The sequence below is a fragment of the Microbacterium sp. NPDC056044 genome, from assembly GCF_042267145.1.
Taxonomy (GTDB): Bacteria; Actinomycetota; Actinomycetes; order Actinomycetales; family Microbacteriaceae; genus Microbacterium.
In genome coordinates, this window is the sequence record NZ_JBHJWZ010000004.1 from 1 (window position 1) to 114625 (window position 114625).

General features: G+C 71.9%; 100 protein-coding genes. 64 read left to right on the forward strand and 36 right to left on the reverse strand.

Annotated features, from left to right (window positions below; all coding sequences use genetic code 11):
* Positions 1–333 precede the first annotated feature (333 nt).
* The gene (locus ACFC1I_RS11920; RefSeq protein WP_376009385.1) at positions 334–777 is read left to right on the forward strand and encodes a MarR family winged helix-turn-helix transcriptional regulator; all 444 of its coding nucleotides are present in this window, start codon (positions 334–336) and stop codon (positions 775–777) included.
* Positions 778–802: 25 nt separating this feature from the next.
* Here ACFC1I_RS11920 and ACFC1I_RS11925 read toward each other — a convergent pair whose 3' ends face one another.
* Positions 803–1147, reverse strand: a complete 345-nt coding sequence (locus ACFC1I_RS11925) for a hypothetical protein (protein WP_376009387.1) — start codon at positions 1145–1147, stop codon at positions 803–805.
* A 160-nt stretch (positions 1148–1307) separates the two neighbouring features.
* On the opposite strand from ACFC1I_RS11925, the gene ACFC1I_RS11930 reads away from it, so the two are divergent.
* The 3 genes from ACFC1I_RS11930 to ACFC1I_RS11940 all read left to right on the forward strand — a co-directional run bounded on the left by ACFC1I_RS11930 (position 1308) and on the right by ACFC1I_RS11940 (position 5738).
* Complete coding sequence (locus ACFC1I_RS11930; protein WP_376009389.1) at positions 1308–2054, forward strand: EAL domain-containing protein; 747 nt, start codon at positions 1308–1310, stop codon at positions 2052–2054.
* A gap of 40 nt (positions 2055–2094) precedes the next feature.
* On the forward strand, positions 2095–5127 hold the full coding sequence (locus tag ACFC1I_RS11935) for a hypothetical protein (RefSeq protein WP_376009392.1): 3033 nt from the start codon (positions 2095–2097) through the stop codon (positions 5125–5127).
* 92 nt (positions 5128–5219) lie between these two features.
* Positions 5220–5738 (forward strand): hypothetical protein, encoded by a 519-nt coding sequence (locus tag ACFC1I_RS11940; protein ID WP_376009395.1) that lies wholly within the window; start codon positions 5220–5222, stop codon positions 5736–5738.
* A gap of 124 nt (positions 5739–5862) precedes the next feature.
* Here ACFC1I_RS11940 and ACFC1I_RS11945 read toward each other — a convergent pair whose 3' ends face one another.
* Together ACFC1I_RS11945 and ACFC1I_RS11950 are read right to left on the reverse strand one after the other, a co-directional pair.
* Positions 5863–6225: a hypothetical protein gene (locus tag ACFC1I_RS11945; protein WP_376009398.1), complete on the reverse strand. Its 363-nt coding sequence runs from the start codon at positions 6223–6225 to the stop codon at positions 5863–5865.
* Positions 6222–7904 carry a PspC domain-containing protein gene (locus tag ACFC1I_RS11950; protein ID WP_376009401.1) on the reverse strand — a complete coding sequence of 561 codons (1683 nt, stop codon included), beginning with the start codon at positions 7902–7904 and terminating at the stop codon, positions 6222–6224. The genes ACFC1I_RS11945 and ACFC1I_RS11950 overlap by 4 nt, the downstream gene beginning before the upstream one ends.
* Before the next feature lie 115 nt (positions 7905–8019).
* On the opposite strand from ACFC1I_RS11950, the gene ACFC1I_RS11955 reads away from it, so the two are divergent.
* A complete protein-coding gene (locus ACFC1I_RS11955; protein WP_376009404.1) occupies positions 8020–9435 on the forward strand; it encodes a PspC domain-containing protein in 1416 nt (471 codons plus the stop codon).
* A complete protein-coding gene (locus tag ACFC1I_RS11960; RefSeq protein WP_376009406.1) occupies positions 9428–10108 on the forward strand; it encodes a LuxR C-terminal-related transcriptional regulator in 681 nt (226 codons plus the stop codon). Before ACFC1I_RS11955 ends, ACFC1I_RS11960 begins: the two co-directional genes overlap by 8 nt.
* Positions 10109–10150: 42 nt before the next feature.
* Here ACFC1I_RS11960 and ACFC1I_RS11965 read toward each other — a convergent pair whose 3' ends face one another.
* Together ACFC1I_RS11965 and ACFC1I_RS11970 are read right to left on the reverse strand one after the other, a co-directional pair.
* On the reverse strand, positions 10151–10825 hold the full coding sequence (locus tag ACFC1I_RS11965) for a GntR family transcriptional regulator (RefSeq protein WP_376009409.1): 675 nt from the start codon (positions 10823–10825) through the stop codon (positions 10151–10153).
* A 7-nt stretch (positions 10826–10832) separates the two neighbouring features.
* Positions 10833–11222, reverse strand: a complete 390-nt coding sequence (locus ACFC1I_RS11970; protein WP_376009412.1) for a YccF domain-containing protein — start codon at positions 11220–11222, stop codon at positions 10833–10835.
* A 387-nt stretch (positions 11223–11609) separates the two neighbouring features.
* On the opposite strand from ACFC1I_RS11970, the gene ACFC1I_RS11975 reads away from it, so the two are divergent.
* Complete coding sequence (locus tag ACFC1I_RS11975) at positions 11610–12491, forward strand: CHAD domain-containing protein (RefSeq protein WP_376009415.1); 882 nt, start codon at positions 11610–11612, stop codon at positions 12489–12491.
* Between the two features lie 73 nt (positions 12492–12564).
* On the forward strand, positions 12565–15051 hold the full coding sequence (locus tag ACFC1I_RS11980; protein ID WP_376009418.1) for an ATP-dependent helicase: 2487 nt from the start codon (positions 12565–12567) through the stop codon (positions 15049–15051).
* Positions 15052–15066: 15 nt separating this feature from the next.
* Here ACFC1I_RS11980 and ACFC1I_RS11985 read toward each other — a convergent pair whose 3' ends face one another.
* A complete protein-coding gene (locus ACFC1I_RS11985; protein WP_376009420.1) occupies positions 15067–15681 on the reverse strand; it encodes a MerR family transcriptional regulator in 615 nt (204 codons plus the stop codon).
* 78 nt (positions 15682–15759) lie between these two features.
* Between ACFC1I_RS11985 and ACFC1I_RS11990 the strand changes: the two genes are divergently transcribed.
* The 3 genes from ACFC1I_RS11990 to ligD all read left to right on the forward strand — a co-directional run bounded on the left by ACFC1I_RS11990 (position 15760) and on the right by ligD (position 18907).
* Entirely contained in the window at positions 15760–16176 is a 417-nt protein-coding gene (locus ACFC1I_RS11990) for a hypothetical protein (protein WP_376009422.1), read from the forward strand.
* 162 nt (positions 16177–16338) lie between these two features.
* On the forward strand, positions 16339–17574 hold the full coding sequence (locus ACFC1I_RS11995) for an SseB family protein (RefSeq protein ID WP_376009425.1): 1236 nt from the start codon (positions 16339–16341) through the stop codon (positions 17572–17574).
* Positions 17575–17863: 289 nt separating this feature from the next.
* Entirely contained in the window at positions 17864–18907 is a 1044-nt protein-coding gene (gene ligD, locus ACFC1I_RS12000; protein WP_376009428.1) for a non-homologous end-joining DNA ligase, read from the forward strand.
* 74 nt (positions 18908–18981) lie between these two features.
* Here ligD and ACFC1I_RS12005 read toward each other — a convergent pair whose 3' ends face one another.
* From ACFC1I_RS12005 to ACFC1I_RS12025, 5 genes are all read right to left on the reverse strand, one after another.
* Positions 18982–20028: an ATP-dependent DNA ligase gene (locus ACFC1I_RS12005; protein ID WP_376009431.1), complete on the reverse strand. Its 1047-nt coding sequence runs from the start codon at positions 20026–20028 to the stop codon at positions 18982–18984.
* 89 nt (positions 20029–20117) lie between these two features.
* On the reverse strand, positions 20118–23051 hold the full coding sequence (locus ACFC1I_RS12010; RefSeq protein ID WP_376009434.1) for an AAA family ATPase: 2934 nt from the start codon (positions 23049–23051) through the stop codon (positions 20118–20120).
* Between the two features lie 37 nt (positions 23052–23088).
* Positions 23089–23355, reverse strand: coding sequence for a hypothetical protein (locus ACFC1I_RS12015; protein ID WP_376009435.1), 267 nt, complete (start codon positions 23353–23355; stop codon positions 23089–23091).
* 177 nt (positions 23356–23532) lie between these two features.
* Complete coding sequence (locus ACFC1I_RS12020) at positions 23533–24690, reverse strand: AI-2E family transporter (protein WP_376009437.1); 1158 nt, start codon at positions 24688–24690, stop codon at positions 23533–23535.
* 82 nt (positions 24691–24772) lie between these two features.
* Positions 24773–26011 (reverse strand): acyl-CoA dehydrogenase family protein, encoded by a 1239-nt coding sequence (locus ACFC1I_RS12025; RefSeq protein ID WP_376009440.1) that lies wholly within the window; start codon positions 26009–26011, stop codon positions 24773–24775.
* A 197-nt stretch (positions 26012–26208) separates the two neighbouring features.
* On the opposite strand from ACFC1I_RS12025, the gene ACFC1I_RS12030 reads away from it, so the two are divergent.
* The 9 genes from ACFC1I_RS12030 to ACFC1I_RS12070 all read left to right on the forward strand — a co-directional run bounded on the left by ACFC1I_RS12030 (position 26209) and on the right by ACFC1I_RS12070 (position 34444).
* Positions 26209–26961, forward strand: a complete 753-nt coding sequence (locus ACFC1I_RS12030; protein ID WP_376009442.1) for an SDR family oxidoreductase — start codon at positions 26209–26211, stop codon at positions 26959–26961.
* A gap of 36 nt (positions 26962–26997) precedes the next feature.
* A complete protein-coding gene (locus ACFC1I_RS12035) occupies positions 26998–27588 on the forward strand; it encodes a TetR/AcrR family transcriptional regulator (RefSeq protein WP_376009445.1) in 591 nt (196 codons plus the stop codon).
* Positions 27575–28627 (forward strand): NADPH:quinone oxidoreductase family protein, encoded by a 1053-nt coding sequence (locus ACFC1I_RS12040; protein WP_376009448.1) that lies wholly within the window; start codon positions 27575–27577, stop codon positions 28625–28627. The genes ACFC1I_RS12035 and ACFC1I_RS12040 overlap by 14 nt, the downstream gene beginning before the upstream one ends.
* On the forward strand, positions 28624–29364 hold the full coding sequence (locus ACFC1I_RS12045; protein WP_376009450.1) for a glucose 1-dehydrogenase: 741 nt from the start codon (positions 28624–28626) through the stop codon (positions 29362–29364). Before ACFC1I_RS12040 ends, ACFC1I_RS12045 begins: the two co-directional genes overlap by 4 nt.
* Positions 29365–29580: 216 nt before the next feature.
* Positions 29581–30363 (forward strand): ABC transporter ATP-binding protein, encoded by a 783-nt coding sequence (locus ACFC1I_RS12050; RefSeq protein WP_376009452.1) that lies wholly within the window; start codon positions 29581–29583, stop codon positions 30361–30363.
* Positions 30360–31106: an ABC transporter ATP-binding protein gene (locus tag ACFC1I_RS12055; protein ID WP_376009455.1), complete on the forward strand. Its 747-nt coding sequence runs from the start codon at positions 30360–30362 to the stop codon at positions 31104–31106. Before ACFC1I_RS12050 ends, ACFC1I_RS12055 begins: the two co-directional genes overlap by 4 nt.
* On the forward strand, positions 31106–31984 hold the full coding sequence (locus tag ACFC1I_RS12060) for a branched-chain amino acid ABC transporter permease (protein ID WP_376009457.1): 879 nt from the start codon (positions 31106–31108) through the stop codon (positions 31982–31984). The genes ACFC1I_RS12055 and ACFC1I_RS12060 overlap by 1 nt, the downstream gene beginning before the upstream one ends.
* On the forward strand, positions 31981–33111 hold the full coding sequence (locus tag ACFC1I_RS12065; protein WP_376009459.1) for a branched-chain amino acid ABC transporter permease: 1131 nt from the start codon (positions 31981–31983) through the stop codon (positions 33109–33111). The genes ACFC1I_RS12060 and ACFC1I_RS12065 overlap by 4 nt, the downstream gene beginning before the upstream one ends.
* A 46-nt stretch (positions 33112–33157) precedes the next feature.
* Positions 33158–34444, forward strand: a complete 1287-nt coding sequence (locus ACFC1I_RS12070) for an ABC transporter substrate-binding protein (RefSeq protein ID WP_376009461.1) — start codon at positions 33158–33160, stop codon at positions 34442–34444.
* Positions 34445–34565: 121 nt separating this feature from the next.
* Here the strand turns inward: ACFC1I_RS12070 and ACFC1I_RS12075 are convergent, their stop codons facing one another.
* The 5 genes from ACFC1I_RS12075 to ACFC1I_RS12095 all read right to left on the reverse strand — a co-directional run bounded on the left by ACFC1I_RS12075 (position 34566) and on the right by ACFC1I_RS12095 (position 39659).
* A complete protein-coding gene (locus ACFC1I_RS12075) occupies positions 34566–36146 on the reverse strand; it encodes an AMP-binding protein (protein WP_376009464.1) in 1581 nt (526 codons plus the stop codon).
* A 51-nt stretch (positions 36147–36197) separates the two neighbouring features.
* Positions 36198–37403 carry an acyl-CoA dehydrogenase family protein gene (locus ACFC1I_RS12080; RefSeq protein WP_376009466.1) on the reverse strand — a complete coding sequence of 402 codons (1206 nt, stop codon included), beginning with the start codon at positions 37401–37403 and terminating at the stop codon, positions 36198–36200.
* A complete protein-coding gene (locus ACFC1I_RS12085; protein WP_376009468.1) occupies positions 37403–38461 on the reverse strand; it encodes a phosphotransferase family protein in 1059 nt (352 codons plus the stop codon). The genes ACFC1I_RS12080 and ACFC1I_RS12085 overlap by 1 nt, the downstream gene beginning before the upstream one ends.
* 134 nt (positions 38462–38595) lie before the next feature.
* Positions 38596–39015 carry an acyl-CoA thioesterase gene (locus ACFC1I_RS12090; protein WP_376009471.1) on the reverse strand — a complete coding sequence of 140 codons (420 nt, stop codon included), beginning with the start codon at positions 39013–39015 and terminating at the stop codon, positions 38596–38598.
* The gene (locus ACFC1I_RS12095; protein ID WP_376009473.1) at positions 39012–39659 is read right to left on the reverse strand and encodes a QsdR family transcriptional regulator; all 648 of its coding nucleotides are present in this window, start codon (positions 39657–39659) and stop codon (positions 39012–39014) included. The genes ACFC1I_RS12090 and ACFC1I_RS12095 overlap by 4 nt, the downstream gene beginning before the upstream one ends.
* 109 nt (positions 39660–39768) lie before the next feature.
* Between ACFC1I_RS12095 and ACFC1I_RS12100 the strand changes: the two genes are divergently transcribed.
* From ACFC1I_RS12100 to ACFC1I_RS12115, 4 genes are all read left to right on the forward strand, one after another.
* The gene (locus ACFC1I_RS12100; protein ID WP_376009475.1) at positions 39769–41037 is read left to right on the forward strand and encodes an acyl-CoA dehydrogenase family protein; all 1269 of its coding nucleotides are present in this window, start codon (positions 39769–39771) and stop codon (positions 41035–41037) included.
* Positions 41038–41047: 10 nt separating this feature from the next.
* The gene (locus tag ACFC1I_RS12105) at positions 41048–42262 is read left to right on the forward strand and encodes an acetyl-CoA C-acetyltransferase (protein WP_376009478.1); all 1215 of its coding nucleotides are present in this window, start codon (positions 41048–41050) and stop codon (positions 42260–42262) included.
* A 75-nt stretch (positions 42263–42337) separates the two neighbouring features.
* Positions 42338–42760, forward strand: a complete 423-nt coding sequence (locus ACFC1I_RS12110) for a DUF1801 domain-containing protein (RefSeq protein ID WP_376009481.1) — start codon at positions 42338–42340, stop codon at positions 42758–42760.
* A 43-nt stretch (positions 42761–42803) separates the two neighbouring features.
* A complete protein-coding gene (locus ACFC1I_RS12115; RefSeq protein WP_376009484.1) occupies positions 42804–43193 on the forward strand; it encodes an MmcQ/YjbR family DNA-binding protein in 390 nt (129 codons plus the stop codon).
* 33 nt (positions 43194–43226) lie between these two features.
* Here the strand turns inward: ACFC1I_RS12115 and aztA are convergent, their stop codons facing one another.
* Positions 43227–43904: a zinc ABC transporter ATP-binding protein AztA gene (gene aztA, locus ACFC1I_RS12120; protein ID WP_376009487.1), complete on the reverse strand. Its 678-nt coding sequence runs from the start codon at positions 43902–43904 to the stop codon at positions 43227–43229.
* 57 nt (positions 43905–43961) lie between these two features.
* On the opposite strand from aztA, the gene aztB reads away from it, so the two are divergent.
* The 4 genes from aztB to aztD are packed head-to-tail and all read left to right on the forward strand — an operon-like array spanning position 43962 to position 48248.
* Positions 43962–44801, forward strand: a complete 840-nt coding sequence (gene aztB, locus ACFC1I_RS12125; RefSeq protein WP_376009490.1) for a zinc ABC transporter permease AztB — start codon at positions 43962–43964, stop codon at positions 44799–44801.
* A 50-nt stretch (positions 44802–44851) separates the two neighbouring features.
* Positions 44852–46093 (forward strand): ABC transporter, encoded by a 1242-nt coding sequence (locus tag ACFC1I_RS12130; RefSeq protein ID WP_376009493.1) that lies wholly within the window; start codon positions 44852–44854, stop codon positions 46091–46093.
* Positions 46090–47010, forward strand: a complete 921-nt coding sequence (gene aztC, locus ACFC1I_RS12135) for a zinc ABC transporter substrate-binding protein AztC (protein ID WP_376009495.1) — start codon at positions 46090–46092, stop codon at positions 47008–47010. The genes ACFC1I_RS12130 and aztC overlap by 4 nt, the downstream gene beginning before the upstream one ends.
* Positions 47011–47036: 26 nt before the next feature.
* On the forward strand, positions 47037–48248 hold the full coding sequence (gene aztD / locus ACFC1I_RS12140) for a zinc metallochaperone AztD (RefSeq protein WP_376009497.1): 1212 nt from the start codon (positions 47037–47039) through the stop codon (positions 48246–48248).
* Between the two features lie 29 nt (positions 48249–48277).
* Here the strand turns inward: aztD and ACFC1I_RS12145 are convergent, their stop codons facing one another.
* The 5 genes from ACFC1I_RS12145 to ACFC1I_RS12165 form a co-directional block, all read right to left on the reverse strand.
* Positions 48278–48736: a MaoC family dehydratase gene (locus ACFC1I_RS12145; protein WP_376009499.1), complete on the reverse strand. Its 459-nt coding sequence runs from the start codon at positions 48734–48736 to the stop codon at positions 48278–48280.
* Positions 48733–49482, reverse strand: coding sequence for an SDR family oxidoreductase (locus tag ACFC1I_RS12150; RefSeq protein ID WP_376009502.1), 750 nt, complete (start codon positions 49480–49482; stop codon positions 48733–48735). The genes ACFC1I_RS12145 and ACFC1I_RS12150 overlap by 4 nt, the downstream gene beginning before the upstream one ends.
* Positions 49479–50606, reverse strand: a complete 1128-nt coding sequence (locus ACFC1I_RS12155; protein WP_376009504.1) for an alcohol dehydrogenase catalytic domain-containing protein — start codon at positions 50604–50606, stop codon at positions 49479–49481. Before ACFC1I_RS12155 ends, ACFC1I_RS12150 begins: the two co-directional genes overlap by 4 nt.
* Positions 50607–50772: 166 nt before the next feature.
* Positions 50773–53502 carry a cation-translocating P-type ATPase gene (locus tag ACFC1I_RS12160; protein ID WP_376009507.1) on the reverse strand — a complete coding sequence of 910 codons (2730 nt, stop codon included), beginning with the start codon at positions 53500–53502 and terminating at the stop codon, positions 50773–50775.
* Between the two features lie 63 nt (positions 53503–53565).
* Positions 53566–54255 (reverse strand): TetR family transcriptional regulator, encoded by a 690-nt coding sequence (locus tag ACFC1I_RS12165; RefSeq protein ID WP_376009509.1) that lies wholly within the window; start codon positions 54253–54255, stop codon positions 53566–53568.
* A gap of 127 nt (positions 54256–54382) precedes the next feature.
* Here ACFC1I_RS12165 and ACFC1I_RS12170 point away from each other — a divergent pair, with 127 nt between their 5' ends.
* The 3 genes from ACFC1I_RS12170 (at position 54383) to sucD (ending at position 58166) form a co-directional block, all read left to right on the forward strand.
* Entirely contained in the window at positions 54383–55981 is a 1599-nt protein-coding gene (locus ACFC1I_RS12170; RefSeq protein WP_376009512.1) for an FAD-dependent oxidoreductase, read from the forward strand.
* 87 nt (positions 55982–56068) lie between these two features.
* Positions 56069–57232 (forward strand): ADP-forming succinate--CoA ligase subunit beta, encoded by a 1164-nt coding sequence (gene sucC, locus ACFC1I_RS12175; RefSeq protein WP_376009514.1) that lies wholly within the window; start codon positions 56069–56071, stop codon positions 57230–57232.
* A 31-nt stretch (positions 57233–57263) separates the two neighbouring features.
* Positions 57264–58166 (forward strand): succinate--CoA ligase subunit alpha, encoded by a 903-nt coding sequence (sucD, locus tag ACFC1I_RS12180; protein ID WP_376009516.1) that lies wholly within the window; start codon positions 57264–57266, stop codon positions 58164–58166.
* 60 nt (positions 58167–58226) lie between these two features.
* Here the strand turns inward: sucD and ACFC1I_RS12185 are convergent, their stop codons facing one another.
* Positions 58227–58460 (reverse strand): tautomerase family protein, encoded by a 234-nt coding sequence (locus ACFC1I_RS12185; protein WP_376009518.1) that lies wholly within the window; start codon positions 58458–58460, stop codon positions 58227–58229.
* Between the two features lie 62 nt (positions 58461–58522).
* On the reverse strand, positions 58523–58879 hold the full coding sequence (locus tag ACFC1I_RS12190; RefSeq protein ID WP_376009521.1) for a metalloregulator ArsR/SmtB family transcription factor: 357 nt from the start codon (positions 58877–58879) through the stop codon (positions 58523–58525).
* Positions 58880–58969: 90 nt separating this feature from the next.
* On the opposite strand from ACFC1I_RS12190, the gene ACFC1I_RS12195 reads away from it, so the two are divergent.
* From ACFC1I_RS12195 to ACFC1I_RS12230, 8 genes are all read left to right on the forward strand, one after another.
* Positions 58970–60286, forward strand: coding sequence for an NAD(P)-binding domain-containing protein (locus ACFC1I_RS12195; protein ID WP_376009524.1), 1317 nt, complete (start codon positions 58970–58972; stop codon positions 60284–60286).
* A 14-nt stretch (positions 60287–60300) separates the two neighbouring features.
* Positions 60301–60792, forward strand: a complete 492-nt coding sequence (locus tag ACFC1I_RS12200) for a GNAT family N-acetyltransferase (protein WP_376009527.1) — start codon at positions 60301–60303, stop codon at positions 60790–60792.
* An 86-nt stretch (positions 60793–60878) separates the two neighbouring features.
* On the forward strand, positions 60879–61286 hold the full coding sequence (locus ACFC1I_RS12205) for an arsenate reductase ArsC (RefSeq protein WP_376009530.1): 408 nt from the start codon (positions 60879–60881) through the stop codon (positions 61284–61286).
* Positions 61283–62005 carry an aquaporin gene (locus tag ACFC1I_RS12210; RefSeq protein ID WP_376009532.1) on the forward strand — a complete coding sequence of 241 codons (723 nt, stop codon included), beginning with the start codon at positions 61283–61285 and terminating at the stop codon, positions 62003–62005. Before ACFC1I_RS12205 ends, ACFC1I_RS12210 begins: the two co-directional genes overlap by 4 nt.
* A 132-nt stretch (positions 62006–62137) precedes the next feature.
* A complete protein-coding gene (locus ACFC1I_RS12215) occupies positions 62138–62590 on the forward strand; it encodes a nitroreductase family deazaflavin-dependent oxidoreductase (protein WP_376009535.1) in 453 nt (150 codons plus the stop codon).
* A 61-nt stretch (positions 62591–62651) separates the two neighbouring features.
* The gene (locus tag ACFC1I_RS12220) at positions 62652–63176 is read left to right on the forward strand and encodes a hypothetical protein (protein ID WP_376009537.1); all 525 of its coding nucleotides are present in this window, start codon (positions 62652–62654) and stop codon (positions 63174–63176) included.
* Positions 63173–64741 (forward strand): polysaccharide deacetylase family protein, encoded by a 1569-nt coding sequence (locus ACFC1I_RS12225; RefSeq protein ID WP_376009540.1) that lies wholly within the window; start codon positions 63173–63175, stop codon positions 64739–64741. Before ACFC1I_RS12220 ends, ACFC1I_RS12225 begins: the two co-directional genes overlap by 4 nt.
* 34 nt (positions 64742–64775) lie before the next feature.
* The gene (locus ACFC1I_RS12230; protein WP_376009543.1) at positions 64776–65519 is read left to right on the forward strand and encodes a formylglycine-generating enzyme family protein; all 744 of its coding nucleotides are present in this window, start codon (positions 64776–64778) and stop codon (positions 65517–65519) included.
* 57 nt (positions 65520–65576) lie between these two features.
* On the opposite strand, the gene ACFC1I_RS12235 is transcribed toward ACFC1I_RS12230, so the two are convergent.
* Positions 65577–67061, reverse strand: coding sequence for an NCS2 family permease (locus tag ACFC1I_RS12235; protein ID WP_376009545.1), 1485 nt, complete (start codon positions 67059–67061; stop codon positions 65577–65579).
* A gap of 128 nt (positions 67062–67189) precedes the next feature.
* On the opposite strand from ACFC1I_RS12235, the gene ACFC1I_RS12240 reads away from it, so the two are divergent.
* Genes ACFC1I_RS12240 through ACFC1I_RS12255 form a run of 4 tightly spaced genes read left to right on the forward strand, consistent with a single transcriptional unit; the run spans position 67190 to position 71296 of the window.
* Positions 67190–68686: a DUF6350 family protein gene (locus tag ACFC1I_RS12240; protein WP_376009548.1), complete on the forward strand. Its 1497-nt coding sequence runs from the start codon at positions 67190–67192 to the stop codon at positions 68684–68686.
* Between the two features lie 24 nt (positions 68687–68710).
* Entirely contained in the window at positions 68711–69313 is a 603-nt protein-coding gene (purN, locus tag ACFC1I_RS12245) for a phosphoribosylglycinamide formyltransferase (protein WP_376009551.1), read from the forward strand.
* Between the two features lie 26 nt (positions 69314–69339).
* Positions 69340–70944 carry a bifunctional phosphoribosylaminoimidazolecarboxamide formyltransferase/IMP cyclohydrolase gene (gene purH, locus ACFC1I_RS12250; RefSeq protein ID WP_376009553.1) on the forward strand — a complete coding sequence of 535 codons (1605 nt, stop codon included), beginning with the start codon at positions 69340–69342 and terminating at the stop codon, positions 70942–70944.
* Between the two features lie 19 nt (positions 70945–70963).
* Positions 70964–71296, forward strand: coding sequence for a hypothetical protein (locus tag ACFC1I_RS12255; protein WP_376009556.1), 333 nt, complete (start codon positions 70964–70966; stop codon positions 71294–71296).
* A 41-nt stretch (positions 71297–71337) separates the two neighbouring features.
* Here the strand turns inward: ACFC1I_RS12255 and ACFC1I_RS12260 are convergent, their stop codons facing one another.
* Both ACFC1I_RS12260 and ACFC1I_RS12265 read right to left on the reverse strand, forming a co-directional pair.
* Positions 71338–72030 carry a hypothetical protein gene (locus tag ACFC1I_RS12260; protein ID WP_376009559.1) on the reverse strand — a complete coding sequence of 231 codons (693 nt, stop codon included), beginning with the start codon at positions 72028–72030 and terminating at the stop codon, positions 71338–71340.
* Positions 72023–72772 carry a hypothetical protein gene (locus tag ACFC1I_RS12265; protein ID WP_376009560.1) on the reverse strand — a complete coding sequence of 250 codons (750 nt, stop codon included), beginning with the start codon at positions 72770–72772 and terminating at the stop codon, positions 72023–72025. Before ACFC1I_RS12265 ends, ACFC1I_RS12260 begins: the two co-directional genes overlap by 8 nt.
* Positions 72773–72859: 87 nt before the next feature.
* Between ACFC1I_RS12265 and ACFC1I_RS12270 the strand changes: the two genes are divergently transcribed.
* From ACFC1I_RS12270 to ACFC1I_RS12340, 15 genes are all read left to right on the forward strand, one after another.
* Positions 72860–73909, forward strand: a complete 1050-nt coding sequence (locus ACFC1I_RS12270) for a hypothetical protein (RefSeq protein ID WP_376009563.1) — start codon at positions 72860–72862, stop codon at positions 73907–73909.
* Entirely contained in the window at positions 73906–78237 is a 4332-nt protein-coding gene (locus tag ACFC1I_RS12275; protein ID WP_376009566.1) for an FtsK/SpoIIIE domain-containing protein, read from the forward strand. The genes ACFC1I_RS12270 and ACFC1I_RS12275 overlap by 4 nt, the downstream gene beginning before the upstream one ends.
* A 118-nt stretch (positions 78238–78355) precedes the next feature.
* Positions 78356–79054: an FHA domain-containing protein gene (locus ACFC1I_RS12280; RefSeq protein WP_376009568.1), complete on the forward strand. Its 699-nt coding sequence runs from the start codon at positions 78356–78358 to the stop codon at positions 79052–79054.
* A gap of 76 nt (positions 79055–79130) precedes the next feature.
* Positions 79131–79871, forward strand: coding sequence for a hypothetical protein (locus ACFC1I_RS12285; RefSeq protein WP_376009571.1), 741 nt, complete (start codon positions 79131–79133; stop codon positions 79869–79871).
* A 124-nt stretch (positions 79872–79995) separates the two neighbouring features.
* Positions 79996–80289 (forward strand): WXG100 family type VII secretion target, encoded by a 294-nt coding sequence (locus tag ACFC1I_RS12290; RefSeq protein WP_376009574.1) that lies wholly within the window; start codon positions 79996–79998, stop codon positions 80287–80289.
* Positions 80290–80366: 77 nt separating this feature from the next.
* Entirely contained in the window at positions 80367–80696 is a 330-nt protein-coding gene (locus ACFC1I_RS12295) for a WXG100 family type VII secretion target (protein ID WP_376009577.1), read from the forward strand.
* Positions 80693–80986: a hypothetical protein gene (locus ACFC1I_RS12300; RefSeq protein ID WP_376009580.1), complete on the forward strand. Its 294-nt coding sequence runs from the start codon at positions 80693–80695 to the stop codon at positions 80984–80986. The genes ACFC1I_RS12295 and ACFC1I_RS12300 overlap by 4 nt, the downstream gene beginning before the upstream one ends.
* Positions 80983–83508: a hypothetical protein gene (locus ACFC1I_RS12305; RefSeq protein WP_376009583.1), complete on the forward strand. Its 2526-nt coding sequence runs from the start codon at positions 80983–80985 to the stop codon at positions 83506–83508. Before ACFC1I_RS12300 ends, ACFC1I_RS12305 begins: the two co-directional genes overlap by 4 nt.
* The gene (locus ACFC1I_RS12310; protein ID WP_376009585.1) at positions 83501–83884 is read left to right on the forward strand and encodes a hypothetical protein; all 384 of its coding nucleotides are present in this window, start codon (positions 83501–83503) and stop codon (positions 83882–83884) included. Before ACFC1I_RS12305 ends, ACFC1I_RS12310 begins: the two co-directional genes overlap by 8 nt.
* On the forward strand, positions 83881–84123 hold the full coding sequence (locus tag ACFC1I_RS12315) for a hypothetical protein (RefSeq protein WP_376009587.1): 243 nt from the start codon (positions 83881–83883) through the stop codon (positions 84121–84123). Before ACFC1I_RS12310 ends, ACFC1I_RS12315 begins: the two co-directional genes overlap by 4 nt.
* A gap of 495 nt (positions 84124–84618) precedes the next feature.
* Complete coding sequence (locus ACFC1I_RS12320; protein WP_376009590.1) at positions 84619–84768, forward strand: hypothetical protein; 150 nt, start codon at positions 84619–84621, stop codon at positions 84766–84768.
* Between the two features lie 60 nt (positions 84769–84828).
* A complete protein-coding gene (locus ACFC1I_RS12325) occupies positions 84829–86406 on the forward strand; it encodes a DNA-3-methyladenine glycosylase 2 family protein (protein WP_376009592.1) in 1578 nt (525 codons plus the stop codon).
* Complete coding sequence (locus tag ACFC1I_RS12330) at positions 86403–86912, forward strand: methylated-DNA--[protein]-cysteine S-methyltransferase (protein ID WP_376009594.1); 510 nt, start codon at positions 86403–86405, stop codon at positions 86910–86912. Before ACFC1I_RS12325 ends, ACFC1I_RS12330 begins: the two co-directional genes overlap by 4 nt.
* A gap of 403 nt (positions 86913–87315) precedes the next feature.
* A complete protein-coding gene (locus ACFC1I_RS12335) occupies positions 87316–89175 on the forward strand; it encodes an ABC transporter ATP-binding protein (protein WP_376009597.1) in 1860 nt (619 codons plus the stop codon).
* Complete coding sequence (locus ACFC1I_RS12340) at positions 89172–90986, forward strand: ABC transporter ATP-binding protein (RefSeq protein ID WP_376009599.1); 1815 nt, start codon at positions 89172–89174, stop codon at positions 90984–90986. The genes ACFC1I_RS12335 and ACFC1I_RS12340 overlap by 4 nt, the downstream gene beginning before the upstream one ends.
* Positions 90987–91200: 214 nt before the next feature.
* On the opposite strand, the gene ACFC1I_RS12345 is transcribed toward ACFC1I_RS12340, so the two are convergent.
* Genes ACFC1I_RS12345 through ACFC1I_RS12370 form a run of 6 tightly spaced genes read right to left on the reverse strand, consistent with a single transcriptional unit; the run spans position 91201 to position 98816 of the window.
* Entirely contained in the window at positions 91201–92115 is a 915-nt protein-coding gene (locus ACFC1I_RS12345; protein ID WP_376009601.1) for an N-acetylglucosamine kinase, read from the reverse strand.
* On the reverse strand, positions 92112–93038 hold the full coding sequence (locus ACFC1I_RS12350; RefSeq protein ID WP_376010847.1) for a 1,4-beta-xylanase: 927 nt from the start codon (positions 93036–93038) through the stop codon (positions 92112–92114). Before ACFC1I_RS12350 ends, ACFC1I_RS12345 begins: the two co-directional genes overlap by 4 nt.
* Before the next feature lie 41 nt (positions 93039–93079).
* Positions 93080–95593 (reverse strand): glycoside hydrolase family 2 protein, encoded by a 2514-nt coding sequence (locus tag ACFC1I_RS12355; RefSeq protein ID WP_376009603.1) that lies wholly within the window; start codon positions 95591–95593, stop codon positions 93080–93082.
* A complete protein-coding gene (locus ACFC1I_RS12360; protein WP_376009606.1) occupies positions 95590–96492 on the reverse strand; it encodes a carbohydrate ABC transporter permease in 903 nt (300 codons plus the stop codon). Before ACFC1I_RS12360 ends, ACFC1I_RS12355 begins: the two co-directional genes overlap by 4 nt.
* Positions 96489–97481, reverse strand: a complete 993-nt coding sequence (locus tag ACFC1I_RS12365; protein WP_376009609.1) for a carbohydrate ABC transporter permease — start codon at positions 97479–97481, stop codon at positions 96489–96491. Before ACFC1I_RS12365 ends, ACFC1I_RS12360 begins: the two co-directional genes overlap by 4 nt.
* A gap of 21 nt (positions 97482–97502) precedes the next feature.
* A complete protein-coding gene (locus ACFC1I_RS12370) occupies positions 97503–98816 on the reverse strand; it encodes an ABC transporter substrate-binding protein (protein WP_376009612.1) in 1314 nt (437 codons plus the stop codon).
* A gap of 289 nt (positions 98817–99105) precedes the next feature.
* Between ACFC1I_RS12370 and ACFC1I_RS12375 the strand changes: the two genes are divergently transcribed.
* Complete coding sequence (locus tag ACFC1I_RS12375; protein ID WP_376009615.1) at positions 99106–100128, forward strand: LacI family DNA-binding transcriptional regulator; 1023 nt, start codon at positions 99106–99108, stop codon at positions 100126–100128.
* Positions 100125–102260 carry an alpha-galactosidase gene (locus ACFC1I_RS12380; RefSeq protein ID WP_376009617.1) on the forward strand — a complete coding sequence of 712 codons (2136 nt, stop codon included), beginning with the start codon at positions 100125–100127 and terminating at the stop codon, positions 102258–102260. Before ACFC1I_RS12375 ends, ACFC1I_RS12380 begins: the two co-directional genes overlap by 4 nt.
* An 18-nt stretch (positions 102261–102278) precedes the next feature.
* On the opposite strand, the gene ACFC1I_RS12385 is transcribed toward ACFC1I_RS12380, so the two are convergent.
* On the reverse strand, positions 102279–103247 hold the full coding sequence (locus tag ACFC1I_RS12385) for an acetylxylan esterase (protein ID WP_376009620.1): 969 nt from the start codon (positions 103245–103247) through the stop codon (positions 102279–102281).
* Between the two features lie 160 nt (positions 103248–103407).
* On the reverse strand, positions 103408–103860 hold the full coding sequence (locus tag ACFC1I_RS12390; RefSeq protein WP_376009622.1) for a GNAT family N-acetyltransferase: 453 nt from the start codon (positions 103858–103860) through the stop codon (positions 103408–103410).
* 146 nt (positions 103861–104006) lie between these two features.
* On the opposite strand from ACFC1I_RS12390, the gene ACFC1I_RS12395 reads away from it, so the two are divergent.
* The 3 genes from ACFC1I_RS12395 (at position 104007) to ACFC1I_RS12405 (ending at position 111141) form a co-directional block, all read left to right on the forward strand.
* Positions 104007–106220: an NADP-dependent isocitrate dehydrogenase gene (locus tag ACFC1I_RS12395; protein WP_376009625.1), complete on the forward strand. Its 2214-nt coding sequence runs from the start codon at positions 104007–104009 to the stop codon at positions 106218–106220.
* Between the two features lie 137 nt (positions 106221–106357).
* Positions 106358–109288 (forward strand): MMPL family transporter, encoded by a 2931-nt coding sequence (locus tag ACFC1I_RS12400; protein WP_376009628.1) that lies wholly within the window; start codon positions 106358–106360, stop codon positions 109286–109288.
* Entirely contained in the window at positions 109288–111141 is a 1854-nt protein-coding gene (locus ACFC1I_RS12405; protein WP_376009631.1) for a YhgE/Pip domain-containing protein, read from the forward strand. Before ACFC1I_RS12400 ends, ACFC1I_RS12405 begins: the two co-directional genes overlap by 1 nt.
* Positions 111142–111147: 6 nt before the next feature.
* Here ACFC1I_RS12405 and ACFC1I_RS12410 read toward each other — a convergent pair whose 3' ends face one another.
* Positions 111148–113166, reverse strand: coding sequence for a L,D-transpeptidase family protein (locus tag ACFC1I_RS12410; RefSeq protein ID WP_376009634.1), 2019 nt, complete (start codon positions 113164–113166; stop codon positions 111148–111150).
* Between the two features lie 219 nt (positions 113167–113385).
* On the opposite strand from ACFC1I_RS12410, the gene ACFC1I_RS12415 reads away from it, so the two are divergent.
* Complete coding sequence (locus ACFC1I_RS12415; protein WP_376009637.1) at positions 113386–114585, forward strand: ROK family protein; 1200 nt, start codon at positions 113386–113388, stop codon at positions 114583–114585.
* Positions 114586–114625 lie beyond the last annotated feature (40 nt).

The following is a 114625-nucleotide window of genomic DNA, read 5'->3' on the forward strand; positions in this document are numbered from 1 at the left end:
TCCTTGAACAGCTCCACTTCACACCCGGGAGGCCTTCGCCTGTCAGCACCTCAAAGACGAATCCCCGAAACAACGTCCCTGGACATCACATCTAGCACGTCACGCCTGTCGCGCGCGGCGGCGTCAGGACGCGGCATCCGGTCGGGGCATTTCCGTTGGTCACGGTGGCCTCCTGGCTTCTGAATTCGAGGCGGTGGGGGCGATGAACGGGGAAACGACGTCACGCCTTCGGGTGGGTTCAGTCTAGTCGATGCTTCACTGAGTTAGGTAAGTATCTTAAATTTTTGGCAACTGACTATTCTGATCTCGAAGCGACTGGGGGAGAATGGCGGCATGGCGAACGACACACCGGCGCTGACCCTCGGGGTGGCGCTGCGTCGGTACCTCGATGCGCGCAACGCGGCGATGGTCACCGCGCGCGCCAGCCTCGGCATCACGGACACGGATGCGCGCGCCCTGTTGTTCGTCGTCGGCAATCCGGGAACACGGCCGACGGCGCTGCGAGAGTACCTCGGCATCACCTCGGCCGGCGTGACGACGCTGATCGATCGGCTCGTCAGCCGCTCCCTCGTACGGCGCGAGGTCGACCCGTTCGACAGGCGGGTGAACCGCATCACCGCCACGATCGATATCGCCGAAGATCCGTGGTCGGCCCTCAACCGGTTCGACGATGACTTCGACGTCGCGGTCGACGCGGCCGATCAGACCCGGGTCGGCGACTCGGCCGCACTGCTCGCGGCCCTGACCGCGGCGACCGTGGGCGCCCGACGCGACTGACGCGCCTCGGGTGGCGACCCGCCGTTCAGGCGACGTCGATGCCCTGATACGCCCGCGACTTCGCCTCGAGGAAGGCGCAGAGGTCGGCGACCGCGGCCAGCTCCGCCGACAGTGCGAGCACCCCCGCCGCGTCGAGCACGAGGTCGTCTTCGCGGGGCTCCATGGTCGCGACCCATCCGGTCGCATCCTTCGTCGCCGGCTGGATGAACACGCCGGTCGGCGCGTGGCCCAGACCGAAGAACACCAGGCCCGTGTTCGCCCCGCCGTCACCGTCCTGCACGATCACCCGCGCCGAGTCGGCCAGGGGCCCGCCCTGCGCCCGGTACTCGGCGAGCCAAGACTCCAACGTCTCCAGATTCCGAAACGCCATCGCGACCCTCTCCCTACATCTGCGACGTGAAAAGTATAGAGATCGGGGCATCTGTCGCTGAAGAGCGGCGGCGGGCGGCTCGCGAGCGTCGTACTCTAGCCGATCGCGGCTCCGGCTGCCCGCGCTTGCGATCGCGGGGCCGACGCGGCTGACTTGAAGGATGCCCGTCACCGACGACCTCGCGGATGATCTCGCGTCCGCGGTGCGTACTCCCGAGATCTTCGCCGTCTATCAGCCCCAGGTGTCGCTCGAGAGCGGATCGATCGTGGGCGCGGAGGCGCTCTGCCGCTGGCGGCACCCACAGCGCGGCGACATCGATCCCGCGACCATGATTGGCGTCGCCGAGCGCAGCGGGGTGATCCATGCGCTCGGGCGCCGCATGCTCGACGAGTGTCTCGACACCCTCGCCGAGTGGCGCGAGACGGGCCGGGAGTGGGCGGTCGCCGTCAACGTCTCGCCGCGGCAGTTCGAGGATCCGGCGTTCGTCCCGCATGTCGCCTCCGAACTCACGCGGCGGGCGCTGCCTCCCGCGTCGCTCGTGCTCGAGCTGACGCAGGCCGCACGGCCGGTCGACGACGGTGCATTGCTGCCGCAGCTGCGCGCACTCCGCGAGGCCGGGGTGGAGATCTCGCTGGACGGCTACGGCGGGGGCTCTCTCGCGCGGGAGCAATGGCAGAGCCTGCCGCTGACCGAGGTGAAGGTCCCCGGTCACCTCGTGCGGGCGGCCGAGCGCGACGACCTCGCGCCGCTCCGGCACGAGGTCGAGGTCGCGCACGCCCATGGCCTGCGGGTCGTGGCCGGGGGGATCGAGACCCTCACCCATCTCGACGTCGCCGTGGCGCTGGGCTGCGATCGTGCGCAGGGGTTCCTCATCCGTCAGCCGGACTCCGAGATCGTGCTCCCATAGTCCGTCTTCGAGAAGAGGGCGGCGGATCTAGGATCGAGAGATGACGACGGCGCGACGGCGAGGCATCCTCGCTGTCCTCACCGCCATCATCCTGCTGGCGCTCGGCGCCGGGGTCGCGTTCGCCGTCGGCGACGCGCTCGGCATCCGCACCGAACCCTCGGCCCAGATGGAGCCGGCGGCCCCCGTCGTCCCCGAGGTCGCCGAGCCCGTCCTGCCGCCTTCCTTCACCTTCGACGCCCCCGACACCGAGCGCGTGTCGGTCGCACTGGAGGAGCTGACGGATGCTGCGGCCGCAGCATCCGGAACCTCCGGCGATGCCGTGCTGACGGTGAGAATCGACCCGACGCTCGTCGCGACGGATGATGCGTACACGCTCGAAGGAGACGCCGGCGCCCTGGTCGTCCGCGCGGGCAACGAGGACGGCGCGACCCGCGGCATCTACGACCTCAGTGACCAGGTGCGCGCGGCGGCGCCCCTCACCGACCTGCTCGGAGCGCACGAGGCGTCGCGCCTGCCGCTGCGCATGACAGACCTCGGCGCGGTCGGCGTGATCCCGGATCCCGCCGAATGGGAGTCGGGCGACGACTACTCGCACGCGTCGAAGGCGTTCGCGGCGGTCATGCAGCCCGAGCCGCCGTACGTCGATGAGACCGCGCTCGCCGCCGCGTTCGAGGACTTCGACGGGTTCCTGCGGCACTCGCTCGCGAACGGGTTCAACGCCGTTGCGTTCCCCGGGTTCGTCGAGTACGTCACGTTCGACGACGCCCCCGACGGCCCGGTCTATGCCGACGGCGACGACCACCGCGACAAGGCGCTGGCGCTCCGCGAGGCGTACGCGCCGTTCTGGGAGCGCGCCGACGAGCTCGGCATGAAGGTGTTCCTGCGCACAGACATGCTCGCCCTCACCGGTCCGCTCGAGCAGTACCTCACCGACCGGTTCGGCTCGCTCGACACCGAGAACCCCGACCTGTGGAAGGTCTACACCGCCGGCCTCGACGAGCTCTACGACGCGGTGCCGGCGCTCGACGGCGTGCTCATCCGCATCGGCGAGGCGGGGCCCGTGTACGACGTGGGCGGCTGGGACTACTACTCCGCGCTCGAGGTGACCTCGGTCGACGCCGTGCGCACGATGCTCGAGGCCTTCACGGGGCAGGCCGAGGCATCCGATCGCGAAGTCATCTTCCGCACGTGGTCGGTCGGTGTCGGCGCGGTCGGCGACATGCACACGAACAGTGCGTCGTACGAGGCGGTGCTCGCACGTCTCGACTCGCCCGCGCTCATCGTGTCGACCAAGTACACGCTCGGCGACTTCTACACGTGGCTGCCGCTCAACGACACCCTCGAGCAGGGCGCGCAGCGGCGCATCGTCGAGTTCCAGAGCCGGCGCGAGTTCGAGAACTTCGGCGCGTTCCCCAACGACCTCGGGCCGCAGTACCAGTGGGCGCTGCAACAGCTGCTCGCCGCGAACGACCAGGTCGAGGGCGTGTGGGTCTGGACCCAGGACGGCGGCCCGTGGCGCGCCGGACCCATGAGCCTGTACCTGAAGTCGGGCTTCTGGCAGCTGTACGAGCTGAACACGCGGCTCGCCGGCGCGCTCGCGGTCGACCCCGACGCCGATGTCGCGGGCATCACAGCGGCGTGGGCGCGCGAGTACTTCTCGGAGGACCCCGCCACCGTCGAGGCGATCGTCGAGGCGATGACGCACTCGCGGGACGCGATCGCGCAGGGCATGTACGTGCCACAGTTCGCCGACAAGCGGGTGTTCGCGATCGGCCTCGAGCCGCCGCCCATGATGTGGATCTTCGAGTGGGACATCCTCACCGGCGACTCCGCCGTGCTCGACGTGCTGTACTCGATCGTCCGCGACAGCGGGCCGGCGGGGGTCGAGGCTGCGATCGGCGACGGTGCCGAGGCGGTCGTCGCGGTCGAGCAGATGCGCGATCTCGTTTCGGAGTCGGATGCCTCGACCTGGCGCTCGCGCGAGATCCGGACCGCGTTCGTCGACACGCTGGACTACGAGCTCGACACCCTGCGCCTCCTCGAGTCGTACCGCGCGATGATCCTGCACCAGGGCGAATGGCACGACACCCTCTCGCCCGAGGCGCACGCCCAGTGGGACGCCGACCGCATCGCGTACGAGGAGCGTGCGGCCGCGCACCTCGCGACCTACGAGGGCAACCTCGACTATCCCGCGTTCAACCTCACCGCCGCGCAGCTCGGCGTCGAGCGCGCGGTGCGCGACCAGCCCATGGCGTGGGTCGCCCGCGTGCTGCTCGTGCTCGCCCTGGCCTGGGTCGTGATCGGCATGTTCGCCGCGCGCACGCGCCTGGTCGCGAAGCCCGGCGCCGCCGCGGCCCGTGCGACGTGGATCGCGTCGACGCGGCCCTGGCGGGCGCGCGAGTCGACGCTCGGCATGCTCGAGCTCGACCGGTGGCTGCTGCTCATCGTGCCCGCGGGCCTCCTGATCGCGACGCGCGCCGTGCAGACGTCGTTCCTGTCGTGGACGCACCTCGCCGTCATCATCGGCGCCTGGGTCGTGTTCGCCCTCGTGCTGCGGGTCTTCGTGTGGGAGCGCTCGCCGTGGCCGGTGATCGCCGCCGTCGGCGGGGTCGTGATGCTGCGCTGCATCGTGACGCTGTTCGCGCTGTCGTTCACGGGCCCGGGCGGATACTGGTTCGCCTTCTGGACCGACCCGGTGCTGCGCACCGTGTACATCTGCCTCGCGTTCGCACTGTTCGTGTGGGTGTTCGTCGCGGCGGGCTGGGCGCTGTCGGCACAGGTGCGCGCGCGGCGCGCGACCGGGTACGTGCTCGCCGCCGTCGGTGCGGGGCTCCTCGTGCCGGCGGTCGTCGTCGGGTTCGTCGGTCTCGAGACCGCGCTCACCCTGTGGAACGACGAGATGGGCCTCTTGCCGTGGGGCCTCGCGCGCATCCTCGGCATCACGACGTACCTCGAGATCCCCGACGTGACGCCGTGGGCGGCCGCCGGACTCGGCGGTGCGCTGCTCGTCGTCGGACTGCTGCTGGCGGTGCCGTGGCGGAGGCGCCGGGGAGCGGCATCCCTCCCCTCCTGAAGTCGGGGTGCGCACGGCTGAGTGGTCGGACCACACGTGTGCGAGGAGTAGCGTAGAGGCATCCCCCGAAACGATTCGAAGAGGTAATCGCCATGCGCTCACGAAGCACAGCACTCCTGTCCATCGCCGCCGTTTCCGGCCTGCTGCTCGCCGGTTGCGCGTCGACCGCCGACTCCGAGCCGACGTCCACGTCGGCCGCCGACTCGGTCGTCGAGTCGTCGGTGACCGAGCCCGCCGCCGCCGGTGAGCGCGTCGGCGCCGACGGCCTCGAGCTCGAGGTGTGGAGCAGCACCGTTCCCGACGAGAGCGCCGCCGTCACGCTGGACGAGCCCGCCGAGGGCAACCAGTGGGTCACCGTCAACGTCGCCCAGTGGGTGTCGGAGGACGGCCAGTCGGACGTCGACGTCGCCCCCGTCCTGCGCTCGACCGACGACGAGTCGTTCTCGGCCGACGCGGTCTCGCAGCGCTCGGTCGAGGTGCCGATGACGCCGGAGAAGTCCTACACGTTCGTGTGGAGCTTCCAGGTTCCCGAGGACCTCGTCGACGCCTCCACCCTGGTGCTGTGCGTCGGCGAGGGCGACGAGGGCTGCAGCAGCCTCGTCGCCGAGTGATCCCGCGCGCCGGTCGCCCCGCGGCCTGCGCCTGAGCGGTGCGAACGCGCCGTGTGCCTTCGGGCGCACGGCGCGTTCTTGTGTCCGGGATGTGCCCGGGCTCGGGTCGTCTGCCGCTCACCTGTCACGTGGTGGGGGGAGAGGATGCTGCGGCCCGCGGCCCGCGCTGCAGGCGACGGGCTATGCCGACCAGGCCCCCCACGAGCGCGATCGCGCCCGCGGCGAGCAGGAGGGACGCGACGATCGCCGGCGGGGAGAGCGAGACGACCCACTCCGCCACGGCATCGCGGCGGCCCGCGTCGAGTGTGATCCACAGCGCCGTCGCGGACGTCACCGCGAGCGCCAGACCCCAGATGATCGCCGCCCAGCGCGTGCGCGGCGCCTCGTCAGCCGCGCGGCGGGTGATGGGCTGCTCGGCGGGCGTGGCCTCGAACGGAGGGATCACCGGCGGCGGCGTCAGGTCGAGGGTGGGGTTGGTGTCGGTCATCGCTGTTCCTCCGGCTGCGGGATGGTCACGTACACAGAGCCGAGTCCCTGCTCCAGCACGATCTTCTGGCGGGTGACGGGGTCGCTGACCGCCGCGGTGTTGCGCGCGAACCACGACCACTCCGACGTTCCGTCCTCGCCCGGGGTCAACGTCACGGGCACGTCCTCGACGATGTTCGACTGCGGGTCGAGGCGCTGCACCTCCACCCGGCCGGCACCCAGCCGCGCCTCGATCTCCACCGCGGTTCCCGGGGTCACCGTGATGTAGGTGACACCGGTGCTCTTGCGGATCGTGATGGTGCCGGCGTCGACGTTCTCGTCTTCGGAGAGGGGCAGCACTCTGATGTCGGTGCTGCCGAAGGGCTGCACGATCGTGGTGGGGACGGTGCTCGTGCCGAGACCGACGTTGCCGAGCACGAAGCTGCGCGGGCCTGAGGCGATGGCCGTCACGATGCCGATGACCACGAGGACGATCGCGACAGCAGTGAGGAAGCCGCTGCGGCGACGCGCGATGCCGGCGACCACCATCGCGAGGCTCACGACGATCGCGGCGGACAGGATGCCGATCGCGGCCGCGAACCCGGTCAGTGCCGGGTCGCCCAGTGCGATCAGCACCGCCAGCGCACCGGCGACGACGGCGGCGCCGAGTGCCGTGATCACGAACACGAAGCTGGTGCGCGGCCGGGTGGCGCGGCGCACGCGGCGGCGCTCCTCAGCCTCCAGGGCGAACGCGGCGCCGTGGGCGTGCCGCTCTTGACGCGCCTGCTCGCGGGCGGCGCGGGAGGCATCCTGCTGGCTGCGGCGCCACGCGTCGTTCTGCACCCGCCACTCCTCCTGGCGCGCACGCCAGTCCGCGACTTCGGCATCGCTGCCGTAGGGGGCCGGCGCAGCGCCTGCGGGCCCGGCTGGGCCCCCGCCCCCAGAGGCTCCGGGCGACGCGCCAGCGGCGTCTGGAGTGGGAGCGGGGACCGTCTCCGATCCTGTCGCGGATCCGGCCGGCGCCCGACCGGCCGGATCCGCGATGCCCGCGGCGTCGGCCGCGAGGGGAGAGGCCGCGTCGCCCGAATCGGACGCGGCCGGGTCGGGCTGCGCGGAAGCCATCGGCGCGCCCGTCCGGGAGGGCCGGCCGGCCTGAGCCGCCCGGACGAGGAAGAAGATGCCGCCGCCGATGATCGCGACGACGAGGAGGACGCCGAAGCCGCCCAGGGGCGTCGTGAGGTCCCAGATCGACGGGCCGCCGTCCCACGCCCACGGCGCGAAGCCGGTGAGAGCCCACAGCGGCCACATCAGGATGTTGCGCAGCCACGGCACGACGGGCACGAACCCGACGACCGCGAGGATGAAGACGCCCGTCATCGCGGCGTCGTAACGGCCGCGGAAGAGCTCGCGCAGGTGGATGCGCCCGCTCGTGTCGGGCAGCAGGGCCCACGCGATCGCGTAGACGAGGAGCGCCGGGAAGCCGAACAGCGCCACCACGACGAAGATGCCGCGCACGATGATCGGGTCGATCCGCAGGCGCGCCGCGAGGCCGCCGCACACGCCGCCGAGCCAGCCGTCGGCGCGCACGACGCCGAGGCCCTCCACCCACGAGAAGAACCGGTCCGACCCCGTCGGCAGCCCGGGAGGGGCGGTCGGCGGCGGGCCCGGATCGGCGGGGGGAGCGGTGGTCGTGTCGGTCATGGTTCCACCCTGTCGGCCGCGGCGAGGGGCCCGCTATGGGGTGAACCCCTGACGCGACCCTGATCCCTGGCCGGGATCGTGGTCGGGGGCGGTCGGCGATGGTTGGATTGTCGGCATGCCCTCCTCCACGCCGCCGACGTCTGTCGCCGCGGGCGTGGGGTGGGAGTCGGCGCCGAGCGCGACGCACCCGGAGCGACCGGCACGGCCCCAGGCGCAGCATCCATCCCCGCCGTTGCACGCCCCGGCCCGCCCGCCCCGCCCGGCGCTCAGCCGCCCCCGGGACTGCGCCGTCTCGGGCGTCTCGGCCGGGCTCGCCCGCCACCTCGGCTGGCCGTTGTGGGTCGTGCGGGCCGCGTTCGTCGCGCTGACCTTCGTGTGGCTCGCGGGCGCGCTGCTGTATGCCTGGCTCTGGGCGTTCGTGCCCTGGGACGACCCGCGCCCGCCCATCATCCCGGAATCCGACCGCGCGAGCGACGCGACCGACGGACGGACAGCGGATGCTGCGGCCGCAGGCCCGCACGATGCTCCGACGCGCCGCGCGCCCGTGGCGTGGCTGCTCGCGTGCGCCGCGATCACGGTGGTGCTCCTGACCGTGGGGGCGATCGCCGTGTTCGGCGCCAACGGCGTGGTGTGGTCGTCGCTGCCCGGTTGGGTGGGAGGCGTGGCACTCGCGACGGCGCTCGCCGTGGCAGCCGGTGCCTGGGCGACGCTCGTCGACCGCCACGATCCGGCGCGCGGTCCGCGCCACGAGAACGTCGTGCGGCTCGTCGTGACCGCGGCGCTCGTGCTGCTGCTCCTGGCGCAGCTCTCGGCGCTGCGGCAGACCGGGGTCGCGGGGTTCCTGATCGCGCTCGTGCCGATCGCGGGCATCGTGCTCGTGTACTCGTCGATCCTCGTCGACCGCTGGCGCGAGCTCTCGGGCGAGCGGGTGCGGCGCATCCGCGAGGAGCAGCGCGCCGAGATGGCCGCGCACCTCCACGACTCGGTGCTGCAGACGCTCGCGCTCATCCAGAACCGCGCGGGCGCCTCGACCGAGGTGGCCCGCCTCGCCCGCGCGCAGGAGCGCGAGCTGCGGGCGTGGCTCTACGACGGCGACGCCCCGGCCGACAGCGACCTGGCCACCGACCTGCGCGACTACGCCGCCGCGCTCGAGCTCGACTTCCCGGTGCGGATCGACGTGGTCTCGGCCGGGCTTCCGGCCGAGCGGGCGAGCGGTGAGGTCGCCGCGGCCTCACGAGAGGCGATGCTGAACGCCGCCCGCCACGCCGGGGGAGAGGTCTCGGTGTACATCGAGGGCAACGCGAACGCCGTCGATGTGTACGTGCGCGACCGCGGCCCCGGATTCGACCTCGACGACATCCCCGACGACAGGCTCGGCATCCGTCAGTCCATCCTCGGCCGCATGCGTCGCGCGGGCGGGTCGGCGACGATCCGGCGCGGCGCGAGCGGCGGCACCGAGGTTCATCTGCGGTTCGCGACGGCGTCGTCCGAGAGCGGGTCCGCACTTTCCCGGGAGGTCGGTCGTGGCTGAGAGCACCGTGCGCGTCGTTATCGTCGACGACCACTCGATCTTCCGCTCCGGCCTGCGCGCCGATCTCGACGCGACGATCGACGTCGTCGGCGAGGCGGCCGACGCGGCCTCTGCCGTGGCGATCATCGAGGCCACCGCGCCCGACGTCGTGCTGCTCGACGTGCACCTGCCGGCTGGGGCGGGTGCGGCCTCGGGCCCTGACGCCGCTGGGGGCGAAGCGGTGATCCGCGGGGCAGGGCCGTCGGTGCCGGCCACCCGCTTCCTCGCGCTGAGCGTGTCGGATGCGGCCGAGGACGTCGTGCGGGTCATCCGCGCCGGCGCTCGCGGGTACATCACGAAGGGCTCGTCAGGTGCCGAGGTCAGTCGCGCGGTGCACGCGGTCGCCGGCGGCGACGCCGTGTTCTCGCCCCGCCTCGCCGGCTTCGTGCTCGACGCCTTCGGCGCCGCCGTCGGCGAGACCGCCACGACCAACGACGAGCTCGACCGCCTCTCGACGCGCGAGCAGGAGGTGATGCGCCTCATCGCCCGCGGCTACGCCTACAAGGAGGTCGCCGCCGAGCTCTTCATCTCCATGAAGACGGTCGAATCGCACGTCTCGGCGGTGCTGCGCAAGCTGCAGCTCTCGTCACGGTATGAGCTGACGGCCTGGGCGTCGGCGCGCAGGCTTCTGTGATTCAGGATGCTGCGGGCCGCAGCATCCACCTCCCGCGACGTGTCAGCCCTCGGCGCCGAACATGATCTCGTGGCAGAGCGCGCGGCTCGTGTTCACGTGGCGGAGCGCTGCGGCGGCGGCCGCGTCGGCGTCGCGACTCGCGAGCGCCTCGACGAGCTCGCGGTGCTCGGCCAGCAGGATCCCGGGGGAGCGGTTCTGGCGCAGCACCCAGTGCAGCCGCCCCTCGAGAGGCTCGAGCGTCGCGGCGAGGATGCGGTTGTGCGCCATGCGCGGGAGGGCGTCGTGGAAGGCCTGGTTGAGCTCGGCGACCCGCTCGAGGTCGCCCCGCGCCAGTGCAGCGTCGGCGTCGTCGGCGAGGGCCCGGAGCGTGTGGAGCTCGTCCTCGGTCGCGCGGGCGCTCGCGAGCCGCGCGCACTGCACGTCGAGGGCGACGCGCACGTCGAAGAGGTCGTCGACGTCGTCCTTCGCGAGCACCGTGACGATGGCGCCGCGGCGCGGCACCTCCTGCACGAACCCCTCGCCCTTGAGCAGTGTGAGCGCCTCGCGCACCGGCACCCGTGACACGCCCATCTCCTCGGCGAGCACGCGCTCGACGAGGCGGTCGCCGGGCTGGAGATCGCCGCGCACGATGCGATCGCGGATCAGGTCGCGCACGCGTTCGCGCAGCGGCTGATGCGTCGCGCCGATCGTGGAGGCGGCGTCGGTGGGCGGGGTCATCGGCGGATCAGACCGGCTGCAGCGTGCGGCTGTCGACGATGACCTTGCCGAGCGGCATGAGCGAGATCGGGACCATCTTGAAGCTCGCGATGCCGAGCGGGATGCCGATGATCGTGACGCACAGCAGGATGCCGGTCACGATGTGGCCGATCGCGAGCCACCAGCCGGCGAGGATCACCCAGACGACGTTGCCGAGGAACGACCCGACCCCCGAGGTGGGCTTGTCGACGATCGTGCGGCCGAAGGGCCAGAGCGCGTACAGGCCGATGCGGAACGACGCGATGCCCCACGGGATCGTCAGGATCAGAATGCACAGCACCACCCCCGCGAGCAGGTAGCCGAGGAACATCCAGAAGCCCGACAGCACGAGCCAGATGATGTTGAGGACGGTGCGCATGGCATCCATCATGCCCACTCGCGCGCGAGCGCGCGCTCCGGTCAGTCGCCGCATCTTCCCGGCCAGCCCCCCGCCTCTTCGACAGGTCAACCGGGGTTCTGCAGGACCGGAGGTCGCGTTTCGGTCCTGTGGAGGCGCGGTTGACCTGTTGGGCGGGGGTGGATGCTGCGCCCCGGCGCGGACCCGCGGGCGCGGGCTGGGCTCGGGCAGCCCCCGCCTCTTCGACAGGTCAACCGGGGTTCTGCAGGACCGGAGGTCGCGTTTCGGTCCTGTGAAGGCGCGGTTGACCTGTTGGACGGGGGTGGATGCTGCGCCCCGGCGCGGATCCGCGGGCCCGGGCCAGCCGGGCCCCTGGTAGGCGGGGCGGTGCCTCCCTAGGCTCGGGGGATGCGCAGGTCGCCGAAGACTCCCACCGTCGGGGACGTGGTCGGCGAGATCGTGCGCCGGGCCGCGGCCGAGGTCGAAGACACCGCCGCTGCTGCGCTGGCCGACGAGCCCGACGGCGTGCACCAGCACCGGGTGCGGGTGCGGCGCCTGCGCAGTGTGCTCGGCGGTTTCCGCGACGAGCTCGACACCCGGGCGGCCGAACGGCTGCGGGTCGCCTACGCGTCGTGGGGGCGCGAGCTCGGGGTCGTCCGCGACATCGAGGTGCGGGCCGACGTCGCGGAGCAGCTGCTGGAGCGCGCCGAGATCGGCGACCCGGACGTGCTGCACCGGCTCGTCGAGAGCGAGCGGGAGGCCTATCCCACCGCGCACGCGCGGCTCGTCGAGCTCGCGCGCTCGCCGCGGTCGGAGGAGCGCACGCGGCTGCTGCGCACGTTCGCCGATCCGGTGGTGGTCGCGGAACCGGAGCGACCCGCGGCCGACGTGATCGCGGCCGTGCTGGCGAAGCAGGCGCAGCGGGTCGAGAAGGCCGAGGACCGCCTCGACGGTTCGGACGAGAGGTACCACGAGCTGCGCAAGGCAGCGCGGCGGCTGCGGTACGTCGCCGAGGCCGTCGCCGACGCCGCACCGGGCCTGTTCGCGAAGCAGGTCGAGGCGCTCGCCGACGCGGGCGACGACGTGCATGACGCGCTGGGCGCGCACCGCGACGCGATGCTGCTCGCGGAGCGCGTGACGCACGAGGGCGCCCTGGCCGGCCGGGCGGGCGAGCCGTCGGACGCGTACGGGACGATCGCCGACCTGCTGCGCGACGAGGCGCAGGAACGGCTCGACGAAGTGCCGTCGGCCCTGAGCCGGGTCGAGGCCGCTGCGTCGCGGCTGCCGTGAGGCGCAGCATCCATCCCCCGGAGCGGAGGTCCGCCCGGACGGTGTCGGCGCGCCCGCCTAGACTTGAAGGGATATGACCGACGCCTCCGCGGCCGCGCCGGGCGCGGCATCAGTACGCCCCATCGTTCTCGACGGAAGGGCCGAGCCGTTCGCCGGCGCCCGCCCCGACGAGGACCTGCTCGAAGGGCTCAACCCGCAGCAGCGGGAGGCCGTGACGTACCGCGGGCAGGCCCTGCTCATCGTCGCGGGCGCGGGCTCCGGCAAGACCAGCGTGCTGACGCGGCGCATCGCGTCGCTGCTGCGCAGCCGCGAGGCGTGGCCGAGCCAGATCCTCGCGATCACGTTCACCAACAAGGCCGCGGGCGAGATGCGCGAGCGCGTCGAGCACCTCGTGGGCGACTCGTCGCGGGGCATGTGGATCTCGACGTTCCACTCCGCGTGCGTGCGGATCCTCCGGCGCGAGGCCGAGCAGTTCGGCTTCACCAAGTCCTTCACGATCTACGACTCGGGCGACTCGCGCGCGCTCATCAAGCGCCTCGTCAAAGAGCACGAGGCCGACGCGTTCGGGCTGACGCCGGCGGCCACGCAGTCCAAGATCTCGCGGCTCAAGAACGAGCTGGCGGATGCGGAGTCCTACGCCCGCACGGCCAACATGTCCGACCCTGCCGAGCGGGTGTTCGTCGAGCTGTTCGGCGCGTACCAGCGGGAACTGCAGAAGGCGAACGCGTTCGACTTCGACGACCTCATCGGGCAGACGGTGTTCCTGTTCCGCGCGTTCCCGCAGGTCGCCGACGTGTACCGGCGCCGGTTCCGGCATGTGCTGGTAGACGAGTATCAAGACACCAACCACGCGCAGTACGCACTGATCCACGAGCTGACCAGGCCTCCGGGATCGGATGCTGCGCCCCTGGCCGGGTCGGGCGGCATGATGATCTTCGAGGCCGAGCCCGCCGCCGAAGAGGGCGCGTCGCTCACCGTCGTCGGAGACTCGGACCAGTCGATCTACGCGTTCCGCGGCGCCGACATCCGCAACATCAGCGAGTTCGAGAAGGACTACCCGGGCGCCAAGGTCGTGCTGCTCGAGCAGAACTACCGCTCGACGCAGAACATCCTGTCGGCCGCGAACGCCGTCATCGGCCACAACTTCGACCGCAAAGACAAGAAGCTGTGGACCGACGTCGGCGAAGGCGAGCAGATCGTCGGCTTCACCGGCTACTCGCAGCACGACGAGGCGCAGTTCGTCGCCGACGAGATCGAGCGGCTGCGCCGCGCCGGCGTGGACTACTCGCAGGTCGCCGTGTTCTATCGCACCAACTCGCAGTCGCGTGCGCTGGAAGAGATCTTCATCCGCTCGGCCCTGCCCTACAAGATCATGGGCGGCACCAAGTTCTACGAGCGCGCCGAGATCAAGGACGCCCTCGCCTACCTCGTCGCGGTCGCGAACCCGGCCGACGAGATGGCGATGCGCCGCATCATCAACCGGCCGCGCCGCGGCATCGGCGACGTCACGATCGAGACGATCTCGCGGTACGCGGCCGACCAGCAGATCACGTTCCGAGACGCGCTCGCGAACGCGTCGGCGCTGGGCGTCGGCCCCAAGATCCAGGCGGCCGTCGCGCATCTCGACGCGGTGCTGGCCGAGGCATCCGAGATCATGCTCCCGGCGTCGGGGGAACTCGCGCCGCCGACCGCGGTCGCCGAAGGCCTGTCGCTGCTGCTCAACAAGAGCGGGTACTACGACGCGCTGCGCGCCAGCAAAGACGCGCAGGACGAGGCGCGCATCGAGAACCTCGACGAGATGGTCGCCGTCGCCCGCGAGTTCGCGCGCAACAACCCCGAGGGCACGCTGCTCGACTTCCTCACCGAGGTCGCTCTGGTGTCGGATGCCGACGACCTCGAGGACGCCTCGGGCTCGGTGTCGCTCATGACGCTGCACACCGCCAAGGGCCTCGAGTACGACGCCGTGTTCGTCACGGGCGTCGAGGAGGACCTCATCCCGCACCGGATCTCGGCGGGGGAGCCGGGCGGGCCGCAGGAGGAGCGGCGGCTGTTCTACGTCGGCATCACCCGCGCGCGCAAGCGCCTGTACCTCTCCCTCGCGATGACCCGCGCGCAGTTCGGCGAGGTGACGGTCGCGATGCCGAGCCGGTTCCTGCAGGAGATCCCGTCGGAGCTGCTGCACTGGCGCCAGTCGCCGGGCGATGTGAACTCACGCGGCGGCACGCAGTCGCGGGCGCTCAACGCGCGGCGTGGTTCGGGGTCGGGCTCCGGGTTCGGAGGATCCGGCGGTGGCCGCCGGTACGGCGACGACCTCGTGCCGCTCGCGCGCCGCGAGCCGAGCGGCAACCTCGAGCGCTTCGCGAACAAGATCCCCGCGAAGGTGCGCGACAACGGCGACATGGAACTGGTGCCGGGCGACCGCATCCGTCACGACGACTTCGGCGAGGGCCGCGTCGACGCGGTGACGGGTGAGGGCGCGAAGCGCGTCGCGCACGTGCGCTTCGACACGGCCGGACCGAAGAAGCTGCTGATCAAGATCGCCCCCATCACGAAGCTCTGACCGAGCCGGGAGCGCTCATCCCTTGGGGGTGCCGCCCTCGACGAGCAGGTGGTGGTGGGCCAGGCGGCGCAGGGCCAGCATCACGGGCTCGTAGAGCGCGGTGCCGAGCACCGCGTACGGCACCGCCTCGGCGCGCGTCATGCCGGTCATCGGGGCGAGCTCTTCGGCAGCGATCTGCCGCATCGCGCCGCTGTAGCGGCGGAGCACGGGGGGCGCAGCATCCAACCCCGCCGCCTCCAGTGCGCGCAGGGCCTCGTCGAGCTGCGCGACCGCGGTGAAATCGGGGTCGTACGTGAGGCCCAGCTCGGCGATGGCGGCCCGGGCGAGGGGGTAGTCGTCGCGGCCGGCCCCGACATACGGCGGAAGGGCCCCGACCGCGCGCCCCAAAGTGGCGATCGGGTCGTCGTCGGGGGCGTCGATCAGCGCGAGCACGTCACGCACCCGAGACAGCGGAAGCCCGCGCACGTCGGCCAGCGCCGCGATGAGCTTGAGGCGAGCCAGGTGCTCGTCGCCGTACTCCGCCCGCGTCGTCGAGACCGCCTCGCCGCGCGGGAGCATGCCCTCGCGGATGTAGAACTTCACCGTCGCGACGGGCACGCCGCTGCGCTCCGACAGCTCCGAGATCTTCATCGCTCGCCCCCTGGGTCTTGACTTTGGATACTATAGCTATCCAATATTGGAGAGCGTAACTATCCAACGGAGGCCACGATGGACCCGACCCTCACGATCGTCGCGGGCGCGACGATCCTCACCGTCATCGGCATCATGTCGGGCGGCACCTTCCTGCTGCGGATCGCGACGCGCGGTCTGCCGTTCAACGGGCTGCAGAAGACGTTCTTCCGCGCCGGGCACGCTCACGCCGGCGTGCTCGTGATCCTCGGACTCGTGAGCCTGCTGCTCGTGTCGGCGGTCGGCGTGCCCGTGCCGTGGCAGTGGGCGTCGGTCGGCGTGCTCGCGAGCGCGCTCCTCATCCCTGGCGGGTTCTTCCTGTCGGTGCTGGGGCGCGACCCGCAGCGGCCCGGCCGCGCGATCGCACTTCTGTGGGCGGGAGTCGTGGTGCTCGCCGCGTCCCTGCTCGCCGTCGGTATCGGCGTGATCGTCGCAGGGGTCTCAGCGCTGGGCTGAGCAGCTCTGGGGCGGCTCGTCGCCGAGTGTTCACCATTCAGGCTGGATGCGACCGGGTCGGGTGGGAACCCGCGTCATTCCGGGGGAGTGGCCGCCGGCCCCGCGCAACGAGACTGAATGACGAACGCGATCGGGGGCGACAGGGCGGGTTAGGCTCGGGCAATGGCCTTGTTCTCGCGCCGTCCGAAGAAGCCCGCCGAGCAGTCGCCGACCTCCCCCGAGCCGTCACCGGCCGACGAGGTCGCGCCCGCGGAGGCCGCTCCCGACGCTCCTTCGGCGACAGTCGACGCCCGCTCGAGCGAGGCAGGGGCGGATGCTGCGGCCGTGCCCGCGCCGCAGGCCCCCACGTCTGATGCGTCCGCTGGGGCGGCGGAGGGTGGTGCCGCTGGCACGTCTGCGCCGCAGGACTCCGCGCCCGCTGCCGCACCGGAGCAGGACGCCGCGGCATCCGTGTCCATCTCCGTCTCGTCGTTCGGCGGGCTCGGGGTGTCGCCGGCGACGTCTCAGCCGTCACAGCCGGCGGAGCCGGGCGAGCCGCAGGCCGACGAGACCGTGCCTTCGGCGCCCAAGCCGCGTATGGGCGCGCGCGAGTGGATGCGCACGGCGCCCGAGCCGACCGAGTCGGTGCCGGGCCTGCGCGACAACGTGCTGCTGCGCGCCGCCCTCGGGCGCATCGGCGACGCCCCCGCGGCGCAGGCGCTGCTCGACGTGACGCGGCAGCTGCTGCAGGGGCATGTGTTCCTGCGGGTCAAGGGTGACGCCCGGGCGCTCCTCGCCGAGGGGAAGGGGCTGCCGCTCGCCATCGCGAACTCGGGCGACCGCACGTTCGCCCTCGTCTACTCGAACGGCGCTGCGCTGCAGGCGAGCGTCCAGGCCGACGGCGACACGCAGACCTCCGCGATGGGTCAGCCGGTGCTCACGGTGCTGCGGCACGTGTTCGAGAGCGGGTACGACGGGATCATCATCGACCCCGTGTCGGCGCCGTCGCGCGCGGTGCTGCCGAAGGAGCTGCTGCAGCGGGCCGTCGAGCAGGCCGACCCGCAGCTCACCGTGAAGACGCTCCTCGCTGCGGAGCGCACGCCCGAGGTCAGCGCCAAGCTCGCCGAGGCGCTCACGCGCGTTCCGCTCTGGGTCGCCGTAGGCGTCGCCGAGAGCGGCGTGCCCGGCATCGCCGAGGCGCGCGACGGCGAGGGGCGCCGCTACCTCGAGGTGTATTCGCACCCGCTCGAGGTGGCGGTCATGGGCCGCGGCGACAACGCCGGGCCGATCACCCCTGCCCAGCTCGCGAAGGCGCTCCGCGCCGACGAGGGGCTCACGGGCGTGCTGATCGACCCCGCCGGCCCCTGGATCCGTCTCAGCCGCGACGAGCTCGCCCCCGTACTCGCCACCGCCGACTGAGGTCCGAGTCCCCCCGGCCGCGAACGCGCCGTACCCGGCCGCCTGCCGCGACCCCGCGCCGCCCCTCTCAGCCTTACGCGCGCCCGCCCCTCTCAGCCTTACGCGCGCCCGCCCCTCTCACCCCGCACGCGCGCCCGCCCCGCGCCACCCTGCTTCAACAGGTCAACCAGGCTTCTCCAGGGCCGAATCGCCCGATTCGATCATGTGGAAGCCCGGTTGACCTGTCGAAGGGGTGGGGGCGCGGGAGGGGAGGGTGACGGATGTCGCGGCTCACCGCTAGCGTCGGACCATGGCGTCCCCGCGGATCACCCTCACCGTGCCCGGCCCCGACGGCGATCGCGAGGTGGGGATCTCGAATCCCGACCGGGTGATCTGGCCCGAGGCCGGCTTCACGAAGCGCGAGCTCGCCGAGTACCTCATCGCGGTGCAGGGGCCGTTCCTCGCGGCGAACGGCGACCGGCCCGTCTCGCTCGAGCGGTTCCCCGAGGGCGTCGACGGCGAGCGGTTCTACTCGAAGAACCCGCCGAAAGGGGCGCCGGCCTTCGTCGAGGCCCAGACCGTCACGTACAACAGCGGTCGGCGGCATCCGCAGATCATCCTCACCGAGATCGCCGCAGCGGTCTGGGCGGTGCAGATGAACACCATCGTCTTCCACCCGTGGGCGTCTCTGACCGCGAACACCGACAACCCGGTCGAGCTGCGCATCGACCTCGACCCGCAGCCGGGAACGGATTTCACGGATGCTGCGGCCGTCGCCCCCGCGATGCGCGACGTCCTCGCCGAGGCGGGGCTGACTACGTTCGTGAAGACCAGCGGCAACCGGGGCATCCACCTGTTCTGCCCGATCGAGCCGGAGTGGGAGTTCCTCGACGTGCGCCATGCCGTCATCGCGGCCGGCCGCGAACTCGAGCGGCGGCTGCCCGACAAGGTCACGATGAACTGGTGGAAGGAAGAGCGCGGCGAGCGCATCTTCATCGACTTCAACCAGGCGAACCGCGACCGCACGATGGCCGGGGCGTACAGCCCGCGCGCGCTGCCGAGCGCGACGGTGTCGACGCCGCTGGAGTGGGCGGAGCTCGAGGCCGGGGTCGACCCCGCGGCGTTCACGGTGCGGACGGTTCCGCAGCGCCTCGCCGACGTGGGCGACCCGTGGGCCGGGCTGCTCGAGAAGCCGGGCCGCATCGACACGCTGCTCGAGTGGTGGCAGCGCGACCTCGACAACGGGCTCGGCGAACTGCCGTTCCCGCCCGACTTCCCGAAGATGCCGGGCGAGCCGCCCCGTGTGCAGCCCAGCCGCAAGAACGAGGCGAACTGGCCCAAGGACGAGGCCTGACGGCCAGCCCCGCTCGTTGAGCGAGCGAGGGATAGCCGAGACGGAACGCCCGCACCCGGCGCGACGCCGCGAACTCAGACCAGGACGTCGGCGAGGTCGTACGCGGCGACCACTTCGAGCTGCTCGTACGTGCACGAGCGGGGGTCGCGGTCGGGCCGCCAGCGCTCGAACTGCACGGTGTGACGGAAGCGCCATCCCTCGAGCTGGTCGTAGCGCACCTCGAGCACGCGCTCGGGACGCAGGCGCACGAACGACGAGTCGGCCCGACCGGCTTGGAAGCGCGACTTCTCGCCCTCGCCGCGCAGCGCCTCGCCGTCGGCGTCGCGCTCGACGAGCGGGGCGAGCTCGTCGATCAGCTCGAGTCGGCGGGCGTTGCTCCACGCGGCCACACCGCCGACCGGGTAGAGCGTGCCGTCTTCGCCGTACAGCCCGACCAGCAATGAGCCGACGCCCTCGCCGGACTTGTGGATGCGGTACCCCAGCGCCACAACGTCGGCGGTGCGCGCGTGCTTGATCTTGAACATCGTGCGCTTGCCCGGCGCGTAGGGCTGGTCGAGCGGCTTCGCGACCACGCCGTCGAGCCCCGCGCCCTCGAACTCCGCGAGCCAGCGTCGGGCGAGCTCGGGGTCGTCGGTGGTGCGCGTGACGTGCACCGGATCCGGCACGTCGCGCAGCAGGTCGACGAGCGCCTGGCGCCGCGTCGCGAACGGCTCGCCCTGCAGGTCGCGGTCGCCGACGGCGAGCAGGTCGAACGCGATGAACATCGCGGGCGTGGACTCGGCGAGCATGTTCACGCGGGATGCCGCAGGGTGGATGCGCTGCGACAGCGACTCCCAGTCGAGTCGCCGCCGGCCGTCGCGGTCGATCGGCACGACGATCTCGCCGTCGAGCAGGCACGGCTCGGGCAGGAGCCGCGCGAACGCCTCGACGAGCTCGGGGAAGTACCGCGTCAGCGGCTTCGCGCCGCGCGACCCGATCTCGACGTTCTCGCCGTCCCACGAGATCAGCGCGCGGAACCCGTCCCACTTCGGCTCGTAGCTCAGCCCGCCGGCAACCTTCGCCGGATCGGGGATGTCGGGCACGGACTTCGCGAGCATCGGCGCGGGGATCTCGTACGGCATGCCCCTCATCCTGCCGTTCCCCGCCGACACCCGACACCCCGGGCAGGCGACGGAGGGACGGATGCTGCGACCCGGGCGCGAGCGCCGGGTCAGGGCGATGAGGCGGCCGAGGCCGACGAAGGGGCAGTCGCCGACGCCGCATACAGGGCGGCGGCCTCGGCGCGGTTGGCGGCGCCGATCTTCGCGAGGATCGCCGACACGTGCACCGACGCCGTCTTGGGGCTGATGAACAGGCGCTGGCCGATCTGCGGGTTGGTGAGTCCCTCGGCGACGAGCTCGAGCACCTGGAGCTCGCGCGGGGTCAGCGCCGCGACGACGCCGTGCGACGGGTCGGTCGGCGCTGCCGGAGCGAGACGTGCCTGGGCCGCGAGCTCGTTCGCCCAGCGCGCGGCGCGCGCGACGCCGAGCGACGGGGCCTCGGCCGCGACGGCACCGAGGAGCGCCGTCGCCTCGGCGCGCTCGCCGGCGTCGATGAGCGCCCACGCCAGGCGGCAGCGCGCGGTCTGCAGGTGCCAGGTCGGCAGGCCGCCGTCGGTGAGGTCGTCGACCACGCCGTGCCAGAGCCCGACCCGGTCCACGGCGGAAACGCCGTCGGCGTCGGCGAGCAGCGCCCGCACGAAACCGGCGACCGACCGGGCGAGACCGACATCGGGCATCCCCTTCATCGCCGCGTCGATCCGGGCGCGCAGCTCGGGATCGACGGGACGCCCCGGCGAGAGGGTCAGCAGCGCGGCAGTGAGCAGCGCGTAGCGCCGCACCGCAGGCTGGCCCGGCTCGACCTCCACGGCGGCGAGGACGCCGGTGGCGGCACCCGTCCCCGTCTCTCCGCCGTGCAGGGTCAGCGCAGCCTCCGCGCGCTCGATCGCCCACCAGCCGTCCTTGTCGGGGTAGCGGCGCTGCGACTCGTCGATGCGGCTGCGCTCGGTGGCGAGGAGGTCGTCGCGCTCGGCCGGGCGGTCGTCCCACGAGAGGTGCGAACCCAGAAGACGCACGATCCATGCGCCGTCGGCCGGACTCATCAGGCGGCGGGCGCGCTGGGCGTACCGCAGGGCGGCGTCGGGCCGGCCGATCGCGAACAGCGCGAACGCGAGCGCACTGGCGATCGAGGCCCCCGAGCCGCGCTCGATGCCCGCGCGGGAGACGTCGTCGAAGTGCTGCGCGCCGACGACGGCGGCCTCGTCGAACCGGCCCACGCGCAGCAGCATGTCGGTGAGCGCCTGCCCCGCATAGGCGCGCAGCGCGGGGTCGACGCGGAGTGTCACGGCGCGTTCGAGGGGAACGAGGGCGCCCAGCTCGTCGTCCTCGTCGGCGGCGATGCGCCAGGCCTCGACGGTCAGCGCGACCGCGAGGGCGAAGTCGTCGCCGGCCTCTTCGGCCAGGGCGATCGCGCGCGCGGTGTGGTCCGCGGCATCCGCCCCGTGCTCGTCGATCGCGAGGTTCGTGTACACGCGCGAGAGCAGGATGCGGGCGCGGCGATCGTCGATGCCCTCGAGCAGCACGATCGCCTCGGCGAGGTCTTCGAACCGGCCGCTGCGGTGGTCGAGGTTGTACGTCTCGACGAAGCGCATGCGCAGCAGCGCCGCACGCGTGAGCGGATCGTCGCGGCACACGGCCAGGCCCTCGTTCACCGACCGCAGCGCGCGCTCGGGATCGCCCAGGTCGTGCCACGCCTGCGCGGCGTCGAGGTGCAGCGCGGGCAGGGACGTGCGGGCGCGGGCCGCAGCATCCGGAACCTGGTCCCAGAGCTCCGCGAGACGCTCGGTGAGCTTCGCGGCCGTCGCCGGCGAGAACTGCAACCGGGTCTGCTGCAGCGCCGTCACGGTCGCGTCGAACGCGGCGGGCAGGTCGCGTGCGGCGAGCCAGTGCTCGGCCACCGCCGACGCGTCGTCGGGGGAGTCGCCGCGATGGTCGCGCAGGTGCTCGGCGTAGCGGCGGTGGACGCGCACGCGCTCGCTCGGCAGCATCTCGGCCTCGACCGCCTCGCGCGTGAGCGCGTGCCGGAAGGCGTAGCCGGGGCCGTCGGCGACGATGACGCGGGTGTCGATCGCCTCGCGCACGGCGTGGTCGAGCGTGCTCTCGTCGAGCGCGGCCACGGCCGCGAGCACGTCGTCGTCGACGTGCACTCCGCCCGCGGCCATGGTGCGCACGGCCTGCTGCGCCTCGTCGCCGAGGCGGGCGTAGCGTGCGAGCACCAGCTCGCGCAGGGTGTCGGGCAGGGCGCGGTCGCCGAGATCGACGAGCTCCTCGACGAGGAACGGGATGCCGCCGCTGCGCTCCGCCAGAGCCTCGACGACGCGCGGGTCGAGGCCGTTCGCCAGCTGCGCGACCTGTTCGGCGACCTCGTCGGGCGTGAGCGGCACCACCTCGACGCGCACGACGGAACGTGTGCGGTCGAGCTCGGCGAGCACGGGGCGGAGGGGATGGAAGCGGTCGATGTCGTCGGAGCGATAGGTCGCGACGATCGTCAGCCGGCGACCGCGGAGCGTGCTCGCCAGGGTCTTGAGCAGGGCCATGGTCGCGGCATCCGCCCACTGCAGGTCCTCGAGCACGACGATCACGTGGCGGCGCTGCGACAGCCGCTCGAGCAGCACCTCGATCGCCTCGGCGAACTCGCCCGCCGGCTCGTCGACGTCGGGGGTCTCGTCGGCGATGCCCGGCACGAGCGCGGCGAGGCTCGCGATCGCGGCGGCCGAACCGGCCGCGGCGCGCAGCGCGTCGGTGCCGACCGCGGCGTGCAGGTCGCGCAGCACGCGCCGCACCGGGCCGAACGGAGCGCCGATGGGCCCGAGATCCACGCACTGCCCGAACGCGACGACGGGCGCGTCGCCGGTGCGCGCGCCGAGCGGGTCGGCGGTGACGAGCGCCAGGAACTCCTGCACCAGCCGCGTCTTGCCGACCCCGGCCTCGCCGCGCACGACAGCGGTGCGCGGGACCCCGCCGACGCCCTCGTCGTACGCCTCGAGCAGGGCGGCGAGCTCGGTGTGCCGGCCGACCATGCGCGGGCTCGAAGACGGAGCGGGCATGGTCATATCGTGGCACCTTCCCGGTGCCCGTGGACCCTCATCGCGCGCCGACGGACGTCGCGCGGCGAGCGGGGCGGTGCGCCCATCGGCGAGGACGGGAGATGGATGCTGCGGCCCCGGCGCCGCGCGGAGCCTCGCGCCCCGTGCGGTCCGCCCCGCGGAACCAGGCCGACAGCGGCTGCCCGGCGGGCCGCGCCGGCGACTGCCCGCGCTCGCGGTGGGCGCGCAGCATCTCGTGCTCGCGGAGGAGGTCGGCGGCGCGGTGCCGGTCGAGGATGTAGCCGGTGTACGTCGTGTCGTTCATGGGTCGCTCCTGTCTGCGGCGGATCCGTGGGATCGGTTCCGGTTGTGCTGACAGATACGACCTTCCTCGCTGAGACGGGTGCTCCTCATCGGGCGATCGCCTTGTCTTGGCGACCGGCAGTGCCTTAGTCCGGTGCGCGGGTGCCCTAGACGTGAGTGCGGGGCCTCAGCGGCGGGCTCAGTGGTCGATCGGGCGCTTCGGCCGCGCCCACCGCGCGGGAAGATCGGGGCCGTCCCACACCTGGATGACGCCCCATGCGGCGGCGGCGATCGGCACCGCGAGCACGGCGCCCACGATGCCGCCGAGCACGGTGCCGACCGTCAGGGCGACCAGGATCACGAACGCGTGCAGCTTCATCGACCGGCCCATGAGCACCGGCTGCAGGAAGTTGCCCTCGAGCTGATTGACCAGCACCACGACGCCGACCACGAACAGCGCGTTGACCCAGCCGTTGGCGACGAGGGCGACGAGCGCCGCCAGGATGCCGGCGAGCGTCGCGCCGACGATCGGGATGAAGGCGAGCAGGAACACCAGCACGGCCAGCGGGACCGCGAGCGGCACCTGGAGAATGAGGAGGCCGATCAGGATGCCGATCGCGTCGACCGCCGCGACGGTCGCCGTGCCGCGCACGTACGAGCCGAGCACTCCGACGGTCTTGTCGCCGATGCGCTGCGCGCGCACATACCCCTCACCGCGGAACGGCCGCAGCAGGAACTCCCACATCTGCGGGCCGTCCTTGAGGAAGAAGAACAGGATCGTGACCATGAGCACGAGGCCGGTCACGAAGTTCGCCACCGCGCCGACACCGGCGAGGGCGCCGGAGCCGAACTGCGCGCTGAAGATGAAGTCGGTCGCGGTCTGCACCCACTCGTCGATCTGCTCGGGGGAGAGGAAGTCGAACGGCAGGGTGTTCGCCCATGCGAGGAACTGCTGGAAGCCGTCCTGCGCCTGCGCGTACAGCTCGTCCCACTGGTCGCGCACCGCCCACACGATGAGCCAGCCGAGCGCGCCGAGGATCACCACGATCGCCAGCAGTGTCGCGACGGTCGCGAGCACGGAGGGGACGCCGCGGCGCCGCATCCACCCCATCACCGGCGCGAAGGCGCACGCGAGGATCAGCGCGATGACGAGCGGGATCGTCACCAGGGTGAGCGACTGGATCACGAAGATGATCCCGGCGGCCACCGCGACGACGACGATGATCTGGATCGCGCGGATGCCGAGCCGGCCGAACCCGTCGGCCCACAGGCTCCAGGGGGCACGCGTCGCCTTCGGCTCGACGTCGTGCGACTCGAGGCGGACGATCTGCGGACCGCTGTCCCGGAAGAATCCCATGCCACGAGGCTACGGGGCGCGACTCACCGACGATGGCCCTTGCCACGCCGTGCAATCACGTGCAATCGACGGGCGAACCGGTCTACGCGAACGCGCTCATGCCCGTGATGTCGCGGCCGATGAGCAGCGCCTGGATGCTCTCGGTGCCCTCGTACGTGTGGATCGCCTCGATGTCGGCCATGTGCTGCATGACGCCGTTCTCGAGCAGGATGCCGTTGCCGCCGAGCATGTCGCGGGCGGTCGACGCGATCCGCCGGGCGGCGCGGGTGTTGTGGTACTTCGCGAGCGAGGCCTGGGTCGGGCGCAGCTCGCCGCGCTCCTCGAGGTCGGCCATCCAGCGGCAGTAGAGCTGCATCGCGGTGAGCTCCTCGAGCATGTTCGCGAGCCGTTCCTGCACCATCTGGAACTTTGCGAGCGGCTTGCCGAACTGGATGCGCTGCTGCGCGTACGACAGCGCGGCCTCGTAGCAGGCTGTCGCGTGCCCGAGCGCCGACCACGCGACACCCGAGCGGGTCGAGTACAGCACGGTCGAGGCATCCTTGAAGCTCTTCGTCCCCGGCAGCACCGCATCGCGCGCCACGCGCACGCCGTCGAGCACGATATGGGCCTGGTGGATGCCGCGCAGCGACGCCTTCCCCTGGATCACGGCGCCGAGATAGCCCGGGGTCTCCTGCTCGACGAGGAAGCAGCGCACCGCGCCGTGGAACTCGTCGTCGTCTGCCTCGACGCGCGCCCACACGAACGTGATGCCGCCCGACGCGCCGTTGCCGATCCACTTCTTCGCGCCGTCGAGCACCCACCCGCCGGTGGCGTCGTCGCGGCGCGCGGTCGTCTCGAGCGACACCGAGTCCGATCCGTGATCGGGTTCGGTGAGGGCGAAGGATGCCGCGACCTCGCCGCGCGCGACCGGCACCAGCCAGCGCGACTGCTGCTCGTCGCTGCCGAACAGCGCGAGGGTGCGCAGGGCCAGGCCGCCCTGGACGGCGAGCACCGTGCCGAGCGAGCCGTCGCCGCGCGAGATCTCCATGTTCACCAGGCCCGCCGCGAGCGGCGAGAAGCGGGTGAGCGCCGGATGCACGATGCCGTCGTTGAAGAGGTCGAGCTCGCCGCCGCGCATCGCGAGGTCCAGGGGATACGCGCCCGTGTCCCACGCCTCGAGCATGTGCGGGCCCACCTCGTCGACGTACGACTGCGCGCGCTCCCAGGCGTCGCGGTCGGCGGCGGGGATGTCGGCGAACACGGCGTAGTAGTCGGTGCCGCGGCGGCGGGTGACGTCGTAGCCCTCGACGCGCTGGCCGGGGCGGGGCTGGAAGTCGGTCACGATCGGACTCCTGACACGGGCGGACGGGTGGTGGCAGCATCCGGTCCTCTTGGAACTGAATCCCACGACTAATAGTACTCAGTGTCATGTGCCGCCGTCGGAATGCCGGATCGGCGTGAGGCGGAGCCGGGAAGGGTGGTACGGTGTCAAAACCGACCAGCCGGTATGTCGCGGCTGGGGATGCGCAAGGAGGCGCCATGACCCACGACCACTCCCGCCGTTTCGCGGGGACCGTGTCGCTCGTCACCGGCTCGAGTCGGGGCATCGGCTTCGCGATCGCGCGGCGGCTCGTGGACGAGGGCGGGGCCGTCGTGATCACCGGGCGCAAGCAGGACTCGCTCGACGCGGCAGTCGCCGAGCTGGGCTCGGCGGCGACGGCGGTCGCGGGGCGCGCCGACGACCCTGACCACCGCGCCGCGGTCTTCGCGCACATCGCCGAGCGGCACGGCCGTCTCGACCACCTCGTCAACAACACCGGCATCAACCCCGTCTACGGCCCGATCGTCGACATCGATGCGGAGGCCGTGCGCAAGATCCTCGAGGTGAACGTCGTCTCGGCGCTCGACTGGACCCGCGCGGCGCTCGCCGCCGGGCTGTCGCGCTCGGTCGTCAACATCGCCTCGGTCGCCGGCCTCGGCGCGAGCCCGAACATCGCGTTCTACGGCATCTCGAAGGCGGCGCTCATCAACCTGACGGCGCAGCTCGCCTACGAGCTGGCGCCCGGCATCCGCGTGAACGCGGTGGCTCCCGCCGTCATCAAGACCGCGTTCGCGCGGGCGCTCTACGAAGGGCACGAGGCGGAGGCGTCCGCTGCGTATCCGCTCGCCCGTCTCGGCGAAGTGGCTGATGTCGCAGGACCCGTGGCCTTCCTGCTCTCCGACGACGCCGCGTGGATCACGGGCCAGACTCTGCCGATCGACGGCGGCGCCGGCATCCGTCCCCTCGTGTGACACGGGTCGCGGCCGGTTCGGGTGAAGGATGAAGGCATGAAGGATTCCCACGTCGCCGACGACGTCACCCGTGCCGCCGTCGAGCTGTTCGCCCGCCAGGGGTACGCCAACACGAGCGTGCAGCAGATCGTCGAGGCCGCCGGCGTCACCAAGGGCGCGATGTACCACTACTTCGAGTCGAAGGACGATCTGCTCTTCGGCATCTACGAGCGACTGCTGACGCTCCAGAAGGCGCATCTCGACGAGATCATCGCGCGCGGCGGCACCACCGACGAAGTGCTGCGTGCGGTGTGCATCGACGTGCTCGAGACGTCGATCGACTCGATGGAGGAGGGCGCGGTCTTCTTCCGCAGCCTCAACATGCTGTCGGCGCCGCGCCGGCAGGAGGTCACGCGCCGTCGCCGCGCCTACCACGACGAATTCGCCGAGCTGATCTCGCGCGGGCAGGCCGAGGGCGTCTACCGCACCGACATCCCGCTCGCGATGCTGGTCGCCCACTTCTTCAGCGACGTGCACTACCTGTCGCACTGGTACTCGCCCGAGGGTCCGGAAGACAAGACGCTCGTCGCCGAGCAGCTGACCGACCTGTTCCTGACCAGTCTGAGGAGAACGGATGCTGCAACCTGACGCGACCGTCGACGCCGACGTCGCCGCGACCGATGCCGGGGGCTCGGTGCCCGAGGCGATGCGCGCGTGGCGCGTGACGAGGCTCGGCGAGCCGGCCGGCGCGCTGTCGCTGGACACCGTGCCGGTTCCCGCGGCGGGCGCGGGGGAGGTGCTCGTGCGGGTGAGCGCCGTGGCGGCGAACTTCCCCGACGTGCTGCTGTGCCGCGGCGAGTACCAGGTCAAGCCCGAGCTGCCGTTCTCGCCGGGGATCGAGCTCGTCGGGACCGTGGTCGCGATGGGCGCCGAGGTGTCGGGGGTCGACGTGGGCGATCGCGTGGTCGGGTCGAAGATCGGGGTGCTGGCCGAGTACGCCGTCCTGCCGGCTGCCGACGTGTGGACGGCGCCGTCGGCGCTCTCCGACGCCGAGGCCGCGGGGCTCACCGTGGCGTACCAGACGGCGTGGTTCGGGCTGCACCGCCGGGCCGCGCTGCAGGCGGGCGAGTGGCTGCTGGTGCATGCCGCCGCCGGCGGGGTCGGCCTCGCGGCGGTGCAGCTCGGCGTGGCCGCCGGTGCGCGGGTGATCGGCGTCGTCGGCTCGCAGGCCAAGGCCGCGGCCGCCCGCGACGCCGGCGCCGACGTCGTGCTGGTGCGAGGTGCCGACGACCTGGTCGCGGGAGTGAAGGCCGCGACCGGTGGGCACGGCGCCGACGTCGTGTTCGACCCGGTCGGCGGAGAGGCGTTCGTCGCGTCGACGAGATGCATCGCCTTCGAGGGGCGCCTCATCGTGGTGGGGTTCGCGGGTGGCACGATCTCTTCCGTGCCCGCGGGGCACGTGCTGGTCAAGAACTACTCGGTGGTCGGGCTTCACTGGGGGCTGTACCCCGGTGTGCGGCCGGATCTCGTGCGGGAGGCCCGCGGGGCGCTGACGCAGCTCGCGGATGCCGGCGCGCTGCGCCCGGTCGTCGACCGCGTCGTGCCCTTCGACCGCGCGCCCGAGGCGCTGACCGCCCTGGCCTCGGGTGCGACCGTGGGCCGCGTCGTGATCGAGGCGGCCTCGTGAGCCGGTTCGACCTCGACGGCAGGGTCGCGCTCGTGACCGGCGGGGCGCGAGGGATCGGCGAGGCCTATGTCCGGGCCCTGCACGAATCCGGCGCGCGTGTCGTGATCGCCGACCTCCTCGACGACGCCGGTGCCGCGCTCGCCGCGGAGCTCGGGGATCGGGCGCGGTTCGTGCACCTCGATGTCACCGACGAGAGCGCATGGGATGCGGCGGTGGCAGCATCCGTCGACGCATTCGGGGCTGTCGACGTCCTCGTGAACAATGCGGGCATCGCGAACGCCGCGCCGATCGAGCATCTGACCACCGAGAAGTGGAACGCCGTCATCGCGGTCAACCTCACCGGCGTCTTCTTCGGCTGCCGCGCGGTCGTGCCGGTGATGAAGTCTCAGGGTCGCGGCTCGATCGTCAACATCTCGTCGGTGGAGGGCATGCGCGGCAGCCCCGGTCTGCACGGCTATACGGCGGCGAAGTTCGGCGTGCGCGGCCTGTCGCAGTCGCTCGCCGTCGAGCTCGGGGCGTCCGGCATCCGGGTGAACTCGGTGCATCCGGGGTTCATCACCACGCAGATGACCACGCGCATCGATCCCGCCCACCTCGACATCCCGCTCGGCCGCCCGGGCGAGCCGGAGGATCTCGCCGGCACGATCGTGTTCCTCGCGTCCGACGCCTCGTCGTTCACGAGCGGCGCCGAGTTCGTCGTCGACGGCGGCATGATCGCCGGCATTCCGCACAAGTAGCGGGTTCGACCGGGCCGCGCGCTCCGAGTCGCGCCGAGGCAGGGGATTCCCGCCGACACCGAGGGCGTCGTTCCCGGTATCGGCGGGAGTCCCCTGTTTCGCGTCGTGGCGGCGCGGCCGCGCATGCCGCGGGGCTTGTCACGATCGTGCAACAGGAACATACCGCCTGGTCGGTTTCTCCTGTACAGTGGGGGCACCCGACACGAAGAGGTGCCGATGAACCCCCGATTCCCTGACCAGACCCCGCGCTCGACGCCCGGTGAGCCTGCGGAGACGGATGCTGCGACCGCCGCGCTCCCCCGCGTCGAGGTCGCCGGACTCCGCGTCGCCTTCGGCGGGCTGACCGCCGTCGACGACGTGTCGTTCGACGTGCGCCCGGGTGAGGTGGTCGCGCTCATCGGACCCAACGGCGCTGGCAAGACCACGGTCTTCAACGCCGTGTGCGGACTCGTGCGTCGCCGGGGCGAGGTGCGGATCGACGGCACGGCGGCGCCGCGGCGCACGGCTGGGCTGACGGCTCGCGGCGTCTCGCGCACGCTCCAGGGGCTCGGGCTCTTCTCAGGGCTGACGGTGCGCGAGAACGTGCTGCTCCCGGTCGCCGGACGGCGCGACGCCGAGGCGCTGGTCGCCGCGCAGCTGCGCGAGCTCGGCCTCGAGCCTCTCGCCGGTCGCCCGGTCGCCGCGCTGCCGTACCCCGATCGTAAGCGCGTCGCCCTCGCTCGGGCGCTCGTGACCGCACCGCGGCTGCTGCTCCTCGACGAGCCGGCGGGCGGCCTCGGCGCCGACGACATCGCGGCGCTCGGGGCGACGATCGCCCGGGTGGCCGATGCCGGCTGTGCGGTGCTGCTCGTCGAGCACCACGTGGACTTCGTCATGGGCCTCGCCGATCGCATCGTCGTCCTCGACTTCGGCCGTGTGATCGCCCACGGCACGCCCGACCAGGTGCGCACCGATCCGCGAGTCGAAGAGGCGTACCTCGGCGTGAAGGCGAGCGCATGAGCGCGGCGGCCGAAGCCCCCACGCGGACGCGCGGCGCCCTCGAGATCCGCGACCTGACCGTCGGCTACGGCGGCGCTCCGGTGCTCCATGAGGTCGCGTTCGCCCTGGCTCCCGGCGAGGTCGTGGCCCTCCTCGGCGCGAACGGCGCCGGCAAGACCACCCTCTTGCGCACCCTCGCAGGACTGGTGGCCGCAGCATCCGGAACCGTCCTCCTCGACGGCGACGACCTCGCGGCCCTCCGCACGGAGGACCGGGCACGTCGCGGGCTCGCGCTCGTGCCCGACGGGCAGAGCGTGGTCGCCGAGCTCACGGTCGACGAGAACCTGCGGCTGGGCGCCCTGTGGCGCTATCGCGGCGCGGCGCGGGAGCGCGCGATCGCCGACGTCTACGCGCTGTTCGAGCCGCTCGCCCGTCGGCGCGCGAGCGCGGGCCACCAGCTCTCGGGCGGCGAGCGGCAGATGCTCGCGCTCGGCCGCGCGCTCATCGCCGACCCGGTGGTGCTCGCGCTCGACGAGCCGTCGCTCGGGCTCGCGCCGCTCGTCGTCGCCCAGCTCATGGGGACGCTTCGGGATGCCGCGGCCCGCCGTGGCCTGACCGTGCTGCTGGCCGAGCAGAACGTCACGAGCGCCCTGTCGATCGCCGACCGGGGCGTCGTGCTCGACCTCGGACGCGTCGTCGCCGACGCTCCGGCCGCCGTGCTCGCCGCCGACGAGACCCTCCGACACGCCTACCTGGGATTCTGATGGACCGACTGCTCTTCCTCCTGGCCACCGGGCTCGCGCGCGGCGCGATCTTCGCCCTGTTCGCCCTGTCGCTCGTGCTCATCTGGCGTGCCGCGCGGATCGTCAACTTCGCGCAGGGCGCCATGGCGCTCGTCGCGACGTACGCCGCGTTCGCCGTCACCGGCCTCACCGGCTCGTACTGGGCGGGCCTCGCGGGCGGCCTGCTCGCCGGCGCCGCGCTCGGCTTCGCCGTGGAGCGCGGGCTGATGCGCTTCGCCCCGCACTCGAGCCCGCTGTCGGGTGTGATCGTGGCGATCGGGCTCGTGATGGTGCTGCAGTCGCTGCTCGGGATCCTGTTCGGCGCGCAGTACCTCCCGATGCGGGCGCCGTTCGACGACAGCCCGATCATGGTCGCCGGGGTGCCGCTGCTCTCGCCGTACGACCTGTTCGTGCTCGCGGTCGCGCTGGTGGTGATGGCCGGGCTCGCGCTGCTGTTCACCCGCACGTCGCTGGGACTCCAGCTGCGCGCCTCGGCATTCGCGCCGGAGGTGTCACGCGTCCTGGGCGTGCGCGTCAGCCGCATGGTGACGATCGGATGGATGCTGTCCGCCGCCGTCGCCGCGCTGGCAGCGCTGCTCCTCGTCCCGACGGAGCTCGGCCTCAACCCCCACGCGACGGACATGCTCTTCGTGTACGCGTTCGCGGTGGCGGTGGTCGGCGGACTGGACTCGCCGGTCGGCGCGCTCCTCGGAGGACTCGTCGTCGGAGTCGCGATGACGCTCGTCACGGGCTACCTGGGTGCCACCGTGGCGCCGATCGGGATCCTGGTGCTCCTGGTCGGGGTGCTGCTCGTGCGACCAGGCGGGATCTTCTCGCTGCGGGAAGCGAGGAGCGCATGACCCGGCTGCTTCCCTCGCTGCGAGGCATCCCTCGCACCATCGTCTTCGGCGCGACGCTCACGGTGCTCGCGATCGGCGGCACCTTTCTGCTCGATCCGTACCGCAACTTCCAGCTCGCGACGATCGCCGCCTACTTCTGCGCGACGGCGGGGCTGACGCTCCTGATCGGCCGGAGCGGGCAGTTGTCGCTCGGTCAGGCGGCGCTCATGGCCGCGGGCGGCTACGGATACGCCCTCACGGCGAATGCGATGACGGATGCCGGGGTCACCGGCGTCCCCCGCTTCCTCGCCGGCATGCTCGCCGCGGTGGCGGTCTCGGGTGCGCTCGGGTGGCTGCTCGGCCTGGCGGGCGCGCGGCTGCGCGGACCGTACCTCGCCGGCGTGACCCTGACGCTGGTGATCGCGGTGCCCGCCGTGGCGGACGTGTTCTCGGGAGCGCTGCGCGGTGACCAGGGACTGCAGATCGCCTACGACGGCGTGCCGCCGGTGCTCGAACGGCTCATCGCCGTGGAGCAGTGGCAGGCGTGGGTCGCGATCCTCGTGGCGGGCGTCGTGGTGACGGGTCTCGTGGTCATCGCGCGCGGTCGCCTCGGCCTGCGGATGCGCGCCGTGCGCGACGACGAGACCGCCGCGCGCCTGAACGGCGTGCGCTCGGGGCGCGTCAAGGTGACCGCGTTCACCGTGAGCTCGGTCGCCGCCGGCGCGGGCGGCGCGGTGCTGTGCTTCGCGACCCAGTCCGTCAGCCCCGGCGCGTACACGCTCGCGTTCTCGCTGCTGCTGGTCGTCGCGGTCGTGCTCGGCGGGCTCGGCAGCATCGGCGGCGCGGCCTTGGGCTCGGCGCTCATCGTGCTGCTGCCGTGGCTACTCTCCACGGCGACGGCGTCGCTGCCCGTGCCCACCGAGGTCGCGCAGCGGCTGTCGGGCAACCTCTCGATCCTCGTCTTCGGCGTACTGCTCATCGTCGTGATGCTCGTCCGGCCCGGCGGCCTGGCGAGCCTGCGTCACCGCGGACGGCGCCGCACCGCCCGGTCCGCTCCAGAGCTCGCCGCCCCCGCCGCGCCCGCCGCGGACCCCGACCACGCCGAGGCGCCGGTCGCCGCCGCCGGCGCCGGGGCGCAGCATCCGTGACTCCTCCGCACCCTGCACGACCCACACCACACAGAAAGAGGTGACCATGTCACAGCACTCCCTCGCACGCCGCGTCGCGGCGATGGCCGGCGCATCCGCCGTCCTCGTCGCGCTCGCGGGATGCAGCACACCTTCCGCTCCCGCGGCCACGGACGAAGACGTCCCCGGCATCACCGACGACACCGTCACGGTCGGCACGCACACGCCGCTGACCGGGCCGGCCGCCGCCGGCTACGCGTCGATCTCGGCCGCCGCGACGGCGTACTTCGCCTACCTCAACGACAACGGCGGGGTGCACGGCCGGTCGATCGAGTACCTCGTCAAGGACGACGGCTACAACCCCGCGAACACGCAGACCGTCGTGCGCGAGCTCGTCCAGGAGGACGAGGTGTTCGCGATCCTCAACGGCCTCGGCACGCCCACGCACACCGCCGTGCTCGACTACCTGAACCAGAACGAGGTGCCCGACCTGTTCGTCGCCTCGGGATCGACGAGCTGGAACCAACCCGAGAAGTACCCCTACACGTTCGGGTTCAACGCCGACTACGTCGTCGAGGGGGCCGCGCTCGCGCAGTACGCGGCCGACGAGTACACCGACGCGACCGTATGCCTGCTGGGGCAGGACGACGACTTCGGCGACGAGATGATCGAGGGCGCCGAGCTCGCGCTCGGCGCCGACGGGCTCGCCGCGGTCGAGCGCTACTCGGTGTCGAACCAGGACGTCGCAGCCCAGGTCGGCGCGCTCAAGGCGGCCGGGTGCGAGATCAACATCCTGGGCACGATCAACGGCTTCACGGCTCTCGCGGTCGGGACAGCGGCGCAGCTGGGGTGGTTCCCGAAGTGGTTCTCGTCGTCGTCGGGCGCCAACTACGAGACGCTGGTCGGCTACCTCGGCGAGGACGTCGGGCCGAAGCTGCTGCAGGGCCTCGTCGGCACCAACTACCTGCCGGCGTCGGGCGGCGACTCCGAGTGGGTGGCGCTGTTCCGCGAGATCAACGACGAGTACAACGACGGTGCCGTTTTCGACGGCAACACCGTCTACGGCATGAGCGTCGCGTACCTGTTCGCCGAGGCGCTCGAGGCCGCGGGCGAGGACCCGACGCGCCAGTCGCTCATCGACGCCGTGCAGTCGGGCGATCTCGGGGGCAACGGCATCCTTCCGCTCTCGTTCGCCGAAGACAGCCACGCCGCGTATCTCGGCGTCGGCATCACCACCGTCGACCAGGGCGTGCAGGACTACGTCGGCGCGACCTACGCCGTCGACGGTGGCTCCGTGGCAGCGGTCGACCCGGCGCCGGTGGCACTGTCGGGCAAGGGCGTGCCCGGCTCCTGAGCGGATCCCCCCACCGCCGAAGGCCCGGACCCCGCGTGGGTCCGGGCCTTCGCCCGCCCTCAGGACGACCGATGCCTCGCACCCGCGCGGGTGCGAGGCATCGGCGACGCCGAGCGCCGAGCTATGCCACGGGCGAGAACCGGGCGACGAGCTCGCGCTTGAGGACCTTGCCGCTCGAGCCGAGGGGCAGCGACGCCACCACGTGCACGACGCGCGGGTACTTGTATGCCGCAATGCGGTCGCGGACGAACGCCACCACCTCCTCCGGCTCCACCTCGACGCCGTCGTGCGCCACCACGGCGGCGTGCACCTCCTGGCCGCGCACGGCATCGGCGACGCCGAACACCGCGGCGACGGCGATGCCGGGGTGGCGCGCGAGCACCGCCTCGACCTCGGTCGGATACACGTTGTACCCCGAGCGCACGATCATGTCCTTCTTGCGGTCGACGATCGTGAGGACGCCGCCGGCATAGGTGCCCAGGTCGCCGGTGCGGAACCAGCCGTCGACGACGGCGGCGGCCGAGGCATCCGTCCGACCGAGGTAGCCCTTGAACACGTTGTGGCCGCGCACGACGACCTCCCCGAGGGCGTCCGGCGCGTCGAGCAGCACGACAGCCTCCTCGCGGTCGGGATCGGCGATCGCGATGTCGACGCCCCACAGCGCCCGCCCGACGGTGCCCGGCCGGATCGCCTCGCGCAGCGGGTTCGACGACACGGTCGGCGCGGTCTCGGTCAGCCCGTAGCCCTCGTGCACGTCGGCTCCGAAGGACTCGCGGAACGCGTCGAGCACCGCGACCGGCAGCGCCGCCCCGCCCGACACCGCGTACCGCAGCGGGGGCCGTGCCGGCGAGCGGCGCGCGGCTTCGAGCATGCCGACGTACATCGTGGGCACAGCCGTGAACACGGTCGCCCCCAGCGACGAGGTGAGCGCGAGCGCCTCGTCGGCGTCGAAGCGCGGGAGGAGGACGACGGATGCCCCGACCCGCAGTGCGATGTTCATCACGGCGGTCTGCCCGAAGGTGTGGAACAGCGGCAGGCCGCCGAAGACGACATCGTCCGCGCGCAGGTCGAAGGCGTCGATGAGCGTGGTGTGCACCTGCTCGACGATGGACAGGTGGGAGCCGACCGCACCCTTGGGGGTTCCCGTCGTGCCGCTGGTGTAGAGGATGGTCGCAGCATCCAACGGTCCGACCGGTTCGTGGCGCGCGATCGGCGCGACCGCCGTCGCCTCGATCTCGAGACGCGGCAGGTCGATACCCGCGTCGGCCGGCAACAGCACCGTGACGAGCGGCACGCCGGCCGCAGCCGCCGCGGGCACCGCCTCGCCGAGCAGCGGCGCGGCAGCCACGAGCACGTCCGCACCGGAGTCGCGCAGCACGTACGCGATCTCGTCGGCCTTGAACAGCAGGTGCACCGGCACGACGATCGCGCCGAGCGACAGCGCCGCGTAGTAGACACGGGCGAAGTCGGGCACGTTCGGCACGAGCATCGCGACGCGATCGCCACGGCCGATGCCGCGTGCGCGCAGCGCGCCGGCGTACGCGCAGGTCTGGTCCCAGAGATCGCGGTACGTGACGGTGCCGCCGGCGAAGTGGAACGCCGTGCGCTCCGCGTGCCGCACGGCCGACTCGGCGAGGATGCTCGCCACCGACAGCGTCGCGAAACCCGCGCCGTCGATCGCGGGGTCGGGGGTGTGGGTCATGTCGTCTCCTTCGACGCTCGAACCGGGACGGATGCTGCGGCGCGGTGTCCGTCAGGGGCGCAGCTGGGCGCGGCCCAGGCTCGCAAGATGCACCTCGTCGGGGCCGTCGGCGATGCGCAGCGAGCGCACGCCGGCGTAGAGCTCGGCCAGTGGGGTGTCGGACGAGACCCCTGCGCCGCCATGGAGCTGGATCGCCCGGTCGACGATCTGCTGCACGGCGCGGGGCACGGCGATCTTGATCGCCTGGATCTCGGTCATCGCGCGGCGGTTGCCGACGGTGTCCATCAGCCAGGCGGTCTTGAGGACGAGGAGCCGGAGCGCCTCGAGCTGGATGCGGGCCTCGGCGATCCATTCGCGGACGACGCCCTGCTCGGCGAGCGTGCGCCCGAACGCGTGCCGCGCCGATGCCCGCTCGACCATGAGAGCCAGCGCGCGCTCGCCCATGCCGAGCGCCCGCATGCAGTGGTGGATGCGCCCCGGTCCCAGCCGGGCCTGGGCGATCGCGAAGCCGTCGCCCTCGCCGGCGATGAGGTTCCCGGCGGGTACGCGCACGTCGTCGAACGCGATCTCGGCGTGACCGCCGTGATCGCGGTCGTCGTATCCGAAGACGGTCAGTGGGCGCACGATGCGCACCCCCGCCGCGTCGCGCGGAACCAGCACCATGGACTGCTGACGGTGGCGCGCAGCATCCGGATCCGTCTTGCCCATCACGATGAAGACCGCCGCGTCCGGATTCATCGCGCCGGTCGACCACCACTTGCGCCCGGTGATGACGTAGTGGTCGCCGTCGCGGCGGATGCGGGTGCCGACGTTCATCGCGTCCGAGGAGGCGGCATCGGGCTCGGTCATGCAGAACGCCGAGCGGATGCGTGCGTCGAGCAGCGGCTCGAGCCAGCGCTCCTTCTGTGCGGGCGTGCCGAAGTCGTTCAGCACCTCCATGTTGCCGGTGTCCGGCGCGGCGCAGTTGAACGCCGGCGGGGCGAGGCGCGGGCTCCACCCCGAGACCTCGGCCACGGGCGCGTACTGCAGGTTCGTGAGGCCGGCACCGCCGTGGTCGCCGGGGAGGAAGAGGTTCCACAGGCCCTGCGCGCGGGCCTGCGCCTGCAGCTCGCGCACGACGGGGCGCACCGTCCAGTCGTCCGGCGTGGCCGCGAGCTCCGCGTCGAGCACGGGCTCGGCGGGGAGCACCTGCTCCTCGAGGAAGGTGCGGGCGCGCCCGGTGAAATCGAGGGTCGTGGCATCAGGGGCGAAGTCCATCAGCGCACCTCCTGTGCGTGGGCGTCGAGGGTGGCGAGGCCGGTGAGGGCGAGCGGCTCGACGAGCCCGCCCATACGGTCGAAACCCTCACCGACGGTGTCGCCTGCCTGGTACCGGAAGTGGATGCCCTCGAGGATCACGGCGAGCTTGTAGGCGGCGAAGGCGCGGTACCACCGGAGATCGGGCACGGCGATGCCGGCACGTTCGGCATACGCGTCGACGAGTTCGCCGAACTGCGGGTAGCCCGCGCTCGGATCGACGGCGCTGGGCACCACGCCGGCCCCGCCGGGCAGGTCCGAGATGTCCCAGTAGAGACCGAACATGCCGAGGTCGACGAGCGGGTCGCCCAGAGTCGCCATCTCCCAGTCGAGGATCGCCGAGATGCGCGGCTCGTCCGCCTCGCCGACGACGAGCGCGTTGTCGAGCCGGTAGTCGCCGTGCACGATCCCGGCACGGGACGAGTCCGGGACGCCGCCCGTCAGGCTCGCCTGCAACGCGTCGAGCGTCGGCGTGGCGCGGGAGCGGGAGGCGTCGAGCTGTCGCCGCCAGGTGGCCAGCTGGCGCGCGAGGTAGCCGTCCGGGCGTCCGAAGCCGCCGAGGCCGACGGCGACCGGGTCGACCGCGTGCAGGTCTGCCAGGTGCCGGCCGAGGTCGAGGCTCAAACGACGCAGACCCGCCGCGGTGTACTCCGAGTTCTGCGCGCGCCGCGCGAGCACCTGACCGGGCGCACGCTCCATCACGAAGAACACCGTGCCGGTGACGAGACCGGAGGCGGTGTCGTCGACGACGTCGATGGCGTGGGGGACCGGCACGCCGGTGCCGGCGAGGGCGGAGATCACGCGATGCTCGCGGCGCATGTCGTGGGCGCTGGAGAGCACGTGGCCGAGCGGAGGGCGCCGCACGATGAGCGGGACCCGTGCACCGTCGACCGCGTAGGTGAGGTTGCTGCGACCACCCGCGATCACCGTCGCCGCGAGATCCTCGGCCGCGAGCTCGGGATGCGCCTCGCCCAGCCACGCGGTCAGGCCTGCGGCATCCAAACCGGGTACTGCGGTCATCCTCGACCCCCTCCGCGCCCCGTCGTCGGGGTCATGAGATAAGCATACCGGATGGTCGGTTTGTTAAGAAGTCGAGCGTGCTCGTGCTCGCGGCGTCCGGTGGCCGACGAGCCGGCGAGGCTGCGAGGCTGCGCTCAGGCGGCGAGGATGCGGGTCTCGATCGCGGAGCGCACGGATGCCGGCACCGGCGTCGGGCGCCGTGTCGCAGCATCCACGAACACGTGCACGAATCGCCCCGTCGCGATCGGGTCGTCCTCTCCGCGGCGGAGGATGCTGAGTGCCCAGGTGATGCTCGTCGTGCCGAGTCGCTCGACGCCGATGCCCACCTCGAGCGCCTCGGGGAAGCCGGCCGACGCGAGGAACTCGCACGACGACGCCGCGCACAGCGCGATCGCGTCGCCGCCGACGGGTTCGAGCCCACCCTCGCGGATCATGAAGGCGTTGACCGCGGTGTCCATCGCGGCGTAGTAGACCGTGTTGTTGAGGTGCCCGTACTGGTCGTTGTCGTTCCAGCGCGTCGCGAACGGCTCCCGCACCGGATAGGCCGCGTTCACCCGTCGACCCGCAGGGTCAGGCGGAACGCGACGCGGGCGCGCTCGGCGCTCGGGGTGTCGCCCGAGATGAGGTCGGCGTACGTGAACGACTCCGACAGGCGCACCAGGATGTACGCCAGGTCGGCGGGTGCGATGGCGCCGCCGAGGGGTGCCTCGCCGAGGTCGCGGTGGACGAGCCACTCGGCCGTCGCGACATAGCGCCGCTGGATCGGGCTCTCCTTCGTGGTGAGCAGGCGCAGCGCGCGTGCCGGCTCGCGGCGCAGGAACGAGCGGAAGTAGTCGGCGGTGATGAGGTCGTCGACGAAGTGGGTGAGGATGCCCGCGATCCGCTCGCCGCCGGTGAGGCTGCCGCCGGCGTGCTCGGCCTGCACCAGGGTCGGGACGGCGAGCGACCACAGCACCTCGCTGAGCAGGGCATCGCGATTGCCGACCCATCTGAACAGGGACGTGCGATCGACGCCCAGTGTGCCGGCGAGCGCCGTCATGTCGATGCGGCGGCCGCCGATGAGCGTCGCGCGGGCCGCGTCGAACGCGCGCTGCGCGTCGGGGTGCGCACCGCTCGCCAGGCGTTCCGACAGCCACGACGGCGCAGCATCCGTCCCCACCGTCGCGATGGTCGGCGTGGTCGTCACCGTCGAGGTCATGCGGGAACTCTACCTCTCGCCGGCGAATGACGTGCAACGTTTCGGAAAGTGTTGTGCAACAGTCTGGAAAGTGATGCATACTCGTCGCACGACGACCGAAGGAGACACGATGACGTTCACCTTGACCGAGCCGACCGCCGACGAGTCGGTGCTTCCCGCCGCTGCGGAGGTGCTCGACGCCGACTTCTACGCGTTCCAGGAGCTGCTGACGGACCTCGAGCAGCGGGCGCTGCGCGAGATCCGCGGCTTCCTCGAGACCGAGGTGCGGCCGTTCGCCGACGACCACTGGGATCGCGCCGAGAGCCCTCGCCACCTCGTGCCGAGGATCGCCGAGCTCGGCCTGTACGGCAACGCGTTCCCCGAGACGCGGCGGTTCGAGAACAGCAACGTGTTCCGCGGGTGGGTGGCGATGGAGATCGCGCGCGCCGATCCCTCGACCGCGACCTTCATCGGCGTGCACAGCGGCCTCGCGATGACCTCGATCGCCGTCGGCGGGTCCGACGAGCAGCGCGCCGAGTGGCTGCCTGTGCTGGCGCGCGGCGAGCAGATCGCGTGCTTCGGCCTCACGGAGCCCGGCCACGGCTCTGACACGGCGAAGGGGCTCGAGACGACCGCCGAGCGGCGGCGCGGTCCGAACGGCGACGAATGGGTGCTGAACGGTGCGAAGCGGTGGATCGGCAACGGGGCTTTCGCCGACGTGGTGGTGATCTGGGCGCGCGATGTCGCCGACGACCACGTGAAGGGCTTCCTCGTGCGCACGCCTTCGGTCGGCTTCGAGGCGACGAAGATCGAGCGCAAGCAGTCGCTGCGCACGGTCGAGAACGCCGACATCGTGCTGACCGACGTGGTGGTGCCCGAGCGTGACCGGCTGCAGAGGATCGACGGCTTCCGCGATCTGGCCGCGGTCCTGCGGATCACGCGCGCGCAGGTGGCGTGGCAGGCGCTCGGCGTCGGCGTCGGCGCCTATGAGTGCGCCGTCGCGTATGCGAAGGCACGCGTCCAGTTCGGCAAGCCCATCGCGTCGTTCCAGCTCGTGCAGCAGAAGCTCGCTGACGCGCTCGCGAACATCACCGCGTGCATCGGCATGTGCGTGCGGGTGTCGCAGCTGCAGGACGACGGCCTGCAGAAGGACCATCACTCCGCCATGGCCAAGGCCTTCGTGAGCGCCCGCGTGCGCGAGACGGTCGCCCTCTGCCGCGAGATCTGCGGCGGCAACGGCGTGCAGCTCGGGGGCCAGGAACAGCTCGGCATCCCTGCCGGCTACGGCATCGCGCGCTATTTCGCCGACGCCGAGGCCGTCTTCACGTTCGAGGGCACGTACGACATGAACTCCCTCATCGTCGGCCGCGCCATCACCGGCCTCCCCGCGTTCGTCTGAAGGAGAAGCAATGAACGAGGCCTACATCGTCGCCACCGCCCGCTCGCCGATCGGCCGCGCGCGCAAGGGGTCGCTCGTCGACGTGCGACCCGACGACCTGGCGGCGCGCATGGTGCGCGCCGCGCTCGACAAGGTGCCCGCGCTCGACCCCGCACGCATCGACGACCTGCTGCTCGGCTGCGGGCAGCCGGCGGGGGAGCAGGGGTTCAACCTCGCCCGCATCGTCGCGGTGCTGCTCGGCTGGGACGCCGTGCCGGGCGCGACGGTGAACCGCTACTGCTCGTCGTCGCTGCAGACGACGCGCATGGCGTTCCACGCGATCAAGGCCGGCGAGGGCGACGTGTTCGTCTCGGCCGGCGTCGAGGCGGTGTCGCGTTACGGCGCGGGGGCTTCGGATGTTCCGGATGCGGTGAACCCGGCGTTCGGTCCCGCGCTCGCGCGCACGGCTGCCCGGGCCGGCACCGGGTCCGCGGTGTGGACCGACCCGCGTGAGGACGAAGCGCTGCCCGACCCGTACATCGCGATGGGGCAGACGGCAGAGAACGTGGCGCAGCTGCACGGGGTCTCCCGCGCGGAGCAGGACGCGTTCGCCGCACGGTCGCAGCAGCGCGCCGAGGCGGCGATCGCGTCGGGCTTCTGGCGGCGCGACATCACGCCGGTGACCCTCGCCGACGGGACGCTGGTGGGCGCCGACGACGGGCCGCGACCGGGCGTCACGGTCGAGGCGCTCGCCGGCCTCGACCCGGTGTTCCGCCCCGACGGCACGGTGACAGCGGGCAACTGCTGCCCGCTCAACGACGGGGCGGCTGCGGTCGTGATCGTGTCGGCCCGCGTCGTCGACGAGCTCGGACTCGAGCCGCTCGCGCGCATCGTCTCGACCGGCGTCTCGGGGCTCTCGCCCGAGGTGATGGGTCTCGGCCCGGTCGAGGCATCCCGTCGCGCGCTCGCGCTGGCCGGACTGTCGATCGACGACATGGACCTGGTCGAGATCAACGAGGCGTTCGCGGCCCAGGTGATCCCGTCGGCGCGCGAGCTGGGTGTCGACCCCGAACGACTCAACGTGCACGGCGGCGCCATCGCCGTCGGGCACCCGTTCGGCATGACCGGCGCCCGCATCACGTCGACCCTCATCAACGGCCTGGCCGAGACCGGCGGCCGCTACGGGCTCGAGACGATGTGCGTCGGCGGGGGTCAGGGCATGGCGATGGTGCTCGAGCGCGTGTGACCCGGCCGATCAGCTTGGGGGGTCGCCCACGCACGGCCTCTGTCCCGTGTCGGCGTCCGCGGCCATAATGGCGGCGTGAGCGAGATCAAGACGCAGGCGACCGACGCCGATGTGACGGCCTTCCTCGGGGCGGCGACGCCGCAGCGCCGCCGTGAGGACGGCATCGAACTCGCGCGGATCTTCCACGAGGTGACCGGGGCCGACCCCGTGATGTGGGGTCCGTCGATGATCGGGTACGGCAGCTACCGGTACGTGTCGCCGTCCGACCCGAAGCGGCAGGGCCAGTGGCCGAAGACGGCATTCTCGCCGCGCAAGGCGTCGCTCTCGCTGTACGGACTGAAGGACCTCCCCGCTGGAGCGGCCCTCCTGCCCGAGCTCGGAAAGTACACCGAGGGCGCCGGCTGCGTGTACGTGAAGAAGCTCGACGACATCGACCTCGATGTCCTGCGCCGGCTGATCGCCATCGCGTGGGAGCGCGGCGACGACCCGCTGCCCTGACCTGCCCCGGTCCGTGTCGGAGCCGCACCGTAGGCTCGGTGCCGTGGCCTCCCTCGACGATCTGCGCCGCACCGCTGCGGCGCTGCCCGGCAGTGAGGAGCGCGCGACGACCGGCGGTGCCGCGTGGTTCGTGCGGTCGAAGCTCTACGCGTGGGAGTGCCACCCGTGGCCGAGCATCCCCGACGACGTGCGCGCGATCATCGCGTCCGAGCTCGTCGTCGGCGTGAAGGTCGCCGACCCCATCGACGCCCTCGCCCTGGTCGAGATGGAGCCCGACCTGTTCCTGCGCACGACCACGCCGTGGGGTGAGCCGAAGGTCGCGTTCCGCATGGCCGGCATACCCGCTGATCACCTCGCCGAGCTCGTCACCGAAGCCTGGCGCGTCCAGGCGCCCAAGTACCTGCGACGCGAATTCGACGAGACCGGCCGCTGACGCCGCGTCGGCGCGACGCCGTCGCACGACGGCTCACGCTCGCGGCGACGGGACGGCACGACGTGCGGCCACCACGCGCCCGGCCTCCAGACGGACGACGAGGTCGGCCGCGTCGATCAGCGCGTGGTCGTGGCTGACGCACACGACCGCTGCGCCCCGATCCGCCTCCGCCCTCACGGCGTCGAGGATCCGCTCGGCGCTGTCGGCGTCGAGGGCTGTCGTCGGCTCGTCGAGCAGCAGGACGTCGGCGCCCCGTGCGAGCCCTTGCGCGAGGAGCGCACGCTGCCGCTGCCCTCCCGACAGGGCGCCGAACGGCGAGCGTTGCAGGGCCGCCAGATCGAGCCGCTCGACGGCGTCGTCCACGGCGCGCCGCGCCGCACGGTCCAGCCGGCGCCACGGGCCGGCGCGCCCCCATGCTCCGATCGTGACGACATCGCGAAGGGTGAGCGGGAGCGCCTCCGAGACCGCAGCGCGCTGCGGCACGAAGGCGCGCGTCGCCGACCGGTCCTCGATCGTGCCGGCGGAGGGGGCGCGGGTGCCGGCGAGCACTTCGAGCAGCGTCGACTTGCCCGCCCCGTTCGGCCCGGCGATCACGGTGACGGCCCCGGGCTCGCCGTGGAGATCGACTCCGCGCAGCACCGGACTGCCGGCGATGCTGACATGGATTCCTCGCGCCGAGAGCACGGCGACCGGCGGCTGAGCGGAGGGCATACTCCTCACTCTAGTTGATTTTGAGAATCGTTCTCATTAACGCTACCGTCGTCGCTCGTGACCCTGATCCTCGATCCCTTCGCCCTGGACTTCATGCAGCGGGCGCTGCTGGGCGGCTGCTTCGTGGCGATCCTGTGCGGCGTGGTGGGAACGTGGGTCGTCGCTCGCGGCATGGCGTTCCTCGGCGAGGCCCTCGGTCACGGCATGCTTCCCGGCGTCGCACTCGCGACCGTGCTGGGAGTGCCGGTGCTCCTCGGCGCCGGTGCCAGCGCGGCGGCGATGAGCCTCGGCATCGGAGCGCTCCAGCGACGCGGCCGCATGTCGTACGACACGAGCATCGGCCTGCTCTTCGTCGCGATGCTGGCCGCCGGCGTGCTCGTGATCTCACACTCAGGGAGCTTCGCCACGGATGCCACGGCCATCCTGTTCGGCGACATCCTGGCGATCTCCGCGGACGATCTGGTCGTGCTCGCGTGGGCGACGGGGGCAGGCCTCGCCGTCGCGGCGCTCGCACATCGGTCGCTCGTGGCCCTGGCCGTCGACGCGCGGGTCGCGGCGGTGCTCGGGCTGGCGCCGCGGATCGCTCAGGCGGCGCTGGTCGGCTTGGTGACCCTTGCCGTCGTGGCCTCGTACCAGGCCGTCGGCTCCCTGCTCGTCGTGGGTCTGCTGATCGCGCCCGCAGTCGCGGCCTCGCGCTGGACGGCGCGGGTGCCGTCGACGATGGCCCTCGCCTGCGGGTTCGGGGTGGTCGGGGTGGGGCTGGGACTGCTGCTGTCCTGGTACGCCGGCACGGCCGCCGGCGCCTCGATCGCCCTGATCTCCGTGCTCGCGGCGGGCACCTCGTGGGGGCTGCGCGCACTGTCGGTGCGCCTGCGTCCTCCCGCCGTGCGCGCCTGATCCGCCATCCTCTCCGCGGCTCGCTGTCGCGGGGCCCTCACCCACAAGGAATGAAGAACGTGCCACACCGCTCGCTGTTCGTCGCTGCCCTCTTCGCGGGTGCGGCGCTCGCCCTCACCGGCTGTGCCCAGCCCTCTCCGAGAGGCCCCACCCCCGCCCCGGCAGCAGATGACCACGGCGCCGTCACCGGCGCCGCTGAGGTCAGTGAGCCGCAGCTCGCCCTGATCACCGTCGACCCCGACGGCGACGTGCATCAGCTCGACCTCCTCGACGAGAGCGTCGCCGAGCTCGGCACTGTGACGGCGCCCGTGCGAACGGCGACCGACGGCCGCTACGTCTTCGCCGACGGCGGAGAGGGCGTCTCGATCATCGACAGCGGGCGATGGACGTGGGATCACGTCGACCACTTCCACTACTACCTGGGCGAACCCGCGCTGCTCGGCGCGGTCGCGGGCAGCGGGCCCGCAGCGGTGGCCACGACGATGTCGTCCACGACCGGGGGCACCGGGATCTTCTTCGCCGGCAGCGGAGAGGCGGTTCTCCTCGACACCGGAGCGCTGGCGAAGGGCGAGATCGTCGAGCGGTTCCGCATCCAGACCGGCGCCCACGACGGCGTGGTCGTGCCCCTCGGATCGTTCGCACTCGTCACGCAGCCGCGGGACGGTGTGGCAGCATCCGTGACCGTGCTGGACGAGCACGGCGTGCTCGTGCCCGGCGCGACCGCCGCGTGCGCGGATGCGCGGGGCACCGTGACCACCCGCGTGGGCGCCGTGATCGGGTGCGCGGACGGCGCGCTGCTCGCGAGCCTCGTCGACGGCGCGGTGGAGATCGAGCGCATCGCGTATCCGGCCGACACGGCGGTCCCGCCCGCTCGCGCGTTCGCGGGGCGCGACGGTCGCCCGACGGTCGCAGGACTCGCGGGGACGGACACCATCTGGCTGCTCGACACGCGCGACCGCGCGTGGACCCTGCTCCGCGTCGATCGGCCGATCGTGCAGGCGACCGCGGTCGACGACGAGGCCGATCATGTGCTGGCGCTCGGCGCGGACGGCCGCGTGCTCGTGATCGACGGCGTGAGCGGGCAGACGATCGCGCAGACCGAGCCCCTCGTCGCCGAGTCGCTGGCAACGGATGTCGGGTCGCCGGCGCTGGTCGCCGACCAGCATCGCGCCTACCTCAACGCGCCCGCCGAAGGTGTCCTCTACGAGATCGACTTCGCCGACGGGGCCCGGATCGCGCGGACGTTCCCGACGCCGGCGATGCCGGCCTTCCTCGCGGAGACAGGCCGATGAGGCGCCACGGGCGACGAGCCCTCGGTGCTCTCGCAGTGGCCGTGCTCGCAGCATCCGTCGTCTCCGCCTGTGCCTCCGCGGACGGAGAGCGGCCCCTCGTCGTCGTGTCGACGAACATCCTCGGCGACGTCGTGGACGAGCTCGTGGGAGACGACGTCGAGGTGATGACGCTGATGCGGCCCGACGCCGATCCGCACTCGTTCGAGATCTCGGCACAGGATGCTGCGCGCCTGCGCAGTGCCGATCTGCTCGTCTCGAACGGACTGGGCCTCGAGGAGGGGTTGCAGCAGCATCTGGACGCCGCGGCGGCCGATGGCGTCGCGACGTTCGTCGCGGGTGACGCGATCGATGTGCTCGCCTATGCCGAAGGCGACGCCGGGGTTCCCGACCCGCACTTCTGGACGGATCCCGCCCGGATGACCGATGTCGTCGTCGCGCTGCGCGGGCCGCTGGCGGTCCTGCCGGGAGTCCGCGGCGCCGACGTCGATGCACGCGTGGACGCCTATCTGGCCGAGCTCGAAAGCCTCGACGAGGAGATGGCGACCGCCTTCGCGGTCATCCCGGCAGGGCGTCGCGCGCTCGTCACGAACCACCATGTCTTCGGCTATCTCGCCGAGCGCTACGGATTCCGGGTCGTCGGCGCCGCGATCCCGGGCGGCACGACACTCGCTGCGCCGAGCGCCTCGGACCTCGCCGACCTCGCCACCGCGATCGAGCGCACCGGCGTGCCGTCGATCTTCGCCGAGTCCTCGTCGCCGGATCGCCTGATGCGCGCGCTCGCGGAGGAGACCGGCACGCACGTCGACGTCGTCGAGCTGTACACCGAGTCGCTGACCGCGGCCGGCGGAGGCGCGGACGACTACCTGACCATGATGCGCGAGAACACGCGGCGCATCGCCACCGGGCTCTCGCAGTGAGCCCCATCCAGAAAGAGGAACACCAAATGCGCACACGCACGCTGCGTCGCGCCGGCCTGATCGCCGTCGCCGCCGGTGCCGTCGCCACGCTTGCGGCCTGTTCATCGACGCCGGCGGCCTCCGTCGACGGCGGTGCCGCCGCGGCGACCCCGGCGGCGGCCGGACCCCGCATCGCCGTCTCGTACGAAGGAGGCATCCTCGTGCTCGACGCGGAGAGCCTCGAGACGGTCGCCGATCTGGACTCCGAGGAGTTCACGCGGCTCAACGCGGCGGGCGACGGCCGCCACGTGCTCGTCACGATGAGCGAGGGCTTCCAGGTGCTCGACACCGCCGCCGGCAGCACGGAGGAGCCGGAGCTCACCGACCTCGTGTTCGCCGCCGATACCCCGGGGCATGTCGTCCGCCACGGCGGCAAGACGATCCTGTATGCCGACGGCACGAGCGACACGACGATCTTCGACACCGACGCGCTGCTGTCGGCCGGGGACGGTCTGCCCGCCACCGAGACGATCCCGGGCGTCGAGGCGCACCACGGCGTCTCGGTCGTGCTCGAAGACGGCACCTTCCTCACGACTGTGGGCGGCCCCGACGGACGGACCGGCATCACGGCGCAGGACGGGTCCGGCGCGCTGATCGCGACGAGCAACGCGTGCCCGGGCATCCACGGCGAGGGGACCGCCGCCGACGAGGCCGTCGTCTTCGGCTGCGAGAACGGCGCCCTGGTCTACCGCGACGGCGAGATCCTGAAGCTCGACGCCCCCGACCAGCCATACGGCCGCATGGGCAACGCCTACGTCAGCGAGACGAGCCCGCTCGTGGTCGGCGATTACAAGACCAACCCGGATGCCGAGGGCTACCTCCTCGCGGCGGTCACGGTGATCGACACGGTGGCCGGCACGCTCGACGTCGTGGAGCTGCCCGACGGCGTGGAGTACACCTTCCGTGACATCGCGCGCGGCCCCGAGGACCTCGCGTACATCCTCTCGAGCGACGGGGCGATCCACGTGTTCGACCCCGCCACGACGGAGATCGTCGACGCGTTCCCCGTGGTCGACCCGTGGGAGGGGCCGGTCCAGTGGCAGGACCCGCACCCTGCCATCGTCGTGGCGGATGACTTCGCGTACGTGACGGAGCCTGCGGTCCGCGCGGTCCACGCCGTGGACCTCACCTCGGGCGAGATCGTCTCCACGACGACGCTCGACGTCACGCCGAACGAGATCGCGGTCGCCGGCAGCTGACGGGGTGCGAGGGTCGGCCGGTCCGCCGTTCATCCCTCCGGCACGAACAGCGCGACGGTGTCGGCCACCAGTGCGGGGCGCGTCGAGCCCTCGAGCTCGACCGTCGTGCGCAGACCGACGCGGTAGCCCTGGGGCGTGGATTCCGTGGACGTGACCTCGGTCACCGCGCGCACCCGCGAATCGACGACGACCGGCTGCAGGAACCGCACCTTGTCGAGACCGTAGTTCACGACCATCGCGGTGCCGTCGACCGCCAGGAGCCCCTGGGTGAGCCGGGGGAGGAGCGACAGCGTGAGGTAGCCGTGGGCGATGGTGGCTCCGAACGGGCCGGTCGCCGCGCGCTCGGCATCGAGGTGGATCCACTGCCAGTCCTCCGTGGCGTCTGCGAACGCCTGGATGCGCTGCTGGTCGATCGCGAACCAGTCGCCGGCCGCGCTCGTGCCGATGGCGTCGGCCAGTGCGGCGGGGGAGTCGACGACGATGCTCATGCCCGCGGACCCCCGGCGACGTACAGCACCTGACCCGACACGAAGCCGGCGCCCTCGGAGCAGAAGAACGACGCCGCGGCGGCGATGTCGTCGGGCGTGCCGGCGCGGCCGACCGGGATCTCGGCGGCGTTGTGCGCGATGAAATCCTCGAACGAGACGCCGATGCGCTCTGCGGTCGCGCGCGTCATGTCGGTCACGATGAAGCCCGGGGCGATGGCGTTGGCGGTGACGCCGAAGCGCCCCAGCTCGATCGCGAGCGTCTTGGTGAAGCCCTGCATGCCGGCCTTCGCGGCGGCGTAGTTGGCCTGGCCGCGGTTGCCGAGCGCCGACGTGCTCGAGAGGTTCACGACGCGACCCCAGCCGGCCTTCACCTGGTGCTCCTGCACCGCTCGCGACATCAGGAAGGCGCCCCGCAGGTGCACCGCGAGCACGGCGTCCCAGTCGTCCTCGGTCATCTTGAACAGGAGGTTGTCGCGGATGATCCCGGCGTTGTTCACCAGCACGGTCGGCGCACCGAGCTCCTCGGCGACCCGCGCGACGGCCCGCTCGACCGACGCCGCGTCGGCGACGTTCGCGCCGACGGCGAGAGCGCGGCCCCCGGCATCCGTGATCGCCGACACGGTGTCGGCGCACTGCTGCTCGTCGAGGTCGAGCACGGCGACGGCGAACCCGTCGGCGGCGAGGCGTCGGGCGGTGGCGGCGCCGATGCCGCGCGCGGCGCCGGTGACGATGGCGGTCCTGGTCATGCGTCGTTCCTTTCGAAGGTGATCAACTGGCGCAGCTCGCCGCCCGCGGCGAGCCGATCCATGGCCGCGTCGAGGTCGTCGAGGCCGATGCGGGACGAGACGAGGCGCTCGAGCGGCAGGCGTCCCGCGCGCCACAGCTCGACGTAGCGGGGGATGTCCCGGCTTGGCACCGCCGAGCCGAGGTAGCTGCCGACGATCGTGCGGGCTTCGGCGGTGAGCAGCAGGGGCGACATGCTCGCGCGCGCGTCCGGTGCCGGCAGCCCCACGGTGACCGTCGTGCCGCCCGGCGCGGTGAGGGCGAGGGCGGTCTCGAACGCGCGCACGGCGCCGGCCGCCTCCACGACGACGGGAGCACGGATGCCGCGTTCCTCCGCCTCCGCGGGCGTCAGCGCCTCGCTCGCTCCGCAGTCGAGGGCGGCGGCGAGCTTGGAGGGCACGGTGTCGACCCCGATCACCTCGTGACCGAGCGCGACGGCGACGAGGAGCGCCGCCATGCCGACGCCGCCGAGCCCGACCACGACGACGCGTTCGCCCTCGGCGGGACGCCCGGCGTTGACGACCGCGCCGCCGCCGGTGAGCACCGCACAGCCCAGCAGGGCTGCGATCCCGGGCGGGACGTCGGCGTCTACGGGCACGACGGACGCGCGGCTCACCACGGCGTGCGTGGCGAACGCCGAGACGCCGAGATGGTGGTGCACGGGCTGCGGCGCCCCGCCGCTCTCGCGGCGGAGCCGGATGCCGCCGCCGAGCAGCGTGCCTGCGGCATTGGCCGCCGACCCGGGGGTGCACGGCAGACGCCCGTCGGTGAGGCATCCGCCGCACTCGCCGCAGCGCGGCAGGAAGGTCATGACCACACGATCGCCGACGGCGAGGTCGTCGACGCCGTCGCCGAGCTGCTCGACGGTGCCTGCGGCTTCGTGTCCCAGCAGCATGGGCACCGGGCGCACGCGGTTGCCGTCGACGACGCTGAGATCGGAGTGGCAGACGCCCGCGGCCTCGATCCGCACGAGCAGTTCGCCGGCGCCGGGCGCATCGAGCTCGAGCTCGCCGACCGTGAACGGGTGGGTCTCGGCGAACGGCGGCTGTGCGCCCGAGACCTCGAGCACTGCTCCGGTGATCTTCATCCGACCTCCTCGTCGTGACCGCGGCGCTGCACCGCGCGGACTCCCACCCTCTCGCGATTCCGGGAATGAACGGCAGGCCATCAGCATACCGACCGTACGGTATGTGACGAAACGAAAGAAGCGCCCGCCACCCGATGTGCCGGGTGACGGGCGTTCTTCGCGTGTGTCAGGCGTGCGCGGCGCGGCGGCGGAGCCGGGCCCGGCGGATCCACTTCTCGAGCTCGATCAGCACCGGCACGAGGAGCGCGAGCCCCAGCGCCGTCAGCCACTCGTCACCCGACAGGCTCGTCGTGCCGACGAGGCGCTGCATGAACGGCACCTCGACCGCGACGACCGTGAGGGCCAGCGGGATCGACAGCCACTTGACGGCGGCGAGGATCGGGGCGGAAAGTCCCGACTCGGGGTCGCGGCGCATGACGAGGCCGCCGAAGATCGAGCCGAGCGCGCACACCACGAAGGCCATCGTGACCGGGATGTTGGGGGCGCTCGGGTTCTCGGGGTTGAGCAGGTCGGGGTAGATGAGCAGCGGCACGAGCGTCGTGATGAAGATCAGCCCGCCGTAGATGAACCACAGCGTCACCGCGGCCGGGTTCGCGATCGTCTTCTTGGGGTCGCGCGGCGGCTTCAGCATGATGCCGTCGGGGACGGGGTCGAGCAGGATCACGATGACAGGGAAGATCGCGACGAAGAAGTTCAGGAACAGCACCATGATCGGCGTGAGCGGCACGCCCTGGTTGATCGCGAAGATGCTCGCGACGAGGAACAGCAGCACGAGCGAGAACAGCTGCGACATCTGGAAGCGGACGTAGCTGACGATCTTCTCGTAGATCGACCGGCCGAGCCGCACCGCGGTGACCAGGGTGCCGAAGTTGTCGTCGACGAGGATCATCTTCCCCGCCTGCTTCGTGACGTCGCTGCCCGAGCCCATCGCCACGCCGATGTCGGCCTGCTTGAGCGCGGCGGCGTCGTTGACGGCGTCGCCGGTCATCGCGACGACCGCTCCCTGCTCCTGCATGAGACGGGCGAGGCGCAGCTTGTCCTCCGGGGTGACGCGGCCGAACATGTGCAGGCGCGGGAGCGCCGCCTTCAGCTCGTCGTCGCTCATCGCCTGGATCTCGGCGCCGCTGGCCGCACCGTCGCCGAGTCCGAGCTTCGCGCCGATCGCCGCGGCGGTGATCGCGTGGTCGCCCGTGATCATGCGCACCTCGATGCCGGCCTCGCGCGCGATGCGCACGGCCTCCTTCGAGGAGGGGCGCAGCGGGTCGATGATGCCGACGAGGCCGACGAACGTGAGGTCCGACACGGCGGCCATGGGGTCCTCGACGACCGGGGCGTCAGGGGCGAAGCGGCGGAAGGCGAACGCGAGCACGCGCAGGCCCTGCTCCGAGAGCGAGCGGTTCGCCTCGAGGATCGCGTCGCGTCGGTCGGCGATGGGCACGACGCCGTCCATCGTCGCGACCGAGCTGCAGCGGTCGAGCACCACGTCGGGGCCGCCCTTGACGTAGCCGACGAGCGTCTCGACGCCCTCGACCGGGATCTCGTGGAACGTGCCCATGAACTTGTAGGCCGAGTCGAAAGGCACCTCGGCGACGCGGGGGAACTTGGTGCGGGTGAGGTCGGCGTCGGCGCCCAGCTTGGCGGCGAGCACCACGAGCGCGGCCTCGGTGGGGTCGCCGATCACGGCGCCGTCGTCCGAGACTGTCGCGTCGCTGCACAGCGTGAGCCCCAGCGCGAGCTGGTTGAACTGCGGCACCGGCAGGCCCGCCACGTGGCGCACCTCGCCGGACTTCTCGTAGCCCGATCCCGCGACGGTGAACCACTCGCCGCGGTAGTACAGCGACTCGACCGTCATCTCGTTCATCGTGAGCGTGCCGGTCTTGTCGGAGTTGATCGCGCTGGTCGCGCCCAGCGTCTCGACGTCCGTGAGGTTCTTGACGACCGCCTTGTGCTCGGCGAGCTGCCGTGAGCCGTACGAGAGCATCGCCTGCACAAACGAGGGCATGCCGGTCGGGATCGCCGAGATCGCCATCGAGATGCCGAGGAGGATCACCGACGTGATCTCCTGGCCGCGCAGGAGGCCGGTGACGATGATGATCGCCACCGCGCCCCACGCGATCCAGCCGAGCACGCCGGTGAGCGAGTCGAGCTCGCGCTGCAGCGGCGACTTGGCCGGCTTGACCGACGACAGCATCGACGCGATCTGCCCCATCTGCGTCTGCATGCCGGTGTCGGTGATGACGACGGTCGCGGTGCCGCGCGTCACCTGGGTGTTCTGGAACACCATGTCGGTGCGGTCGCCGAGCGTGGTCTCGGGATCGGCGAGCGTGCCGGCGTCCTTCGGGATCGGCGCGCTCTCGCCCGTGAGCGCGGCCTCCTGCGTCTCGAGCGTCGCCGAGCGGATGATGCGCCCGTCGGCGGGCACGATGTCTCCGGCTTCGAGGGCCACGATGTCGCCGGGGACCAGCGTCGTGGCGTCGACCTGCAGCAGCGACCCGTCGCGCACGACCTTCGCCTGCGGGATCTGCATCTTGGCGAGGGCGTCGACGGATGCCTTCGCCTTGAGCTCCTGCCGCGTGCCGAGGACGATGTTCAGCACGACGAGCGCGCCCACCAGGATGCCGACGCTCACCTGGTTGATGAAGAGGCTGATGATCGCGACGGCGACCAGCATGACGTTCATGGGGTCCGCGAGCTGCTGGAGGGCCACCTGCCACGTCGACGGCGGCTTCTCGGCCGCGATCGAGTTGGGGCCGTGCTCAGCGAGCCGCTGGGCGGCGTCGGCGGCGGTCAGACCCCGGTCGCGGTCGCTGCGGAGGGCGGCGACGACGGCGTCCGGATCCTGTGTGTACCAGGGGGCTTTTCCTGCCGTGTCCGGCGAGGTGTCCACGGTGCTCATGGCATGAACATACCGCCGCGCCGGGGCCGCGCGACCATGAATTTCGGCGGCGCGCCGCCGGGCTCAGTCGTCGAGTCGCTCGCGCAGCCGACGGGCCACTTCGGCGGTCGGCATCGACCGCGGGAACACGGCCACGACGACCTGCTCGGCGGCGGGATCCGGCTCGCCGTCGGACAGCACGCCGAAGCGCCGGCGGGCGTCCTCGAGCGCGGTGCGCAGCACCGAGACCGGCACCTTCTTCGGGCCGCGGATGAGCCGGCGCAGCACGTGGTTGTGGATCGCGGTGATGAGGGCCGAGAACCCGACGGCGTCCAGCGGGTCGAGGCCCGGCAGCGACGCGCGCAGGTACTCGTCGAACAGCCGCTCGTACCGGAACACGGTCACGATCTCGCGATCGCGCAGCGCCGGGACGCCGCGCACGACCGCGTAGCGTCGCCGCGCGAGCTCGGGGTCCGCCGCGAAGTGCGCATACACGAAGACGGATGCCTCGCACACCGCCTCCCACGGATCCCGATGCGGCTGCGCCAGGAACTCGCGCAGGCGCTCGAGGAGCAGTTCGTGGTCGGTGAACACGACGTCATCCTTGCCGCCGAACTGCCGGAAGAACGTGGAGCGCGAGACGCCGGCCGCCTGGGCGATCTGCTCCACCGAGGTCTGGTCGAACCCTTGCTCCGCGAACAGCTCGAGCGCGGCGGCGACCACGGCCGCGCGGGAGGCGGCCTGGGCGGCGGAAGCGGCAGCGGTGTCGGACATCTCGGGGGAGAGCCTAGTCCGCACGCCCGCGTGAGCGCGGCATGCTGTTGCGCGCCACGCCCCGCTTCCCGCTCCGCGGCTGTCAACGGGGTCGACACAGGCGCGCTCGAGGGCTTCACTGGGCTCCATGACGCCGATGACGCCGATCTGGAAGCAGGATGCCGAGAGCGTCGCGGGCACGCCGTTCGAGCCCGGCCGCCGGCGCGACGTCGTGGTCGTGGGCGCCGGCCTCACCGGCCTGTCGACCGCGCTGCTGCTGACGCGTCAGGGCCTGGATGTCGCCGTCGTCGAGGCGGACGAGGTGGGCGGCCTCGCCTCGGGGGCGAACACCGGCAAGCTCACGATGCTGCAGGGATCGGTGCTGTCGGCGCTGCGCCGCCACCACCCGGCGCGTCTGGTGCGCGCCTACGTCGAGTCGAACATCGACGGCGCGCGCTGGCTCACGGGCCTCGCCGACGAGCTGGGCGTGCCCTATTCGCACCGCACGGCCTACTCGTACGCGCAGACGCCGGCGGGCGTCGCCGCCATCGAGGCCGAGCTGCATGCCGCGACCGAGGCGGGACTGCCGGTGCGGCGCGTCGAGCCCGACCTGCTCGCCCAGACGCCGTTCGACATGGTCGACGCCGTGGCGCTCGATCGGCAGGTCGCGATCGATCCGCAACGACTGCTCGTGGCGCTCACGCACGCGCTGCTGCGCGAGGGCGGGACGCTGCACACCGGCGTGCGCGTGACCCGGGTGCACACCGTGCCGCGCGCGGGCGTCGAGACCGAGGCGGGGTACGTCGCCGCGGACCATGTCGTGCTGGCGACCGCGACACCCATCACCGACCGGGGGCTGTACTTCGCCAAAGTGCGGGGGCTGCGCTCGTCGGGGGTCGCCTTCGCGACCGAGGGGCCCCTCCTCGAGGGGCTCTACCTGGCCGTCGACGGCGAGACGAAGTCGGTGCGGTCGATCACCGCGGACGACGGCCCGGCGCATGCGGCGCAGCTCGTCGTCGGCGGCAACGGCTTCGCGGTGGGGCGGTCGCCCTCCCCGCTTGCCGAGGTGAATGGGCTCGTGGCGTGGACGCAGCATCACTTCCCCGGCGCGGAGCCGGTGGCGTCATGGTCGGCGCAGGACTACGAGTCGCACGACCTCATCCCCTTCGTCGGTGCGATGCCGCGGGGGCTCGGCCGCATCCGCTTCGCGACCGGCTATGCGAAGTGGGGCCTCTCGAACGCGCCGGCGGCGGCGCTGCGGCTGACGGCGGAGATCACGCGGGTGCCGCGCCGTGAGCGCCCCGACTGGATGAACGTCATCTCGACGCGCTTCACCGTGCCCGCCGACCTCGCCCGCGGCGGCGTGCAGAACCTGCGCATCGGGTGGGAGGCTGCAGCCGGGTGGATCGGCGCGCAGGCCGCACCGACGCCGGTGCGCCGTCCCGTGGAGGGCGAGGGGGTCGTGGCGAGCCGGGCCGGCCAGCCCGTGGGCATCTCCACGGTCGAGGGGCACACGTGCGCCGTGAGCGCGGTGTGCACGCACCTCGGCGGCGTGCTGCGATGGAACGACGCCGAGCTCACGTGGGACTGCCCGCTGCACGCGTCACGGTTCACCGCGGACGGGCGCCGCATCGAGGGACCCGCGCTCCGCGACCTCCCGCGCCTGCCCAGGGTGCCCGGCGAAGAAGTCGAAGAGGCGGACGAGCCCGGCGCGTCGCTGCGGTCAGAACCGGACATCGACCGGTAGTAGGCTGGGGGACTGGTCGATATCTCGACGTCGAGACGCTTTTCGCGTCGTCCCCACCCCCATTCGCCACCTGCGAAGGAAATCACTGTGGATCTGTACGAGTACCAGGCACGAGACCTTTTCGAGAAGTACGAGGTGCCGGTGCTCGCCGGCATCGTCGCGGACACGCCGGAGGAGGTGCGTGCCGCAGCCGAGAAGATCGGCGGTGTCGTCGTCGTCAAGGCCCAGGTCAAGACCGGCGGTCGCGGCAAGGCCGGCGGCGTGAAGGTCGCGAAGACCCCCGATGAGGCCTACGAGGCCGCGAAGGCCATCCTCGGCCTCGACATCAAGGGCCACGTCGTCAAGCGCGTCATGGTCGCGCAGGGTGCCCGCATCGACAAGGAGTACTACTTCTCGGTGCTGCTGGACCGCGCCAACCGCTCCTACCTGTCGCTCGCGAGCGTCGAGGGCGGCATGGAGATCGAAGAGCTCGCCGTCGAGCGTCCTGAGGCGCTCGCGCGCATCGACGTCAACCCGGGCTCGGGCATCGACAAGGCGAAGGCCGTCGAGATCGCCGAGGCAGCCGGCTTCTCGGCCGACCTCGTCGACAAGGTGAGCGACGTCTTCGTCAAGCTCTACAACGTCTACAAGGGCGAGGACGCGACGCTCGTCGAGGTCAACCCGCTCGTGCTCACCGAAGAGGGCGACGTCATCGCCCTCGACGGCAAGGTCTCGCTCGACGAGAACGCCGACTTCCGTCACGCCGGGCACGCGCTGCTCGAAGACAAGGACGCCGCCGACCCGCTCGAGGCGAAGGCCAAGGCCAACGACCTCAACTACGTCAAGCTCGACGGCGAGGTCGGTGTCATCGGCAACGGTGCGGGCCTCGTGATGTCGACGCTCGATGTCGTCGCCTACGCCGGTGAGAACCACGGCGGCGTGAAGCCCGCCAACTTCCTCGACATCGGCGGCGGCGCCTCGGCCGAGGTCATGGCCGCCGGTCTCGACGTCATCCTCGGCGACCCGCAGGTGAAGTCGGTGTTCGTCAACGTGTTCGGCGGCATCACCGCGTGCGACGCGGTCGCCAAGGGCATCGTCGGCGCACTCGCCGAGCTCGGCTCGTCGGCCTCGAAGCCGCTGGTCGTGCGCCTCGACGGCAACAAGGTCGAAGAGGGCCGCGCGATCCTCCGTGACGCGAACCACCCGCTCGTGACCCTGGCCGAGACGATGGACGAGGGCGCCGACAAGGCCGCCGAGCTCGCCAACGCCTGATCCGGAATCTGAAAGAACGAGGAACAGAGAAATGTCGATCTTCCTGAACAAGGATTCCAAGGTCATCGTCCAGGGCATCACCGGCGGCGAGGGCACCAAGCACACCGCCCTCATGCTGAAGGCCGGCACGCAGGTCGTCGGCGGCGTGAACGCCCGCAAGGCAGGCACCACGGTGCTCCACACCGACGCCGACGGCAACCCGGTCGAGCTCCCCGTCTTCGCCTCGGTCGAAGAGGCCATCGCCGCCACCGGCGCCGACGTCTCGATCGCGTTCGTGCCGCCCGCGTTCACGAAGGACGCGATGGTCGAGGCCATCGACGCCGAGATCCCCCTGCTCGTCGTGATCACCGAGGGCGTGCCCGTCGGCGACACCGCCGAGGCGTGGGCGTACGCGCAGTCGAAGGGGAACAAGACCCGCATCATCGGCCCGAACTGCCCCGGCATCATCACGCCCGGCGAGTCGCTGGTCGGCATCACGCCCGCCAACATCACCGGCAAGGGCCCGATCGGCCTCGTGTCGAAGTCGGGCACCCTGACCTACCAGATGATGTACGAGCTGCGCGAGATCGGCTTCTCGACGGCCATCGGCATCGGCGGCGACCCGATCATCGGTACCACGCACATCGACGCGCTCGCCGCGTTCGAGGCCGACCCCGAGACCAAGGCGATCGTCATGATCGGCGAGATCGGCGGCGACGCCGAGGAGCGCGCTGCCGACTTCATCAAGGCGAACGTGACCAAGCCGGTCGTCGGCTACGTCGCGGGCTTCACCGCTCCCGAGGGCAAGACCATGGGCCACGCCGGCGCCATCGTGTCGGGCTCCGCGGGCACCGCGCAGGCCAAGAAGGAGGCCCTCGAGGCCGCCGGCGTCAAGGTCGGCAAGACGCCGTCCGAGACCGCCGCCCTGATGCGCGAGATCATCGAGAGCCTGTAAGGCGTTCACACGAGGGATGGATGCTGCGGCCCGGGGCTGCGGCATCCATCCCTCGTCGTTTCAGTCGGCGACGGAACCGCCGAATCGTGCGACCTGGCCGGCGCGGTCGTCGTCCTCGCTGGCCAGCACACCACCGTTGGCGACGAAGTCGGCGGCGACCTCTTCGAACATGATGCGCACGTCCTGCCGGCGGGCGCCGAGCGCGTCGACCGCGGCCTGCGTGACCTCCTCGGCGAAGCGGCGGCGCTGGTCGACGGTGCGTCCGGGCAGGAGCTCGACTCTGATGTTGGGCATGAACCGACGATACGGGGCAAACCGACGGAGCTCCCGCCGTGACCTGACCTGTCTGGATTCGGTCAGATCGTCAGGAAGTCGGCCACGCCGGTGAGCGCGTCCGGCTGCAGCCGATAGTACGCCCAGGTGCCTCGCTTGGAGCGGGCAAGGAACCCGGCCTCGGTCAGGATCTTCAGGTGGTGGGACACCGTCGGCTGGGAGAGTCCGACGGGTTCGATGAGGTCGCACACGCACGCCTCCTGGCCTTCGGATGAGGCGACGATCGACAGCAGCCGCAACCGCGCGGGGTCCGCGAGAGCCTTCAGCGTCACGGCGAGTTGCTCAGCATCATGCTGCCGAATGGGCTCCTTCACCAACGGCGCGCAGCACACTTCGCCGGTGGGAGCGGTGATGTCGGTGACCTCGAGCATCGTGACCATATATCGACAATAGTCGATATTGACAGTCATCGATATGGCTGCAGATACTGAGCATCGACGTTCATCAATATCCCGCGTTGGAGGCTCGTCGTGACGCTGCTCGATCTCACACCCCGCACGGTCGTGACCGACCGGCTGGCGACGCTGCCGGTGGTGATCATCGGCGCCGGCCCGATCGGGCTGGCGGCCGCGGCCAACCTGGTCGAGCGGGGCATCGACTTCACGATCCTGGAGTCAGGGCAGAAGGCCGCGTCGTCGATCCGGCTCTGGGGGCACACCCGGCTGTTCTCCCCGTGGCGCCATCTGATCGACCCGGCATCCCGCCGTCTGCTCGAGGCGGCCGGGTGGACGGCGCCGGCCGACGACGGGCGCGCACCGGCCGGGCAGGAACTCGTCGACGACTACCTGGCGCCGCTTGCCTCTCTGCCGCAGATCCGCTCCCGGATCCGGTTCGGCACCCGCGTGGTCGCGGTGTCCCGGGAAGGCATGGACCGCACCCGTACCGCGGGCCGCGACACCACCCCGTTCCTGATCCGCGTCCAGACCGAGGAGGGCCTCGGGGAGCTGACGGGGCGGGCGGTGATCGACGCGTCCGGCACCTACGGCTCGCCGAATCCGCTGAGTTCGTCCGGGCTGGACCCGCTCGGCACAAGCGCTGTGAACGGTGCCGTGCTGCACGCGCTGCCCGACGTGCTCGGCACGGAGCGGGAGCGATTCGCCGGCCGGCACACCACGGTGGTGGGCGCCGGGCACTCTGCCGCCAACACCCTCATCGCCCTCGCCGAGCTGGCGACGACAGAGCCGGACACCCGGGTGACCTGGCTGATCCGCAACGCCTCCGCGATCCGCGTCTCCTCGTCCGCGGACGACGAACTCGCCGACCGCGCCCGGCTCGGCTCCCGGGTCGACCAGCTCGTCGACGCCGGGATAATCGAGAAGATCGACTCGTTCGAGATCGCCACCCTCGAACCCCACGGCGACGGCATCCGATTGATCGGCACCCGCCGCGGCGACCCGGCCACCCACGACACCGACCTGGCGGTGGGCGCGACCGGGTTCCGTCCGGACCTGGGGATGCTCCGCGAGATCCGGCTGCAGCTGGACGACATCGTCGAGGCACCGATCCGGTTGGCGCCGCTGATCGACCCGAACCTGCACTCCTGCGGCACCGTCGCCCCGCACGGGTTCGACGAACTGCGTCACCCGGAGGCCGGGTTCTTCGTCGTCGGGATGAAGTCCTACGGTCGTGCGCCGACGTTCCTGCTCGCCACCGGTTACGAGCAGGTCCGCTCCGTGGTCGCCTGGCTCGACGGCGACATGCGCGCCGCGACCGAGGTGCAGCTCACCCTTCCCGCGACCGGTGTCTGCTCGACCGACCTCGGCAGCGGAAGCACGTGCTGCTCGTGACCCAGGTGCGGGAAATGACCGCGGCGGACTGGCCCCGGGTCGAGGCGATCTTCGCCGCCGGGATCGCCGCCGGTGAAGCCACCTTCGAGACCACCACCCCGAGCTGGGAGCAGTTCGACGCCGGCAAGATCCCGGACGCCCGACTGGTCGCCGTCGACGACACCGACACCGTCATCGGCTGGGCGGCCGCCTCCTCGGTGTCGGCCCGGGCCGCCTACCGGGGTGTGATCGAACACTCCGTCTACATCGACCCGGCGCACCACGGGAAGGGCCTCGGCCGCCTGCTGCTCGAGGCGTTCATCGCCGCCGCCGAGCAAGGGGGGTATTGGACCATCCAGTCCAGCATCTTCCCCGAGAACACCGCCAGCCTCCGACTTCACGAGCGCGCCGGCTTCCGGGTTGTCGGCCGGCGGGAACGCATCGCCCGTTCCGAGCTCGGTCTTCACGCCGGGCTGTGGCGGGACACCGTGGTCGTCGAACGACGCAGCACAATCAACGGGCACTGAGATCGAGATCGACGGGTCACCCGAACCACCCCAGCCATTCATCGATGCTCGTCTATGCTTTTGGTGAGAAGGAAGCGAGACCCCGCATGAGCGCCAAGCCCACCGTCCTGTTCGTCTGCGTACACAACGCCGGTCGTTCCCAGATGGCCGCCGGCTACCTGCAGGCCTTCGCCGGCGATCGCATCGAGGTGCTCTCCGCAGGGTCGGAACCCAAGGACCGGATCAACCCGGTCGCCGTCGACGCGATGGCCGAGGAGGGCATCGACATCGCCGGGAACACGCCGAAGCTGCTCACCGTCGACGCCGTGAAGGAATCCGATGTCGTGATCACGATGGGCTGCGGCGACGCGTGCCCGATCTTCCCCGGCAAGCGCTACGAGGACTGGCAGCTCGACGACCCCGCCGGGCAGGACGCCGACACCGTCCGCCGCATCCGCGACGAGATCCGCGGGCGCGTGGAGAGGCTCATCGGCGAGCTCACCCCGACCGTATGACGGTCGACATTCCAGCGCTCTCGCGGCAGCCGCTCTGGCGGCGCGTCCTCGCCGAGTTCCTCGGCACCGCACTCCTGGTCACCGTGGTCGTCGGTTCCGGCATCGCGGCTGAACAGCTGTCGACCGACACCGGACTGCAGCTGCTCGAGAACTCCATCGCCACTGCACTCGGCCTGGGCGTGCTCATCCTGCTCCTCGCGCCCGTCTCCGAAGCACATTTCAATCCGGTCGTATCCCTCGCAGACTTCGCGCTCGGCAGGCGCGACCGGTCCGGACTCACGGCACCGGCGCTCGGCGTCTATGTGTTCGCTCAGGTGACCGGCGCGATATGCGGTGCGATCCTCGCGAACGCGATGTTCGCCACCTCGACCTCCCTGTCCACGACCGATCGGGCGACTCTGGCGACGTTCCTCGCCGAGATCGTCGCGACGGCCGGACTCGTCCTGCTCGTCATCGGGCTGTCCCGCACCGGCCGCAGCGACCCAGTGATCGCGACGGCGATCGGTGCCTATATCGGTGCGGCCTACTGGTTCACCAGTTCCACGTCGTTCGCCAATCCGGCCGTCACGGTCGGCCGCATCTTCACCGACACCTTCGCCGGCATCGCGCCCGCCTCGGCGATGCCTTTCATCGCCGCCCAGCTCGTCGGCGGCCTCGTGGGGGCGACGATCGGTGTCGCGCTGTTCACGCGTTCGGAATCGCGCATCCCGCAGGCATAGCGCCGACCGAAGTGGAATCCACGCCGGTGGGCGGTCGCCGCGACCGATGATGTCCGCCGCGGGACGAGCGCGCAGAGCGAACCGCTCCCGACGGCGGCCCGACCCCGGTTTCCGCGGCCGTACGCTGGTGGCATGCCGCTGACCGGAGAGTACAAGCCGTCCACGTCGGAGTGGGCGCGCAATCAGGCCGAGGCGTTCGAGGCGTCGAACGGCGAGAAGGCGAACACGCTGCGCGGGGTGCCGATCATCGTGCTGACGACCGTCGGTGCGAAGTCGGGGGCGCTGCGCAAGACGGCGCTGATGCGCGTCGAGCACGACGGCCGCTACGCGGTCGTCGCGTCGAAGGGCGGCGCGCCCGACGAGCCCAAGTGGGCGGAGAACATGCGTAGGCAGTCCCACGTCGAACTGCAGGACGCCGACGCGAAGCAGGACTACACCGCGCGCGAGCTGGCGGGCGACGAGCGCGCCGAGTGGTGGGCCAGGGCGGCGGGCGTCTGGCCCGACTACGACAGCTACCAGCAGCGCACGGACCGGCAGATCGCGATCTTCGTGCTCGAGCCGCGCGCACTGATCTCGCGAAACTGAGGCGTTCCTGAGCGGCTCGCGTCCGCCGCGCTCCTAGACTCGGCCCCGTCAGGGGGTCAGCGTGATCGGGGATGCACGCACGGATTCGGCTGCGCGCCGGTGGGAGCTCGCCCTCGCGTGCGCGGCGGGGGTGCTCGTCGTCGTGGGCATCGCCGTGGCCGCCCTCGCGGCGGTGCCGCCGTCGATCGCGAACCTCACGAGCGACGTGTCGGACGGCACCGCCCCGACCGAGCTCGGAAGCGCCGCGGTGATCGTGCCCGCCGACTGGGTGATCACGCGAGACGCGGACGACGCCATCACGGTGCAGACGCCCGACGGCGCGCTGCGCGCGAGCCTCGAGACGATCGACGAGAAGCCCGCCGACGCCGTCGCCGACGCGGCGGGCGCGGCGCGCTCGGAACTGCTCGCGTCGGGTCTGACCGCGGTCCACGTCGACCTCGACGACGGCGGAGTCGTCGCGGGGGTGGGGGAGCCGGATGCTGCGCCCAGCGTGCGCGTCGTCGTCGAGGTCCGCCTGGGCGAGGGCGGTGAGGCGGCTGCCTACCGCACCGCCATCGGCGACCTTCTGGAAGGCGTCAGGCGATGAGGATCCGCGCGGCGGTGGCGGTGCTCGCCGTGGCGGCGATGGCGCTGACGGCGTGCGCGCCGGCGTCGCGCGGGGCCTGGGAGCCGCCGGCGTGGGCTCCGGAGGTCGTGCACGCGACGGAACCGGTCCCCGAGGTCGCGGCTGCCGCAGACGGTCCACTCGGGGCGGGGCTCGTGCCGCTGCGTGTGCGCAACGACGCGGTCGGGATCCAGGCCCGCATCGCCCTGCTCCCGGCCGGCGCCACCACCGACCCGTTCAACGCCCGGGCCGAGCAGCTCGTCCACGACGCGATCGCCCACCGCGTGGTCGCGTCGGGCACCGCGTTCGTGCCCACGGCATCGCCGGTCGGCTCGGGCCTCGGGGATCGGCGCTGTGCGGCCGGCACCACGCAGCGCCCGGCCGCCGAGCTCCTGGCCGATCGCGCGTTCGGCCCTGTGGGAGGCTCCGGAACCGCAGTGGTCTGCGGCATCGTCGCGGCCGGCGGGTCGATCGTGGGGGAGCGGATCCGCGTGATCAGGGGCGACGCCACCGGCGTCCACGACGACACGACGACCACGCTGTACGCCGACGTCGCGACCGGCGAGACGGCGACGGCCGACGGCCTCTGGACCGACGGTGCGGCGGCGGCGCTCGGCGCGCACATCGTCGAGGCGCTCCGCCGGGACGCAGGGGCGCTCAGCCGGCGACCGGTCGTGGTGGGAGACGGGGAGCAGCTCGCGGCGATCCGGGCGGCGCTGGCCACCACCGTGCCGTCCGGTGACGGCCTGGTCGTCACCCTCGCACCGGGCTTCACCGCTCCCGACCTCAGCGGCCTCGGCGCACCGGCGACGACCGGGCCGCTCGACATCGCCGTTCCCGCCGAGGTCGCCGCCGGCCTGCTCACGCCGCTCGGCGCGCGGGTGCTGGCCTCCTGGGGCCAGGACTACACCGGCCCCGCCGCGGCGCCCGCCGGGACGCGCACCGTCGACTGCGCACTCGTGCCCTGTGTCGCACTCACCTATGACGACGGGCCGTCCGACTTGACCCCGGGGATCCTCGACGATCTGGCGGCGCGGGACGCAGCGGCGACGTTCTTCGCGCAGGGGCAGAACGCGCAGGCCTTCGCCGACACCCTCGCCCGCATGACACGGGAGGGGCAGGAGCTCGAGGGCCACACCTGGAACCACCCGCATCTGCCACAGCTCACCGATGCGCAGATCACCGCGCAGATCGTGGACTCCACCCGGGCGCTGGAAGAGGCCTCGGGGCAGGACATCACGGTGTTCCGGCCGCCGTGGGGCGAGTTCACGCCGCGCGTGCTCGCCGCGGCGGGCATGCCCGCGATCCTCTGGGACGTCGACACGAACGACTGGCAGGGGCCGGCCGACGACGTGCTCATCTCGCGGGCGGTCGAGCAGCCGCGCGCGGGGTCGATCGTGCTGCTGCACGACATCCATCCGGGCACCGCGCGCACGGCGGGCGCGGTGATGGACGGCCTCCTCGACCGCGGGTTCCAGCTCGTGACGGTGCGGCAGCTGTTCGGCGGCCAGCCGCCCGCCTCAGGCTCCTGGCGCCGCGCTCCCTGAAAGCTCCCGTCCCGCCGCGTGGGATACTTCCGCGGTGACCGACATCGACCTCGCCCGCATCGCCGGCGGATCGGTCACCCCGCACGACGCCCGCCGAAAGGCGCGCTGGACCGTCGAGCTCGAGCCCTACGAGATCGGCGTCTACGCCGTCACCCAGGAGCAGCTGGCCGAGCTCCTCGGCGAGCCGGCGACGCACCCGCGCCGCCCCGCGACCGACGTCAGCTGGCTGCGCGCGATCCGGTTCTGCAACGCCGCGTCGGAGTGGGAGGGGCTGGACCCCGCGTACTCGTTCGACGGCGAGGAGGTCACGTGGCACGTCGATTCCGACGGCTTCCGCCTTCCCACCGAGGCCGAGTGGGAGCACGCGTGCCGCGCCGGCTCGACCGGCCCCCACTACGGCCCGCTCGCCGAGATCGCCTGGACCAGCGCCGACGGCGTGGGCACACCGCAGAACGTCGGCGGCAAGCTGCCGAACCTCAACGGCCTCTTCGACACCCTCGGCAACGCGTGGGAGTGGACGTGGGACCTGCTCGATCCCGCCCGGTACGGCGACTACCGCGTGTTCCGCGGCGGCGGCTTCGCCGACGACGCCTGGAGCGTCCGCGCATCGACGCGGCGCGGCGGCGCTCCACGCATGCACCACGACGACGTCGGCTTCCGCGTCGCGCGCGGCGGCTTCGACGCGGTCGACAAGGCTCAGGGCTGGTCGGCGCGCGCCGATGCCGAGCGCGCCGCCTACGACGGCCCGACCCCGCCCGGCTGGACCCCGCTGCGCTGAAAGGCGGAAGCGGATGCCTCGAGCCGAGGCATCCGCTTCCGTCCGTGTGTCTGTCGACTAGCCGAGCAGGGTCTCGAGCGGTCCGCGGGCGAAGTACAGGACGAAGCCGGCGGCGACGATCCACAGCAGCGGGCTGATCTGGCGGGCCTTGCCCGAGAGCGAGCGGACGACCACCCAGGCGATGAAGCCCGCGCCGATGCCGTTCGCGATCGAGTAGGTGAGCGGCATGACCGTCACCGCGAGGAACACCGGCAGCAGGATCGAGAAGTCCGAGAAGTCGATGAAGCGGATCTGCGACATCATCAGCGCGCCGACGATCACCAGAGCGGATGCCGCGACCTCGGTGGGCACGATCGACACGAGCGGCGTGAAGAACATGGCGATCAGGAACAGCACACCCGTCACCACGTTCGCGAGGCCCGTGCGGGCACCCTCGCCGATGCCGGCACCGGATTCGATGAACACCGTGTTCGACGAGCTGGAGGTGAAACCACCCGCGACCGCGCCGACACCCTCGACGATGAGCGCCGACTTGATGCGCGGGAAGTCGCCCTTCTCGTTGGCGAGACCGGCCTCCTTCGACAGGCCGGTCATGGTGCCCATGGCGTCGAAGAAGTTCGTGAAGACGAGCGTGAAGACGAGCATCAAGGCAGCCAGCACGCCGATGCGCTCGAACGAGCCGAACGACACCTGGCCGACGAGCGACAGGTCGGGCACGCTCACGAGCGACGACGGCAGCTCGGGGACCGAGAGGCCCCACCCGCCGGGGTTGACGTCGTCGCCGGAGAACTTCGGGCCGATGTTCCAGATCGCCTCGACGATCACCGCGACCACGGTGCCGGTGACGAGGCCGATGAGGATGCCGCCCTTGACCTTGCGGGCCACGAGGACGCCGGTCAGCAGCAGCGTGAAGACGAAGATGAGGGTCGGCACGGTCGCGACCGAGCCGTCCACGCCGAGTCCGACCGGGGGAGAGGACGCGCCGGTCGCGCTGACGAAGCCCGCGTCGACGAAGCCGATGAAGGCGATGAAGAGGCCGATGCCGACCGTGATGGCGAGCTTCAGCTGGATCGGCACGGCGTCGAAGATCATGCGCCGGAGGCCCGTGGCCGCCAGCAGCACGATGATCAGACCGTTGATGACGACGAGTCCCATCGCTTCGGACCACGTCACCTCGCCCACCACCGACACAGCGAGGAACGAGTTGATGCCGAGCCCCGCCGCGAACGCGAAGGGCAGGCGGGTCACGAGTCCGAACAACACGGTCATGACGCCCGCGGTGAGGGCGGTGACGGCGGTGACCTGGCCGAACCCGAGCGATTCGCCCGCGACGTCGGGTGTGCCCGACAGGATGATCGGGTTCAGGATGACGATGTACGCCATCGTCACGAACGTGACGACACCGCCGCGGATCTCGGCGGGGATCGTGGATCCGCGCTTGGTGATCTCGAAGAACCTGTCGAAGCCGTTCTTCGGCTCCGGGGTCTGGGCGTTCTCGGTCTCGTCGGGGGCGTTGGGCGCCGTGGACTCGGCTGTGCTCATGTGGGGGGACCTCCGAAGTGACACGTTAGTCGCTCTCGCGCCAACCTGAGGATTCGCTGGACGGATGCCTCGGCCCCGCGCGCGGGCGCCCCGGCCCCGGCGGTGCGTCGAAGTAGGGTCGATGGCGCATGCATCGCCTCATCGTCGCCCTCCTCTCCTCCGTCGACGCCGTCATCGCGGCGGCCGTCGGCATCGCCGCGACCCTTGCGCCGCTCACCCTGCTGTGGGTGTTCGGGTTCGGGGGCGGAGCGGACTGGGGGCTGCTCTGGCCGTCGGCGGTGTCGGTGTGGCAGCTCGGCAACCTCGTGCCGCTCGCCGTCACCCTGCCGCCCGACTACCTCGCCGCGACGGGGATCGATGCGGGCGCGGCATCCTTCGTCCTCTCGCTCGCCCCGCTCGCGTTCGCCGCGTTCACGGTGATCTTCGCCGCCCGCTCGGGTGCCCGCGCGTCGCACGCCGACGCGTGGCTGACCGGTGTGCTCACCTCGAGCGCCGTGTTCGCGCTCCTGACGACCGGCGCCGCGCTGACCGGCGCGAACGACGTCGCCCGCGCCGAGACCTGGCAGGCGATCCTGGTGCCGACGCTGCTGTTCGCCGTGCCCGCCGTCGTCGCGGCGATCGTGACGGAGTGGTCCGAGGCGGGCACCGGCGCGATCGCGCGGCTGCGCGACCGCGTCGAGGCCGCACCGCACGGATGGGGAGAGGTTCCCGCGCTCGTCGCGCGCGGGATGGCCGTGGTCGTGGCCGGGCTCGTGGGCGTCGGCGCCGCCGTGGCGGCCGTCGCACTGTTCGTGCGCGCGGGGCAGATCGTCGCGCTGTTCCAGGCCGGCGACGTCGACCCGATCGGCGCCACCGTCATCACCCTCGCCCAGCTCGCCTACGTGCCGACCCTCGCGGTGTGGGGGATGAGCTTCGTCGCCGGACCCGGGTTCGCCGTCGGCACCGGCACCGCGGTCTCGCCCGCGGGAACCCAGGTCGGCGTCGTGCCGGGCCTTCCGATGCTGGGCGCCGTGCCCGAGTCGACGACGTCGTGGCTGCTGCTGCTCGCCCTGCTGCCGGTCGCCCTGGGCGCGCTCGCCGGATGGATCGCGCGGTCACGGATGCTGCACGCCGGCGCCCCCGGGAACGACTCCGCCGCCTCCGGCGACCACGCGCACACCGCCGAAGACCCCATCGCCGCCCGTCTCGTCGTGACCGCGGGCATCGCGCTGCTCTCGGGAGCCGCGGCGGCCTTCCTCGCCGGCGCGGCCTCGGGGTCGCTCGGTCCCGGGCGGCTCGCCGAGTTCGGGCCGGATGCCGGGCCCGTCGCGCTGGCGGTGGGGTTCGAGGTGCTGCTCGGCGCCGCGATCCTGCTGCTGTCGCCGCGCGCGGCGGCGCGTGGCCGGTCGGCCGCGCACGATGTCGCGCCCGCTCCGGCGGTCGTCGACCGCGAGCCGGCGGACGAGGAGGCGCACCCCGAACCGCCGGAGGCCGCCGCGTTCGCCGCGGTCGCGGCGTTCACCGCCCGGCGGGGCGGCGCGACGCCCGAGGCGGACGCGGGGGCGCAGCGTCCATCCCCGCCCGTCACTTCGGAGGCCACGACCGAGCCGATCGAGCTGCCCCGGTGGGCACCGCCCGGCGCCTGAGACGGTTCCGATTAGACTGAGCCGGTGCTGACGGTCGCTGTTCTCATCTCGGGCACAGGGTCGAACCTGCGCGCCCTGCTCGACGCGGCGGCCGATCCCGACTTCCCCGCCCGCATCGTCGTCGTCGGCGCCGATCGCGAGGCCGACGGGTTCTCGCACGCCGAGGAGTACGGCATCCCCACGTTCATGGTGCCGTTCGCGCAGTTCGCGAGCCGCGAGGAGTGGGGCGCCGAGCTCGGCACCCAGCTGGATGTCTGGCAGCCCGATCTCGTCGTGCTGAGCGGCCTCATGCGCCTGCTGCCGGCGGACCTCGTCGAGGCGTGGTCGCCGCGCATCATCAACACCCACCCGGCCTACCTGCCGGAGTTCCCCGGTGCGCACGGCGTGCGCGACGCGCTCGCCGCCGACGTGGCGCAGACCGGGGCCAGCGTCATCATCGTCGACAACGGGGTCGACTCGGGGCCGATCCTCGCCCAGGAGCGCGTGCCCGTGCTTCCCGGTGACGACGAGCACGCCCTGCACGAGCGCATCAAGCCCGTCGAACGCCGCCTGCTCATCGACGTGGTGCGCCGCGTCGCGACCGGCGACCTCGACCTCGCGGCCGTGTCCGCGAGCGCCCAGCTCTGAACCCACCCCACCCGAGGAGATCCGCCATGGCCGGACCGAGCCACGACCCCGCCCTGTACCGCCCCCGCGACGTCGTGCCGGTGCGCCGCGCACTGGTCTCGGTGAGCGACAAGACAGACCTCCTCGCGCTCGGCGAGGCGCTGGCAGCCGCCGGCGTCGAGATCGTGTCGACCGGGGGCTCGGCGACGCTGCTGCGCGAGGCCGGGTACGAGGTGACCGACGTGTCGAGCGTGACCGGGTTCCCCGAGTCGCTCGACGGCCGCGTCAAGACGCTCCACCCGAGCGTGCACGCGGGACTCCTCGCCGACCTCCGCCTCGAGGACCACGAGCGTCAGCTCGGCGAGCTCGGCATCGCGCCGTTCGAGCTCGTCGTGGTGAACCTCTACCCGTTCGTCGAGACGGTGCGCTCGGGCGCCCAGGGCGACGACGTCGTCGAGCAGATCGACATCGGCGGCCCGGCCATGGTGCGCGCGTCGGCGAAGAACTACGCCAACGTCGCGATCGTCGTCTCGCCCTCGTCGTACCCTGCGGTCATCGACGCCGTGCGCGCCGGCGGCACGAGCCTGGTGCAGCGCCGCGAGCTCGCCGCCCGCGCCTTCGCGCACACCGCCGAGTACGACCGCGCGGTCGCCACGTGGTTCACCGAGGGCACGCTGCTCGAAGAGGACCTGCCCGCGCACCTCACGATCAAGGCCGAGCGCCTCGCCACGCTCCGCTACGGCGAGAACTCGCACCAGCGCGCCGCGATCTACACGCGCAACGGCGGCCACGGCATCGCGCAGGCGATCCAGCTCCAGGGCAAGGAGATGTCGTACAACAACTACGTCGACGCCGACGCGGCCCTGCGCGCCGCGTTCGACATGGTCAAGCCCGCCGTCGCGATCATCAAGCACGCGAACCCGTGCGGTATCGCGGTCACCGCGCCGAACGCCCTCGACCCGATCGCGAGCGCGCACCTGCGCGCACACGAATGCGACCCGGTGTCGGCCTACGGCGGCGTGATCGCCGCCAACGGCACCGTGACCCTCAAGATGGCCGAGAACCTCAAGGACATCTTCACCGAGGTCATCGTCGCGCCCGCGTTCGAGCCGGCCGCGCTCGAGGTCTTCAAGGCGAAGAAGAACCTGCGCCTGCTGCAGCTTCCGGCCGACTGGCAGCAGGAGCGCATGGACGTGCGCCTCGTCTCGGGCGGCCTGCTGCTGCAGGACGCCGACCGCTTCCCCGACGACATCGAGTCGGTCGCGAAGGACTGGCAGCTGGTGTCGGGCGAGCGCCCCGCCGACGAAGAGATGACGAACCTCATCTTCGCCTGGAAGGCCTGCCGCGCCGTCAAGTCGAACGCCATCGTCCTGGCCAAGAGCTCGGCGACCGTCGGCATCGGCATGGGCCAGGTCAACCGCGTCGACTCGTGCCGCCTCGCGGTCGAGCGCGCCGGTGACCGCGCCGCGGGCTCGGTCGCGGCATCCGACGCGTTCTTCCCCTTCGCGGACGGCCCGCAGATCCTGCTCGACGCGGGCATCTCGGCCATCATCCAGCCCGGCGGCTCGGTGCGCGACGACGAGGTCATCGCCGCGGCGAAGGCCGCGAACGTGACGATGTTCTTCACGAACGAGCGCCACTTCTTCCACTGAGCCGAGAGGACGCCGACGCATGACCGACGCACTGGCCGACCGCTGCGCGACGCTCGCGCAGCCCGTGGTGGACCTGATGGCGGCCGCGATCGAATGCCAGGCGGGCGGGGCCGATGCCTTCGCCCGCGTGGCGGATCTCGCCGGCGAGGTGCGGCGGGTCGCCGAGCGCGGCAGCATCGGGATCGACCAGGCCGACTACGTCGCGTGGACGGCGGCGGCGCCGCGCCTGCTCACCGAGATGGCAGACGCCGCCGAGCGTCGGGACGCCCGCGCGGTGTGGGCGGCGTTCGCCGACCCTCAGGCGGGCCTGCACCGGCTCGGCACCGCGTGCGCCGGCCAGCCCCGCTGGTGACCCGCGGCCGGTGACCGTCGCGACTGATCAGCCGACGCCGATCAGCAGGCGCCGGGGAGCGGCAGCGGTTCCGCGTCGCCCCAGTCGCTGAACTGCGCGTGCACCGCGCCGGACTCGTCCGCGCGGATCAGCTCAGCGGGCAGGGCCGGGCCCGTCGTGCTCACCCGCAGCACGCCGGCGGTGCCGTCTTCGCCCAGGAGCAGTTCCACCGCGTCGCCTGCGGGCGCGCCCAGGCCCGAGGCATCCGTCGTCGCCTCCGCCAGGAACGCGGCCGGGTCCAGCAGCGGGTGCCAGCGGGCGACGAGGTCGTCGGCGGCCGCGACGCACGCGACCGCGCCCGGCTCGAGGCCCGCCGCGGCGGCGACGGCCGCTGACGGTGTGACCGCCGCGCGGGCACCGTCCACGACGATCGAGGTCGCCTCGCCGTCGGCGGTGACCTCGGCGCTGTACTGCTGCGGGCCGCCGGTGAACGCGACCTCGAGCGTCCGGCCCGACGGGTCGCGGTACGTCACGGTCATCGTGGTGTCGGCGGTCGCCGCGTCGGCGAGGATCTGCGTGCGCGCGTCGGCGGGGGACAGGAGCGCCAGGCCGTTGGCGTCGCGCTCGGCGTCGTAACTGCCGAGGTCGACCCACGTCGGCGTCGGCGCAGGCGGGACGGGAGCGCTCGCGCAGCCGGTCACCAGCAGGAGCGAGGCGGCCACGGCCACCGCGGCGGCGCGACGGCGCTCAGCCATCGGACGAGGCCGGTGCCGCGTCCGCGACGCACGCGGATGAGGCGCCCTGCGCAGCGAGTGCGTCGGCGTCGAGCGTGACGGGCGCGTCCGCGGCCGACGCGGGTCGCACGACCACGCACGACCGGTCGTCGATGAGGCCGGCGGAGACGGGGATCCACGCCTCTTCGCCGGACACGAGCTGCGAGACGTCGACGGCCTCCCCGCCCGGACCGCCCACCACGAGCAGCTGGTAGGGCACCTCGGGGCCCGACCACGTGGCACGCACGTTGTCGGGGCTCACGGTGAGGGCGAGCCCGGAGGCCGCGGCGCCCGGGTTGAGCAGGCCGATCACGAGGAACACGCCGAGGGCGATGAGTGCGACGAGCGTCGTCGCCATCGAGACGAGCGAGGCCGGATGCCGCCACAGCGGCCGCGGCTTCTCGACGGCCTCGGTGAGCTCGGGGAGGATGTCGGCGCTGGTCTCGAGCGGGCGCATCGGCCCGGGAGTGGTGGCGAGGCTCGCGCGACCCGCCTCCCAGCCCACGCGCACCGGGCCGTGGCCGGCGGGCGGCACCTCGACGGGTGCGGGGGCGAACACGGGCGCGGCCGTCACGATCGCCGCGGGACGGCGGGGCGGGCGCGACATGGTCGCGAGCGGGATCGCGTCGGCGGCGGGCTGGTCCGCGTCGGCCGTGAGCACCTGCGGCGCGTCCAGCGTCGCCGACTGGCGGTGGAGGCGGCGCGTCGAGGGATTGTCGGTCATGTGCTTCCGGCGTCGTCGAGTGCCCGAGAGCGGTCCGGGCACCCGATTACTATAGTGTCGTCCGCCGCCCCCGGCCCCTGGAGTCCCATGTTCCGCAGACCGACGGCGACGCTCGGTGCGGTCATCCTGGCGGTGGCGGCGGCGATCATGCCGACGGCGGCATCCGCCGCCTCCCCAGCCGATGCGGAGGGCGACGGCCCGCCCCAGAACACGGCGCTCATCGAGATCCCGTACGGCGAACCGGCCGAGCTGCCCGTCGCCGAGGGCGTCACCGTCGACTGCGCCGCACTCCCGCCCGGCGACGGTTTCGATCTCTCGTGCGAGCCGACCGGCATCACGCTCACGGTCGCGGAGTATGACCCGGCGTGGGGCGAGCGCGCGCTTCCGGTGACCCTGGTGTCGGGCGCCACGCGCACCGTCGTGAACTACCGCGTCGCCCTGGCCGCGCCGCCCGCGCCCGAGATCACGACGCCCCGCGTCGACGCGCCCTTCCGCGCGGGCAGCCAGGCGCTGATCCCGCTGTCGCTCCTCGGCATCACCTGCACGCTGTGCACCCCCGACACCGCCTCGGTGCGCATCGACGCCGTGTCGCCCGCCACCGCGCACGCGGGCGTCGGCCCGGCGCACCTCGCCGTGCGCTCCGACGCGCCGGGCGACGTGACCGTCACGCTCGCGATCGAAGACGACGCCGGTCAGACGGCGACGGCCGAGGTGGTCGTGAGCATGGTCGAGGCGATGGATGCTGCGCCCCTGGCTCTGCACGTCGCGTCGGCGCCCGCCCGGGCCCTCGAGCTCGCCGACCTCGCGTGGGGCGACGGGCTGTCGTTCTCGTGCCTGACGACGATCGCCGGAGCGACCTGCGGTGCGGACGGCGCCGTCACGTTCCCCGACGACCCGCTCCCCGGCGATCAGCTCACGTTCCGCGTCGTCGACGGCCGCGGCTTCCAGTCGATCGGCAGCGTCACGTTCACGGATGACGCCGGGGACGCAGCATCCGTTTCTCCCATACCGCTGAGCTGGTCCGCGACCAGTCCTCTCGGGATCCGCGTGCCCGCGCCGCCCTCCGACGAGGAGGGCGACGGCGCGAGCGTGCTGTCCCGACTGTCCCGCATCCTCCAGGAAGTGCCCACGCCATGACCCTGCGCCTGACGATCGCCGACCGGCACTCATCCACCTCTGCGGAGTCGTGGGTGGTGAAGGTCGACGAGGCCACCACGGTCTCGGAGCTGGCCGAATCGCTCCAGGTCGACCCCGCGGTCCTCGCCCCGTCCGCCGATGCCGTCGAGACGCTCGCCGGCTCGGGGCTGCGCAGCGGGCAGGTGGTGCCCGCCGCCGCGCCGCAGGTGATCTCGCCCGGGCGCCTGCGGCTCGAGTTCGTCGCCGGCGCGTTCGCCGGTGAGGCCGTGCCGCTGCAGCCCGACCGCCCGGTGTCGGTGGGGCGCGAGACCGGCGGCGACGTCGTGGTCGCCGACCCGCACCTGGCGGCCCGCCACGTCACGATCACCGCGACCGGCGGGTACGCGCCCGACGGCGGCTTCCACCCGCTGTCGGCGGTCGTCGAGCCGGGCGACCCGGCGGCGCAGGTGCTCGTCAACGGTCAGCCGGTCGAGGGGCCGGTGCGCATCGTCCCCGCCGACCTGGTGCAGCTCGGCAGCAGCGTGGTGCGCATCGGCATGGCGCCGGCCTCGGACGCCGACATCACCGTCGACGAGCTCGGCGCCCGCGCGTTCAACCGGCCCTCGCGCATCCGCACCCCGTCGGCGACGCCGGTGGTGCAGCTGCCGGGCGACAAGCCCGCCGAGACCGACGCGTCGCCGCTGCCGTGGCTGTCGGCGATCGTGCCGATCGTGCTCGGCGTGACGCTCGCGATCGTCTTCCAGCGGCCGATCATGCTCATCATGGCGGCGGCGTCGCCGGTGATGGTCGTCGGCTCGTTCATCGCCAACAAGCGCCTCGCCCGGCGCAAGGGCGAGCGCACCGAGGCCGAGTGGGCGGCCGACATCGTCACCGCGCGCACCCGCATCGCCGACCTGGTGCGGTCGCAGCGCCTCGACGCCTGGTACCGGGCGCTCGACCCGGTGCTCATCCGCGACATCGCCACGCGGCCGCTCGCGCGGCTGTGGGAGCGCCGGCGCAGCGACGAGGACTCGCTGCGCGTGCGCGTCGGCGTCGCCGACGTGCCCCTCGACGTGCGGTTCGAGGGCGGCCCGCAGAAGGAGCGCACCGCCGAGCGGCGCGTCGGCACGTCGCCGTCGCCGGTCTCGGTCGACCTCGCCGCCGGGCCGCTCGCGATCTCGGGCCCGGCGGACGTCGCCGGCGGGATCGCCCGGTCGATCGTGACCGGGCTCGCGACGCTGCGCTCGCCGCGGGACCTGCACCTCATGGTGCTGTGCGACCGCGAACAGGACGCCGAGTGGTCGTGGGTCCAGTGGCTGCCCCACGTGCAGCCCGGTGTGGGCCCGGTGGCGCTCATCGGCAACACCGATCTCACGCGCCGCGAGCGGCTGCGCGAGGCCGGGGCGCTCCTCGAGGCGCGCATGCGCACGGGCGGCGACCGCCGTTCCGACGCGCAGCTCATCGTCGTGGTCGACGGCGCGCGCCGCTACCGCATGCTCCCGGGCATGGTGACGATCCTCGAGAAGGGTGCGCAGTACGGCATCCACGTCATCGCGATCGACTCGGACCGTACGCGCCTGCCCGAGGAGGCGGCATCCGTCATCACCGTCGACGGTGCCGACCCGCTGCTGGGTCGTGTCGAGACGGCCGAGGAGTACTTCGCGCCGGTGCTCGTGGACCAGGTCACCATCGCCTACGCGGAGGACGTCGCGCGGGCGCTCTGCCCGATCGAGCACGTCCGCGGCGTGGGCGACGACGCCACCCTGCCCTCGAGCGTGCGGTACACCGAGCTCATGGGCGTCGACCTCGACGACGCGCGCCCGATCGCCGAGCAGTGGCAGCTGGTGCCCAGGCAGTCGTACGTCGTCATCGGCGCCGGCACCGAGGGCGAGTTCGCGATCGACATCGCGGCCGACGGCCCGCATGCGCTCGTCGCCGGCACGACCGGCTCTGGCAAGTCCGAGTTCCTGCAGACGCTCGTCGTGTCGCTCGCGCTCGCCAACCGCCCCGACGCGCTCAACTTCGTGCTCATCGACTACAAGGGCGGGTCGGCCTTCGCGGACTGCGCGCGCCTGCCCCACACCGTCGGCATGGTGACGAACCTCGACGCCCGTGAGACCGAGCGCGCCCTCGCCTCGCTCGACGCCGAGCTCAAGCGCCGCGAGCGCGTGCTGCGCGACGACATCGGCGCGAAGGACGTAGACGCCGCGTGGGAGAAGGATCCGGATGCTGCGGCCCGGCTCGGTCTCGCACGGCTCATGATCGTCGTGGACGAGTTCGCCGAGCTGAAGACCGAGCTTCCGGACTTCATCACCGGGCTCGTGCGCATCGCCCGCGTGGGCCGCTCGCTGGGCGTCAACCTCGTGCTGGCGACCCAGCGGCCGTCGGGGGTCATCACGCCAGAGATGCAGTCGAACATCAACCTCCGCGTGGCCCTGCGTGTGACGGACCGGGGCGACTCGGCGGACGTCATCGGCACGCCCGACGCGGCGCTCATCCCGGCCGGGTCTCCGGGCCGCGGCTACGTCCGCGCCGGGTTGGACGCGTCGCCGGTGGCGTTCCAGACCGCGCGCGTCGCCGCGCTGCGTGTCGGCCACCAGCGCTCGGCGCGCGTGCTGCCGCCGGTCGCGAAGGTGGGCTGGCAGACGCTCGGCCTGCCGCCGCGGTTCCCGGCCGCGGCCGAGTCCGGCGTGCACCGGCCCGACCAGGACGACACCGATCTGCGCGCGCTGGTGCAGCTCGCGACCCAGGCGGCCGCGCTCATCGGCATCGCGAAGAGCCCGTCGCCGTGGCTCATGCCGCTTCCCGAGGTGCTGCCGCTGGACCGCTTCGACGAGAACGCCGCGCCTGAGGGCGCCGTCGTGCTCGGCCTCGCCGACGTGCCCGCGCAGCAGCGGCAGGAGCCGCTGCTGTGGAGCATCCACGACGACTCGCACCTGCTGTTCTTCGGCGGCAGCCGCTCCGGTCGCACGACCGCGCTCCGCACCATCGTGTCGCAGGCGATCCTGCGCTTCACGCCGGCCGACCTGCACCTCTACGTCGTGGACTACGGCAACGGCGCGCTCCTGCCCCTCGCGGGCGACCCGCACAGCGGTGCGGTGGTCACCCCGCAGGACGCCGAGCGCCTGCCGCGCCTGCTCGGCCGGCTCGGCTCGGAGCTCTCGCGCCGACAGAGTGTCCTTGCCCAGGCCGCGGTCGGCAGCATCGCCGAGCAGCGCCGGCAGGCGTCGCCGCGGGACGCCCTCTCGTACGCCGTCGTGGCGATCGACGGCTGGGAGCGCCTGGCCGCGTCGATGACGCCCGACGAGATGCTCGCGATCCGCGACCAGGTCATGCGCCTGCTGCGCGAGGGACCCGCCGTCGGCATCCGCGTGGTGATCACGGCCGACCGCAGCGTCCCTTCCGACAAGATCGCGAGCTTCATCGACACGCAGTACGCGCTGCCGATGCGCGACGTCAACGACTACCGCGCCGCCGGCATCATGGTGCGCGACGTCGCCCCCGAGATGCCGCCCGGCCGCGTGCTGTTCGGGCCGACCGGGGCCGAGGGGCAGATCGCGGTGCTGTCGGCCGACACGAGCGGCGAGGCCCAGAACGGCGGACTGCGCGGCACGGTCGAGCACGTCGCGGCGCACTTCGCGCGGTTCCCGCAGCTCGCGGAGCTCCCCGTCCCGCTGCGGGTCGACCCGCTCCCCGGCCACATCGGGCTGTCCCGCGCCTACGCGCTGCCGATCGCCGCACCCGACATGCCCGAGGCGCCCATCGTCGGTGTCGGCGGCGACACGCTGTCGCGCTTCACCGTCGACTGGCCGGGCACCGGCGGCTTCGTCGTGGTCGGCGATCGCCGCAGCGGCAAGACCGACGCCCTGGCGCTCATCGCGCACCAGCTCGCGTGGGCGGGCCAGCGCATGGTGGTGGTCGCGGCTGCCGGCTCCGTGCTCACCGAGGTCGCGGCCTCCCATGGCACGCCCGTGCTCACGACCGCGTCCGATGCGGCGCAGATCGACGCGGTGCTCGCGGGCGACGAGCTGCTCACTGTCGTGATCGACGACGCGGAGTCCCTCCGCGACTCGGCGCTCGAGCGCGCGTTCGTCACGGCGCGGGCGCGGCTGCGCTTCGTGGTCTCGATCACTGCCGACGCCGCCGGCAGCGCCGTATCGGGCCCCGTCTCCGACGCCAAGCGCGGCCGCGCGGGACTCGTGCTGTCGCCCCCGACGTCGATCATCGGCACGCAGGTGTTCGGCGCGCAGCTGCCGCGTCACCTCGTGGGCCGCGGCGGCCCCGGCAGCGGCGTGCTGTTCCTCGGCGGCGAGTACCGCGCGGTGCAGGTGCCGGACCTGCGCGTGTGACGGACGGGGAACGGATGCTGCGAGCCCGCGCCCGGAGGGACCGATTACTGTGGAACCCGGCCTGCCGTGATTCGGACGCGGTCGCGCCGCCGCTTTCGCGATCTCGAGGATCTCGCCCATGACCACCCACTGCCGCTTCTGCGGCGAGGCCGTCCGGCCGAACACGATGTTCTGTCCCGCGTGCGGGCAGATCATCGTCGGCGACGCCCCGCGCCCGCAGAGCGCGCCCCCGTTCCCCACGACGGGCGGGCGCCGGCAGGATGCCCCGGCCACCGCGCACACCCCGGCCGACCTGCCGCCCGTGCCGCTGCCCGACGTGCCGGCCTGGGGCCGCCCGGCGGCACAGCCGCCCGCGGCGCCTGCGGCACCTGCACCCGCGGTTCCCGCGTCAGCCGCTGCTCCTGCTCCCGCTCCGGCGGTGCCGGCCGCCCCTGCCTCTGCGGCTGCTCCCGCGCCGGGACCGCGGCGCACGCCGGCACCCGCCCCCGCCGGGGCGCCGCTGGCGCTGCTCCTTCCCGGCGGCGCCCGCATCCCCGTCGACCAGGTGCTGGTCCTCGGACGCCAGCCCGCCTCCGGTGCGGCGCAGCGCGGGGGAGTGCCGGTCGAGGTCATCGACCCGTCGCGCTCCATGTCGCGCGTGCACCTCGTGATCGCGGCCCGCGCCGACGGGGCGACGACCGCCACCGACCCCGGTTCGGGCAACGGCACCGTCGTCGTCCGCGCCGGGCAGAGGCATCCACTCATCCGTGACGTGCCGTTCGAACTGGTCGCCGGCGACCGGCTCGCGCTCGGCGACGTGATCGTCGACGTGGCGTGACCGCGAGCACGCCCGCCTGCCGCGGCGCCGTTCCCGCGCCGCGCCCCGCAGCCCCCTTCCGCAACGAGGAGACACCGTGACCGACATCTCTGCCGATCCCTGGCGTCAGTTCATCCAGTCCGGCCGTACCCTGCGGTTCGACATCGACCGCGCGCAGGCGACGGCGACGCTGGGGCGCAACACGCGCTACCTGCTCGTGATGGGCGGCATCTCGGCGCTCGTGCTCGTCGTCGTCGTCGTGCTGTTCGCGACCGGCATCGGCCGCGCGGTCACGTACGTGCTGCTCGCGATCCTCCTCGTGGTGATGCTCGGCAACGTCGGGCTCGGCCTCATCGCGCGCCGCCGCGTGCTGAAGACCCTGGCGGTCGAGGGCGTGTTCATCGAGGTGGACGCGACCGGCGTGCGCCTGGCCGGCGTGCCGCCACTGGTGTGGGCGCAGACGCTCGGCGTCGTCGTCTCCGACAACCGCGCGACGCTCGAGGCGGGCAAGGGCCTCGCCCGTCGGCTGCGCAAGTTCAGCTACGACACCGGCGGCGCGCTGAACTCCGTCATCATCGGGCTGGACGACATGCGCTCCGTGCGGGCGGCGGCGAGCGGGCTGCGGGTCGCGGCCCTCGATCTCGCGATGCACGACCACGGCGCCGTCGTGCTGAACCTCGACGTCGCCCTCGACCGCGAGCAGTGCGATCAGGTGCGCGAGGCGCTGCGCGCCGCGGCTGCGCTCAACGGGGTTCCGTTCCGCTTCACCGCCGACAACGGGGTGGTCGCCCAGGCCACGCTGGAGATGGGCGGCGGAAAGCGCCTCACCGTCTCCTGACGCCCGCCGCGGCATCCGGGGATCCCCATGGGGAATTGTCCCCATGGCACCTGCCGCCGTGCATGTCAGGATGAGACCGAACGTTTCACACGGGCGCACACCGCCCCCACCCACGGAGGATCCCATGGCGGACATCAAGGTCACTTCCGAGTCGCTCTCCGGCGTCGCGAACCAGCTGGCGTCGGGCGCCACGTCGATCGAATCGCAGCTGAGCAACCTCAAGTCCCTGGTCCAGGGCCTGATCGCCGGCGACTGGGGCGGCGCGGCTTCGCAGTCCTTCAACGAGCTGTACGAGCAGTGGGATGCTGCGGGCCTCCAGCTGAAGGAATCGCTCAACGGCATCAGCGACCAGCTGTCGAAGGCGGCGCTCGCCTACGAAGAGTCCGAGAGCAACATCTCGAACAGCTTCCGCGCCTGACCTGTCCGTGAAGGACCGGGCGTCATCGCCCGGTCCGACCGCCCCCGCGGGGGCGTCGACGCGAAGGGAGCGCAGTCGTGGCGCACTTCTCGGTATCGACCCCGGCGCTCGGGTACTCGGCGGCGTCGATGGCTGCGGCTCTCGCGGACTTCGACGCGCGAGTCGCCCAGGTCTCGGCATCCGTCAACTCCGTCGTGGGGGCATCGTGGACCGGTGACGCCTCCGACGAGTTCGCGACGTCCTGGGCCGACTGGCTCGCCGGCGCCGCGACTACCCGCGCGGCGCTCGCCGACATCGTGGCGCGGCTGCAGGGCGCCGAAGCGGCCTATGTGAGCACGGAGGCGGGCCTCACCGCCGCGTCCCGCTCCTCGCGCGTCGACGCACGGCCGACGGGGGACCGCGCATGAGCCAGCACACCTTCGACATCGCCCAGCTCCGCGAGCTCGAGACCACACTGTCGAATCTCGTCGAGTACTGCACCGACCTCGAGACCCACGCGGCGGGCGCGACGGCCGCCGCCACCGGGCAGTGGTCGGGTGTCGCGAGCGTCGAGTTCCTGACGAAGGTGCAGACCTGGCAGGTCGGCGCCGTGTCGCTGCGAGCCTTCGCCGAAGACCTCAAGACGTGGGCGGGCGACGCGGCGACCGTGTACGAGACGTCGCAGACCGACACCCAGACGATGTGGGCCAGCCTGTGAACCAGAGAAGAATCGACCCGACGCTGTACATCGCCGCGGCCGACGAGTTCCGCGCGATCAGCGAGTCCGCCGCGACCCGCCTGTCCGACGCGCGCAGCTCGCTGAGCCAGTACGCGCGCATGGCCGGGGACGACCCGGGCGGCGAGCAGCTCGCCCAGGGGTACGACGACATGGCGCGCGACGCGCTGCAGGCGCTCTCCGACATCGCCGTGCTCGCGAACACGATGGACCGCGCCATCATGCAGAGCGGCTGGAACCACGCCGCCGCAGAGGAGGCGGCCGGCGGCAAGCCCGCCGGCGGCTCTTTCACTGTGCGCCCGGCGCGCACGCCCGTCACGGTCGCGGCGCCGCCCTCGGCCTTCGGCGGCAGCAACGACACCCCCGACGCGTGGGACGTCGTCAAGGACTTCGTCGGCATGATGTGGCCGAACGCCGACACCGCCAAGCTCCGCAGCGCCGGCACGACGTGGGACGGCGTCGAGCGCGACGTCCGGGCCCTCGCCACCGAGATCCGTCAGGCCGACGACGCGCTGATGGGTCTCAACAGCGTCGAGCTGGCCAAGCTCCGCTCCGAGGTCAACGAGTTCGCCACCGACGTCTCGGGTGCCGCCACCGACATCTCCGAGGTGGGCGATCTCTGCCGCGAGTACGCGGACGACGTCGAAGAGGCCCACCGCGAGGTCATCCAGATGCTCGTGCAGCTCGCGATCGAGATCGCGGCCAGCGTCGCGATCGGCGCGGCGCTGAGCGTCTTCACCTTCGGTGCCAGCGCCGTCGTGGCCGGCGGCGGCATCACCGCCCGCATCATCATGGTCGCCCAGCGGATCGTCACCTTCCTCACGAAGGTGTCGGGCACCGCGGCGCGCATCGTCGCCCGGCTGGCGGCGATCACCGCGCGCGTGGCCCCGCTCGCGAACCGCTTCCAGCGGACCGCCCGCATCGTGATCAGCGTCTCGTCGGGCACTCTCGCGGCCGGCTCGTCCGAGCTGATCGTCCGGGGCGGCGACGCGAACATGCTTGTCGCGATGGGCAGCGGGTTCGTCGGCGGCGCGGTCACCGACACCGTCGCGCTCGCGTTCGGCAAGTACGGGCAGCGCGTCCTCGTGCAGGCGCTGGCCAACGGCGCCGGCGGCGCGTCCAGCGGCGCCTCGACCGGACTTCTCAGCGGCCAGGGCGTCGACATCCGCCAGGTGCTCATCAGCGGCGCCGGCGGCGGGCTCCTCGGTGCGGGCACCTCGATCCGCGGCCGGCGGGGCGGCACCGCCCACTCCGCCGACCCCGGCGCCGGCAGCGTCCGCACCCCCGACGTCGAGGGCCCCCGAGTCGGCGGACCGGACGGTCCGAGCACCGGCGACGGCAGCGGCATCGGCACGCGCCCCGACTACGACGGCCCGCAGGTGACCGGTGGCAGCGACTCCGGCGGCAGCGGGGCCGGCGACGGCGGCCTCGGCAGCCGTCCCGACTACGACGGCCCTCAGGTCACCGGTGGCAGCGACGCCGGCGGCAGCGCGGGCGACGGTGGCGGCATCCGCATCCCCGACGGCGAGGCACCGCAGGCACCGCAGATCGACGTCACCCCGCCGGTGGGCGACAGCCCCACGGCGACCGTGGACGCCCCGCACGTGCCGACCGGCGGTGCCGATGCCCCGACCGGCGGCGTGGACGCTCCGACCGGCGGTGCGGACGCTCCGACCGGTGGTGCGGACGTTCCGAAGGCTCCGCACAATGGCGGCGATGCTCCGACCACCTCCGACGACATCTCGCGCCAGTTCGACGAACTCGAGGCGGACATCGACCGTCAGTTCGATGACCTCGAGGCGGACATCGATCGCCAGTTCGATGACCTCGAGGCGGACATCGACCGTCAGTTCGATGAGCTGGAGGCCGACATCGACCGTCAGTTCGATGAGCTGGCGGCGGATGGCGGCGACGGGGCCGATGACATCGGCTCGCCTGCCGACGCTCCCGATGCCGCAGGCGCGGATTCTCCGGCGCCGGCTGACGGCGTGGATGCAGGCGCAGATCCGGGGACTCCCGACCCCACTGCGGACTCGCACATGCTGGGCGATCCGGGAGATCCCGTCCACTACGAGAACGGGGTGCGCTTCTTCGGGCCCGAGCAGTTGGACCTGTGGCTCGGCGGCGCAAGCCTGGGTAGACCAGGCGACGCCGTGTTCTTCATGCCGGAAGCGGATGCTTCCAACGTGTACGACAGTCTGAGCGCCGCCATCGAAAGCGGCATGGCCCCCAGCGCCATGAATGCCTGGCGTAACGGCGACGATGTCTTCGGCATGATGGTCCCGCTCGATGGAGTGCCACAGCGACTGCCCACGTACAACGACGCGGGCGGCTGGGAGCACTTCGTCCCCGGCGGTCACACGGCGGTGAAGGTGGGCGACGAGTTCTTCCTCAACCCGACGCGGGAGTTCGTCATCGATGGAGGCAAGCCGATGCCGAGCGGTACCATCATCTTCCGCCTACTCGACGGAGGAAACTGGGAGGTGATTGCGATCCATGGCTGACGACGAGTCGAACGAGAACACTCTCGACCGCACGGCGACCGCGACGCAAGCGGGTCGCGCCACCGTCGATGAGCTGGTGGCGGCATTCCTCGACGCGCCGGTCGTTCTGCCGAGCGCGACCGATCCGATGACGTCACCCACTCAGCCCGTGCTGGTCACGATAGATGGGATCCAGCACGTCGTGATCTTCGACTCGCTGGCGACGGCCGGTCAGGTCTCGCATCTCGCGCGCTACGCCGCGTCGATGAGGGGGCGCGACGCGCTCCGAGGTGTGCGACCGGGTCTCGGGGTGCTCGTCCGAACGGCTCATTCCGGATTCGATCTGTCGCCCCAGTTGCTCGACGAGATTCGCGCCAAGCAGACGTCAGGAGAATGACCTTCAGCGAACCCGCCGACGGGCGGGGGTGCCCTTGGTGCCGGGAGAAATGGATCTGGCGATCCGACGAGCCCCGACTGCTGGGGCAGAGCCGTGACTTCCAGGTCCAGGTCTATCGCTGCGGGCGTTGCGGGACGTACTGGGAGGAAGGAATCGTCAACCCCCGCGTGATCACTCGCGACCAGGCTCTTGAGCGGCTGCCCGACCTGGAGGAGCGCGAACGACTCGCGGGCCTGTGAAGGCTCGGCGCTGATACCGCACCCTAGGAACGGACTCGTAAGGTGGTCGGGTGATGTCACGATCCGATGACGACCCCCGCAGACGCGGCGTCAGGGGCGCGCCCGAGCAGGATGCCATCGCCGCGCTCCCGATGCACGCGGCCGGGGGCGCGGACGCGACCGACGATGCCCTGAGTGACGCGGAGAAACCGTCATACCTGGGGCAAGAGGACTGATGCAAGCATTCGAGACGAGCGCGCCGTTCTACGAGTACCGGGGCGAGCTGTTCCGACTCCACTCGGGGTCCGCGACGGCGAAGCGGGTGTGGGTGCAGGGGGATCTCACCTCGGAGCGGTTTCCTGATGCGCTCGAGTTCAGTGACGATCCGGCCGAGCGCTGGGTGATGCTTCCCGCCGAGGCATTCGACGCACGCTTCCAGCGGACGGTCTCGGGTCGATGGAACGGCGTACCCGTCTACGTCGTCTCTCAGATCGAGCGCGGTCCGAATCTGGCCTCGTGCGGATCTCGTACGCGGGAAACCGTCCGGACGAAGTCATCGCGGCGGGCCTTCCCGGCGACCAGTACAACGGCTGGGGCGGCGACGTGCCCCCGTCGGATATCTCGGACATCTCGGTGGAGATGACTGAGAGGGAGCGCATGCGGTGACCGCACAGTCGTGTCCGATTTCCGCGAGCCTATGTCGGGGGAGCGTGTCAGGCTAGGGGCATGAGCCTGGCTATGACGTTCGACGAGAGGTATCGCGCGATCGACTCGCGCGACGCCCGGTTCGACGGGCAGTTCGTCACCGCGGTGCGCTCCACGGGCATCTACTGCCGTCCGAGCTGCCCCGCCCGCACGCCGAAGCCGGCGAACGTCACCTTCTACCCGACGAGCGCCGCCGCGCACGAGGCGGGATACCGCGCGTGCAAGCGGTGCCTGCCCGAGGCCGCGCCCGGCTCGCCGCAGTGGAACCTCCGCGGCGACACCGCCGGCCGCGCGATGCGGCTCATCGCCGACGGCGTGGTCGAGCGGGAGGGCGTGCCGGGGCTCGCCCACCGGCTGGGCTACTCGCCGCGGCACCTGACGCGGCTGCTCACCGCCGAGCTCGGCGCCGGACCCCTCGCCCTCAGCCGCGCGCACCGCGCGCAGACGGCGCGCATGCTGCTCGTCGGCACCGACCTTCCGGCCGCCGACGTCGCGTTCTCGAGCGGGTTCGCGAGCGTGCGGCAGTTCAACGACACCATCCGGGAGGTGTTCGGGATGCCGCCCCTCGAGCTCCGCGCGCGGCGCCGCGTCTCGCGGCATGAGGGTCCGACCGCGTCGGCACCGGGTGTCACCATCGACCTCGCACTCCCGCACCGTGGCGCGCTGGATGCGCCCGGCCTGTTCGCGTGGATGGCGGCCCGCGCCGTCTCGGGTGCCGAGGCGGCGACGCCGTCGACCTTCGCCCGCACGATCCGCCTGCCGCACGGACCCGCGTGGTTCGAACTCCGGCTCGACGACCTCGGGCGCGTGCGGCTGCGCGCCGCGCTCACGAACCTCGCCGACCTCTCGACGCTCGTCACGCGCGCGCGGCGCCTCTTCGACCTCGACGCCGACCCGGACGCGGTAGACGAGTCGCTGGCGCAGCATCCCGAGCTCACCCCTCTCGTCGAGGCGCTGCCGGGCATCCGCGTTCCGGGCGCCGCCGATCCGCACGAGATGCTGATCCGGGCGATGGTCGGGCAGCAGATCACCGTCGTCGCCGCGCGCACGGCGCTCACGTCGCTCACGACCGCGCTCGGCGAGGAGGTGCCGGCCTTCGCGGGCATGCTGTCGCCCGGCGCCGGCCCCGACGACAGCCCTGTCCGGCTGTTCCCGACGATGTCCGCCATCGCCGAACGCGGCCCCGAGGTGCTCCGTGGTCCCGCCGCGCGGATCCGCGCCATCACCGGCGCCGCTGCGGCGCTGGCCGACGGCTCGCTCACCCTCACCCCCGGCGACGACGCCGTCGAGCAGCGCGCCGCCCTCCTGGCGATGCCCGGCATCGGCCCCTGGACCGCCGACTACGTGCGCATGCGCGTGCTCGCCGACCCCGACGTCTTCCTCCCGGGCGACGTCGCGGTGCGCGCAGGTGCCGCTGCCATCGGGCTCCCCGGCGAGGCCCGCCCGCTCGACGCGTGGGCCGCCCGCACCGCCCCGTGGCGCAGCTACCTCACCGCCCACCTGTGGCGCGCCGTCCCGCCGAGGCCCGCCGCACCGCGCCGGGTCGCGGCATCCATCATCCCCATTCCGTCACTCACGACCACCGGAGGCATGTCATGACCACCGCCACCATCCAGACCGTCGACACCCCCGACGGCGCGTTCACGATCCTCGCCGACGACGACGGGCGCGTGCTCGCCTCGGGCTGGACCGCCGACGCCGACGCGATCCTCGCGCGTCTCGCAAGCGGCGTGCGCCCCTCATCCGTCGAGAAGGGCGAGACGGATGCTGCGGCCGCCGTCGCCGCCTACTACGGCGGTGATCTCGCAGCCATCGACGACGTCGCCGTCGCGCAGCACGGCACCGCGATGCAGCTGGCAGGGTGGGCGGCGCTGCGTCGCATCACCCCGGGCCGCCCGCTCACCTACAGCGAGTTCGCGATCGAGCTCGGTTCTCCGAGCGCGGTGCGGGCCGCAGCATCCATCTGCGCTCGGAACGCCCCCGCGCTCTTCGTGCCGTGCCATCGCGTGCTGCGCACCGACGGCACGCTCGGCGGGTTCGCGTGGGGGCTGCCGGTCAAGCAGCGCCTGCTCGACCGCGAGGCGGCGGTGCCCGCACTCATCTGACCCACTCGCCTCAACCGCTTTCCGGGGGACCGGAAAGCGGTTGTTGCTTTCAGAGAATTCCCAGGTATATGCTGGAGGGCTGTCGCGTCGCTACGACCTGGCGACGCGCACAGCCCTTTCCACTGAATCCGAGGAGGACGACATGTATCAGGCCGCCATCGCCGCGAAGACTGCCTCCGTCCTCCGTCCCGCGGGATTCCGCGCCGTTTCCCGGCTGCCGCGTCCCCGTATTCAGGGCTAGTCCGCACCTCGCACCTCCCGGCCACAGCCGGCTCCGGCATACCGCCGACTCACCGCGCGTTCCCCCTACAGGAACCTCCGCTTCCATGACAGCGCTCCCACACGGGCCTGTCGACACGCGACCCGACGACGGGTCGTCCGCACCACCGCCCCCACAAGGATCATGACCACCACCGCACTTCCTGAGCGATCAGAACAGCCGCCACGGTCCGAACTGTCCACCTTCAAAGCCCTCGCCCGGCTCCTCCCGTTCGCGAAGCCCGTGCTTCCGCGTCTCATCATGGGCGCCGCCAGCGCGCTCGTCGCGAGCCTGCTCGCGCTCACCATCCCGCTCGTTCTCGAGCAGGTGGTCGGCGGCCCGATCGCCTCCGGCGACCTGGTGATGATCGGGTGGGGCGCCGCCGCGATCCTCGCGCTGGGCCTCGCCGAGGCCCTCATGGTCTGGCTCCGCCGCTGGTTCGTGCTCGGCCCGGCGACCATGGTCGAGTACGAGCTGCGCCAGACGTTCTACTCACGTCTGCAGCGCCTGCCCGTCTCGTTCCACGACCGCTGGCAGTCGGGGCAGCTGCTCAGCCGCATGATGCAGGACATCAGCATGCTGCGCCGCTGGCTCGCGTTCGGCGTCGTGCTGCTGGTCGTCAACGTCATCACGATCGTCGTCGGCACCGCGCTGCTGTTCCGCTGGCATTGGGCCCTCGGCACGATCTTCCTCGTGACGTCGGCCCCCCTCTGGTACGCGGGCTACCGGTTCGAGAAGTCCTACGGCACGCTCGCGCGCCAGTCGCAGGACCAGGCCGGCGACCTCGCCACCTCGGTCGAAGAGAGCGTGCACGGCATCCGCGTGCTCAAGGCGTTCGGCCGCGGCAAGCACGCCCTGCAGAAGTTCACCCGCCAGGCCGAGACCCTGCGCGAGACCGAGCTGAGCAAGGCGCGTGCCGTCGGCTGGATCTGGTTCTGGCTGGTGCTGCTGCCCGATATCGCGTTCGCACTGTGCCTCGGCGCCGGCATCTACCTCACCGCGATCGGCCAGCTGCAGGGCGCAGAGCTCATCGCCTTCTTCGCCATGGCCACCGTGCTGCGCTGGCCGATGGAGTCGATCGGCTTCCTGTTCTCGTTCCTCCTCGACGCGCGCACCGCGACCGACCGCATCTTCGAGGTGTTCGACGAGGAGAACACGATCGTCGACCCCGAGACTCCGAAGACGATCGCCAAGCCTCGCGGCGAGCTCGCGTTCGAGGGCGTGCACTTCCGGTATCAGGATGCTGCGGAGCGCGAGCGCGACCTCCTCAACGGTGTCGACCTCGTGCTCCGGCCCGGCGAGACCATGGCGCTCGTCGGTCTCACCGGTTCGGGCAAGACGACGCTCACGACGCTGCCCACCCGCCTGTACGACGTGACCGGTGGCCGCGTGACGCTGGACGGCGTCGACGTGCGCGACCTCACGCTCACCGAACTGCGCCGGCACATCGGCATGGCCTTCGAGGACGCGACGCTGTTCTCCCAGTCCGTGCGCGACAACGTGCTGCTGGGCCGGGAGGACCTCGTGCCCGGCAGCGACGAGGCCGAGCGCGTGATGCGCGAGGCGCTCGACGTGGCGCAGGCGTCGTTCGTCGACGACCTGCCGGACGGCGTCGACACGATCATCGGCGAAGAGGGCCTGTCGCTCTCGGGCGGCCAGCGCCAGCGCCTCGCGCTCGCGCGCGCCGTCGCGGCACGGCCCGCCGTGCTCGTGCTCGACGACCCGCTGTCGGCGCTCGACGTCGACACCGAGGCGCTCGTCGAGGACGCACTGCGTGAAGTCCTGCACGAGACGACCGCGCTCGTGGTCGCGCACCGACCGTCGACGGTCACGCTCGCCGACCGCGTGGCGCTCCTCGAGGCCGGACGCGTGACCGCGGTCGGCACCCACTCCGAGCTGCTGCGCACCAGCGAGCACTATCGGCACGTGATCTCGAGCCTCGAGGTCGAAGAAGCCCGCATCCGCGCCAGACAGGAAGACCAGAACTGGGAGGTGACCCTGTGAGCACCACCGTCACCGGAACGAGCGGCGAAGACCGTTCGGACTACACGCGCGCCGAGAGCAAGGCGATCCGCAAGCGCTCGCTGCGCCTGCTCGGCTCGCTCATCACCCCGGTGCGGGGCCAGCTGATCCTCGCGGGCATCGTGCTCGTGATCTCGACCGCGCTGCGTGTCGCAGGCCCCTGGCTCATCGGTATCGGCATCAACAACGCGCTGCCCGCCGCCGTGGAGCAGATGAACTGGATGCCGACCATCCTGGTCGTGCTCGTCTACCTCGTCACCGCCATCGGCGGCGCCGCCCTCATCGGGTGGTACGTCGTGGTCGCGGCGCGCCTCACGCAGGCGATCATGCTCGATCTCCGCAAGCGCATCTTCCTGCACACGCAGCGGCTGAGCCTGGAGTTCCACGAGTCGTACACGTCCGGCCGCATCATCTCGCGCCAGACGAGCGACCTCGACACCATCCGCGAGCTCCTCGACGGTGGTCTCAACGAGCTGGTCTCGGGCATTCTGTACGGCGCGTTCACGCTCGTCGCGCTGTTCCTCGTGGACTGGCAGTCGGGCCTGATCCTCACCTTCATGGGCATCCCGCTCTTCCTCCTGATGCGCTGGTTCTACTCGCGCTCGCAGCTCGTCTACCGCGAGTCGCGCGTCATCAGCGCGAAGGTGATCGTGAAGTTCGTCGAGACGATGACGGGCATCCGCGCCGTGAAGGCCTTCCGCAAGGAGGGGCGCAACGACGACGAGTTCGGCGGTCTCGCGCTGGACTACCGGGACGTCAACATGCGCTCGATCCGCCTGTTCGGCACGTTCGAGCCCGGGCTCATGGCCGTGGCGTCGTTCACCCTCGCGATCGTGATCGCGTGGGGCGGCATCCGGGTCGTCGACGGCGCGATGGAGATCGGCTTCCTGCTGTCGGCCGTGCTCTACGTGCGCAACTTCTTCTCGCCGCTGCAGGAGGTCGCGTTCTTTCTGAACTCGTACCAGTCCGCGACGGCGGCGCTCGAGAAGGTGTCGGGCGTCCTGGAGGAGGAGCCCACGGTTCCCGACCCGAAGAACCCGGTGGATCTGTGGGAGGCGAAGGGCCACATCCGGTTCGACGACGTGCTGTTCGGGTACTCGCAGGACCGCGTCATCCTTCCTGATTTCTCGCTCGACATCCCGGCGGGCCAGACGATCGCGCTCGTCGGCACGACGGGCGCCGGCAAGTCGACGCTCGCCAAGCTCGTGTCGCGGTTCTACGACCCGACGCGCGGTGCGGTGACGCTCGACGGCGTGGACCTGCGCAGCCTTCACCCGAAGGACCTGCGCCGCGCCATCGTGATGGTCACGCAGGAGGCGTACCTGTTCAGCGGCACGGTCGCCGACAACATCGCGCTGGGCAAGCCCGACGCGACGCTCGACGAGATCCAGGCCGCGGCGCGCGCGGTGGGCGCGGATGCCTTCATCCAGGCGCTCCCCGACGGCTACGGCACCGACGTCAACAAGCGCGGCGGGCGCGTGTCGGCGGGTCAGCGTCAGCTGATCTCGTTCGCGCGGGCGTTCCTCGCGAACCCGGCGGTGCTGATCCTCGACGAGGCGACGGCGTCGCTCGACATCCCGTCGGAGCGCCAGATCCAGGACGCCCTGCAGAGCCTGCTGGCCGACCGCACCGCGATCATCATCGCGCACCGCCTGTCGACTGTCGCGATCGCCGACCGCGTGCTCGTCATGGAGCACGGCGAGATCATCGAGGACGACACCCCCGAGGAGCTCATCGGCGGCACCGGCAAGTTCGCCCAGCTCCACGCCGCCTGGCGGGAGTCGCTGGTCTAGCCCCGTCCCGCTTCGACCCCGGATGCCCCGGCCCCCTGTCCACACAGGGGCGGGGCATCCGTCGTCCGGTCTCTTCCGAGCGCCGCGACGCCTTCCACAGGTCAACCGGGCTTCCACAGGAGCGAATCCGTCTGCGGGCTCCTGCAGAAGCCCGGTTGACCTGTCGAAGCGGTGGGGCAGGGCTGGAGGCGAGCCCGGGTTGCACGACCGTGGATCAGGCGTACGCGACAGAGACCGCGTGGGCGAGTGGATGCTGCGGCGCGAGGCCCGCGAGGGCTGCGGCGCCGTCGATCCCGTGGCCGCGGGGCTCGACGAGCGTGACGTCGAACTCGCTCGCGGCGATGTGCGACGTGAACGCCTCGCGCAGCTGCGGGGAGCGGAAGACGCCGCCGATCGCGCACGCGGCGAAGTGCTCGGACGCGTCGTCGGAGCGCACCCGGCGCAGCGCCGTCTCGACGCTGTGCGCGAGCTCGCCGCCGGCGCGCACCGTGATGTGCTGCGACACCGCGTCGCCCTCGGTCGCCAGCCTGGCGACGTGCGCCGCGAACGACGCGACGACGCTCACGCGCTCGGGGTCGGACTGCAGGTGGATGTACGCCTGGGTGAGGTCGGGCCAGCGTTCTTCGGCGACGGCGCGGAGCGCGGTCGCGGGGCCGCGGCCGTCGTACTCGCGCATCACGGCGTCGAGCGCCTCGCGGCCGATCCAGTAGCCGCTGCCGGCGTCGCCCATGAGGTAGCCCCACCCGTCGACCCGGGCCACGCGCGACGCGCCGACCGCGAGCGTCACGACGCCGGTGCCCGCCGCGACGACCGCACCCCGCGTGTCGCCCAGCGCCCCGAGGAACGACGTCGTCGAGTCGTGCGCGAGGATCACCTCGTGCACCGCGGCGTCGTCGATGCGGGCGAGGAGGGCCGCAGCATCCGATTCCCGAGTCGTGAGGCCCGACACACCCGCGCTCACGACCGAGACGTCGGCGCCGGTGCGCTCGATCGCGGCGCGCGTGACGGCGGCGAGCTGGGGGAGGAGCGGCTCCGCGGTGCGGATGCCGGGGAACACGATGTCGTGCTCGCGCACGCGCACCTTGATGCCGGTCTGGCCCGCATCGATCGCGAGCACTGCCGCGGTCACCGCGCGACCCCGGCCGCGAGCGCCGTGTACTGCGCGCGCAGGTACTCGCCGGCGGGCTTGCCGTACGGGCAGTAGTCGTCGTTCGCCGTCGCCTCGTCAGCGGCGTACAGGCGTGCAGGCCAGTCCCACAACATGAATCCCCCCACCCACGCGCGCTCGGCGCACGCCTCGAACATGGCCCTGTAGTACCGCAGTTGCTCGCCGGGGGAAACCTCTCCCGGCAGCGACCAGTCGTTCGGCCGCGCGGCCGAACCCTCGCGGGACGGGCAGCCCGCCTCCATGAAGAAGAACGGCTTGCCGGATGCCTCGACCGCCGCCTCGATCCGGTCGAGCTCCGCCTCCCACCGGTCGACGGGGTAGTACCCGCTCGACGACACGACGTCGACCGCGTCCCACCAGGTGAGGCGGTCCTCCTGGTACTTGTCGCAGTTGTACGTCACGATGCCCGAGTACTCGGCACGCACCGCGGCGATGAGCTCGCGCCACTCGGCCTCGCGCGCGTCGGCGCGCACCATCTCGCAGCCGACGCAGAGCATCTCGCAACCCTCGGCCTCGGCGATCCGCGCCGCGTGCACGATGAACGCGCGGTACGACGCGAACCACTCGCCCCAGGTCGGTTCACCCGGGACGTCCTGGTCGAAGAACCCGATGTATGCGCGCCACGCGCCGTCGGCGACGTTGACGACGGGCTTCAGGCACACCTTCAGCCCGAGCGCCTTCGCCTCGCGGATCGCCCACACGATCTCGTCGTCGGTCACCGTCGGCTCGTCGCCGAACCGCACCTCGGTCGACTGCGCGGTCTCTTGCAGCGCCGAGTAGGCGAGCGCGGTCCAGTTCACGCCGTGGTCGGCCATGAGCTGCATCGATTCGGCCGCCTCGGCCGTCGCCCACGTGCCGCGCACGCCGGTCCAGCCCCAGGTCATCCCGGCCACGTACGACCCGAGCGCCTGGGCGGTCTCGCCGGTCACGCGACGACCAGCTCGTTGGCGGTGCGCAGCACCCGCGGATCGGAGAGGACGGATGCTGCGAGCCCGCCGCCGTCGTGACGCACGACGATCGTCGTGCTCTCGCCCGGCAGCAGGGTGACGAGGGCATCCGACGCGACGGCGTCGGCATCGACCTTGTCGACGAGGAGCGCGAGGTCGCGCACGAGCGTGGATGCGGTGAGCGTCACCGCCGTGCCGCCGGGCGCCGGCTCGGTGCGGACCTCGACCTCGGCCGCGCCGAGCGCCGAGTCACGGGGCTCGGCGAAGAACCAGAAGCCGCGCACCTCGTCGACCCCCGCGACGACGAGTTCGGCGGCCGCGTCGCCGGCCTCCGCGACCTCGGCGGGCAGGGTGACGGTCACCGTCTCGCGCGGTGCCAGCGCGACCGGCGTCTCGAACCGGGCGCGCTCGTCGCCCGCGAACCCGAGGCGGCGTGCCACGAACGCGCCGGACCATGACTCGGCGGTGTCGTTCACGAGCACCGCCGCGAGCCCGCCCTCGCGCGGCTGGATCGTCGCCAGGCGCGGGGCGAACGCGTTCTTCAGCCCGTAGTACAGCGGCTTCGGGCGCTCGTCGCCGTCGATCGCGGCCCACGAGGTGACGGGCCAGCAGTCGTTGAGCTGCCACACGATCGCGCCCTGCGTGTGCGGCGCCCACGAGCGGAAGTGCTCGAGCGCGGTGCGCACGGCGAGCGCCTGGTTGAGCTGCATCGCCCAGTGCCAGTCCTCCATGGCCTCCGGCATCCGGAAGTGCGGGATCAGCCCGTTCGAGAGCTTGGTGTTCCCCTCCATCGCCTTCTGGTGCACGATCATGCCCGGCGACTCGGGGGTCAGCGGTGCGTCCGATACCGACCGCACGAGGGTCGACCACGCCGGCGGCCCCTGCCAGCCGAATTCGGCCACGAACCGCGGCCGGTGGTCGCGGTAGGTGTGCCAGTCGAGGCGGTTCCACTGCTCCCACAGGTGCATCGAGCCGTGCTGCTCGTCGTTGGGGTGCGGGCCGGTCTGCGTCTCGCCGTCCCACGCTGTACCCGGGCTGAAGGGGCTGCCGGGGGCATAGGGCACGTGCGGCGCGAGCTCTGCGACGAGTGCGGGGAACAGCTCGTAGTAGTACTGCGCACCCCACGTCTTGCCGTCGAGGCGCAGCTTCCAGCCCCAGTCCTCGTAGCCCCACAGGTTCTCGTTGTTGCCGGTCAGCAGCACGAGCGAGGCGTGGTGGCCGAGCCGCACGATGTTCTCGCGCGCCTCCGCCTCGACCTCGGAGCGCAGCGGCTCCTCCTCGGCGTACGCGGCGCACGCGAACAGGAAGTCCTGCCAGACCAGCAGGCCCAGCTCGTCGGCGAGCTCGTAGAAGTCGTCGGACTCGTACAGCCCCCCGCCCCACACCCGGATGAGGTTGAGGTTCGCATCGAGCGCCTGCGTGAAGCGGCGGCGCAGGCGGTCGCGCGTGACGCGCACGGTGAGCGCGTCGTCGGGGATCCAGTTGACGCCCTTCACGAACACCGGCTGGTCGTTGACGACGAGCGTGAACGGCGTGCCGGCCTCGTCGGGGGTCATGTCCCACCGGACGTCGCGGAATCCGACGACACGGTGGGTCGCATCGAGCACATCCGGGCCGTCGCCGTGAAGCCGCACGTCCACGACGTACAGCGGCTGATCGCCGTAGCCTGCCGGCCACCAGCGCTGGACGGCATCGAGGTCGAGGCGCACGCGCGCCCGGTCGCCCTCGACCTGCACGAACGCACCCGGAAGAGCGTTCTCGTCGAGCCCCGGGCCGTTCACCGCGACGCTGACAGTGAGAGGAACGGATGCTGCGTTCCCCGCCCGCTCGAGCTCCACCTCGACCGCGATCGACCCGGCGTCGCCCTCCGGCGTCGCCACCACCCGCGTCTGCGCGAGGCGCGCGACCGACCAGGACTCGAGCCCGACCGGCTTCACGATGCCGCTCGTGTACGTCGCGATGCCCCAGTCCCACCCGAAGCTGCAGGCCGACTTGCGGATCGCGTCGTAGGGGAGCGGGTACGGGCGCTGCCGCACCCCGAGCGCTACGCTCTGCTCGTTGGCGTACTTCACGGGCGAGCGGAAGCGCACCACGAGTTCGTTCTCGCCCTCGACGAGCGCGTCGCGCACGTCGAACCGGTACGAGCGGTGCTGGTTGGCCGTCGCCCCGATCTCGCTCCGGTTCAGGAGGATCGTGGTCACGGTGTCCAGGCCCTCGAACACGAGATCGGTGCGATCGGCGTCGTCCCGCGCCCACACGAACGTCGTCGCGTACGTCCAGTCGACCAGACCGATCCATGCCAGCGCCGACTCGTTGTCGTCGAGGAACGGGTCGGGGATGAGACCCGCCGCCAGCAGGTCGGTGTGCACGCACCCCGGCACACTCGCCGCAACGGCGGCCGTAGCATCCGGGAATCCATCCGGAACCGGGCCGGCTGCGGCGCGGAGCGTCCAGCCGGCGTCGATCGGACGGAGGGAGAGGGAAGAGGTCACTTGACGGCTCCTGCGGTGAGGCCCTTGTAGATCCAGCGCTGAAGCAGCAGGAAGGCGATGAGGGTGGGGATGATGACGAGGACGGTGCCGGCCGAGATGACCTCCCACTGTGCGCCGAACGGTCCCTTGAACCGGAACAGCGAGGTGGAGATGAGGCCCTCCGACGGCAGGTAGAGGAACGGGGCGTAGAACTCGTTGTACACCGCGATGCCCTTGATGATCACGACCGTCGCGATCGCCGGACGAAGCAGCGGCAGCACGATGCGCCAGTAGATGGTCCAGCGGTTGGCGCCGTCGATCATCGCCGCCTCGTCGAGCGAGACCGGGATCGACTGCATGAACTGGATGAACAGGTAGATCGCGATGATGTCGGTGCCCATGAAGAGCAGGATCAGCGCGGCCTTCGTGTCGTAGAGGCCCAGTCCGTTGATGAGCTGGAACGTCGCCACCTGGCTCGTCACGCTCGGGATCAGCGTCGCGACGAGGAACAGGCCGAACACCAGCTTCTTGCCGCGGAACGCGAACCGGTCCAGCGCGTACGCGGCCATCGTGCCGATGAAGATGGTGCCGGCGAGCGAGACGACGAGCACGATCGTGGTGTTCACGAAGCCCTCGAGCATCTTGCCGCTCGTGAACGCGGTGACGAAGTTGTCGAAGTTGAGCCAGTTCTCGGGCGGGTCGAAGGGGCCGGTCTGCGCGTACTCGGGCGCCGTCTTGAGGCTCGCGAACAGCAGGACCGACAGCGGCAGCAGCGTCACGACCGCCGCGACGATCAGGCTGAGGTACTTGGCCGTCGTCGCGCTGACGCCGCGAAGGCGCTCGAGCGGCGAGCGGCCGCGGGTGACACGCGGCGGCGTGGTGCGCTGCGGCATCGTGCGGAGGTCTTCGGTGGTGGTCATGTCAGGTCGACCTTCTCGTCGGGGAACACCTTTCGCTGGATCCACGTGACGACCAGCACGATCGCCAGCAGCACCACGGCCATCGCGGACGCGAGCCCGACCTGCCGGAAGGTGAACGCGGTCTGCAGCGTCTGGATCACGAACGTGGCCGAGCCGTTGGCGCCGCCGGTCATGATGAACGGGATCTCGAACACGCTGAGGCTGCCCGCGATCGCGAGGATGAACGACAGTCCGATCACGCGGCGGATGCCGGGGAAGATGATGGCCCAGAACTGCTGCCAGCGGCTCGCGCCGTCGAGGTCGGCCGCCTCGTACAGCTCGTAGGGGATCGACTGAATGGCCCCGAGGAAGAGCACGAAGTTCATGCCGGTGTAGCGCCAGACCGAGGTGCCGGCCAGCGACCAGTTCACGACATCGGGGTTGCCGAGCCACTGCGGCGGGTCGCTGACGCCGAACCAGCTGAGCACCGTGTCGAGGGTGCCGCCCGGCTGGAACAGGTAGAGGAACACGAACCCGATCGCGACGCCGTTGATGAGGTACGGGAAGAACAGGATTCCGCGGAAGAGGTTCGAGAAGCGCGTCGAGAAGCTGAGGAGCGTGGCGAAGTACAGCGCGATCGCCATCTGCGCGAACGACGCGAAGAAGTAGTACAGGCTGACGCCGAACACCGAGAAGATGCGCGGGTCGGTGAACACCTGCACGTAGTTGTCGAGACCGACGAAGTTCTTCTCGAGGTCGATGCCGTCCCAGTCGGTGACGCTGAAGTAAAAGAGGTTCACCGCCGGCCAGTAGGTGAACAGGAGGAGCAGCCCCACCGCCGCGGCGAGGAAGAACCACGGGGTGAGGTGCTGCAGGACGCTCCGTCCGGCGGAGCCGCCGCGCCGGCGGCCGGCCCGGCGGGGTGAACCGCCGAACCGGCGCGCGCGAAGCGGCGCGGAGAGGACGGCAGGGGCATCCGCCGGTGCCGCACCGGGTGTCGCAATGGCCATGTCGCTGCCGTCCCCGTCCGCTCAGCCCTGGAGCTTCTCGACCGACGCGCCCCAGCGCTCGTTCAGCTCGGCGAAGTAGCTGTCCTTGTCGCCGTCGGCGGCGCCGCGGGCGATGTCCACGAGCTTCTGCCGGTAGATCGGGCCGTACAGGTCGATCTGCGCGTCGTCGGCCACGTTGTTGATGAGGCCCTCCTTGCCGGCGGGGGCGGGGTTGATCTCCATGAGCTCGACGCCCGCGTCCTCGAAGCCGGCCAGGTTGTCGGGGAGCGGCTTGTCGATGACGGGCGAGATCATGCCCTGCGACTCGGTGTAGCCCGAGTCCTCGACGACCCACTGGATCCACGCCCACGCGGCGGCCTTGGCCTTGGAGTGCTTGCTGACGGCGAGGTTGTAGTCGCCGCCGATGACGGCGAGCTGCGTGCCGTCGACGTTCGCCGGGAACGCCATGTAGCCGATGTCGTCGGCCGAGCCGCCGTTGTCTTCCGCGGCGGCCTGCATCTGCGAGATCGCCCACGAGCCGAGCGTCATGGCGGCGATCTTGCCGGTGCCGAGGTCGACCTTCGACTTCTCCCAGTTGGTGGTGAGCGGGTCGTCCTCGGTGAGGCCGGCGGCGACGCTGTCGTACAGCAGCGAGTCGATCGCGTAGACGTCGGTGCCCTCGGTCCACGGTGCCGTGTCTTCCGCCATCGTGATGGGGGCGTCCGCGTCGTCGGTGACGACGCCGAGGTTGCCGAAGCTCTGCGTGAGCGGCCAGCCGTCCTTGTAGTTCGTGTAGAGCGGGATGGCGTCGGTGTTGTCCTTCACCTGCTGGAGCGCCTCGAGCCACTCGTCCTCGTTCGTGGGCAGCGCGGTGACGCCGGCCTCTTCGAAGACCTTCTTGTTGTAGACGACGCCGTTCGCGTTGCCGCCCCACGCGATGCCGTACTGCGTGCCGTCGTAGCTCGCCGCCGGGAGGAAGCGGTACGTGTCCTCGAAGCCGGACGTGTCGCCGAGCGGCTCGAGGAACTGCTCGTACTGCTCGGGCTTGATCGCGGGGATGCCGATGACATCGCCGTAGTTGGTCGTGCTCATGCGCGTGAGCATCTCGCCGGCGTAGTCGGTGATGCCCTCGAACGTGACGTTCACGTCGGGGTACTTCTTGTTGAACTCGTCGGCGTACTTCTGGAACGTGCCGTCCTCGACCAGGTCGGTGCGCCACGTGACGACCTTGATGTCGCCCGCGACCTCGCCGTCGATCGTGTTGTCGGCGTCGCCCGCGCCGCCGCCCGCGCAGCCGCTGATCGCGACCGCGGCGGTCGCCAGCAGCGCGATGCCCGCCAATGCCTTCTTCGCCATGTGATTCTCCTTGTCAGGTTCGCCCTTGAACTGCCGGTGCGCGTCGCCGCACCGTTGCGTGGTTCGTCGCGCGGTCAGAATAGGCGGGTTCGAAGCGGTTCCGCAAGCATCGAATGTCAGCGCTGTCTTGTCTTGTCCGATCATCATGATTCGGAGAAACAACGCCCCTGAACTGGCCTTATTGTGTATTCGATAGCGGATGCCTCACCTCAATGTCTCGGTAATGTCCCACGTGGACATTCCCGGCCCCACGGTGCTAGCGTGAAGCCCGCAGCGGCAAGGAGGCCCGATGACGGTTCAGCAGCGCGCGACCCTCGAAGACGTCGCGCGGCTCGCGGGTGTGAGCTCGAAGACGGTTTCGCGCGTCTTCACCCACCGCGATCTCGTCGCGCCTGAGACCGTCGAGCGCGTGCTCGGCGCCGCCAAGCGCCTGCGCTTCCGTCCCAACCCGCTGGCGCGCAGTCTGCGACGAGGAGGCCCGACCAACACGATCGGGTTCATCATGGGCGAGCTGAACAACCCGTTCTACTACAAGCTCGCCGCGGGCATCGAGCGCGAGCTGTCGGCCCACGGGTTCTCGCTCGTCGTGGCCACCACCGACGACACGGCAGAGGGCGAGGAGCGCGTCGCGGACGCCCTCCTCGGCCAGCGGCTCGGCGCGCTGCTGCTCATCCCCGTCGCCGACGACCAGTCCTATCTCGAGGGCGAGCGCCACCTCGGCACCCCGGTGATCGCGATCGACCGGCCGGCGCGCAACCTCGTGGCCGACTCGATCGTGCTCGAGAACCACCGCGGTGTGTTCGACGCCACGACCCGCTTGCTCGAGCGGGGCCATCGCCGCATCGGCTACATCTGCAACCCGGCATCCGTCTTCACGCAGGCCGAGCGCCTGCGCGGCTACCGAGACGCGCTCGCCGCGTACGGCGTCACCGACTCGTCGCGATGGGAGCGGCTCGCCGACGACCTCGCCGTCCCCGCCGACGGTTTCATCGCCGACCTGCTCGACCATCCCGACGCCCCCACCGCGATCATCACCGGCAACAACCGCGTGACGATCGGCGCGCTGCGGGTGCTGCGCGATCGCGGCGACGCCACCACCGCCCTCGTCGGCTTCGACGACTTCGACACCGCCGACGTGCTCGGGGTGACCGTGATCAGCTACGACCCGCTCGCGCTCGGCAAGGCCGCCGCGACGCTCGCCATCGAGCGCATGCAGGACCCGGCCGGCTTCACCCGGCAGCTCGAGATGCCGACGTGGATCGTCGAGCGCGGCACCGGCGAGCGCACCCCCGCAGAGAGGACCACCGCATGACCCCCGGCTTCGTCCGCCTCGAGAGCGAGGGCGTCGGCGTGCTCGTCGACGCCCGCGGCCCCGGCCTTCCGCACGTGCTGCACTGGGGTGCGCCGGTCGGCGGGATGACGGATGCCGATGCCGACGCCCTCGCGAGGGCCCTGAGCCGCCAGACCCCGCCCGGCACGCTCGACGCCGCGTGGCAGGTGTCGCTCTCGCCGCAGGAGGGCGACGGGTGGACGGGCCGCCCCGGCATGCAGCTGCGCCGTGACGGCGTGCTGCACCATGCGCGGTGGGAGGTGCGCCGCCTCGAGGCCGACGACCGGTCGTTCACCGTCGAGGCGGGGGACGAGGCATCCGCTCTCCGCCTGTCGATCACGGTCGGCATCGAGGCCGGCGGAGTGGTGTGGGTGCAGCACGCGCTCGCCCACGAGGGCGACCACGCGGCGGTGCCCATCGACGTCGACTGGCTCGAGGCGACGCTGCCGGTGCCGTCGACGACCGACACCCTGCTGACATTCGACGGCCGCTGGACGCGGGAGAAGCGCCCCGTCGTCACGCCCTTGCCGGCCGGCGCCACCGTGCGGCAGACGCATCGCGGCCGCCCGGGGCACGACAACCCCGTCGCCGCCATCGCGGGGATCGGGGAGCCGCGCTGGCAGAGCGGCGCGCTGTGGGGCGTGCACCTCGCGTGGTCGAGCGACCTCACGACGCGGGTCGATCGCATCACCGACGCGGTGACCCTCATCGGCGCCGGCGAGCTGCTGCGCCCCGGCGAGATCCGGCTCGAGCCGGGCGACGAGTACCGGTCGCCGCGCGCGGCGTTCGTGCACACGGCCGAGGGCCTCGACGGTTTCGCGCACCGCGTGCACACGTGGCTTCGGGCCAGGCCGCAGCATCCGTCGTCCGTCCGTCCTCTCGTGCTCAACACGTGGGAGGCCGTGTACTTCGACCACGACGCGGACCGGCTGGCCGCGCTCGCCGAGCGCGCCGCCGAGGTCGGCATCGAGCGGTTCGTGCTCGACGACGGATGGTTCCAGGGGCGCCGAGACGACTCGACGAGCCTCGGTGACTGGGTCGTCGACCGGACGGTGTGGCCCGACGGGCTCGGTCCGCTCGCGGCACGTGTGCATGAGCTGGGCATGCAGTTCGGGCTGTGGTTCGAGCCCGAGATGATCAGCCTCGACTCCGACGTCGCCCGCACGCACCCCGACTGGCTGCTGCACGAGCCCGGCCATCTCGCGCACGACGCCGGCGTCTCGTGGCGCGGGCAGTACGTGATGGATCTCGCGAACCCCGATGCCTACGCCCACGTGCTCGGGCAGATCGACGCGCTCGTCGGCGAGCTCCGCATCGACTTCATCAAGTGGGACCACAACCGCGACCTCGTCGAGAGCGTGCACGAAGGGCGCCCGGGCGGGCACGCCCAGATGACGGCGGTCTACGCGCTCATCGCGGAGCTGAAGTCGAGGCATCCATCCCTCGAGATCGAGTCGTGCTCGAGTGGCGGTGCGCGCACCGACCTCGGCATCCTCGACGTCACCGACCGCGTGTGGGCGAGCGACTCGAACGATCCGGTGGAACGACAGGACATCCAGCGCTGGACCGGCCTGCTGCTGCCGCCCGAGCTCGTCGGCGCGCACGTCGGCCCGACGACCTCGCACTCGTCGGGGCGCACCACGGCGCTGTCGTACCGCATGGCGACGAGCCTCATGGGTTCGGCCGGGTTCGAATGGGACATCCTGTCGGTCGGCGACGACGAGACCGCCACGATCACGCGCTTCGCCGCGCTCTACAAAGAGCTGCGGGCGATCGTGCACGGTGGACGGATGCTGCACCCCGAACTCCGCGATCCCGCCTGGCGGGCGACGTCCTTCGTCACGGACGAGGCCGCAGTGGTGGTCGTCGCGACGGTGGCGAGCCTCGAGGATGCGCGCGCCGAGCGCCTGCGCCTGCCCGGGCTCGACCCGGCGCGCCGCTACCGCGTGCGCGTGCGCCGCGAGATCGGGGCGGCCGAGTACGGCTGGATCGCCCCGGAATGGTTCACCGCCGGCGAGATCGAGCTGCCCGGCTCCGTGCTCGCCGAGGTCGGCCTGCAGCTGCCGACGCTGTGGCCCCTGCAGGCGTTCGTGCTCCACCTCGAGGCCGTCTGACCTCGAGGCGGTGCGGGGTCAGGCCAGCGACGCGAGGAAGGCGGCCTGCTTCGGGAACTGGAACGCCTGGCCGCCCTCGTGGCCGTTGTGCGTGTAGACCTCGATCTGCTTCGTCGCAGTGGTGTGCCGGTTGAACGCGGCGTACACCGTCGACGGCGGGCAGATGGTGTCCATGAGGGCGACGGAGTACAGGGCCGCAGCATCCGCCCGCTTGGCCATGTTGACGCCGTCGAAGTACGACAGCGTCTCGAAGACCCGCTCGTCGCGGCCGCGGTGCACGGCAAGGTACCGCACGACCTCCTGGTAGGGGTCGTCGCCCGTGAGGCCGACGGCGCGCTCGAAGTGGCAGAGGAACGGCACGTCGGGCATGACGGCGACGATGCCGTCAGACAGTCCCGCGGCGGCGATCGCGATGCCGCCGCCCTGGCTCGCGCCGCACACGGCGACGCGGCCGGCGTCGATCTGCGGCAGTGCGCGCACGGCGTCGACGGCGCGCACCGCGTCCGTGAAGACGCGGCGGTAGTAGTACGTCTCGGGGTCCTCGATGCCGCGGGTCATGAAGCCCGACGACGAGGGGCCGGTGCCGTGCGGGTCGAGGGTGTCGCCGCCCGAGCCCCACATCGAGCCCTGGCCGCGCGTGTCCATGAAGAGGTGCGCGTAGCCGGCGGCGGCCCACCCGAGGCGCTCGCCCGCGAGACCGCGACCCCCGCCGTACCCCTGGTACTCGACGACCGCGGGAAGCGGGCACTCGGCGCCGGCGGGCAGCGTCAGCCACGCCTTGACCGGGTCGCCGCCGAAGCCGGGGAAGGTCACGTCGAAGATGTCGACCAGCGTGTACGGCGTCTCGAGGCGCACGACGTCGGGTGCGGCATCCCACTGCCGCGCCTGGGCGAGCGTGTCCGCCCAGAAGGCATCGAAATCGGCGGGCTCGCGCACGTCGGGGGCGTAGTCCGCGAGTTCCGCGGGAGGCAGATCGAATCTCGGCACGCGCTTACACTAGCGCGTCGCGCGGAAGCGCTTCGACATCGCTTCGCGAGAAGGCGACGGGGTCTCGATGGGGGAGGGGTATTCGAGGCCCCGCCGCCGGTCTCTGGGCGCCGGACGGCGCTGTGTGGGGAAGTCTTCGGGTTGTTCGTGCGACGTTGCGTCAGAGACGGATCTCTGCGATCACCTCACCGTACTCGGTCTCGCCGACCGGTGTGAAGCCCACGCGCTCGAAGAATGCCTGCGGACCCCCTTCTCCGGCTTCGTAGATGACGTTCACGTGGTCCATTCCACGGTTGCGCGCCTCTTCAAGGAGACCGTCCACGGCGAACCGGCCGACGCCGCGGCCCTGGTCGTCGGCGTCGACGTTGATGCGCCACAGCACCGACTGGAAGTGCTCCTGCGGGTCCTCCAGGTCGAAGTTGCCGCTCACGAACGCGACGACCTCTTCGCCGTCGACGACGACGCGCTGCCACGTCGTCTGAGGATTCACGACCGTCGCCGCGATGCCGTAGCTGACCGGGGAGAGGAACTCCTCCTGACCAGGCTTGAGCGACATATTGTTGACCGCCACGATGGTTGCGGCGGACAGTTCGACGAGTCGCAGTTCACCCATGGACCACAGGCTAGTCCCCCCGGCGGCATCCGGCATTGTCGGAGTCACGGATTAACACGGTGTTCATACGTCGAAGTATCTTGACGTCGAGATATCTCGGGCGCTTGCGATAGGCTGAACGCCGACCCGCAAGAAGGACGTGACTGGTGACCGACTCGACCATCATCTACACCTACACCGACGAGGCACCGGCCCTCGCGACCGCATCGTTCCTGCCGATCGTGCAGGCCGTGACCCGTCAGGCGGGGGTGGACGTCGAGACGCGCGACATCTCGCTCGCGGGCCGCATCCTCGCGGCTTTCCCGCAGAACCTCACCCCCGAGCAGCAGGTCGGCGACGCCCTCGCCGAGCTCGGCGGCCTCGCGACCCTCCCCGAGGCGAACATCATCAAGCTGCCGAACATCTCGGCCTCGATCCCGCAGCTGAAGGCCGCGATCGCCGAGCTGCAGGCGCAGGGCTACGACATCCCGGACTACCCCGACGAGGCGCAGTCCGTCGAAGACAAGGACGTCCGCGCCCGCTACGACCGCATCAAGGGCTCGGCCGTCAACCCCGTGCTCCGAGAGGGCAACAGCGACCGCCGTGCGCCGCTGTCGGTGAAGAACTACGCGCGTAAGCACCCGCACCGCAACAAGGCGTTCGGCGAGGGTTCGAAGACGCGCGTCGCGACCCTCGGTCACGACGACTTCAAGTCGAACGAGAAGACCACCGTCATCCCCGCCGACGACGTGCTCTCGATCCGCTTCGCCGCGGCCGACGGCACCACCACCGAGCTCAAGACCGGCATCAAGGTGCTCCCCGGCGAGATCGTCGACGGCACGTTCCTGTCGGCGGCCGCGCTCGACGCGTTCCTCGCCGAGACGCTCGAGACCGCCAAGGCCGAGGACGTCCTGTACTCGGTGCACCTCAAGGCGACGATGATGAAGGTCAGCGACCCGATCATCTTCGGCCACGTCGTGAAGGCCTACTACGCCGACGTGTTCGACCGCTTCGGCGACAAGATCGCCGAGGCCGGCCTCACGCCGAACGACGGCCTGGGCGCCATCCTCGCGGGGCTCGCCGACGTCGAGGGCGGCGACGAGATCGCCGCCGCGTTCGCCGCGGCGACCGACAGCCCGCGCCTGTCGTACGTCAACTCCGACAAGGGCATCACGAACCTGCACGTGCCGTCCGACGTCATCGTCGACGCATCGATGCCGGCGCTGGTCCGCAACGGCGGCAAGCTGTGGGGCGCCGACGGCGGCGAGGCCGACACGCTGGCCGTCATCCCCGACTCGTCGTACGCGGGCGTCTACCAGACCGTGATCGACGACGTCATCGCACACGGCCCGCTCGACCCGGCCGCCATCGGCACCGTCCCGAACGTGGGCCTCATGGCGCAGGCGGCCGAGGAGTACGGCAGCCACGACAAGACGTTCGAGCTCGCCGCCGCCGGCACCGTCCAGGTCGTGAACCATGCCGGCGACGTGCTGCTCGCGCACGAGGTCGCGCCCGGCGACATCTGGCGCGCGACGCAGACCAAGGACGTCGCGATTCGCGACTGGGTGAAGCTCGCCGTCACGCGCGCCCGCGCCACCGGCGCCCCCGCCGTATTCTGGCTCGACGAGAACCGCTCGCACGACGCGGCGCTCATCGCGAAGGTCAAGACGTACCTCGCCGACCACGACACCGACGGGCTCACGATCGAGATCCTCGCGCCCGCCGCCGCGACCCAGTACTCGCTGGACCGCCTGCGCAAGGGCGAGGACACCATCTCGGTGACCGGCAACGTGCTGCGCGACTACCTCACCGACCTGTTCCCGATCCTCGAGGTCGGCACCAGCGCCAAGATGCTGTCGATCGTCCCGCTCCTCGCGGGCGGCGGGCTCTTCGAGACCGGCGCGGGCGGCTCGGCCCCCAAGCACGTGCAGCAGCTCCTCGCCGAGGACTACCTGCGCTGGGACTCGCTGGGCGAGTTCTTCGCGCTCGCCGCATCGCTCGAGCACCTCGCCGACTTCACCGACAACGCCAAGGCGCAGGTCCTCGCCGACACGCTCGACGCGGCGACCGGCACGTTCCTCGAGAACGACAAGTCGCCCGGACGCGCGCTCGGCACCATCGACAACCGCGGCAGCCACTTCTACCTCGCGCTCTACTGGACGCAGGAGCTGGCGAAGCAGCAGGCCGACGCCGACCTCGCGGCGGCGTTCACCCCGGTGGCCGAGGCGCTCGCCGCGAACGAGCAGAAGATCGTCGACGAGCTCCTCGCCGTGCAGGGCTCGGCCGTCGAGATCGGCGGCTACTACCGCCCCGACACCGAGCTGGTCGCAGCCGTCATGCGCCCGTCGCAGACCTTCAACGAGGTCATCGACGCGCTGTAACACCGACGGACGGGAAGGGCGGATGCTTCGGCATCCGCCCTTTCGGCGTCTCCGGGCCTGTTGATCCCGAGGTCGCGCAGTCCTACCCTGGGGGCGCCACCGCCGCTGGGGAGGGGCGGCCCGCCCAAGGGGGGACGATGTCGTCTGCGCTGTACACGCTCGGACGCTGGGCGTTCCGCGCGCGCGGCCTCGTGCTGGGCGTGTGGATCGCGGTGCTCATGGCGCTGTTCGCGGGCGCGGCGCTTCTCGGCACCGGCACTGACAACACGTACACGATCCCGGGCACCGAGTCGCAGGAGGCGCTCGACGCCCTCGGCCGCACGTTCCCGCAGGTGAGTGGAGGGTCGGCGCAGCTGATCGCCGTCGCCGCGTCGGGCGAGTCGGCGACCGATCCGGCGTTCGAAGCGGCGGTCGAGGCATCCGTCGATCAGATCGCCCAGATCCCGCAGGTGTCGTCGGCGACGTCGCCGTACGGGCAGTCGTCGTCGGCGAACATCAGCGCCGACGGCGACGCCGTGCTGGTGCCGATCCAGCTGACGGTGAGCGGCACGGCCGTGCACGCCTCGACCGGTGAGGCACTGCAGGACGCGGGCGCGGCCCTCGAAGCAGCCCTTCCCGCAGGCTCGGAGGTGTCGGTCGGCGGGCAGCTGTTCTCGCAGAGCTCAACGGGCATCAGCATCACCGAGCTCATCGGCATCGGCGTCGCGTTCGTCGTGCTGGTGTTCACGTTCGCTTCGCTGGTGGCGGCCGGGCTGCCCCTGGTGACGGCGATCGTCGGCGTCGGCGCGTCGCTCTCGCTCGTGACGATCGCGACGCGGTTCACCACGATCACGTCGACCACCCCGCTTCTCGCCCTCATGCTGGGACTCGCGGTCGGCATCGACTACGCGCTCTTCGTGCTCGCCCGGCACCAGGACCAGCTCAAGGAGGGGATCGAGCCCGAGGAGGCCGCCGCGCGCGCCATCGCGACCTCGGGGTCGGCGGTGGTGTTCGCCGCGCTCACGGTGATCATCGCGCTCCTGGGACTCGTGGTCGCCGGCATCCCGTTCCTCACGACCATGGGGGTCGCCGCGGCCGTCGCCGTGGCGCTCGCGGTGCTCGTCTCGCTGACGCTGACGCCCGCGCTGCTGGGGTTCGCGAAGTGGCGCGTCGTGCCGCGACGCTTCCGTCCGGGACGGGGGACGGATGCCGCGGCCGCCGCCGAGCCGGACGCGTCGGCCGACGCCGTCGACGACGGGAAGGGCCGTGCGCTCGACGACGCCGAGGTGGAGCTCGTCGACCCGGCGGAGGAGGCGGAGGAGGCCGCGGACGCCGACGCGGAGGAGATGACGGATGCTGCCGCCCCGGGTGATGCACCGGGCCCCGGCGATGCCGACGCCGCCGCCGACGCGCCGCCCGCGACCCGGCGCCCGGGCGGGTTCTTCCGCGGCTGGGTGCACACCGTCACGCGCTGGCCCCTCCTGACGGTGGTGCTCGTCATCGGGCTGCTCGCGTTCGCGGCGCTTCCGGCGGCGCACCTGCGCCTCGCCCTGCCGGACGCGGGCTCGATGGCGGAGGGCGAGCCCGGCCGGGTGACATACGACCTCATCGCGGAGCACTTCGGGCCCGGCTACAACGGTCCGCTGCTCGTGACGGGCTCGGTGATCGAGAGCACCGACCCGGCCGGGCTGATGAGCGACCTGGGCGCCGAGATCGCGACAGTCCACGGGGTCGCGTCGGTGCCGCTCACTACGCCGAACGAGACCGGCGACACCGGCATCGTGCAGGTGATCCCCGCGGGCGGCCCCGACTCGGTCGCCACGGCCGATCTCGTCGCCGCGCTCCGCGGCATGCACGACCACTTCGAGAAGGAGTACGGCGTCGACCTCTCGGTGACCGGGTACACCGCGGCGGGCATCGACATCTCCGAACGGCTCGCCGGCGCGCTGCTGCCGTTCGGCATCCTCGTGGTCGGGCTGTCGCTCGTGCTCCTCGCGATGGTGTTCCGCTCGATCGTCGTGCCGATCACGGCGGCGCTCGGCTACGTGCTGTCGATCGGCGCCGCCTTCGGGCTCACCACCCTGGTGTTCGTCGACGGCTTGTTCGCGGGTCCCCTCGGAGTGGCGTCGGTGGGCACCGTCATCAGCTTCATGCCGATCATCCTGATGGGCGTGCTCTTCGGGCTCGCCATGGACTACGAGGTGTTCCTCGTCAGCCGCATGCGCGAGGACTACGTCCACCACGGCGAGCCGGTGCGTGCCGTGCACGACGGGTTCGCAGCATCCGCCCGCGTCGTCACCGCTGCCGCGACGATCATGTTCGCCGTGTTCGTCGCGTTCGTGCCCGACGGCGACGCCAACATCCAGCCGATCGCGTTCGGGCTCGCCGTCGGCGTGGTGATCGACGCCTTCCTCGTGCGCATGACGCTCATCCCGGCGGTGCTCGTGCTCTTCGGGCACCGCGCGTGGTGGATGCCGGCGTGGCTCGACCGGCTGCTGCCGTCGTTCGACGTCGAGGGGGAGGGGCTCGCGGAGGAGCTGGCGCTCGCCGACTGGCCGGGCCGCGACCTCGCGCTCGCGGCGGAGGGCGCCCGAGTGCACGGCAGCACGCTCGACGCCGAGCTCGAGCGGGGCGGCATCCTCGTGATCGAGGGAGCGGATGCTGCGGCCCGCCGCGCGATGCTCGCCACGCTGTCGGGCCGTGCCGAGTTCACCGAGGGACGTGTCAAGGTGGCCGGGTTCGTGCTGCCGGCGCGCGCCGCCACGGTGCGCGCACGCACGTCGTACTGGCGCGTTGCGCCGGACGGCGGGGACCTCGCGCTCGCGCTGGCGTCGCGGCCGGAGCTCGTGTTCGTCGAAGCGCTCGACGACGTCGGCTCGCCGTCGGCGCTTCGCCGTGTGCATGCCGAGCTGACCGCTGCCGTCGCGGCCGACCCGGCGCTCGCGCTCGTGGTCGCCGCACGCGACGCCCTCGAGGTCGAGCCGGCGCTCCCGGCCGGCGTCACGCCGGTCATCGCACGACTGGCCGGCGGGGACCGGGCGCTCATCGCAGCGGGCAGCGCCTCCGGCGCACCGGCGGAGGCGGGCTGATGGCCGCGTTCCGCGCCACGTCGGGGTCGCCCCGGCTCGGCCGACTCGCGGTCATCGGCCTGATCGTCGTCACGCTCCTCATCGGCGGGATCCTGGCGTGGGCGCTCGCCGCCCCGACCGCACACCCGGAGCGGCTGACGGCGGCCATCGTCAACGACGACGAGCCGGTGACCGTCGACGGGCAGTCCGTGCCGCTCGGGCGGCAGTTCGCGGCCGGATTGATGGCGGCGCAGGAACCACCGCAGCCCGGAGCCGACCCGGCCGACGCCCCGCCGCCGAGCCTCGACTGGGTGCTCACGAACGACGAGGACGCCGCAGAGGGGCTTGCGGCAGGGCGCTACGTGGCCGTTGTGCGGATTCCCCCGACCTTCTCGGCCGACGCCACCTCGATCTCGGGGCCGGGCGCCGACGCGCGGCAGGCGGTCGTCGAGGTGCGCACGACGCCCGCGTCGGCGTGGCTCGACCCGGCGCTGACCGGCGCAGTGACGAAATCCGCGACAGCGGCCCTCGGCCGTGAGCTCACCGGTCGCTACCTCCAGCAGGTGTACGCCGGCTTCAACTCGATCGCCGCCGAGATCGGTCAGGCGGCTGCGGGCGCGGATCAGGTTGCGGCCGGGGCGGCGTCCGCGGCGGCCGGGGCGGCGGACCTGTCGACCGGGGCGAGCGCGCTGTCATCCGGACTCGCCACCCTGAGCGCCGGCGCCGGCAGCCTCGCCGCCGGGCTCGCTCAGCTCGACGCCACCGCGCAGCCGCTCCCGGGGGCCGCCGCCGACGTCGCCGCCGGGGCGAACCGCGTGGCCGGGTCGCTCGACGAGGCGCTGCGGCAGGCGGATGCCGCGACCTTCGCCTTCGCGGAGGTCGTCGCCCAGGTGTGCGGCCTTCCGGGACCCGGAGGCCTCTGCGACCGCGCCACGAACGCGCTGCGTCAGCTCGAGGCCGCCGACGCGCAGCTGCGTGATCTCACGACGGGCGCCCGCCGGGTCGCGGTCGGCAACGACGCGCTCGCCGCGGCGCTGCCGCGGCTCGTGGGGGGCATCGGCGACGCGTCGGCGGGCGCGGGGGATATGTCGGCAGGCGCCGCCGCCTCGAGCACAGGCGGGCAAGAGGTGGCATCCGGCGCTTCCTCGCTGGCCTCCGGTGCTGCGCAGGTCGACCAGGGAGCGACCGAGGTCGCATCGGGACTCGAGACGGCCACCGGCCAGCTCCCCACGTACAGCGACGACGACATTGACACGCTGTCGGTGGTCGTCGCCGAGCCGGTGGTGGTGGACCAGGCGACGCCGGCCACCGGCATCCATTCCGTTCCGCTCTTCACGATGATCGCGCTGTGGCTGGGTGCCCTCGTCACCGCGATCGCCGTGCAGGCGGTGCCGACCGCGCGGCTGCTGAGCGGCACCGGCTCAGTCGTGATCGGTCTGCGCGCCGTGGTGCCGACCGTCGCGATCTGCGCCGCCCAGGGCGTCGTCGTCGGCGCGGCCGTGCTGGGTTCGGTCGGCGTGAACCCGCTGGAGTGGATCGCCTTCGTGGCCTCGGCGATGCTGTGCGGCGCGGTGTTCGGGCTCGCGAATCAGGGCCTCGCTGCCGCCTTCGGGGCGGGCGGCCGCATCATCGCGGCCCTCATCGCGATCGTCGCACTCGCCGCCGGGCTGGCGGGCACCGTGCCGCCGGTCGTCACGCAGGTCGCCGCGTCGCTGCCGACCGCGGCCGCGACAGCGCTCCTGCGGGCGGCGCTCACCGCCGACGCGGCCGGGGTCGTCCCCGCGATCATCGGGCTGGGCCTCACGGCCGTCGCCGGGCTCGCGCTCGTGATCGCCGGGGTCGCGGCACGGCGGCGCGTCAGCGCGGAGGCGTGATCGCGATCAGGCGTGGACCCAGACCTCGGTGCCGCGCGCGGTCCAGTCGTAGACGAACTTGGCGTCGTCGTTCCACATGTTCACGCAGCCGTGACTCTGCGGGAAGCCCAGGCGGCTGCGGAAGTTCGAGGCGCCGTGGAACGCGATGTCGGGGGCGAACCAGGTGATCCACGGCACGTCCTTCGTGCAGTAGCTGTTCACCGCGGCCGGGTTGTAGCAGAGCGCGCCCATGTCCTGGACGCGGGTGAAGGCGTTCACGGTGAAGTGCCCGGTCGGCGTCGGCGTGCCGGAGAGCCCCGACGAGATCGTGTACGTGGCGACCACGTTGCCGTTCTCGAAGAGGGTCGCGGTCTGGCTGGAGAGGTCGACCTCGACCGTGCGGGCGAAGGTCGAGACGACGGGTGCGACCTCGGTCACCGGCGTCTCGAGAACCGCGTTGCCCGAGGCCAGCTGCGTGGCGAAGTCGGAGGCGAGGTTCGTCGTGTCGCCGACCTCGCGCCCCGAGATCCCGGGCGCCTCCTCGCGGAGGACCTTGCCCGCCGAGTTGGTGATCACGGCGCCGTCCTCGGCCGGCCGGTTGACCGCTGCGGGCAGACCGTCCACCGCGGACTGGATGGCCGCCTTGTCGGCGGTGATGTCGTATGCGGCGTTCTCGGGATCGGGCGCGACGGTGAGCCAGCCGGCCAGCGTCGCACGGTCGATCGGCACCGTGCGCTCCTCACCGACGTAGAAGCCGGCGGTGTCGAGCATGCCGTTCAGCTGCGCCACGGTCGCGTCGGCGGTCTCGGTCGAGATGTCGGCGGCGACCTCCGCCTCGACCGGGTTGAGCTGCACCCGCGTCTCGCCGGCCTCGAAGGCCGCCTGGATCGCGTCCTGCACGGCGGCGACATCGATGCCGGCGCCGGCGACGGCCGGCGTCGCGACGTACGTCGCGGTGGCCGCGTCGAACTCGAGCGTCGCATCGGTCGGGTCGGTGTAGAGCTGCGGTGCGGCCTCGCGGAGGGCGGCCGTGGCGGCGGCGGGGTCGAGCTCGACCTCGGCATCGGTGGCGGCGAACCACGCCGTCGGGTTCCACATCGGGTGCTGCGCGAAGGCGGCGTCGGCGAGCGCCTTCGCGTCGACCGCGGCCCCGAGCTCGGCACCCGTGATCTCTGCGTCTTCGCCTGCGCCCGTGAGGACGACGGTCGTCTCGGCCAGGCGCTGCTCGATGACGTCGGCGGCCGCGCCGGGCGTCAGCCATCCCACCGGCACTCCGGCGACCGTGGTGCCGGGCGCGATGAGCACGAGCGACGACACGACGAGGCCGACCACGGCGACGCCGGCGGCCGCGCTGATCCAGAGCGCCGTGTGCTTCTTCTTCGGCTTGGGCTCGGCGGGCGCCCACGCGAGAGTGGGGGAGCCGTCGGCCGGAGCAGTCGCGGTCGCCGTGGCGACGGCGCTCGCCGCCTCGGACTCGGACGAGGCTCCGGCGGCCGGCGCGATCGCGGTCGCAGCCGCCGGGGCGAGCACTGCCGTGGCGACAGCCACGGTCTCGGCATCGACCTCGGTGTCGGCGGTGAGGGATGCCTCGGCCTCTGTCTCCGGCTCTGCCTCGACGGCTTCGGGCTCTGCCTCGACGGCTTCGGGCTCTGCCGCGGCTTCGGGCTCGGCCTCTGCCTCCGGCTCGACCTCTGCCTCGACGGCTTCGGGCTCTGCCGCATCTTCGGGCTCGGCCTCTGCGTCTGCCGCATCTTCGGGCTCGCCCTCGGCCGCGGGCTCGGCCTCGATGCCGGGTTCGACCTCGGCCTCCGGCTCGACGTCTGCCTCGACGGCTTCGGACTCCACGTCAGACTCGTCCGCGGCGTCGGCCGCGACGGACTCGGCCGTCTCGGCAAGCGCCGGGGCCTCAGCATCCGTCTCGTCCACGGCATTCGGTTCCGTGGTGTCCGTCGCTGCGGACTGCTGGTCTTCGACGGCCTGCTGGGCCTTGTCGGCGTCATCCCCGGACGCCATTCCGGCCTGCGACTCGGTCGTCAGATTCGTCACGCCACACCCCCGACTGTGATCAACGCGTACCCCCATGGTAGGCGACGCACCTGAGGGTGAGGTCACAGCCTGGTCACGCACGAACCGCCGGTCACGCCAGGAAACCCGTGCACGGTCATGTAACGATCGGGACACGGAGTATCACGAGTTTGTAAAGCACCCGATCAAATTGGTCCGCAGGACTTGCGAAAAGTTAGTTCGTAAGGTCTACTAACAAACATGCCTCACACGGAAGCGCGACGCGGCCCTTCCATTATCGACACGCCGCAGAGCCCCACCACGAATGCCCGCGCATTCGCCCCTGGACGCACGCTCCGCCAGGGCGCGAAGGTCCTGCCCGAGCACGCTCGCGGTCACAACCGATCGCTCGTGCTGCAGACGCTGTTCCACCAGGGCGCGATGAGCCGGGCAGACCTGTCCCGCGAGACCGGGCTCACCCGGGTCACGATCTCCGATCTCGTCGCCGAGCTCATCGCCGACGGGTTCGTCGCCGAGATGGGCGTGCGCGAGGCCTCGGGCCCGGGCAAGCCGGCCATCCTCGTGGATCTCGACCACGCCGGGCACCGCATCATCGGGCTCGACCTGTCGGGCAGTGACACCTTCATCGGCGCTGTGCTCACCCTCGACGGCAGCATCGTCGCGCGCCGCGAGGTAGCCGTGCCCGCCGCGGACACCCTCGTCGACACCGTCGTCGAGCTCGCCCGCGCCCTCGTCGCCGACTCCCACGCGCCCGTGCTCGGCATCGGCGTCGGCACTCCCGGTGTCGTCGACGACCGCGGGGTCATCCTCACGGCCCCGAACTTCGGCTGGGCCGGCTTCGACCTCGAGGGCGCGCTGCGCAATGCGCTCGGGGTTCCGGTCCTGGTGGCCAACGATGCCAATGCCGCTGTGCTCGCCGAGTACACGTTCGGCGGCGCGCCCGACGACGTGCTGCTCGTCAAGGTCGGCCGAGGCGTCGGCTCCGGCCTGCTGCTCGCGGGCCAGCCGATGCGCGGCAGCCGCTTCGCCGCGGGCGAGATCGGCCACGTCACCGTCGGCACCGACGGCGGCCCGCAGTGCGCGTGCGGCAAGGTCGGATGCCTCGAGGCCTGGCTCTCGGTGCCGTCACTGACCTCGCGGCTGAACGCCGCGGCCGATCCCGACGCCCACGAGGGCATCCTCCGCGACGCGGGGGAGCGGCTCGGCATCGCGCTGGCGCCCGTGGTGGGCGCGCTCGACGTGTCGGAGATCGTCCTCTCCGGCCCCCCAGAACTCCTCGGCGGCTCCCTCGCGGAGCAGACCGTCGAGACACTCCGCGCGCGCACGCTTGCGCCGTCCGTCGACGAAGGCGTGCGCGTGCGGATGACGGAGCAAGGCCAGGACATCGTCCTGCGCGGCGCGGCCGTCATGGTCCTGTCCGGACAACTCGGGGTGTCCTGACACAGCGCGACTCCCCGGCGGATCCCCCCGGATCCCGTAA

Coding starts and splice junctions, on each gene's coding strand:
- ACFC1I_RS11920 (WP_376009385.1), top strand. CDS start 334: ATGGCGAACGACACACCGGCGCTGACCCTCGGGGTGGCGCTGCGTCGG.
- ACFC1I_RS11925 (WP_376009387.1), bottom strand. CDS start 1,147: ATGGCGTTTCGGAATCTGGAGACGTTGGAGTCTTGGCTCGCCGAGTAC.
- ACFC1I_RS11930 (WP_376009389.1), top strand. CDS start 1,308: ATGCCCGTCACCGACGACCTCGCGGATGATCTCGCGTCCGCGGTGCGT.
- ACFC1I_RS11935 (WP_376009392.1), top strand. CDS start 2,095: ATGACGACGGCGCGACGGCGAGGCATCCTCGCTGTCCTCACCGCCATC.
- ACFC1I_RS11940 (WP_376009395.1), top strand. CDS start 5,220: ATGCGCTCACGAAGCACAGCACTCCTGTCCATCGCCGCCGTTTCCGGC.
- ACFC1I_RS11945 (WP_376009398.1), bottom strand. CDS start 6,225: ATGACCGACACCAACCCCACCCTCGACCTGACGCCGCCGCCGGTGATC.
- ACFC1I_RS11950 (WP_376009401.1), bottom strand. CDS start 7,904: ATGACCGACACGACCACCGCTCCCCCCGCCGATCCGGGCCCGCCGCCG.
- ACFC1I_RS11955 (WP_376009404.1), top strand. CDS start 8,020: ATGCCCTCCTCCACGCCGCCGACGTCTGTCGCCGCGGGCGTGGGGTGG.
- ACFC1I_RS11965 (WP_376009409.1), bottom strand. CDS start 10,825: ATGACCCCGCCCACCGACGCCGCCTCCACGATCGGCGCGACGCATCAG.
- ACFC1I_RS11970 (WP_376009412.1), bottom strand. CDS start 11,222: ATGCGCACCGTCCTCAACATCATCTGGCTCGTGCTGTCGGGCTTCTGG.
- ACFC1I_RS11975 (WP_376009415.1), top strand. CDS start 11,610: ATGCGCAGGTCGCCGAAGACTCCCACCGTCGGGGACGTGGTCGGCGAG.
- ACFC1I_RS11980 (WP_376009418.1), top strand. CDS start 12,565: ATGACCGACGCCTCCGCGGCCGCGCCGGGCGCGGCATCAGTACGCCCC.
- ACFC1I_RS11985 (WP_376009420.1), bottom strand. CDS start 15,681: ATGAAGATCTCGGAGCTGTCGGAGCGCAGCGGCGTGCCCGTCGCGACG.
- ACFC1I_RS11990 (WP_376009422.1), top strand. CDS start 15,760: ATGGACCCGACCCTCACGATCGTCGCGGGCGCGACGATCCTCACCGTC.
- ACFC1I_RS11995 (WP_376009425.1), top strand. CDS start 16,339: ATGGCCTTGTTCTCGCGCCGTCCGAAGAAGCCCGCCGAGCAGTCGCCG.
- ligD (WP_376009428.1), top strand. CDS start 17,864: ATGGCGTCCCCGCGGATCACCCTCACCGTGCCCGGCCCCGACGGCGAT.
- ACFC1I_RS12005 (WP_376009431.1), bottom strand. CDS start 20,028: ATGCCGTACGAGATCCCCGCGCCGATGCTCGCGAAGTCCGTGCCCGAC.
- ACFC1I_RS12010 (WP_376009434.1), bottom strand. CDS start 23,051: ATGCCCGCTCCGTCTTCGAGCCCGCGCATGGTCGGCCGGCACACCGAG.
- ACFC1I_RS12015 (WP_376009435.1), bottom strand. CDS start 23,355: ATGAACGACACGACGTACACCGGCTACATCCTCGACCGGCACCGCGCC.
- ACFC1I_RS12020 (WP_376009437.1), bottom strand. CDS start 24,690: ATGGGATTCTTCCGGGACAGCGGTCCGCAGATCGTCCGCCTCGAGTCG.
- ACFC1I_RS12030 (WP_376009442.1), top strand. CDS start 26,209: ATGACCCACGACCACTCCCGCCGTTTCGCGGGGACCGTGTCGCTCGTC.
- ACFC1I_RS12035 (WP_376009445.1), top strand. CDS start 26,998: ATGAAGGATTCCCACGTCGCCGACGACGTCACCCGTGCCGCCGTCGAG.
- ACFC1I_RS12040 (WP_376009448.1), top strand. CDS start 27,575: ATGCTGCAACCTGACGCGACCGTCGACGCCGACGTCGCCGCGACCGAT.
- ACFC1I_RS12050 (WP_376009452.1), top strand. CDS start 29,581: ATGAACCCCCGATTCCCTGACCAGACCCCGCGCTCGACGCCCGGTGAG.
- ACFC1I_RS12055 (WP_376009455.1), top strand. CDS start 30,360: ATGAGCGCGGCGGCCGAAGCCCCCACGCGGACGCGCGGCGCCCTCGAG.
- ACFC1I_RS12060 (WP_376009457.1), top strand. CDS start 31,106: ATGGACCGACTGCTCTTCCTCCTGGCCACCGGGCTCGCGCGCGGCGCG.
- ACFC1I_RS12065 (WP_376009459.1), top strand. CDS start 31,981: ATGACCCGGCTGCTTCCCTCGCTGCGAGGCATCCCTCGCACCATCGTC.
- ACFC1I_RS12070 (WP_376009461.1), top strand. CDS start 33,158: ATGTCACAGCACTCCCTCGCACGCCGCGTCGCGGCGATGGCCGGCGCA.
- ACFC1I_RS12075 (WP_376009464.1), bottom strand. CDS start 36,146: ATGACCCACACCCCCGACCCCGCGATCGACGGCGCGGGTTTCGCGACG.
- ACFC1I_RS12080 (WP_376009466.1), bottom strand. CDS start 37,403: ATGGACTTCGCCCCTGATGCCACGACCCTCGATTTCACCGGGCGCGCC.
- ACFC1I_RS12085 (WP_376009468.1), bottom strand. CDS start 38,461: ATGACCGCAGTACCCGGTTTGGATGCCGCAGGCCTGACCGCGTGGCTG.
- ACFC1I_RS12095 (WP_376009473.1), bottom strand. CDS start 39,659: ATGACCTCGACGGTGACGACCACGCCGACCATCGCGACGGTGGGGACG.
- ACFC1I_RS12100 (WP_376009475.1), top strand. CDS start 39,769: ATGACGTTCACCTTGACCGAGCCGACCGCCGACGAGTCGGTGCTTCCC.
- ACFC1I_RS12105 (WP_376009478.1), top strand. CDS start 41,048: ATGAACGAGGCCTACATCGTCGCCACCGCCCGCTCGCCGATCGGCCGC.
- aztA (WP_376009487.1), bottom strand. CDS start 43,904: ATGCCCTCCGCTCAGCCGCCGGTCGCCGTGCTCTCGGCGCGAGGAATC.
- ACFC1I_RS12130 (WP_376009493.1), top strand. CDS start 44,852: ATGAAGAACGTGCCACACCGCTCGCTGTTCGTCGCTGCCCTCTTCGCG.
- aztC (WP_376009495.1), top strand. CDS start 46,090: ATGAGGCGCCACGGGCGACGAGCCCTCGGTGCTCTCGCAGTGGCCGTG.
- aztD (WP_376009497.1), top strand. CDS start 47,037: ATGCGCACACGCACGCTGCGTCGCGCCGGCCTGATCGCCGTCGCCGCC.
- ACFC1I_RS12145 (WP_376009499.1), bottom strand. CDS start 48,736: ATGAGCATCGTCGTCGACTCCCCCGCCGCACTGGCCGACGCCATCGGC.
- ACFC1I_RS12150 (WP_376009502.1), bottom strand. CDS start 49,482: ATGACCAGGACCGCCATCGTCACCGGCGCCGCGCGCGGCATCGGCGCC.
- ACFC1I_RS12155 (WP_376009504.1), bottom strand. CDS start 50,606: ATGAAGATCACCGGAGCAGTGCTCGAGGTCTCGGGCGCACAGCCGCCG.
- ACFC1I_RS12160 (WP_376009507.1), bottom strand. CDS start 53,502: ATGAGCACCGTGGACACCTCGCCGGACACGGCAGGAAAAGCCCCCTGG.
- ACFC1I_RS12165 (WP_376009509.1), bottom strand. CDS start 54,255: ATGTCCGACACCGCTGCCGCTTCCGCCGCCCAGGCCGCCTCCCGCGCG.
- ACFC1I_RS12170 (WP_376009512.1), top strand. CDS start 54,383: ATGACGCCGATGACGCCGATCTGGAAGCAGGATGCCGAGAGCGTCGCG.
- sucD (WP_376009516.1), top strand. CDS start 57,264: ATGTCGATCTTCCTGAACAAGGATTCCAAGGTCATCGTCCAGGGCATC.
- ACFC1I_RS12185 (WP_376009518.1), bottom strand. CDS start 58,460: ATGCCCAACATCAGAGTCGAGCTCCTGCCCGGACGCACCGTCGACCAG.
- ACFC1I_RS12190 (WP_376009521.1), bottom strand. CDS start 58,879: ATGGTCACGATGCTCGAGGTCACCGACATCACCGCTCCCACCGGCGAA.
- ACFC1I_RS12200 (WP_376009527.1), top strand. CDS start 60,301: ATGACCGCGGCGGACTGGCCCCGGGTCGAGGCGATCTTCGCCGCCGGG.
- ACFC1I_RS12205 (WP_376009530.1), top strand. CDS start 60,879: ATGAGCGCCAAGCCCACCGTCCTGTTCGTCTGCGTACACAACGCCGGT.
- ACFC1I_RS12210 (WP_376009532.1), top strand. CDS start 61,283: ATGACGGTCGACATTCCAGCGCTCTCGCGGCAGCCGCTCTGGCGGCGC.
- ACFC1I_RS12215 (WP_376009535.1), top strand. CDS start 62,138: ATGCCGCTGACCGGAGAGTACAAGCCGTCCACGTCGGAGTGGGCGCGC.
- ACFC1I_RS12225 (WP_376009540.1), top strand. CDS start 63,173: ATGAGGATCCGCGCGGCGGTGGCGGTGCTCGCCGTGGCGGCGATGGCG.
- ACFC1I_RS12235 (WP_376009545.1), bottom strand. CDS start 67,061: ATGAGCACAGCCGAGTCCACGGCGCCCAACGCCCCCGACGAGACCGAG.
- ACFC1I_RS12240 (WP_376009548.1), top strand. CDS start 67,190: ATGCATCGCCTCATCGTCGCCCTCCTCTCCTCCGTCGACGCCGTCATC.
- purH (WP_376009553.1), top strand. CDS start 69,340: ATGGCCGGACCGAGCCACGACCCCGCCCTGTACCGCCCCCGCGACGTC.
- ACFC1I_RS12255 (WP_376009556.1), top strand. CDS start 70,964: ATGACCGACGCACTGGCCGACCGCTGCGCGACGCTCGCGCAGCCCGTG.
- ACFC1I_RS12260 (WP_376009559.1), bottom strand. CDS start 72,030: ATGGCTGAGCGCCGTCGCGCCGCCGCGGTGGCCGTGGCCGCCTCGCTC.
- ACFC1I_RS12265 (WP_376009560.1), bottom strand. CDS start 72,772: ATGACCGACAATCCCTCGACGCGCCGCCTCCACCGCCAGTCGGCGACG.
- ACFC1I_RS12270 (WP_376009563.1), top strand. CDS start 72,860: ATGTTCCGCAGACCGACGGCGACGCTCGGTGCGGTCATCCTGGCGGTG.
- ACFC1I_RS12275 (WP_376009566.1), top strand. CDS start 73,906: ATGACCCTGCGCCTGACGATCGCCGACCGGCACTCATCCACCTCTGCG.
- ACFC1I_RS12280 (WP_376009568.1), top strand. CDS start 78,356: ATGACCACCCACTGCCGCTTCTGCGGCGAGGCCGTCCGGCCGAACACG.
- ACFC1I_RS12290 (WP_376009574.1), top strand. CDS start 79,996: ATGGCGGACATCAAGGTCACTTCCGAGTCGCTCTCCGGCGTCGCGAAC.
- ACFC1I_RS12300 (WP_376009580.1), top strand. CDS start 80,693: ATGAGCCAGCACACCTTCGACATCGCCCAGCTCCGCGAGCTCGAGACC.
- ACFC1I_RS12310 (WP_376009585.1), top strand. CDS start 83,501: ATGGCTGACGACGAGTCGAACGAGAACACTCTCGACCGCACGGCGACC.
- ACFC1I_RS12315 (WP_376009587.1), top strand. CDS start 83,881: ATGACCTTCAGCGAACCCGCCGACGGGCGGGGGTGCCCTTGGTGCCGG.
- ACFC1I_RS12325 (WP_376009592.1), top strand. CDS start 84,829: ATGAGCCTGGCTATGACGTTCGACGAGAGGTATCGCGCGATCGACTCG.
- ACFC1I_RS12330 (WP_376009594.1), top strand. CDS start 86,403: ATGACCACCGCCACCATCCAGACCGTCGACACCCCCGACGGCGCGTTC.
- ACFC1I_RS12335 (WP_376009597.1), top strand. CDS start 87,316: ATGACCACCACCGCACTTCCTGAGCGATCAGAACAGCCGCCACGGTCC.
- ACFC1I_RS12350 (WP_376010847.1), bottom strand. CDS start 93,038: ATGACCTGGGGCTGGACCGGCGTGCGCGGCACGTGGGCGACGGCCGAG.
- ACFC1I_RS12360 (WP_376009606.1), bottom strand. CDS start 96,492: ATGACCACCACCGAAGACCTCCGCACGATGCCGCAGCGCACCACGCCG.
- ACFC1I_RS12365 (WP_376009609.1), bottom strand. CDS start 97,481: ATGGCCATTGCGACACCCGGTGCGGCACCGGCGGATGCCCCTGCCGTC.
- ACFC1I_RS12370 (WP_376009612.1), bottom strand. CDS start 98,816: ATGGCGAAGAAGGCATTGGCGGGCATCGCGCTGCTGGCGACCGCCGCG.
- ACFC1I_RS12375 (WP_376009615.1), top strand. CDS start 99,106: ATGACGGTTCAGCAGCGCGCGACCCTCGAAGACGTCGCGCGGCTCGCG.
- ACFC1I_RS12380 (WP_376009617.1), top strand. CDS start 100,125: ATGACCCCCGGCTTCGTCCGCCTCGAGAGCGAGGGCGTCGGCGTGCTC.
- ACFC1I_RS12390 (WP_376009622.1), bottom strand. CDS start 103,860: ATGGGTGAACTGCGACTCGTCGAACTGTCCGCCGCAACCATCGTGGCG.
- ACFC1I_RS12400 (WP_376009628.1), top strand. CDS start 106,358: ATGTCGTCTGCGCTGTACACGCTCGGACGCTGGGCGTTCCGCGCGCGC.
- ACFC1I_RS12405 (WP_376009631.1), top strand. CDS start 109,288: ATGGCCGCGTTCCGCGCCACGTCGGGGTCGCCCCGGCTCGGCCGACTC.
- ACFC1I_RS12415 (WP_376009637.1), top strand. CDS start 113,386: ATGCCTCACACGGAAGCGCGACGCGGCCCTTCCATTATCGACACGCCG.